Source organism: Taibaiella soli (assembly GCF_003236175.1).
Taxonomy (GTDB): Bacteria; Bacteroidota; Bacteroidia; order Chitinophagales; family Chitinophagaceae; genus QKTW01.
Genome location: NZ_QKTW01000002.1, coordinates 1 through 115343 on the forward strand (window position 1 = coordinate 1; position 115343 = coordinate 115343).

107 protein-coding genes, 1 tRNA gene and 1 pseudogene (1 of these 109 running past the window's edge) are annotated in these 115343 nt (G+C 42.7%); 54 read left to right on the forward strand and 55 right to left on the reverse strand.

Features of this window, described 5'->3' with window-relative positions:
• Nucleotides 1-185: 185 nt before the first annotated feature.
• From DN068_RS00325 to DN068_RS00355, 7 genes are all read right to left on the reverse strand, one after another.
• Nucleotides 186-494 (reverse strand): PG0870-related protein, encoded by a 309-nt coding sequence (locus DN068_RS00325; RefSeq protein ID WP_110996884.1) that lies wholly within the window; start codon nucleotides 492-494, stop codon nucleotides 186-188.
• Between the two features lie 118 nt (nucleotides 495-612).
• Entirely contained in the window at nucleotides 613-2076 is a 1464-nt protein-coding gene (locus DN068_RS00330) for a DNA primase family protein (RefSeq protein ID WP_110996885.1), read from the reverse strand.
• 7 nt (nucleotides 2077-2083) lie between these two features.
• Entirely contained in the window at nucleotides 2084-2386 is a 303-nt protein-coding gene (locus DN068_RS22455; RefSeq protein ID WP_110996886.1) for a helix-turn-helix domain-containing protein, read from the reverse strand.
• A gap of 75 nt (nucleotides 2387-2461) precedes the next feature.
• Nucleotides 2462-3253 (reverse strand): hypothetical protein, encoded by a 792-nt coding sequence (locus tag DN068_RS00340; RefSeq protein ID WP_110996887.1) that lies wholly within the window; start codon nucleotides 3251-3253, stop codon nucleotides 2462-2464.
• On the reverse strand, nucleotides 3253-4572 hold the full coding sequence (locus DN068_RS00345) for a site-specific integrase (RefSeq protein WP_110996888.1): 1320 nt from the start codon (nucleotides 4570-4572) through the stop codon (nucleotides 3253-3255). The genes DN068_RS00340 and DN068_RS00345 overlap by 1 nt, the downstream gene beginning before the upstream one ends.
• A gap of 387 nt (nucleotides 4573-4959) precedes the next feature.
• Nucleotides 4960-5352 (reverse strand): hypothetical protein, encoded by a 393-nt coding sequence (locus tag DN068_RS00350; RefSeq protein ID WP_110996889.1) that lies wholly within the window; start codon nucleotides 5350-5352, stop codon nucleotides 4960-4962.
• A gap of 108 nt (nucleotides 5353-5460) precedes the next feature.
• Nucleotides 5461-6327 carry a hypothetical protein gene (locus DN068_RS00355; protein WP_110996890.1) on the reverse strand — a complete coding sequence of 289 codons (867 nt, stop codon included), beginning with the start codon at nucleotides 6325-6327 and terminating at the stop codon, nucleotides 5461-5463.
• Between the two features lie 61 nt (nucleotides 6328-6388).
• Here DN068_RS00355 and DN068_RS00360 point away from each other — a divergent pair, with 61 nt between their 5' ends.
• The 5 genes from DN068_RS00360 to DN068_RS00380 all read left to right on the forward strand — a co-directional run bounded on the left by DN068_RS00360 (nucleotide 6389) and on the right by DN068_RS00380 (nucleotide 12056).
• Nucleotides 6389-6868, forward strand: a complete 480-nt coding sequence (locus tag DN068_RS00360; protein WP_110996891.1) for a hypothetical protein — start codon at nucleotides 6389-6391, stop codon at nucleotides 6866-6868.
• Nucleotides 6865-7350 (forward strand): hypothetical protein, encoded by a 486-nt coding sequence (locus DN068_RS00365; protein ID WP_110996892.1) that lies wholly within the window; start codon nucleotides 6865-6867, stop codon nucleotides 7348-7350. Before DN068_RS00360 ends, DN068_RS00365 begins: the two co-directional genes overlap by 4 nt.
• A gap of 466 nt (nucleotides 7351-7816) precedes the next feature.
• Nucleotides 7817-10345 (forward strand): T9SS type A sorting domain-containing protein, encoded by a 2529-nt coding sequence (locus DN068_RS00370; protein WP_207798822.1) that lies wholly within the window; start codon nucleotides 7817-7819, stop codon nucleotides 10343-10345.
• 146 nt (nucleotides 10346-10491) lie between these two features.
• Entirely contained in the window at nucleotides 10492-10992 is a 501-nt protein-coding gene (locus DN068_RS00375; protein ID WP_110996894.1) for a hypothetical protein, read from the forward strand.
• A gap of 464 nt (nucleotides 10993-11456) precedes the next feature.
• Nucleotides 11457-12056 (forward strand): T9SS type A sorting domain-containing protein, encoded by a 600-nt coding sequence (locus DN068_RS00380; RefSeq protein WP_110996895.1) that lies wholly within the window; start codon nucleotides 11457-11459, stop codon nucleotides 12054-12056.
• Between the two features lie 413 nt (nucleotides 12057-12469).
• Here the strand turns inward: DN068_RS00380 and DN068_RS00385 are convergent, their stop codons facing one another.
• The 7 genes from DN068_RS00385 to DN068_RS00415 all read right to left on the reverse strand — a co-directional run bounded on the left by DN068_RS00385 (nucleotide 12470) and on the right by DN068_RS00415 (nucleotide 22257).
• Entirely contained in the window at nucleotides 12470-15094 is a 2625-nt protein-coding gene (locus DN068_RS00385; RefSeq protein ID WP_123985168.1) for a hypothetical protein, read from the reverse strand.
• Nucleotides 15095-15560: 466 nt separating this feature from the next.
• Nucleotides 15561-16151 carry a hypothetical protein gene (locus DN068_RS00390; protein ID WP_110996897.1) on the reverse strand — a complete coding sequence of 197 codons (591 nt, stop codon included), beginning with the start codon at nucleotides 16149-16151 and terminating at the stop codon, nucleotides 15561-15563.
• Between the two features lie 214 nt (nucleotides 16152-16365).
• Nucleotides 16366-17064 (reverse strand): hypothetical protein, encoded by a 699-nt coding sequence (locus DN068_RS00395; protein ID WP_110996898.1) that lies wholly within the window; start codon nucleotides 17062-17064, stop codon nucleotides 16366-16368.
• Between the two features lie 7 nt (nucleotides 17065-17071).
• Nucleotides 17072-17782: a hypothetical protein gene (locus DN068_RS00400; protein ID WP_123985169.1), complete on the reverse strand. Its 711-nt coding sequence runs from the start codon at nucleotides 17780-17782 to the stop codon at nucleotides 17072-17074.
• Between the two features lie 81 nt (nucleotides 17783-17863).
• On the reverse strand, nucleotides 17864-21019 hold the full coding sequence (locus DN068_RS00405; RefSeq protein ID WP_110996900.1) for a glycosyltransferase family 117 protein: 3156 nt from the start codon (nucleotides 21017-21019) through the stop codon (nucleotides 17864-17866).
• A 198-nt stretch (nucleotides 21020-21217) separates the two neighbouring features.
• Entirely contained in the window at nucleotides 21218-21778 is a 561-nt protein-coding gene (gene fic / locus DN068_RS00410; protein WP_110996901.1) for a protein adenylyltransferase Fic, read from the reverse strand.
• 38 nt (nucleotides 21779-21816) lie between these two features.
• A complete protein-coding gene (locus DN068_RS00415; protein ID WP_110996902.1) occupies nucleotides 21817-22257 on the reverse strand; it encodes an IPExxxVDY family protein in 441 nt (146 codons plus the stop codon).
• 78 nt (nucleotides 22258-22335) lie between these two features.
• On the opposite strand from DN068_RS00415, the gene DN068_RS00420 reads away from it, so the two are divergent.
• From DN068_RS00420 to DN068_RS00440, 5 genes are all read left to right on the forward strand, one after another.
• Nucleotides 22336-23250 carry an SPFH domain-containing protein gene (locus tag DN068_RS00420; RefSeq protein ID WP_110996903.1) on the forward strand — a complete coding sequence of 305 codons (915 nt, stop codon included), beginning with the start codon at nucleotides 22336-22338 and terminating at the stop codon, nucleotides 23248-23250.
• Between the two features lie 25 nt (nucleotides 23251-23275).
• Complete coding sequence (locus DN068_RS00425) at nucleotides 23276-23863, forward strand: hypothetical protein (RefSeq protein ID WP_123985170.1); 588 nt, start codon at nucleotides 23276-23278, stop codon at nucleotides 23861-23863.
• 109 nt (nucleotides 23864-23972) lie between these two features.
• Nucleotides 23973-25238: an adenylosuccinate synthase gene (locus tag DN068_RS00430; RefSeq protein ID WP_110996905.1), complete on the forward strand. Its 1266-nt coding sequence runs from the start codon at nucleotides 23973-23975 to the stop codon at nucleotides 25236-25238.
• Nucleotides 25239-25326: 88 nt separating this feature from the next.
• Nucleotides 25327-25797 (forward strand): hypothetical protein, encoded by a 471-nt coding sequence (locus DN068_RS00435; RefSeq protein ID WP_123985171.1) that lies wholly within the window; start codon nucleotides 25327-25329, stop codon nucleotides 25795-25797.
• A gap of 17 nt (nucleotides 25798-25814) precedes the next feature.
• Complete coding sequence (locus DN068_RS00440) at nucleotides 25815-27119, forward strand: anthranilate synthase component I family protein (protein ID WP_243630013.1); 1305 nt, start codon at nucleotides 25815-25817, stop codon at nucleotides 27117-27119.
• Between the two features lie 68 nt (nucleotides 27120-27187).
• Here the strand turns inward: DN068_RS00440 and DN068_RS00445 are convergent, their stop codons facing one another.
• From DN068_RS00445 to DN068_RS00460, 4 genes are read right to left on the reverse strand one after another with little or no spacing between them, the layout of a single operon-like run.
• Nucleotides 27188-27391 (reverse strand): YwbE family protein, encoded by a 204-nt coding sequence (locus DN068_RS00445; protein ID WP_110996907.1) that lies wholly within the window; start codon nucleotides 27389-27391, stop codon nucleotides 27188-27190.
• A 25-nt stretch (nucleotides 27392-27416) separates the two neighbouring features.
• A complete protein-coding gene (locus DN068_RS00450; RefSeq protein ID WP_110996908.1) occupies nucleotides 27417-27695 on the reverse strand; it encodes an acylphosphatase in 279 nt (92 codons plus the stop codon).
• Between the two features lie 16 nt (nucleotides 27696-27711).
• Entirely contained in the window at nucleotides 27712-29286 is a 1575-nt protein-coding gene (locus DN068_RS00455; RefSeq protein WP_110996909.1) for an energy transducer TonB, read from the reverse strand.
• Between the two features lie 57 nt (nucleotides 29287-29343).
• Nucleotides 29344-29766 carry a hypothetical protein gene (locus tag DN068_RS00460; RefSeq protein ID WP_110996910.1) on the reverse strand — a complete coding sequence of 141 codons (423 nt, stop codon included), beginning with the start codon at nucleotides 29764-29766 and terminating at the stop codon, nucleotides 29344-29346.
• Nucleotides 29767-29956: 190 nt separating this feature from the next.
• Here DN068_RS00460 and dnaE point away from each other — a divergent pair, with 190 nt between their 5' ends.
• Complete coding sequence (gene dnaE, locus DN068_RS00465) at nucleotides 29957-33574, forward strand: DNA polymerase III subunit alpha (protein WP_110996911.1); 3618 nt, start codon at nucleotides 29957-29959, stop codon at nucleotides 33572-33574.
• Nucleotides 33575-33741: 167 nt separating this feature from the next.
• Nucleotides 33742-34059, forward strand: a complete 318-nt coding sequence (trxA, locus tag DN068_RS00470; RefSeq protein ID WP_110996912.1) for a thioredoxin — start codon at nucleotides 33742-33744, stop codon at nucleotides 34057-34059.
• A 165-nt stretch (nucleotides 34060-34224) separates the two neighbouring features.
• Here the strand turns inward: trxA and DN068_RS00475 are convergent, their stop codons facing one another.
• Entirely contained in the window at nucleotides 34225-35184 is a 960-nt protein-coding gene (locus DN068_RS00475; protein ID WP_110996913.1) for an SGNH/GDSL hydrolase family protein, read from the reverse strand.
• A gap of 2 nt (nucleotides 35185-35186) precedes the next feature.
• Complete coding sequence (locus DN068_RS00480; RefSeq protein ID WP_110996914.1) at nucleotides 35187-36626, reverse strand: MBOAT family O-acyltransferase; 1440 nt, start codon at nucleotides 36624-36626, stop codon at nucleotides 35187-35189.
• 157 nt (nucleotides 36627-36783) lie between these two features.
• Here DN068_RS00480 and DN068_RS00485 point away from each other — a divergent pair, with 157 nt between their 5' ends.
• The 17 genes from DN068_RS00485 (at nucleotide 36784) to DN068_RS00565 (ending at nucleotide 63206) form a co-directional block, all read left to right on the forward strand.
• Nucleotides 36784-37872, forward strand: a complete 1089-nt coding sequence (locus DN068_RS00485) for a fatty acid desaturase family protein (RefSeq protein ID WP_110996915.1) — start codon at nucleotides 36784-36786, stop codon at nucleotides 37870-37872.
• Nucleotides 37873-38166: 294 nt separating this feature from the next.
• A complete protein-coding gene (locus DN068_RS00490; RefSeq protein WP_165836236.1) occupies nucleotides 38167-40428 on the forward strand; it encodes a PAS domain-containing sensor histidine kinase in 2262 nt (753 codons plus the stop codon).
• Between the two features lie 28 nt (nucleotides 40429-40456).
• Nucleotides 40457-40879 (forward strand): response regulator, encoded by a 423-nt coding sequence (locus DN068_RS00495; protein ID WP_110996917.1) that lies wholly within the window; start codon nucleotides 40457-40459, stop codon nucleotides 40877-40879.
• 81 nt (nucleotides 40880-40960) lie between these two features.
• Nucleotides 40961-42298, forward strand: a complete 1338-nt coding sequence (gene ffh, locus DN068_RS00500; RefSeq protein WP_110996918.1) for a signal recognition particle protein — start codon at nucleotides 40961-40963, stop codon at nucleotides 42296-42298.
• A 153-nt stretch (nucleotides 42299-42451) separates the two neighbouring features.
• Nucleotides 42452-42955: a 30S ribosomal protein S16 gene (rpsP, locus tag DN068_RS22445; RefSeq protein WP_110996919.1), complete on the forward strand. Its 504-nt coding sequence runs from the start codon at nucleotides 42452-42454 to the stop codon at nucleotides 42953-42955.
• Between the two features lie 136 nt (nucleotides 42956-43091).
• Complete coding sequence (locus DN068_RS00510; RefSeq protein ID WP_110996920.1) at nucleotides 43092-44219, forward strand: T9SS type A sorting domain-containing protein; 1128 nt, start codon at nucleotides 43092-43094, stop codon at nucleotides 44217-44219.
• Nucleotides 44220-44360: 141 nt separating this feature from the next.
• On the forward strand, nucleotides 44361-45449 hold the full coding sequence (locus DN068_RS00515; RefSeq protein WP_165836237.1) for a T9SS type A sorting domain-containing protein: 1089 nt from the start codon (nucleotides 44361-44363) through the stop codon (nucleotides 45447-45449).
• A gap of 71 nt (nucleotides 45450-45520) precedes the next feature.
• Nucleotides 45521-46261 carry a class I SAM-dependent methyltransferase gene (locus DN068_RS00520; RefSeq protein WP_110996922.1) on the forward strand — a complete coding sequence of 247 codons (741 nt, stop codon included), beginning with the start codon at nucleotides 45521-45523 and terminating at the stop codon, nucleotides 46259-46261.
• 24 nt (nucleotides 46262-46285) lie between these two features.
• Nucleotides 46286-48232 (forward strand): tetratricopeptide repeat protein, encoded by a 1947-nt coding sequence (locus DN068_RS00525; RefSeq protein WP_110996923.1) that lies wholly within the window; start codon nucleotides 46286-46288, stop codon nucleotides 48230-48232.
• Between the two features lie 735 nt (nucleotides 48233-48967).
• A complete protein-coding gene (gene rpoB, locus DN068_RS00530; protein WP_110996924.1) occupies nucleotides 48968-52780 on the forward strand; it encodes a DNA-directed RNA polymerase subunit beta in 3813 nt (1270 codons plus the stop codon).
• Between the two features lie 227 nt (nucleotides 52781-53007).
• Nucleotides 53008-57330, forward strand: coding sequence for a DNA-directed RNA polymerase subunit beta' (gene rpoC, locus DN068_RS00535; protein ID WP_110996925.1), 4323 nt, complete (start codon nucleotides 53008-53010; stop codon nucleotides 57328-57330).
• Nucleotides 57331-57863: 533 nt separating this feature from the next.
• Nucleotides 57864-58898, forward strand: coding sequence for a sensor histidine kinase (locus tag DN068_RS00540; protein ID WP_110996926.1), 1035 nt, complete (start codon nucleotides 57864-57866; stop codon nucleotides 58896-58898).
• Nucleotides 58898-59629: a LytR/AlgR family response regulator transcription factor gene (locus tag DN068_RS00545; RefSeq protein ID WP_110996927.1), complete on the forward strand. Its 732-nt coding sequence runs from the start codon at nucleotides 58898-58900 to the stop codon at nucleotides 59627-59629. The genes DN068_RS00540 and DN068_RS00545 overlap by 1 nt, the downstream gene beginning before the upstream one ends.
• 254 nt (nucleotides 59630-59883) lie before the next feature.
• Complete coding sequence (locus tag DN068_RS00550; protein WP_110996928.1) at nucleotides 59884-60675, forward strand: hypothetical protein; 792 nt, start codon at nucleotides 59884-59886, stop codon at nucleotides 60673-60675.
• Nucleotides 60676-60761: 86 nt separating this feature from the next.
• Entirely contained in the window at nucleotides 60762-61364 is a 603-nt protein-coding gene (locus DN068_RS00555) for a class I SAM-dependent methyltransferase (protein WP_243630015.1), read from the forward strand.
• 147 nt (nucleotides 61365-61511) lie between these two features.
• Nucleotides 61512-61805 (forward strand): HU family DNA-binding protein, encoded by a 294-nt coding sequence (locus DN068_RS00560; RefSeq protein WP_110996930.1) that lies wholly within the window; start codon nucleotides 61512-61514, stop codon nucleotides 61803-61805.
• A gap of 420 nt (nucleotides 61806-62225) precedes the next feature.
• Nucleotides 62226-63206: a GlxA family transcriptional regulator gene (locus DN068_RS00565; protein WP_110996931.1), complete on the forward strand. Its 981-nt coding sequence runs from the start codon at nucleotides 62226-62228 to the stop codon at nucleotides 63204-63206.
• Between the two features lie 81 nt (nucleotides 63207-63287).
• Here DN068_RS00565 and DN068_RS00570 read toward each other — a convergent pair whose 3' ends face one another.
• A complete protein-coding gene (locus DN068_RS00570; RefSeq protein WP_123985172.1) occupies nucleotides 63288-63662 on the reverse strand; it encodes a hypothetical protein in 375 nt (124 codons plus the stop codon).
• 188 nt (nucleotides 63663-63850) lie between these two features.
• Nucleotides 63851-64321 carry a VOC family protein gene (locus DN068_RS00575; RefSeq protein ID WP_110996933.1) on the reverse strand — a complete coding sequence of 157 codons (471 nt, stop codon included), beginning with the start codon at nucleotides 64319-64321 and terminating at the stop codon, nucleotides 63851-63853.
• Between the two features lie 214 nt (nucleotides 64322-64535).
• Between DN068_RS00575 and DN068_RS00580 the strand changes: the two genes are divergently transcribed.
• Both DN068_RS00580 and DN068_RS00585 read left to right on the forward strand, forming a co-directional pair.
• On the forward strand, nucleotides 64536-65405 hold the full coding sequence (locus DN068_RS00580; RefSeq protein ID WP_110996934.1) for an oxidoreductase: 870 nt from the start codon (nucleotides 64536-64538) through the stop codon (nucleotides 65403-65405).
• A gap of 120 nt (nucleotides 65406-65525) precedes the next feature.
• A complete protein-coding gene (locus DN068_RS00585) occupies nucleotides 65526-66326 on the forward strand; it encodes a helix-turn-helix domain-containing protein (protein WP_110996935.1) in 801 nt (266 codons plus the stop codon).
• A gap of 393 nt (nucleotides 66327-66719) precedes the next feature.
• Here DN068_RS00585 and DN068_RS00590 read toward each other — a convergent pair whose 3' ends face one another.
• From DN068_RS00590 to DN068_RS00600, 3 genes are read right to left on the reverse strand one after another with little or no spacing between them, the layout of a single operon-like run.
• Nucleotides 66720-68309, reverse strand: a complete 1590-nt coding sequence (locus DN068_RS00590) for an MFS transporter (protein WP_110996936.1) — start codon at nucleotides 68307-68309, stop codon at nucleotides 66720-66722.
• On the reverse strand, nucleotides 68302-69366 hold the full coding sequence (locus tag DN068_RS00595; protein WP_110996937.1) for an HlyD family secretion protein: 1065 nt from the start codon (nucleotides 69364-69366) through the stop codon (nucleotides 68302-68304). Before DN068_RS00595 ends, DN068_RS00590 begins: the two co-directional genes overlap by 8 nt.
• Entirely contained in the window at nucleotides 69366-70685 is a 1320-nt protein-coding gene (locus tag DN068_RS00600; RefSeq protein ID WP_110996938.1) for a TolC family protein, read from the reverse strand. The genes DN068_RS00595 and DN068_RS00600 overlap by 1 nt, the downstream gene beginning before the upstream one ends.
• 199 nt (nucleotides 70686-70884) lie before the next feature.
• Here DN068_RS00600 and DN068_RS00605 point away from each other — a divergent pair, with 199 nt between their 5' ends.
• The 3 genes from DN068_RS00605 to DN068_RS00615 all read left to right on the forward strand — a co-directional run bounded on the left by DN068_RS00605 (nucleotide 70885) and on the right by DN068_RS00615 (nucleotide 72803).
• Nucleotides 70885-71670, forward strand: a complete 786-nt coding sequence (locus DN068_RS00605) for an AraC family transcriptional regulator (RefSeq protein WP_110996939.1) — start codon at nucleotides 70885-70887, stop codon at nucleotides 71668-71670.
• 80 nt (nucleotides 71671-71750) lie between these two features.
• Nucleotides 71751-72563, forward strand: a complete 813-nt coding sequence (locus DN068_RS00610) for a mechanosensitive ion channel family protein (protein WP_110996940.1) — start codon at nucleotides 71751-71753, stop codon at nucleotides 72561-72563.
• 60 nt (nucleotides 72564-72623) lie between these two features.
• Nucleotides 72624-72803 carry a hypothetical protein gene (locus DN068_RS00615; protein WP_110996941.1) on the forward strand — a complete coding sequence of 60 codons (180 nt, stop codon included), beginning with the start codon at nucleotides 72624-72626 and terminating at the stop codon, nucleotides 72801-72803.
• 540 nt (nucleotides 72804-73343) lie between these two features.
• On the opposite strand, the gene DN068_RS00620 is transcribed toward DN068_RS00615, so the two are convergent.
• From DN068_RS00620 to DN068_RS00630, 3 genes are all read right to left on the reverse strand, one after another.
• The gene (locus DN068_RS00620; RefSeq protein WP_110996942.1) at nucleotides 73344-74057 is read right to left on the reverse strand and encodes an SMUG2 DNA glycosylase family protein; all 714 of its coding nucleotides are present in this window, start codon (nucleotides 74055-74057) and stop codon (nucleotides 73344-73346) included.
• A gap of 2 nt (nucleotides 74058-74059) precedes the next feature.
• Nucleotides 74060-74956: a helix-turn-helix domain-containing protein gene (locus tag DN068_RS00625; RefSeq protein ID WP_110996943.1), complete on the reverse strand. Its 897-nt coding sequence runs from the start codon at nucleotides 74954-74956 to the stop codon at nucleotides 74060-74062.
• A gap of 519 nt (nucleotides 74957-75475) precedes the next feature.
• A complete protein-coding gene (locus tag DN068_RS00630) occupies nucleotides 75476-76294 on the reverse strand; it encodes an SDR family NAD(P)-dependent oxidoreductase (RefSeq protein WP_110996944.1) in 819 nt (272 codons plus the stop codon).
• A gap of 108 nt (nucleotides 76295-76402) precedes the next feature.
• Between DN068_RS00630 and DN068_RS00635 the strand changes: the two genes are divergently transcribed.
• Both DN068_RS00635 and DN068_RS00640 read left to right on the forward strand, forming a co-directional pair.
• Nucleotides 76403-76738, forward strand: coding sequence for a DUF2185 domain-containing protein (locus DN068_RS00635; RefSeq protein ID WP_207798823.1), 336 nt, complete (start codon nucleotides 76403-76405; stop codon nucleotides 76736-76738).
• Between the two features lie 205 nt (nucleotides 76739-76943).
• Nucleotides 76944-77015: transfer RNA gene (locus tag DN068_RS00640), tRNA-Arg, on the forward strand.
• Nucleotides 77016-77136: 121 nt separating this feature from the next.
• On the opposite strand, the gene DN068_RS00645 is transcribed toward DN068_RS00640, so the two are convergent.
• A complete protein-coding gene (locus tag DN068_RS00645) occupies nucleotides 77137-77508 on the reverse strand; it encodes a PH domain-containing protein (RefSeq protein ID WP_110996945.1) in 372 nt (123 codons plus the stop codon).
• Nucleotides 77509-77784: 276 nt separating this feature from the next.
• Here DN068_RS00645 and DN068_RS00650 point away from each other — a divergent pair, with 276 nt between their 5' ends.
• Both DN068_RS00650 and DN068_RS00655 read left to right on the forward strand, forming a co-directional pair.
• Nucleotides 77785-78240 carry a hypothetical protein gene (locus DN068_RS00650; RefSeq protein WP_110996946.1) on the forward strand — a complete coding sequence of 152 codons (456 nt, stop codon included), beginning with the start codon at nucleotides 77785-77787 and terminating at the stop codon, nucleotides 78238-78240.
• A 109-nt stretch (nucleotides 78241-78349) separates the two neighbouring features.
• Nucleotides 78350-78784 (forward strand): hypothetical protein, encoded by a 435-nt coding sequence (locus DN068_RS00655; protein ID WP_110996947.1) that lies wholly within the window; start codon nucleotides 78350-78352, stop codon nucleotides 78782-78784.
• A 316-nt stretch (nucleotides 78785-79100) separates the two neighbouring features.
• On the opposite strand, the gene DN068_RS00660 is transcribed toward DN068_RS00655, so the two are convergent.
• The 5 genes and pseudogenes from DN068_RS00660 to DN068_RS22015 all read right to left on the reverse strand — a co-directional run bounded on the left by DN068_RS00660 (nucleotide 79101) and on the right by DN068_RS22015 (nucleotide 83989).
• Nucleotides 79101-79985, reverse strand: coding sequence for a DUF4238 domain-containing protein (locus DN068_RS00660; protein WP_110996948.1), 885 nt, complete (start codon nucleotides 79983-79985; stop codon nucleotides 79101-79103).
• A gap of 98 nt (nucleotides 79986-80083) precedes the next feature.
• A complete protein-coding gene (locus DN068_RS00665; protein ID WP_110996949.1) occupies nucleotides 80084-81697 on the reverse strand; it encodes an ELWxxDGT repeat protein in 1614 nt (537 codons plus the stop codon).
• Between the two features lie 135 nt (nucleotides 81698-81832).
• A pseudogene (locus tag DN068_RS00670) lies at nucleotides 81833-82363 on the reverse strand (RloB family protein); the annotation flags it as partial.
• Between the two features lie 33 nt (nucleotides 82364-82396).
• The gene (locus DN068_RS00675) at nucleotides 82397-83683 is read right to left on the reverse strand and encodes an AAA family ATPase (protein ID WP_110996951.1); all 1287 of its coding nucleotides are present in this window, start codon (nucleotides 83681-83683) and stop codon (nucleotides 82397-82399) included.
• Nucleotides 83684-83821: 138 nt separating this feature from the next.
• Entirely contained in the window at nucleotides 83822-83989 is a 168-nt protein-coding gene (locus DN068_RS22015; protein ID WP_165836238.1) for a hypothetical protein, read from the reverse strand.
• Between the two features lie 147 nt (nucleotides 83990-84136).
• On the opposite strand from DN068_RS22015, the gene DN068_RS00680 reads away from it, so the two are divergent.
• Nucleotides 84137-84355 carry a hypothetical protein gene (locus DN068_RS00680; protein ID WP_110996952.1) on the forward strand — a complete coding sequence of 73 codons (219 nt, stop codon included), beginning with the start codon at nucleotides 84137-84139 and terminating at the stop codon, nucleotides 84353-84355.
• A 64-nt stretch (nucleotides 84356-84419) separates the two neighbouring features.
• Here DN068_RS00680 and DN068_RS00685 read toward each other — a convergent pair whose 3' ends face one another.
• Both DN068_RS00685 and DN068_RS21910 read right to left on the reverse strand, forming a co-directional pair.
• Entirely contained in the window at nucleotides 84420-85157 is a 738-nt protein-coding gene (locus DN068_RS00685; RefSeq protein ID WP_110996953.1) for a hypothetical protein, read from the reverse strand.
• 92 nt (nucleotides 85158-85249) lie between these two features.
• Entirely contained in the window at nucleotides 85250-85597 is a 348-nt protein-coding gene (locus DN068_RS21910) for a hypothetical protein (RefSeq protein ID WP_123985173.1), read from the reverse strand.
• Nucleotides 85598-85679: 82 nt separating this feature from the next.
• Between DN068_RS21910 and DN068_RS00690 the strand changes: the two genes are divergently transcribed.
• The 3 genes from DN068_RS00690 to DN068_RS00700 are packed head-to-tail and all read left to right on the forward strand — an operon-like array spanning nucleotide 85680 to nucleotide 88345.
• Nucleotides 85680-86204: a contractile injection system tape measure protein gene (locus DN068_RS00690; protein ID WP_110996954.1), complete on the forward strand. Its 525-nt coding sequence runs from the start codon at nucleotides 85680-85682 to the stop codon at nucleotides 86202-86204.
• Nucleotides 86205-86257: 53 nt separating this feature from the next.
• On the forward strand, nucleotides 86258-87835 hold the full coding sequence (locus DN068_RS00695; protein WP_110996955.1) for a phage tail sheath family protein: 1578 nt from the start codon (nucleotides 86258-86260) through the stop codon (nucleotides 87833-87835).
• A 42-nt stretch (nucleotides 87836-87877) separates the two neighbouring features.
• The gene (locus DN068_RS00700) at nucleotides 87878-88345 is read left to right on the forward strand and encodes a phage tail protein (RefSeq protein ID WP_110996956.1); all 468 of its coding nucleotides are present in this window, start codon (nucleotides 87878-87880) and stop codon (nucleotides 88343-88345) included.
• Between the two features lie 62 nt (nucleotides 88346-88407).
• Here the strand turns inward: DN068_RS00700 and DN068_RS00705 are convergent, their stop codons facing one another.
• Entirely contained in the window at nucleotides 88408-89391 is a 984-nt protein-coding gene (locus tag DN068_RS00705; protein ID WP_110996957.1) for an aldo/keto reductase, read from the reverse strand.
• A 317-nt stretch (nucleotides 89392-89708) separates the two neighbouring features.
• Between DN068_RS00705 and DN068_RS00710 the strand changes: the two genes are divergently transcribed.
• On the forward strand, nucleotides 89709-90116 hold the full coding sequence (locus DN068_RS00710; RefSeq protein WP_110996958.1) for a hypothetical protein: 408 nt from the start codon (nucleotides 89709-89711) through the stop codon (nucleotides 90114-90116).
• Between the two features lie 47 nt (nucleotides 90117-90163).
• Here the strand turns inward: DN068_RS00710 and DN068_RS00715 are convergent, their stop codons facing one another.
• Nucleotides 90164-91489, reverse strand: a complete 1326-nt coding sequence (locus DN068_RS00715) for an amidohydrolase (RefSeq protein ID WP_110996959.1) — start codon at nucleotides 91487-91489, stop codon at nucleotides 90164-90166.
• A 184-nt stretch (nucleotides 91490-91673) separates the two neighbouring features.
• Here DN068_RS00715 and DN068_RS00720 point away from each other — a divergent pair, with 184 nt between their 5' ends.
• From DN068_RS00720 to DN068_RS00750, 7 genes are all read left to right on the forward strand, one after another.
• Nucleotides 91674-92894 carry an amidohydrolase gene (locus tag DN068_RS00720; protein WP_165836239.1) on the forward strand — a complete coding sequence of 407 codons (1221 nt, stop codon included), beginning with the start codon at nucleotides 91674-91676 and terminating at the stop codon, nucleotides 92892-92894.
• Nucleotides 92895-93088: 194 nt separating this feature from the next.
• Nucleotides 93089-93568 (forward strand): DUF4822 domain-containing protein, encoded by a 480-nt coding sequence (locus DN068_RS00725; RefSeq protein ID WP_110996960.1) that lies wholly within the window; start codon nucleotides 93089-93091, stop codon nucleotides 93566-93568.
• A gap of 111 nt (nucleotides 93569-93679) precedes the next feature.
• A complete protein-coding gene (locus tag DN068_RS00730) occupies nucleotides 93680-94537 on the forward strand; it encodes an AraC family transcriptional regulator (RefSeq protein ID WP_207798824.1) in 858 nt (285 codons plus the stop codon).
• 160 nt (nucleotides 94538-94697) lie between these two features.
• Entirely contained in the window at nucleotides 94698-95093 is a 396-nt protein-coding gene (locus tag DN068_RS00735; protein WP_110996961.1) for a group III truncated hemoglobin, read from the forward strand.
• Between the two features lie 54 nt (nucleotides 95094-95147).
• Nucleotides 95148-95876, forward strand: coding sequence for an iron-sulfur cluster repair di-iron protein (gene ric / locus DN068_RS00740; RefSeq protein ID WP_110996962.1), 729 nt, complete (start codon nucleotides 95148-95150; stop codon nucleotides 95874-95876).
• Nucleotides 95877-95887: 11 nt separating this feature from the next.
• Complete coding sequence (locus DN068_RS00745) at nucleotides 95888-96349, forward strand: hemerythrin domain-containing protein (RefSeq protein WP_110996963.1); 462 nt, start codon at nucleotides 95888-95890, stop codon at nucleotides 96347-96349.
• Nucleotides 96350-96625: 276 nt separating this feature from the next.
• On the forward strand, nucleotides 96626-97867 hold the full coding sequence (locus DN068_RS00750) for a hypothetical protein (protein WP_110996964.1): 1242 nt from the start codon (nucleotides 96626-96628) through the stop codon (nucleotides 97865-97867).
• Here DN068_RS00750 and DN068_RS00755 read toward each other — a convergent pair.
• The 12 genes from DN068_RS00755 to DN068_RS00810 all read right to left on the reverse strand — a co-directional run bounded on the left by DN068_RS00755 (nucleotide 97864) and on the right by DN068_RS00810 (nucleotide 108324).
• A complete protein-coding gene (locus tag DN068_RS00755; protein WP_110996965.1) occupies nucleotides 97864-98631 on the reverse strand; it encodes an ABC transporter permease in 768 nt (255 codons plus the stop codon). The genes DN068_RS00750 and DN068_RS00755 overlap by 4 nt on opposite strands.
• Complete coding sequence (locus DN068_RS00760) at nucleotides 98615-99340, reverse strand: ABC transporter ATP-binding protein (RefSeq protein ID WP_110996966.1); 726 nt, start codon at nucleotides 99338-99340, stop codon at nucleotides 98615-98617. The genes DN068_RS00755 and DN068_RS00760 overlap by 17 nt, the downstream gene beginning before the upstream one ends.
• Nucleotides 99337-100587: a nitrous oxide reductase family maturation protein NosD gene (gene nosD, locus DN068_RS00765; protein WP_110996967.1), complete on the reverse strand. Its 1251-nt coding sequence runs from the start codon at nucleotides 100585-100587 to the stop codon at nucleotides 99337-99339. The genes DN068_RS00760 and nosD overlap by 4 nt, the downstream gene beginning before the upstream one ends.
• Entirely contained in the window at nucleotides 100584-101003 is a 420-nt protein-coding gene (locus DN068_RS00770) for a nitrous oxide reductase accessory protein NosL (protein WP_110996968.1), read from the reverse strand. Before DN068_RS00770 ends, nosD begins: the two co-directional genes overlap by 4 nt.
• Nucleotides 101000-101575 (reverse strand): hypothetical protein, encoded by a 576-nt coding sequence (locus tag DN068_RS00775; protein ID WP_110996969.1) that lies wholly within the window; start codon nucleotides 101573-101575, stop codon nucleotides 101000-101002. Before DN068_RS00775 ends, DN068_RS00770 begins: the two co-directional genes overlap by 4 nt.
• 55 nt (nucleotides 101576-101630) lie before the next feature.
• Nucleotides 101631-103601, reverse strand: coding sequence for a Sec-dependent nitrous-oxide reductase (gene nosZ / locus DN068_RS00780; protein WP_110996970.1), 1971 nt, complete (start codon nucleotides 103599-103601; stop codon nucleotides 101631-101633).
• A gap of 22 nt (nucleotides 103602-103623) precedes the next feature.
• A complete protein-coding gene (locus tag DN068_RS00785) occupies nucleotides 103624-104100 on the reverse strand; it encodes a c-type cytochrome (RefSeq protein ID WP_110996971.1) in 477 nt (158 codons plus the stop codon).
• Nucleotides 104087-104599, reverse strand: a complete 513-nt coding sequence (locus DN068_RS00790; RefSeq protein ID WP_243630017.1) for a c-type cytochrome — start codon at nucleotides 104597-104599, stop codon at nucleotides 104087-104089. The genes DN068_RS00785 and DN068_RS00790 overlap by 14 nt, the downstream gene beginning before the upstream one ends.
• 178 nt (nucleotides 104600-104777) lie before the next feature.
• Nucleotides 104778-105533, reverse strand: a complete 756-nt coding sequence (locus DN068_RS00795) for a YwqG family protein (RefSeq protein WP_110996972.1) — start codon at nucleotides 105531-105533, stop codon at nucleotides 104778-104780.
• 256 nt (nucleotides 105534-105789) lie between these two features.
• Nucleotides 105790-106581 (reverse strand): SDR family oxidoreductase, encoded by a 792-nt coding sequence (locus DN068_RS00800; protein WP_110996973.1) that lies wholly within the window; start codon nucleotides 106579-106581, stop codon nucleotides 105790-105792.
• Nucleotides 106582-106618: 37 nt separating this feature from the next.
• A complete protein-coding gene (locus DN068_RS00805) occupies nucleotides 106619-107377 on the reverse strand; it encodes an SDR family NAD(P)-dependent oxidoreductase (protein ID WP_110996974.1) in 759 nt (252 codons plus the stop codon).
• A 110-nt stretch (nucleotides 107378-107487) separates the two neighbouring features.
• Nucleotides 107488-108324: a helix-turn-helix domain-containing protein gene (locus DN068_RS00810; protein ID WP_207798825.1), complete on the reverse strand. Its 837-nt coding sequence runs from the start codon at nucleotides 108322-108324 to the stop codon at nucleotides 107488-107490.
• Between the two features lie 452 nt (nucleotides 108325-108776).
• Between DN068_RS00810 and DN068_RS00815 the strand changes: the two genes are divergently transcribed.
• Nucleotides 108777-109271: a hypothetical protein gene (locus tag DN068_RS00815; protein WP_123985174.1), complete on the forward strand. Its 495-nt coding sequence runs from the start codon at nucleotides 108777-108779 to the stop codon at nucleotides 109269-109271.
• A 139-nt stretch (nucleotides 109272-109410) separates the two neighbouring features.
• Here DN068_RS00815 and gldD read toward each other — a convergent pair whose 3' ends face one another.
• Nucleotides 109411-109986, reverse strand: a complete 576-nt coding sequence (gene gldD / locus DN068_RS00820) for a gliding motility lipoprotein GldD (protein ID WP_110996976.1) — start codon at nucleotides 109984-109986, stop codon at nucleotides 109411-109413.
• 100 nt (nucleotides 109987-110086) lie between these two features.
• On the opposite strand from gldD, the gene DN068_RS00825 reads away from it, so the two are divergent.
• The 3 genes from DN068_RS00825 (at nucleotide 110087) to DN068_RS00835 (ending at nucleotide 113418) form a co-directional block, all read left to right on the forward strand.
• Entirely contained in the window at nucleotides 110087-110398 is a 312-nt protein-coding gene (locus tag DN068_RS00825; RefSeq protein WP_110996977.1) for a DUF3467 domain-containing protein, read from the forward strand.
• Nucleotides 110399-110571: 173 nt separating this feature from the next.
• The gene (guaA, locus tag DN068_RS00830) at nucleotides 110572-112110 is read left to right on the forward strand and encodes a glutamine-hydrolyzing GMP synthase (RefSeq protein WP_110996978.1); all 1539 of its coding nucleotides are present in this window, start codon (nucleotides 110572-110574) and stop codon (nucleotides 112108-112110) included.
• A 21-nt stretch (nucleotides 112111-112131) separates the two neighbouring features.
• On the forward strand, nucleotides 112132-113418 hold the full coding sequence (locus tag DN068_RS00835; protein ID WP_110996979.1) for an ABC transporter substrate-binding protein: 1287 nt from the start codon (nucleotides 112132-112134) through the stop codon (nucleotides 113416-113418).
• A 626-nt stretch (nucleotides 113419-114044) separates the two neighbouring features.
• Here DN068_RS00835 and DN068_RS00840 read toward each other — a convergent pair.
• The 4 genes from DN068_RS00840 to bshB1 all read right to left on the reverse strand — a co-directional run.
• Nucleotides 114045-114218 (reverse strand): DUF4295 domain-containing protein, encoded by a 174-nt coding sequence (locus DN068_RS00840; protein WP_110996980.1) that lies wholly within the window; start codon nucleotides 114216-114218, stop codon nucleotides 114045-114047.
• Between the two features lie 91 nt (nucleotides 114219-114309).
• Entirely contained in the window at nucleotides 114310-114492 is a 183-nt protein-coding gene (gene rpmG, locus DN068_RS00845; RefSeq protein ID WP_110996981.1) for a 50S ribosomal protein L33, read from the reverse strand.
• Nucleotides 114493-114519: 27 nt separating this feature from the next.
• Nucleotides 114520-114756 carry a 50S ribosomal protein L28 gene (gene rpmB / locus DN068_RS00850; RefSeq protein WP_110996982.1) on the reverse strand — a complete coding sequence of 79 codons (237 nt, stop codon included), beginning with the start codon at nucleotides 114754-114756 and terminating at the stop codon, nucleotides 114520-114522.
• Nucleotides 114757-114954: 198 nt separating this feature from the next.
• Nucleotides 114955-115343, reverse strand: the 3' portion of a protein-coding gene (bshB1, locus tag DN068_RS00855) for a bacillithiol biosynthesis deacetylase BshB1 (protein WP_110996983.1). It continues 352 nt past the right edge of the window; only the last 389 of its 741 coding nucleotides appear in the window; its start codon lies off the right edge, out of view — the gene reads right to left on this strand; its stop codon occupies nucleotides 114955-114957.

The window sequence follows — 115343 nt, forward strand, 5'->3', positions numbered from 1 at the left end:
TTCATAGAACGTTTGGAAGTAAAAACAACACGCCTGCCGGCGGCACCTATGCAGGAAATGACGTCTTTTGCAACAGCGAACATCTTTACTGCGTCATCAGAAAAGACATCATCCCCCGCATAGGGAAGCAACCGCAAAACATGCCCGAACCTCTACTTTAGACATGTACGGTTTTGGGGAGGACGTCAGTCATGGTGACGAAGTGTGCCAAAAAAAAGATCATTGTTAATAAACGTGGGAGGAATCGGAGGTATTGGGCGTTTTAAAATATATTTGTCGTGCAGCGGCTTCATATTCTCTTTGGCATAACCGTCTTTGTAAGGATTATTGTGATATCCGCAGTTTATTTCTCTATCGCATTTCCCGTATTGTTCGGGCAAATAATTGTCGGTTGTTCTGTCGATATAACGCACAAATGATTTTTGTTCACCGCAATTTGGACATTTGAATTTTTTATGTGGCTTTCTGTTGTCTAGTGTGTATGTGTATGCCATAGAAAAGTTGTTTTGAAGTTTCACTTTTTCACTTTTTCATTACCCTCAGTGTGGTCTAAGTATTTTGTCCGAGTAAAGTGAAAAGGTGAAAAAGTGAAAAATATTTAGACCTATTGTTTTAAAAGGGCGGGGTTATTGTTTCTATAAGAAAGGCCGCCGCACCACCGCCAAGCCTTGTTTTTTCAAATCCCTTGCTTTCCAGCCTTTTCGAGAATTTATGTTTGCTGAGATGCTTACATCCATCGTCATCGCAGAATTGCATATAATCTTTGAAGAGGTCGATGAGTGCAACTTTATTTGTGGATGACGGTTTATAGTAACGCTCAGCAATAAACAATGCAACGTTGTCTGATTGTTGCATGAATTGTTCAAGTGCAGTTTTGGATTTTTCGCTTTCGGTAAATCGTTTTTGACCCAATATTCTTTTTAAACCAACCAGTAACCAGTTAAATACGCCCGCTAATTCGTTTTGAATGATATTATCAGCAAGGAAAATGTTTCGCCCGTCCTCAGGTATTTTTACGTTAAATGGAACTATCAAATATCTCCTGAAATATGCGTCCGTGTGTTCTGTTTCTTTAGGGAGTTCATTGGCATTGATTATAAATTTGACCTTATTGTGTAAAGTGAAGCTTTTGCCATACGGTTCACGAGCTTGCAATGGCTCTCCTGTAACTAATGCCTTAAAGGTGTCATAATTTAAATCCGTTCCTTTTTCGCTGCTATAATTCAAAAGTACATTTGTCAGTTTTGCACGATTATACTCATGGGAAAATGAGTTCATAGTAAAATTCAATACATTTTCCCGACCCAACAGAGCGCATAAAATATTAAAAAATACACTTTTTCCGTTTGCTCCACTGCCTATCAAAAGGAGCATTTTCTCTAAATTGAGTGTAGTGAAAATGTATCCCGAAAATTCCTGCAACACGTCTCGACTTTCTTTGTCCGGTAATACTTTTTTTAAATAGCTATCGAAGGTCGGACAGGTAGCATTTTCATCATACGCAAAAGGAAGTTGGTAGGTTAAAAAATCTTTTGAGTTAAATTCTCTTAATCTGCTTCTTTCGTTTGTAACTTCAAAAGTTCCGTTTCGTAAATTGATGAGGATCTTTCCTTGAGTTGTTGGTGGTGGCGGCAGGTGGGCATCTGTTAAAAACTGTTTTAGTAATTTGTCCTTAAACTCGAAATGTCTTGATTCGTATTCAGGACTGCCCATTTTTATAGCAACCTTCCCCAAAAAAGATTTGATTTCTTCTTTGTCAAATTGTTGCCAATATGCGCCGTTGTATACATAGGTGTAATCGTAAACCTTAGATAGATTCCATTGGAATTTTGACGCGATCTCCAAAAGCCTTTTTATGATAGCTACTATTATATGCTTCTGCTTTACATCTTCATCTTCTGGTAATTCTAAATATTCTCTAAAATTTATTGGTTCGATTTGTTCGAGTAATTGGTTTAGAACGTCACTATGATTAATTGGCTTGGTCGAACCTTTTTCAATACAGTTTTTTGCTTCTTTGTGAAAGTCATCCAAATTAAATTTGGGATTTAGCCCGTTTACATTCGCTTGTTCCATTATGCGCTTACCGTTTTGTGGTTATAATTTGCGATAACGCATTTTGGATATCAGCTTCCTTGTATAGGACTCTGTTGCCTATGCGATGAGCTATTATTTTCCCCGACTTTGTGTATTCGTTGAGGGTTGCAAGAGTAATGTTTAATCTTCGCGCTGTTTCCTTACGCGTGCAAAGCGCATCAGTCGTGGACTGTTGCTGCGTGGGTTGAGGAGGAGTGCTGATCTTGTGTTCTATATCAGCTATTTTTTTGAGCAATAGTGTAAGTCCGGCAGGAACTTGCTCCAACGATGTGATGTCTATATTTTCCATCTGAATGTGTCGGCTTTTGTCTTCGACACAACAAACGTAGGCGGGGCATTTTGGGGCATTTCGGGGCAATAGTCCCTATTTTGCCCTATTATAGTCTCGTTTCGCTTTCTCCAAATATTGGTCGGCCGTATAACGCTCCTTCGGCTCGTTCGTATTGGAGCTGAGTACTCTAATATTTCCGCTAACTTCTCTCTCTGTGGAGCCAAGCCAGTTGGCAATCGCTTTATACATTGCACTTTTTGTCGCGAACACCTCGCTATCTAAATAGGCAATAAATCCTAAGAGATGAAACATCGCAATTTTATAGGGTAGCTTACTGTTTACTAATATTGACGGTAAATCAGCGCTATTTCTCATTTCCTTTACCATTGGTAAGTCGAAAAAGCGATGAATATCCAGGATTTCTTTTAGCTTCTCCGTATTAGTTTGTACGTGATCCTTTTCGGGTTCCTTGACTTTTGCTTCATCAAATGTGCTGTATTCTTTATGTTCTTTAACGTATTCAACAGTGTCGTTGATTTTTTTGAGTTGCCACTGAAAATCGTAGTCGTCGAACGGCCTTAGAAACTCGGACAACTGTCTTAAGCTGTGTTTTGCGTTTGCCAGAATCAGTAATTTATTATTGTAAGCCGAAGTTTCGTCGACGCTTTTGAAGAAACCTTCTAATATTAAGTCTGCATAATAGTTAACGTGAAACTTTCTGCTCTCACCTGTGTCTTTTCTAGTGATCTCTATTAAATGTTCCTGAACACTATCACGAATGTCGGCAGGTATTTTTAGATATTCTTCCTCAGATAACGATGGGACAGGGTATTTTTCTGAAATACTACCTGCTATAAAATCTGAATCACTTAGGTTCATCTTCATTAGATAGCAATTGTTTTAGGCAGATTGTCTTCTTGATCTTTCCACATGGTTTGTAATATTTTAGCATGGTCGTCGGCGGCAACCTTTATATATTTCATAAAGGCACTTTCTGTTTGGTGTCCGGTGATAGCCATGATTGTTATCGCAGGTACTTTATTAAGGTACTGATTTGTAGCAAAGCTGCGGCGGGCTGTGTGTGTTGTTATCAGTTTATATTTCTCCAAAGATTGGGTCACTAGCTGACCACCCTTAGTACCTTTAATACAGACTTTCTTTTTTAATGCATCTACCTTAGCGCAAAGGTCTTTTAGTGCTTCGTTGGTTTTTTGATTACTTTTCGCTGGAGGTAATTGACCGCTGTATTTTTCCATGATTTGCTTGACTGTTTTGTGGAGCGGTATTACCACCGTTTGACCCGTTTTTTGTGCGGTAATAGTAATCATGCCTTCATTGATATGTTCAGGGGTAAGAGTCGAAAGATCGCTAAATCTTAGTCCTGTATAACAGCCGATTAAAAACAAATCCCGTGTTGTGTCAAGACGGAGATTATCAGCAAGGTCTAGGTCTGCTATCAGTTTTAGCTCATATTCTGCCAAATATACCGTGTCAGCATTTTCTTTGATAGTTATAAAATCGCTGCTCTTATATGCTGGGTTCACAGCGATCCCGAAGTTATTTTCGGCATCCCGTAAAACAGTCTTAATTGTCTTTACGTGTTTGCCGATATAGTTGGTTGATAGTTTGAGCGTTAAAGTCAAATACTTTTTGAAATCAACGTAAAAAGCCATGTCAATATTCTCAAAGTCGACTTTCTTTTTACTGTGTGTCTGGTAATTTTCCAGACAGGTCTTTGTAGTTTCATATGTTCTAACCGTACCCGCGGTAATAGGTTGTCCTTTCTCGCTTAACCTCACGCCATTACTACTTCGTTCGATGAAATCGACAAAGAATTTAAAGAAGGTCATACGTTCAACATTGTCGCCTTGTTTGAGTGCAGAATCAAGTAATTGTTTCAGCACTTCAGGTGGCGGGTATGTGCTATTGTTGTCGTTGTAATATTTCCTGACCACATCCTCGATTGCTGAAATGTCATTTTTCAGGCGGTTGTTGAACTCAGGAAATTGGGGGAATTTTGAAGTTTCTTTTGCTTTATGATCCTTGCTATTCCAGTATTTAGGATTTATGGATTCGTCAAGGTAGTATTTCAGACGGTATCCGGCATAGCTAATACGGGCAAATATTGCAGTGTCATTTGGGGATACTGTTCGTTTTCCGTTTGTAATAACGGTCGGGCGTGCTAAATACAACTTCACCTTCATAGCTCTCGTTTTTTTTGACGCTGTAAAAATAAAGCAATATTCAATTGTGGTACACTATGTGGTACACTTTTTTTATACCATTATATTTTTTTGTTCGCCTTTATACTTTTCATCTTTACGAAATACAATACTGTAAAGCGTTTCAGTGTAAAATGGGGTATAGTCGAGAAAATGCAAATATAGGTCGGTCGAATCCGTCCTCGACCTCAGCAAAAAAGCTTCAGATTTATTTCTGAAGCTTTTTTATTTGTACCATGGCTGCTTTTACCCTTATTCCCTAAAGGAAAGTTCTATCGCGGGTCCGCTAATTGAGCGATTAGAAAGACGACATCCGGCTGTATTATTTCTTTGTCAATTTTGTTGAAACTTCAGTGTTCATGAAACGTTTCATTTGTCGACTGTTCCCATCAACTGGTCGTCAGCTGAAGTATTGGTGTTTTTTTCTTCCTGGATAAAAAGAAACAGAAACATTTTTTTGCCGACGGTCAAAATCTCCGGATCGGAAAATTTTTTAGGTTCATCCAGCCTCAGATAATGATGCAGCTGTCCGATGAGTGCTTTTCCCTGCTCATAATCAGTAAGCGGAAAATAGTAAGTTTCGCCGTGACCATATAGTTGATAGTACCTTTCTTCTGCCGCCTCAATATTGGTTGTAATGATAAAGCGCAGTGAGAAAAATTGCTGTTGCAACAATTCGATGTTTGTCGTATTGCCGTAATCGGATTGTTTATCCCACGAACCAAAACTGATCTTATGCAATATGTCTAATAAGGCGACCATGGGTGTTCTGATTTTATGTGAAAAATTCCAAATAATCGCGCCACTAATAAATTGTTTTCGTTTTAAGGTTTGAGAAAAATTGTATTTACATAATGAAAGCGGTAGTAGTTATTTTATTTCAATTGTTGCCTCAGAAGCCTGCAAGGCAATATCATCCTCTTGTGCGTCTACCACACCGGTTGCCGTGTATTTGCCCTTCGGAAGGTCGTCTGGCAATGTAAAGTCCATATATCTTTTCTGGTTTGGAAAGAGCGGAAATTCTATGCTCGGGATGGTAATGCTACTTCCCGTAGTCAAAGAACGCAGCTCAATAAAACTTTTGCATTCCAGTTGTGTTTCTCCCGTATTCTGCGCGAGAATCCTGTATTTATTCTTTTCGCCCGTTACCGAAGTAAAGCTGAGCATTTTTACGTCTTTTTTATCTGCGAGCGCTGGCGGTGTCTGCAGAATATGAATGCCTACACGCATAATTGCACGCACATGTGCTCTGGATGAATCAGATGGTTTGTATGCTTTATTTTCTGCCACCGATTCTATAAATGCCAGACACCATTTCATCTCTTGTACGGCGCTGTCGTTGTCAGGCACCTTCATCCGTACCAGAAACTCACCGGTTTTACCCGGTTCTATTTCTATCAGATCTTTATTAAACGACATCCATTTGGCACAGGAGCGGGGGAATGTACCTGGCTCAGCATAGGTATGTCCGCCGGTACTGTCGCGCATCCAATCCATAAAGCGCGCCTTAAACTGCATCGTCGTGCTAAAATTGTTGGTTACATAGATCGGTTGATAAGCGGTTTCTCCTTTTACCAGATGAAAATCGATGCGTACTGGTTTCACTGCTACGCCAATTGATCCCTTTTTTTTCGTGGTGTCTGTCGCTGGTGCATTCGATGGTGTCGGGGCTTGAGCGGCACAAATAGCAGTATTACATAGTAATGCCACTATGGCCCAAAATTTTGCTTTTTTCATGGGGGAATTATTTAATATATATAACAAAAATACATAATTTTGGGATGTAAAACCCACCATCATGAAACGATTTATAGCACTCTTATTAGTATTTTATTATTCGGGTAGTATTCTGGCTCAAAACAATTTGGACGACAATGCTATCACTGTTATGCCCAATAATAATATCAACTTTTCCTACCAGTCAATCGACGACGTTTTAACCGATAAAGTAATTGACAACGCCGTTTCTGTTTCTGTGAGTTCAAAGAAATCGAAATGTCTGATATATGCGCAGGTAGTTTTTACCGGTGCAGATCAAAGTGAAGCTATGGCCCGTCGCATTTGCCTGAAACTAAGAAATAGCACCTCTACCAATTTCAGTCCGGTCAATTATGCCAGTCCGGTGGCTTTGTCGATTCAACCTGTATTGCTTTTTGAGCAAGACAAGGCAACTAATCTCAACTTATTCAATTACGATGTGGTCCTGAAAAAGCAAACAGGTTTTGATAAAACCGGCAGTCACAATTTTACGATCACTTTTTCCCTTGTTGAACCATGAAAGCCTGCATCTTTTTACTTTCCTGTTTATGCGCCGGATATTTTGCCGCCGGCCAAAAAACGCTTACCGCTTCAGTGGCGGGCAGTGTAGATACGCCTCCGCTGCAATCGCTCACCATTACTATGCTCAATGAGCATCTCGTCAATTTTGGAAACCTGGAAGATTATAAAACGGGCAAGGTTGTTCCGTCTTACTGCGAGCTGCGGGTGCGATGTAATTTTCCCTGGCAGGTGACTGCGGCGCTCAATGGAAATTCTGTGTACGATGTATATCAAAATGCATCGCCAACGGGTTTTATTAGCATAAAGCCAGCCAACAGCAGTAATTATATTCCGCTGACTAATTCGCCTGTAAAAATACTCCAGAGTGATAATGTCAATATTGAAAACACTTACCGGATGGATGTGAAAGTGTTGCCAGATCTGAATTTCAAGGATGGTGTTTACGATATCAATTTGTCGTTTGTGCTCAGTGCGCAGTAACTGGTCAGGAGTTTTTAAGTATATAACGTCCATCCATTTTGTCAATATGGAAATAAAAAATAGAGTCGCGTCAGCGGCTCTTTTTTTTGCGCTTCTCTCTCAAAGGCGCATAATAAGGTTGTACTGCTCACTATACTGAAGTGTGGAGGTCTTTCAATTGATTCGTATCGAATGTTTCATTGGCTTTTGATTGTAAAGGGAAAATAGCGTCCACGATGAATATGTCTAATTGGATGCTTTCTATGTCTTTTTGGACCCTTAAAAAAAAGTATTCAATGTGAATTTTGCCATACAAATCTCAGCAATGAATCAGGCTAGCTAATGACAAGGTTAAGCTGCATGATCATCGTCAGGTTTTAATGATGTATGGTTTAATTTTTAAATAACGTTTATGACAATTACCAATTTTTTTAAAGGCAAGTGCAAAAATGCTTTATCCTTTCGAACGATGACCAAATTCAGCGGTTTGGCAGCGTGTCTTTTACTCGCTGATTATGGTGCTAATGCACAAATTAATTTGTCCGACATTACACCAGGAAGCGTTACGGTGGATGTTTCAGGTACGGGAACAACAACCAGCAGCTCAACGCCTGTAGACAATAGCGCTACAACAAGTCAGGTACTCAATGCCAATGGTACTATCACGATTGATCTTGGTTCTGCCAAGGTAGTTCAGGGGTATAGTCTTACTAACGGTGGCTGGATAAATTATCCTTCTGATTGGACTATTCAGGGATCTAATAATGCTACCAGCGGTTTTGTGACATTAGATACGCATACAGGCAATACCTGGGAAATGGATGGCTCCCGCAAGTTTTTTGCTGCCAACAATAGCACCGCCTACAGATATTATCGTTTTGTAAATAATGCGAGTACGCAGGTGGGTATATACGAGATCGAGTTATTTCAGAATTTCTCAATCCGGGGTACAGTGTTTCAGGACTACAATCTGAATGATGTACAAGATGCAGGTGAGCCAGCTGTTGTCGGCACTACGGTATGGCTGAAGCAGCTTTCTAATGCGACGCCGATCAGTACCACTGTGACAGACGCCACTGGCGCTTTTCAGTTTCCTGGCAGCGCAATTGACGGACAGGAACGTTTTTCTGTAATCGTACAACCGCAGGGAAATCTCCTGCCAAGATCAGAGCGCTTAGCATACACCTGGCCTAAAAGCTGGGCAGACGGTGTTGTTATGTTTGCGAATATATATCCTTTGCAGGATGCAAACCCTTATTCTCAAAGTGGCGTAGTGAATTTTGGTCTTTTGCCTAATACGTCTTCCTATGTGAGCGAGGTAACGCATGCTAATCCTAACCTGATCACCAATGAGCATAATGGCACTTTTGGTACTTCGGATTCTACTGGTACAGGATTTATGGACTTGCACCCGAATGCTATTTCCTTCAATTATTACGATCCTAGACCAGATATGTTCCCTAATGTAACGGATTATGTGATGGGGAGTGATTATTCCTACGAGAATTCAATTGCCAGCGGCAGTATGTTACAGGCAGAGGCAACTTATACGGTTACTGATATGCGCGGAACTACAATACTGGAAACCCTGGACGGTGGTTCCGGTTCACAGAGTATGACTCAAATTTTGAACAGTACTTCCTGGGGATGGCGCTATTCGGTTGGTGCTACTAACGGTGCATGGAATGATCGTTTTATGGCATTGAACGGTAATGCTGCAGCGCCGATAAGCTCTGCCGAAAATATATTCTCTGATACAGTAACGCTGGTGCAAAATAAAAACTATTCATTTGGTCTTTATGGAAAGGGCGCAAACAAAACTTATCAGGGTGCACAGTTTGCAGTACCTACTAAATTGCGTTATTCCCTGATTAATTTAGCAACGGGCGATACTGCAGCGATAGGCTATATGGTAGTACAAACCACTACTTCAAACGCATCAGATAGTATCAACCTCGGTTGGAACAGGGTTGTTACCAACTTTACGGCAACTGCAGCGGGCAATTATGGTGTTTATTATCAAACTTATGCTAATGGTACTGCAGGAAATGACGCTTATCTGGATAATTTCTTTTTGCGTCAGGCTTCTTATCAGATTTCGGGTACTGTTTACAATGATGCTAATGGAATGAGTAATGGTGTTATTGATGGTACGCCTATGAATGCAATGGCCGGAACGCCAGTATACGCTTATCTGCTGGATCCGTCAACAAATCAGGTAGCAGGTATTTCCAATGTTGCCAGTGATGGTACTTATATGTTGTTTGCACCGGATGTTGACAAGTCTTACCAGGTTGTCATAAGTACACAGGTGCTGAATAGTGGCGATATTTATGGTACAATGAATACGCCGTCCGGCTGGAATTTTGTAGGAAGTAACACCGGTGTGAATAATACTTCGGGCAATAATGTGAGCAGCGCTGCTACCAGTGTAACTGTCTTTGCGGTTAATCCGTCCAGTGATGTTACCAATGTGAATTTTGGTTTTATACAAGGTGCTCCTTTGCCAATAATTCTTAAAGATTTTACTGCTTCAAAAAATGGCTGTGCCGCACGCCTGGATTGGAATACAGCTTCTGAAGTAAACGTGAAAAATATCCAGATTGAAAGAAGCAGCAACGGCGGTGATTTTGCTACTATTGCTACTGTACAGCCAAATGGCGGTGGACATTATACCTACGCAGATGATCTGGGAACAGGACGCTATGGTTACCGTCTGAAGGTTAATGATTATGACGGAACTTACTTTAATAGCTGGGTTGCTACAGTAACGCTCGCTTGTGATCAGCATGTTCAGGTATATCCTACCAGCACAAGTGGTATCGTTTACGTAACAGGTGCGAATGCAGGTGCGGTGATTAATGTTTATGACGCTGCAGGCCGCACTGTAATTACTACAAAAGCTAACAGTCAGAAAACGACGTTGTCGCTGAGCGGTCTCCCTTCCGGAACCTATTTTGTAGCGCTTATTGATGGCAATCAACTGGTGAAACAAACAACTATAATAAAGGAATAGTTATAGAAAAAAAGAACCGGATATTAGATATATAGATTGGATAGAGCGGTCCCGGCAATTTGCCGGGACCTTATTTTTATTTTAACGTTTTCTTGCAAAATCCGGCATTGTCCTTGTTTTACTCATTTGTATCAAAACACATCAATATGAGTAAATTCCTCAAAGAACCAATTCCGTCCGCAATCTTTAACAGTGCAATGACTGACATTAGCGCGCTGAAAGTGCAGGTTATGCAGTATTCCGTAGCCCTTGCATCTTCTGAAAAGCAGCGGATGCGCGTAATGGCGGAAGGACGCGAAGGTTATGTCCGTTTGTTATCGCGGATTGCGTTGTCACATGTCGACAGCCTTTCTCGAAATGATGATCCTGCCCAACTGATTGCCGCCCTCGATTATGACCAGCAGTTGGAGGATCTTCGTCAGTTGCTCATGAGTGTCTCGGAACAGATCAGCAATATACAGGCTGCAAACAGCAATGACATTATGATCCTCTCCGATCGCTATACCGCATCATTGCAGGCCGGACGCACCACCAACAGTGCACTTGATACGGCGATGCATGAAATTGATGACTGGAATAAACGCTATGGCTCTCGTAAAGCTGACGATAATCCGACTCCGGATACACCGGCAAGTACGCCACAGTAATCTGAATAAATACCTGGCCTGGGCCTCCGCAGTTTGCGGGGGCTTTTTTTTGCTCCGCCTAGTGAATCACGAAGTGGACCTTATGCTGTAAGTAGGTAGACCTCGTGAATCAGTAGGTCGACCTCGTAAAACACAAGGTCGACCTGGTATCTAAACAAAGTGGACCTCGTGAATCAGTAGGTCGACTTCGTAAAATACAAGGTCGACCTGGTATCTAAACAAAGTGGACCTCGTGATTCGGTAGGTCGACTTCGTAAAATACAAGGTCGACCTGGTATCGGGACAAGGTGTACTTAGTGATTTAGTATGTCGACCAGATAAATCACGAGATCGATTTCGTAAAAGGCTAGCTCGCCTTATAGATCAATAAGTTCGGCAATCGGAATCTTAAAATCCGCCCTTTTGGATTATTATTATGCCTGTTTAGACTGTTTAGTTGAATTGATTAGAATGAATTTTACATCATGAGAAAGCAAATGAATTTAGTCGGAAGTTTGGGCTTGCAGATTGTATTCTTCTTATTCGCCAGCTACATTGCCAATGGGCAAGGGAAGACAACGATTCTGAATTTTACAGCGGCGGCCAACGGCTGCGACACTCATTTGGACTGGAATACGGCGTCTGAAACGAATGTGAAAGATATTCAGATCGAAAGAAGCAGCAACGGCGGCAAGTTTGTAACGGTAGCCACCGTACAGGCATCCGGCGGCGGGCACTACGCGTATTCGGAAGATGGTCTTGGTACAGGACGTTATGAATACCGGTTGAAACTTAACGGGAAAGACGGGAAATTTTTAAATAGTCAGACTGCTGCAGTTTCGCTGACCTGTGACCGCAATGTTCAGATAGCTCCGCTGCGCACCACAGGTTTTATATCTATCTCTGGCGGAAATGTGGGTAATGTAATCCATGTTTATGATTCTGCCGGTCGTAGTGTGCTGAAAGCGGAAGTCACCGGTCCGAGAACGGAAATGTCGTTGAAGTCATTGGCTCCGGGTACCTATTTTATTGCCGTTATTGAAGGTGATCAGATATTGAAACAGGAGACGATCACTAAGGAGTAAGTCAAAACCTTTGTCATGGGCTTTGCTTGTGTTGCTACCGTGGTGAGTGGAGTCGAATCATTGTTTATTGCTCCTCCATCGAGTGTTAGAGGAGGTTTTTGAAAGTTGGGCTAAGACTAACCCAACTGTGTTTGCCTTAGGAATTAGCCAGGAATAGCTTCCAAAGTCAAACCCCCGATTCTTAAAATAGAAAGCTAGGTTGTAGTCAGCTATTGTTATGTTATTTATTGAATGTTAATGCCAGGATATGTTGGAGTGCTCATAGAGTCGAAGTGGTGATCTGATATCGCGTTTGACGTACTTGCTGTGGGAGGCTGTAGCAAGAAATTAATAAGGCCGGCTAAGATTAGTCAGCCCTGTTACGAAAGCTAAAATTCTATAACATTATATAAACCCACACCTCAAGTGATCAGTTATTTTTCGTTATTGATGTTCGATTTGATCTTGTTTACTTTCCTTGCCTTTTGCTTCACATGAAAAATGATATTAGCAGTCGGATTGTGCACCAGATCGGCAGAGTAGGACATTTGCACCGGTTTGAAATTATCGTCGAAAGCTTCCGGATTCATGCTCACTACATAAGTGTTTTCTGGTACGGTCAGAATATAATTGCCATCCTCGTCAGTAAGCGTCGTAAATTTTTCTCCTGCAGAATCTATAGCGGTAATGCGTAGCCTGTCTTTGGTAAAAGTGCTGCTGCTGAGGCTGTCAAATGTGATGTATACATAGCCTTTGATCACTTTCCCCTTGTTGAATGGAATTTCATATTGCGTGTTGCCCGCCACAGTTACCGTTTGCCGGAAACCGCGCGATGGAATAAGTCCGTTGGCGCTATTGGCCAGGTTATGGAAATCCAGTGTATAAGTGCCTTTCTCAACATTTCTGTATACGGCAATTCCTTTATTATTCGAAAGGAAAGACATCGCGTCGATATCTACACGCGCGTCCTGCACCACCGGGTCGCCTTCATCTTTTTTACCATTACCGTTTTTGTCTTCAAATATGATCATTGAAAGGTCGTAATACTTGCGCTGCGTGATAATCGGCACATTCAACATTTTGCGCACTGTGAGCGTACCGTAATTGGAGGTGATACTTTCGGTATTCAGAAAATAATTGCCGTAGAGCAGTATATCTAGTCCGTGCGATGGATTGGAATAAGAAAGGGATAATAAAAATGATTCGGTAAGGTTAAGGTTTTTTAGCTGCGTTGCTTTGTAATAGTTGAACTGCAGTCTTGCCTGCAGTTTCTGGTGCAGAAAAGAATGATAGACATAAGGTGAAAACGAAACAACATCGCGATAGCCCATTAGATACAGGCTGTCCTGGTTTTCGAAATTAGGCAGATAGGGCATTTTATTTAGCATGAGATTGAGGCCGCCCCAGCGTGTCTGGAAGCTTGCACGATTAGCGTAGTAGAGTACTTTTTCGTGATAAAGGCCAAAATTATCATTGTAGTTAAGGATCGAATTGATACTGATGGAGCCGACATTTTTCAAGCGGTAGTTCAGATCCAGCGTGCCTGATTTATAGAGTGGGAGATTGGCTGAAATAAGTCCTGTAGCCGTTGAATAGCCGCCGCCTACTGCTATTCCAAACGATTTATAAGAATATGCCAGTCTTCCGCCGAAATTGGTATTGTTATACAGAAAACGGTTGTCATAATACACACTGTCGATAAAATAAGTCTGCCGGGTAAAATTGGAATTATAGTAGCCCGAGATTGTAAGATTGCGACGCAGGTTGTAGCTCAGCACGTGCGACTGGCTTCGCCAGCCTTTATAAATGCCCGGATAACTGCTGCTGTTCATCAGCACATCTGATGTAAATGACCATTTGCGGCGTATATACGCAAAGTTGTATCCGGCGGAATAGCCAGGCTGATCGTTCGCTGCTTTTTCAAGAACATTGGTAAAATGATCGATGCCGATGCCGCCGGTTACCCGAAAATGTATACGTTCCGTATTGATCAGATTAGCAGTGTTGAGAAACAGGTAACTGTTCACTTTCGCTACCTGATCCTGGTTTACAGCGGCGAGTGTGCTGAGTAAAACTTTTTTCACCTTGTAGCGGATTTCACCCGTAAGCAGTTGGCCGCGTTGTGCACCCGGAATGGATTGCCAGTTGGTAATAGCCATTACAGATACACCTTCATAGTCGTTTTTGTGGTAAGTCACCTGCGCACCGAGCCCGTTGGTGTAAAAATTTCTAAAGTCAGAAAGCTGACCTACCATCATGTCCCATTTGTTGTGTTTGTAATACACAGAAAATACATCGCGCTGTATACCGGCTATGCCGTATTGCCGGCTGTGGTAGTTTACGTTCAGGGAATTGTTGTTGTCAAACTGGTAGGCTGCATTAAAGCCCCAGTAGTACGAATGCTGCATGCCGCTGGAAATATAGCCCGCCTCCAGCATCACAGGGAAAGTGGCGAATGCATTCTGGTGCATCATTTTATGATTGGTCACTTTGCTGATAGAAAATGAGTACGACTGGTAATTGGTATCGTTACCGATGCGGCTGATAATGCGCTCGGTGCTGATATCGTGGAGCAAAATCAGCGGAACAGTGTATTTAAAATAGACAATTGTGTCTTTGAGCGGAGGTAAAGACAGTTTTATTTTCTTGTCTAGCTGAAAGAAGCGGCTGGAATAAGCGATGTAAAAATTATTGGTGATGTTGCCTGTATTTTTGATGCGCAGGCCCATATTTACTTCACGGTCATCTTTGGAAACGACAAAATCACGTTGTACGGGCACAATAATCAATTGCTGTACCGGTAATATTTTCACCCAGAAATTATAGGAAAAGACGGCTGCCGGATTTTTGAGCCTGATATCCAGCTTTACTTCTTTCATGTCGGCCAAAGTAGTTTTGTCTACACCGAGTGTTATCGGAACGACCTGATTTTCGCCCGGGTTGAGTTCTACTACTACATCGTTCTGGGAAATGAGATTAATACCTTTGGGAACGTCAAGATGCAATACCAGGCTGAGGCGTCTGTTGTAAATATTGACGATAGTGATGTTGTTGCGCATGAAAGCGTTTTTCTCTGCGCTCACAACATACTCTTTGTAATCAAGATGCACATATGGGTTTTCCTGTGCAGCGAAACAAGGTATATTGAAACACAGAAGAACGGTGATAGCATAAACTATCAACCACTTTTGACATGGTGGGGGCGCTTTCATTGTTTCGTTTCAATAAGGGTAACGGCTGGCGTTGCTTTCGTTCGATTGCTTTCTGGCTGAATTGCCGATGTCTGATTTTTCGGGCTACTGTTATGCCTCCGGAGTTATAAAAAGCAGCGTGTTTTGATCCCAGGCTGCTTAAACGTCTTACAACTTTACGATTGCACAACTTTACAAATCCTAAAAATCAGACATCAGAAATCAGTTAATAAAAACTGTGATAGGAGGGAATGTTTCTTAATGAGGGAGAAGGGAATGTATCAAGAGAAATAAAGCGCTCCTGCTTTCAGGGAGCGCTTTATTTTTTAAATCCTTATTGTTGAATGGCTACATAAACTACGTCGATATTGTAATCACCGTTTGGAGTGCCTACAGGAATTGGACCAGTGCTCAGTTTTACTTTTGCCTGGTGTGTTAAGAGGCTTGCAGGGCAGTTTTGGATGATTTTTGTACCTGCAGTAGCTGTAGTGTTACCAGTTCTTTGACCTACGCTTAAACCTGGAGCTGCGCTAAATCCTGATACGATAGAGCTACCAACGCCCATGTTGTTCAGTGTTACTTGTTCTTTGAGCAAGCTTGCAGGAATAGAACCGCCGCCGCCAACTCTTGTCAGATTTGCGCCAATAGTACCGCTCCAAATGTCAAATGCTTTAGTTGATGCGATAGAAAAAGTAGATTCGCCAAGAGAAAGTCCACCTGCCCAGTCAGCAATAGTGTTTGCACACACTTGCATGTCATTGCAGTTATCGCAGTGCATTTCGAGCACATTTGCGAGACTAACGGTTACGTGAGTAGTACAGTAGTCATAAGTGTTTGCTGTACAGCCTGTACATTGTCCAGCTTGAGCGTTTGCGGCAGATACGCCTGCTACAGCGATAAGCGCTGTAAGGATAAGTTGTTTCATGTTTCAATAGTTTTGGTTAAACAATGAGATACAAACATACAAACTTTTTAATATGTGATATCAATTGTACCTCATTTAGTTACTAACAGGAAACATGTAGCTACAGGCTTTGTAATCATTTGTGTACGAGGCTACTACCCGGATCGTAAAATATAGATGGAATTTATCGAAATTTTACGATTAACGACTGGTTAACCAAATGAGAAGCTAAAAATTACCGTTTCGTATCAAAAAACTGTGTGAGCGTCGCACTATACTTCCATGCGGAGGCCTCGTAACTGATGTCGAAATATGGAGAAGAATAGTAGTAGGCGTTCTTCGGTTTCTTCATTTTATAACCTGGATTTTCCGTTGATCCATAAGCCTTAAAGGGGTAGCCAGAGCGAAGTACTTCAAATTCATGATTCATCACATAAAATGAAGGTGTTTGGGTTGCAACATCCTGATGCTGTTTGTATTGCTCCGTATTAGAGTAGATAGTTGTTGTATCCGGTGTATTGGTCATGATACCATAGCAACCTACGAAAAAGCCAGTGTCTCCTGCATGCAAAACAGAATTGGACACAGGCTTGAATGAACTGTCGAGTAAAACGCCTTCAAATTGAAGCGCTTCTATTTTTGACTGGTTGGTGTCTACGAAAAAATAAACGGGACAAAAATGGAAATTATCAGTAAAATCTACAACGATTTTGTGCTGCACTTTTGTCACCGCGTCCTGAAGCAAAGAAAGCCTTTTCTGGTCGTGTGCGGCAATCAGGGCTTTCTTACGATTTGTCTCGGAAGGAATGATTACCAGTAATGCTTTCGGAGGAACCTCATTCTTGGCATGTTTGCGGGTAAATATTTTGTCCTGCGCAAAAGTTGGTGCCGGAAAAAGAAGTAGGGTTACGATCAGAAAGCAATACCGGATCATAAGCGAGTTATTTTTTAGGTATGTAATAATCGAAAAACAGGTGATTCAATGATTTGGCTGAGCGAACATAATCGATCGAAAAGTCGCTGGAACTGTAATTATATCTTGCGTCGCGGAGCGAACCGATGAAAACATTCATATCCCGGTTACGACCAACAAAAAAACGCTGTATTTCACGCTCATCGCTGGTAGTTACCACAAAGCCGGTTGCGGTTGCCGTGCTTTTGGCATGGCCGTAAGAAGTACCGTATACTTTATCGTATTGCAATGAAGCAGGCGCATTTGGATCATCGGTCTTAACTGGCTGATATTTAGCCAGACCTGTAAACCCAAAATAGCCGATAAAATAATTACCGCTTACAGAAGCCAGTTTTTCACTATTTACCGGTTTGTGGTGGGCATCCATCAATACACTCAGGTCGCCGTCTTTCAAACGGTTCAGGTTACTGTCGGCGAAATAATAAACCGGGCAGAATTTAAAATTGTCAGTGAAATCATTCATCATGACCTGTGCTGCGTTGCCAGAGGCATTTTGCAGTCGGAAGAGGCCACTGGTATCGCCTTTCTTTTTCAGATAACCTTCGCGTACCATTTCTGTATTCAACTGAATAAACAGTGCAGCCGGGGCTACACGCGGACTTTTTGTTTTGGCAAAAATATTGTCAGAAAAAAGGAATAAAGTGCAGAACAGCGCCATTGCGCTTAGACGGAAATTCATAATGCAATATTATAAAAAAAACATCTCCGGCGGATACCGGAGATGTTGCAGAATTGTCAAAAATTGCTTGTGCAGCGGCTTTTATTGGCCTTGTTGCTGCTGTTGCTGCTGGAACGCCTGCATATTGATTTGCTTGCTTACTTTCTGAGCCAGCATATTTACTTTTTGTTCCAGTTCTGTAGCTGTGGCGTTATCGCCGGAACCTTTTGCCATATTACCCAGCATGCTCATGATGCTGATATCGCGTTGTACATCGCTGGCCATAGATTCTTTCGCATCATCTTTCAGCGTCAGGATCCAGTTAACGTCAGCTTCCAGGTTTTTCACCAGCTTCATTGTGATTTCGCGGCCTTTTTTCACATAACCGATCTGGTAACAACCACCTGCCATGAAGTAAGCAGAAGGATCGAAACCTTGCAGCAAATACGGGTTGTACGCGTAAGCAGCCTGCGTGATGTTTTTATCTACCACATCCATTACAGCTTCTGCATCTTTCTGACGGTTCTGTCTGGAAAGTTCAGCTGCAATGCGGGAAACGTTATTGCGGTAAGACGTAAACATGATTTTGTTTTTCTCATCGAAGTAAACGTCGTTACGTTCGCCGCCGCCCCAGCGGTAAGTTTTAGTAAAGAGATTAAAGCTCTTGTCTGCATCAACGAAGCCCATTTCGCCACGTTGCGCAGAAGCCGCAGCATTTGCAGGATCGACCACCTTGTACGGAACGAGACGGTAAACCATACCTTCCATTTTCAGATAATCCTGCATGCCCTGATAGTTATCACCCGGAAGACCACCACCGAAGTAAATCGGACGAGTCCAGCCTTGCTGTGCGATTGCCGCAACGATGTTCAGTACGGTCAGATCACTTTTATCAGCATAATCTTTACCCATTGTAAACTTCATTTCGTTTGTGATACGAGCTGTATCTTCTGCTTTCGCCATGCCGTTTTTCACGAGCTCAGCTTTGGAAAGCGTCGGTACATAGAAGTTTTTAGTCGGGATATAGTTGGATGTTTCGCCATCGGCAGATACCTGTACTTTACTGTTCGGATCATCGCTGATCATGAATTTACAGATATCGGTCAGGTTGATGTACTGATTTTGCGGGATCTGCGGATTTGGCATTACGCGGAGGAAGTTTCTGCGATCTCCTACATAATGTTGTTTTTGCCACATCATCGGCACCACATCTGCTTTATTAATTTTATAATTCAGTTGGTCAATGTACCAGTCAATACCGAGGAGACTCAGGTTTACGATACGGACATCGGAGCGTACGCCTTCAATTTCCTGAAGATACCACAACGGATAAGTATCGTTATCACCGAATGTAAACAGGATTGCATTTGGTTCGCAGGATTCCAGCACGTTGTAGGCGCTGTCGCGAGCCAGGTATTTTTTAGAACGGTCGTGATCATCCCATTCTTTTGCAGCCATCAGCACAGGAACGGTCAGTAAACACAGACCAGTTGCGAGATACGCAGAAGAAGCACCTTTTACTGCACGTTGCATCCATTCTGCCACCATCAGCACACCCAGACCAATCCAGATTGCATAAGCGTAAGTAGAACCGGCATAAGCGTAGTCACGTTCACGCGGCTGCAGCGGAGTATTGTTGAGGTAAAGCACCACGGCAATACCAGTAAAGAAGAACAGCAGGAATACAATGATACCATCTTTGCGGTTGCGGTTGAACTGGTAAACCAGACCGAGAATACCCAGGATGAATGGCAGGAAGTAGAGCTCGTTACGTGCTTTGTTGTTGCTCATGCCATCGCCCATTTTGTCGATATCGCCACGGCCGAAGAACTGATCGATTGGTTTGATACCGGAAATCCAGTTGCCGGCGCGCGCGTCACCCTGGCCTTCCACATCATTTTCACGACCTACGTAGTTCCACATAAAGTAGCGCCACCACATCCAGTTCAGCTGATAATTAAAGAAGAATTTAAAGTTATCGGCAGAAGAAGGATCATCATTTGGACCAAGACCGAGATAATTCCGGTAGAACTGTACGTGGCTTGGGTCGTTATTATCCCAGATACGCGGGAAGAAACGGCCACCGTCAAACTTAGGTTCGATTTTTTTACCTACAGCTTCGTAGTAGTCTTTACCGTTCTTTTTAGATTTATCGTAAGTGTTACCTTTTTTGTCATAGCCAGTAACCGGCGTATTAAAATCAGGGCCGAAAAGGAGCGGCTGCTGACCAAACTGATCGCGGGAAATGTATGAAGTAAGGCTCATTGCGTTGTCCGGATTCGTCATGTCGATAGGTACATCGGCGCGGGAACGGATGATGGCAGTGAGGTAAGAAGAGAAACCAATAATTACGAAAGTGATACAAAGCACTCCCGTATGCAACAGGTAGTGACCTTTTCTTTTTGCCCAGATGAGCAGCCATACCAGCAGCGCAACGATGAGGAGGATCAGGAATACAGCGCCGGTATCGAACGGCAGACCGAAGCCATTTACAAACATCAGATCGAACTTGGAAGCCAGTACAGGGATACCTTGCAGGATACCGAACTGAACGAGTGCCAGGAACACACAACCAATCAGGAATGCACCGATAGCGCCTGTTGTGGTTGGTTTGTAACGTTTGAAATAGTATACCATTGCCAATGCCGGGATCGTCAGGAGGTTGAGCAAGTGCACGCCTACGGAGAGACCCATCATATAGCAAATCAGTACCAGCCAGCGATCGGAGTATCTTTTATCAGCAATGTTTTCCCATTTCATGATCGCCCAGAATACAAAGGCAGTAAAGAAGGAAGACGTCGCGTAAACCTCTGCTTCAACGGCAGAAAACCAGAAAGTATCAGAGAAAGTATAGGCCAGTGCACCTACCATACCAGCGCCCATAATGAGCGCGATATTCTTGCCATCCGGTTCGTCACCTTCTTTTACCATCAGCTTTTTAGCGAGGTGAGTGATCGTCCAGAACAGAAAGAGGATCGTTAATCCACTTGTGAGTGCAGAGAATGAGTTAATGAGTACTACCGCTTTGGCAGAAGGTTGAGCTGTCATAGCACCTCCAGTAAACAAACTGAAGAAACGTTGCAGTAACATGAAGAAAGGTGCGCCCGGTGAGTGACCTACTTCTACCTTATAGGCACAGGAAGCGAATTCGCCACAATCCCAAAAGCTGGTTGTGGGTTCCATAGTAAGTAGGTAAACAATGTAAGCAATAGCGCCTGTAAGCCAACCCATAAGGTTGTTAATCTTGCGATAGTTCATTCAGCTTTTATTTGACGGCAACAAAAATAGAAAAATCACGCTATGCGCAAAACTTTTATTAGAGGCTTATTTCAGGGCAATAATGAGCGGATAATCAATATTGGGGATAATAGTGGTGAATGCTCAAAAAAGGCTAATATATTGTATTGGGTATTCTTGAAATTTAAACCCCGTGATTTGCTCCGGCTGTTTTGAAATCTACAAATCGTCATCTTCCTTTGTATATCCTTCGTAGTAGTAAGATTGTTCAATGCCTTTGAAAATGATTTCGCGGTTGTCCACTTCATCTGTCAAATGCGCAAAAAGCAGGGTCCTTAATTCCAGATCATTGACGGGGCTGCGTTCCACTGCCTGTAAATAAAGTGTCTTGTCTACAAATTGCCAGTTGACTAGCTTTTTCAGACTTGCTTTTAATATCATGTCGAGCCAGATGCGCATCGTCCGTCCGTTACCTTCCATAAACGGATGCGCAATGTTCATTTCCACGTATTTCGCAATTATCTCTTCAAAGGTGTTTTCCGGCATCAATTCAATTTTTGCCAGGATTTCATTTAGATATAAAACCGTTGCAAACCTGAATCCGCCCTTTGAAATATTTTGTGCACGTATTTTTCCCGCAAAATCATAGAGCCCGTCAAACAGATATTTGTGTAACTGCTGTAAGCCCTTCGTTGTTCCCGTTTTTATATGATTGATGTCGCCGCTTTCAAATAAACGATACGCATTTTCCAGGCTTTTTTTGTCTATGTTATTTTGCATGTAAATTCAAAATTGAGATTTCGGTAGCATATTTTCCCTTACACCAAAAGGTGGTTCAAATTCTTTAGCCGATCCAAAGTAATGATTTGCGCCAGCTGTACTTCTGGGAAATTGCGGAGATGCTGGGTGTAAATGCCTGCATCTTCATCGGCTGAGTTGCTTTGGATGAGCCAGAGATAATCCAGTTGTTTTACCTCAGGCAGCAGAACTTCTTTATTGTGTTTCAGCTTATATAAGAGATGGCGGGTACCGTTGAGCGGCACGCAATATTGGTAGATATTAAAATAGTGGAGCAGTCCGTCGGCACGTTGCAGACATATATCGAGATCTATTTCGCGGCTGAATTGTAAAGTAAACCGTTGGTTGAGCGTCCAGCACAGGCGATAGGCAGGGAGCGCACTCACGATTCCGATCAATACGGAATCGCTAAAGAAATCCTCCTGCATTGCAGCCATATCCAACGTCCATTTCGGCGACATCCTATTTGCGTTTTTTAAAAAACTCCCCGCCCCAAAATTCGGTGTTCTTTGTATATTTCCAAACAAAATGAAAGAACTATGGTTCAAATATCAGTTTTATTTGTTGTTGTCCTTATCCTGATCTTGCTTGCCGTAACCACCGTTCGTCAGGGAACCGTAGCCGTTATCACCGTTTTCGGAAAATTTCAACGTATTCTTCGTCCCGGGTTAAACTTCAAAATACCGTTCATTGAGCGTATTTATATGCGGGTTTCTTACCAAAACCGTTCCATGGAGTTGAAATTTCAGGCCATTACGCAAGATCAGGCCAATGTCAATTTTTCCGCCATGATGCTTTATGCCGTGCTTAACCAGGAAAGCGAAACCATTCAAAACGTAGCGTTCAAGTTTGTGGACGACCGAAGCTTTATGCAGGCACTGATTCGCTCGGTAGAAGGTTCAGTACGGGCATTCGTAGCTACCAAAAAGCAATCAGAAATACTGCAGTTGCGCATGGAAATTATCCATCATGTAAAGGAACAGCTTGATAAACAGCTGGAAGACTGGGGTTATCACTTGCTTGACCTTCAGATGAACGATATTTCTTTTGACGAAGTGATCCTGCAATCAATGGCAAAAGTGGTTGCTTCGAATAATCTGAAAGCTGCTGCCGAAAACGAAGGTCAGGCGTTATTGATCACCAAAACCAAAGCTGCCGAAGCGGAGGGTAATGCGATCAAGATCTCTGCTGAGGCCGAAAAACTGGCTTCGCAACTGAGAGGACAGGGTGTGGCACTTTTCCGTGAAGAAGTAGCTCGTGGTATGGCAATTGCCGCAAGAGAAATGGAAAATGCCAATCTGGATGCGTCTTTTATCCTGTTTTCGATGTGGACCGACGCAATTAAGCATTTTGCAGAAAACGGCAAAGGGAATACGATCTTTCTGGATGGATCTGCCGAAAATATGCAGCGTACATTACAACAATTACAGTCAACTTTGCAGAAGAAGAACTAACCACTAACTTCACACCAACGAGCCTATGTTACGGCGAATTCTGGCATATAGCATTTTTGCGTTAGGGATACTCACCATTCTGTTTTTCCGGTCTTATGAAGGGGAAATGATCCCTTATCCTGTCGTTTTTATCGTTTTGGGCGTTTTTATGCTTATTGTGGCCTACATCATTTTACGCAGGCTGCCTTTGATAAAAGCCCAGCTGGAACATCTGAAACGGCTGCACGATGTATCAGATCTGAAAGCAAACGGAATTATGATTGATGTAAATCTTGCGGATTGCGAGATCAGGGATAATTCTTATCAGGCAATTCCTGAAGCCGATGCAGGTACAGGTTTTCCGGAGGGAATCGGCGATCTGGAAAAATATTTCGAAGTGATAGATGCTTTAAAAAATCCGGTGAGGGACCGTAAACTAGCGGAGATTCACCAGAGTATCCTGATTTTTAAAACAAAGTATAATAACCGGAACATGCGCTTTATAAGCCGCGTACTGACGAAAGACAAGGCAACTATTTCTTTTTTACTCGATAATCAGAAACATACCGCATTGTACGTTGACAAAACAGACCCGACACGGTATTTTTTCGACCTGGATTTTCTGAATAAATAATCATTATTTCTCAAACGAAGCCAGTCCGCTTATTATCCGACTTTTCTTTTTTAAAGTCAAGTCGGATTTTTTATTGGAATCAATTAATTTTACGCGCCAATTTTAATTTATGATAGATGTATTGCTTGGGTTACAGTGGGGAGACGAAGGGAAAGGAAAAATTGTGGATTTCCTCGCCGCTCAGTACGATATTATTGCCCGTTTTCAGGGCGGACCTAATGCAGGTCACACGCTGTATGTAAACGGGAACAAGGTGGTATTGCATACCATTCCTTCCGGAGTATTCCAGACACATTGCCTGAACCTTATCGGTAATGGTGTGGTAATTGATCCGGTAACATTGCAAAAAGAAATAACAACCATCAAAGCTTTGCAGCCGGATCTGCTGGAAAGATTGTTCGTTTCTCACCGCGCTCACCTCATCCTGCCTACGCACCGTGCGCTGGATGCGGCATCTGAAGCTGCGAAAGGAAAAGAAAAAATCGGTTCTACGCTGAAAGGTATCGGCCCTGCATACATGGACAAAACAGGTCGTAACGGTCTGCGTGTTGGTGATGTGCTGAGCAAAGATTTTGAAAAAAGATACAATGCACTGAAAGAAAAGCATCTTCAGATGCTCGGTCAGTACGAAAATGTTGTGAACTGGCAGGAATGGGAACCTGCGTTTTTCGAGGCTATTGAACATCTGCGTTCACTGACCATCGTAAATGCGGAATACTGGCTGGAAAATCATCTGAAAGGCGGTAAAAAAGTACTGGCAGAAGGCGCTCAGGGCAGCATGCTGGATATCGACTTCGGTACTTATCCGTTCGTAACCTCATCTAATACCATTGCAGGTGGTGTTTGTAGCGGTCTGGGTGTGGCTCCGTCATGGATTGGCGAAGTATACGGCATTACAAAAGCTTACTGTACCCGCGTAGGTGGTGGTCCTTTTCCTACCGAACTGCTTGATGAAACAGGTGAAGAACTGCGTAAAGCAGGCCATGAATTTGGCGCTACTACAGGCCGTCCGCGTCGTTGTGGCTGGATTGACCTCGTTGCACTGCGTTACACAGTAATGCTGAGTGGTGTTACTAAGTTAATCATGACAAAAGCAGACGTGCTGGATCAGTTTAATCCGATCAGAGCTGCAGTTGCCTACAAGATCGATGGCGTAGAAACAAAAGAGCTTCCTTACGATCTTTGCAGTGTGGAGGTAGAGCCTGTTTACGACACATTTGCGGGCTGGGAAACACCAGTAAGCACTTGCACTACATACGATGAACTTCCGCAGACTTTTAAAGACTATTGTCACTTTGTAGAGCAGTACATCGGAACGAAAATCAGTCACGTTTCCAACGGTACCGGAAGAGAACAATTATTAATAATTTCTTAGTAGAAAAAATAATATTTTTTAAAACAAAAAAAAATTTGGCAATTTCCGCAAACAATTAAAATTTTACGGCAATAACGGTATGAGCGCTATGAAATCAAATACTGGAAAAAACGAAGCAGCAAGCAAGAAGAGCGCAACGCCAAGCGCTAAATCAACAACGAAGAAAGAGTCTACTAAACCTGCGAAAAGCACGGAGGATGATGACGATGATGATTTAGAAGATGAGGCGGAAACTCCTAAGAAAAAAACAGCTGCCAAAAAGACGACCACGACGGCCAGCAAAGCTAAGAGCCGCGATGAAGACGACGAAGATGATGATGCGGATGATGAAGATGATGACTTCGGCGACGATGAAGATGATGACTTTGGAAAAGGTGAGGATGATGACTATGACATGGACAAAGACTTTGAAGAATTTGACATGCCAAAATCAAAGAAATCTACAGGAGGCAAAAAGTCTTCTAAATCTGATGATTTTGACGTAGACGACGAATTTAAAGATCTTGGTTTCTTTAACGAAGGTGGTGGTTTTGATGATGACGATGACGACGATTTCTAAAACCAGGTAGCGCGCGCTTGCTGAGAAAGAAAGCTACATACCTGCTTCTGGAAAATGACGCAGAATCTATAAAATTAAGGATGCTGAATTGGATACAACAGTTCAGCATCCTTCTTTTTCTGGATAACAACGGCTATAATGCGCCTGTTGGCAATTACGAATGCCTGGCCGGCATCGGTGGTCAGGAAGTGGTGCGTCCTTCCGACGGAGATGCACTGATCCATTTGCAGGAATGGCATGATACGCGCCAGGATTGGCTTTTCGGGCATATTTGTTATGACTACAAAAACAAGCTGGAATCAAAGCTCTCCAGTAATCACACGGCGAATACGCATTTTCCGGATATCAGTTTCTTTCAGCCGGAAATAGTCGTGTATATCAACAGAGACCGTACCAAACTCTGCATTGAATCGCTGAAACTAACTCCAGATGAGGTCTATGATCAGATTTTGCAATCGTCGGAGATTAAAGAAACAGCACTTCCGCAAATTAATTTTCAACAAAGAATTTTACAGCAGGAATACCTTGGTATCATCGATACTTTGCGCAAGCATATCGAAGATGGCGATTGTTATGAAATCAATTTCTGCAATGAAGGTTTCTGCGAAAATGTAACGATCGATCCTGTAACTGTTTTCCATAAGCTAAATACAATCTCACCTGCGCCATTTGCGGCCTACTACAGATTAGAAGATAAACATCTGATGTCTGCAAGTCCGGAGCGTTATTTGATGAAGCAGGGAAGTAAGGTGCTTTCGCAGCCAATCAAAGGCACAGCTAAAAGAGGAACGAGCGCCGCAGAAGATGAACAGCGCAAAACCGAACTGCAAACCAGCATTAAAGAGCGCGCCGAAAACGTGATGATTGTGGATCTGGTGCGCAATGATCTGGCGCGTTGTTGTGAAGTCGGTAGCATTGCGGTCGATGAGTTGTTTAAGATCTATACTTTTCCGCAAGTGCATCAGATGATTTCAACAGTAAGCGGCCAATTGCAGACCGGCAAGCCTTTTACTGATGCCATCCGTTATTCTTTTCCGATGGGAAGTATGACCGGTGCACCGAAGATTATGGTGATGCAGTTGATCGAGAAATACGAAAAGGCACGACGAGAGCTATTTTCAGGAACGGTAGGTTATATCACGCCCGATGGTGATTTTGATTTTAATGTGGTTATCCGCAGTTTATTTTATAACGCCGGCACACAATACCTTTCTTACCAGACCGGTGGCGCCATTACCTACGACAGCGATCCGCAACAGGAATACGATGAAATGCGGTTGAAAGCATGGGCGCTTGAGCGAAGCTTTATGCTTAAAGCTTAAAGCTGCTCATTTTTTGACTTAAGTATTAGTATGGGGAAGTTTTATGCTTTAAGCTTTGTGCTTTTGGCTTACTCAGGATCTCCCAAAATCTCGGTCACTCTCCCAATCTGTCCATCTTCTAATCTTACTTTAATGCCTCTGGAATGATACAGTGAACTCGTCAGCAAATCTTTTACGATACCGATTGTTTTCTTGCCGGTGCGTTGATCTTTCTTAAGGATAATAGCCACTTCCAGGCCAGGATAAATATCTTCACGTCGTTGTCCACTCATGCTGCAAAAATAATTTGAAAACTGATTAAGACACAATTTCAAAAGAAGCAGCTGTAAGTAATGCCGTGTTGTCTTTGGTTGCAACCTGCACACTGCTTACCTGAGCACCATCCGGACCTTTTTTACACCAGGCGATAAAACGGTTGATGATGTCCTGATCACCCTGTAGCAGTGCTTCTACATTGCCATCTGGCGTATTGCGTATCCAGCCTTTCACACCAAGCTGATCCGCCATTTTTTTTGCAGATATACGATAAAAAACGCCTTGTACTTTTCCGGAGATGAGCAGATGGGTTGTTGTCATCTGGTAAAGTTAGGATTTAAGGATTATTAGAATAAGTTACCTTGATATGCGCAGGATCTTTTTTATAGACGAACGTCATGTAGCAAACTGATTCAGTAGGTAAGCCATTATAATAAGCTGGATTCCATTTCGGCATTTCATTTACGAAACGAAGGGCATTTTCATCCCAAAGTAAACCGATACCATCCACTAATTTTGTATCGCTAATACCACCGTCTTCCGCTATCGTGAATTTAATTTTTACTTTTCCTTCGTTCATGATGAGTGTAGAGGGCGGATAAACGAGATAAGTTTCTTTATACTCGTCGAATTCACCTGGAAAAGATGCATTAATCGCGGAAGGTTTATACTCTGTTTCTTTGCCATCGTTGGTATAGCTTTTTCCGTTTGTCATCTGGGTATAGATATTGTAATGTTCGCTTGTTTTTATTTTTCCATTAGGATAATAATACTCCTGAGGACCCACCAGATGTCCAGATAGATAACTCTTTTTGGCCAGTAGGGTTAGTGTTTTAGGATCCCAGTATTGCCATACACCTGTCTTTTCACCACTAGCATAATAGCCTTTCGATAATATATTTTCAAGAGAATCGTAGGATGTGTAACCCTTATCTAGCTTGCCATTTACGTAATAAGAAATGCTTTTTACTGCGCCGTTAGGATAATATCTGTACCATGTACTGTCGTTTTGCGTATGTATGCAGTTACCCTCACTGGATTTGTAAGTTCTTCCATTAAGTGTATCGTAAAATACAGTCCAAAAACGTATTGTATCTGAGCCGTGTCTTTGTGTTGATCTTAGGATGTTTGTTCCTTTGCGATAATATGTCCAGATGCTATCGGGAATATTGTTTGTGAAATGTCCGGTTGAACGGAGCTTGCCGCTTAAAGAGTCAAAACTATAGGTGTTGCCGGTATAGAAATGGCCAAAGCGATGTATCTGGGAAACTTTTTTTGTGCCCCGAAAATAAACTGTACGATATGATGTGTCTGCTTTTGGATCGTAGTCATATATATTTATTGGAAAGCCGCTTGCTGAATCATATATTCTTTGGCTAAGTATTGTGTCTTTACGTAGGATGTTTTTATAGTGCAGTGTTTTTCCATCAGCGAAATAAGCTAGCGATTCACCATTCTTTTTTCCATTTTTATATTCAATCCGATTATACATTTTTCCGGTCGCTGCATGGTAATAGTGGAATACGCCTTCGGCGGAGTCTTTCCTGAAAAGGCCAGTATATTTAAGTTTGTCGGAGTTAGAATAATAGAATTTCCAAAAACCATTGCGCTTATTGTTTCGATAGTCACCTTCATCCTCTTTATGTCCAAGCGAATCATAATAAGTAAAATATCCTTCCTTCACTTCACTGTCAATTTGGGAAAACGTGCCTACCATTTGCGGAATGCCACTTATGTAATAATCCGTTACATGATACAGCCCATTCTCTGCTTTTGGCTTTAAACGGAAATAAGCAGCACTGTCACGGCTTGTGGTCGGTTTCCATGATTTATTAAAAAAAATGGTATCGTTTTGTGCAAAAGAGTAGAGGCTGCAAAGAAGAAGGCAGACGAGGATAGCGGTATACTTCATAGCATGATACGAATGCCGCAAAAGTAACCGAATGAAAACAAATCAAATAATGAATATTTACTTTTTCTCTTTTACCGCTTCTAGGCTGTCTTTTTTGATGGCGTGGAAATCTTTGTTGAGGGTACGGTCATCCTGAGAGATGGCTTTTTCATTTTTGTGCAAATCTGATTTTGTAGTATGCACATCCGTACGAATTGCCTTTAGATCAGATTTGTCCTGGTGAACATAAGATGAGTCTTTGTGCGTGGATTTATCTTCGTAATACAATTCATTGGCATAATGCCGGGATTTTTTCTCTTTATCGAGATTGTTTTCATTTTGTTTTTTATGGGTGATGTCGTCAGTTCTTTTCTTTTCATCCGACATCTCTTTCTGACTGAGCGAATCCTTTTTTGTTGGTACCTGAACGGAAAGTGTTTGGGCACGCAATGATCCAAAGGAAACCACCCCACAAAATGCTATAAAAATGAACCGTTTCATAACGAATATTTTTAGTTCATGTTATAAAATTAGGTTATTTGTGCGTGTGATTATGTTAAAGCTTAGCTTTTATAATCAGCTTCTTAAACTGCAGATACTGTGGATAAGTAAAGACAATATTCAGCCCCGTTTTTTGTTAATTTTGTAGGCTCGCTACAGGTTCAAAATACCCACAAATAAGCCGGACAAGATGAAGTTTTCCCATTTACACAATCATACCCAGTTTTCGCTTCTGGACGGTGCTTCGAGCATCGGCCGTCTCTATGAAAAAGCTATGAAAGACGAAATGCCAGCCGTGGCTATTACAGATCACGGTAATATGTTTGGCGCGTTTCAGTTTGTATCGGAAGCATGGAAGAATAAAAAGGTAGTGGGGCAGACGCCGGAAGGGAAAGATATCATGGAGCCGGTGGTAAAACCGATTGTGGGTTGTGAATTTTACCTCGTAGAGAATCGTCATAAACGTCAGTTCTCTAAAGACGATAAAGACGTTCGTTGTCATCAGCTTTTCCTGGCCAAAGATGAAGTAGGGTATAAAAATCTGGTGAAACTCTGTTCGCTGGGTTACATGGAAGGGATGTACGGTAAATATCCGCGTATCGACAAGGAACTGGTGTTGAAATATCACGAAGGCCTGATCGCTACGACTTGTTGTCTTGGCGCGTCCGTGCCGCGTGCGATTCTGAAAAAAGGCGAGGAAGCGGGCGAGATAGAATTTAAATGGTGGCTGGATCTGTTTGGTGATGATTATTACGTAGAGTTTCAGCGACACGATATCCCAGAGCAGATTACAGTCAACAATGTTCTTGTAAAATTTGCACGTAAATACAACGTGCCCATCATTGCATCCAACGACTCTCACTATGTAGAGCGCGATGATTATAATGCCCACGATATCCTGCTTTGTATCAACACAGGTGAAAAGCAGGCTACGCCTACAATGAAGGATTTCAGCGATGACGATGTGTCGATGAAAGACCGCCGGTTTGCGTTTTACAACGATCAGTTCTATTTCAAAACAACGCAGGAAATGTCCACGTTGTTTGCCGATTTGCCGGAGGCGATCGACAATACCAACCGTATTGTAGAGAAGGTAAAGCCGCTGAAACTGGAACGTGAAATCCTGCTGCCGCACTTTAAAGTGCCAACAGAATTTAACGATGATCAGGATGCATTTCTCGAACATCTTACCTGGACGGGCGCCAAAGAACGTTATAAAGAAATCACACCGGAAATTGAAGAGCGTATCAAATTTGAGCTCTTCACTATTCGTACGATGGGTTTCGCGGGTTACTTCTTAATCGTATCAGACTTTATTGCAGCTGGTCGTAATCTAGGCGTGTTCATTGGCCCGGGACGTGGTTCTGCGGCGGGTTCTGCAGTTGCTTACTGTACAGGTATTACCAATATTGACCCGATTAAATATAATCTTCTGTTTGAACGTTTCTTAAATCCGGAACGTAAAAGTATGCCCGATATCGATACAGATTTTGACGATACTGGTCGTCAGAAAGTAATCGATTATGTGGTCGATAAATACGGTAAAACCCAGGTGGCGCACATTGTTACTTATGGTACAATGGCTGCCAAAATGAGTATCAAAGACGTTGCCCGTGTATTGGATCTTCCTTTGCCGGAGGCGAACGGATTAGCAAAACTGGTGCCGGAAAAACCGGGTATTTCTCTGAAACGTGTATTGCACGCACCCTTGAAAGGGGAGAAAAGTCTGGAGGAAAAAGAAGGTCTCGGTGGTGAAGATATTGAGAACGTAAATAAGATCCGTGAAATCTATCAGATGACGGATACGCTGCCGGGGCGTGTTCTGCACGAAGCGGAAAAGCTGGAAGGCTCTGTGCGCGGCACGGGTATTCACGCAGCGGGTATCATCATTGCGCCAAAAGACCTGACTGAATTACTTCCTGTTTGCGCGAATAAGGATGTAAACCTTCTCATTACGCAGTTTGAAGGCAAAATCATTGAAGACGCAGGTGTAATCAAAATGGATTTTCTGGGTCTGAAAACCCTTTCCATCATTAAGGATGCGCTTGATCTGATTAAAAGAAACCACGGTATCACCATCGATATCGACTACATTCCGCTTGATGATTTGGCTACTTATGAGCTATATCAGCGCGGTGATACGAATGGTACGTTTCAGTTTGAAAGTCCCGGGATGCAGAAATATCTGCGCGAACTGAAGCCCGATAAATTTGCCGATCTCATTGCGATGAACGCCTTGTATCGTCCGGGTCCGCTCGAGTATATCCCAAACTTTATCAAGCGTAAACACGGGGAAGAGGCAATCGTATATGACGTTCCGGAAATGGAAGAGTACCTGGCCGACACGTACGGTATTACGGTATATCAGGAACAGGTAATGTTGCTCTCGCAAAAGCTTGCAGGTTTCTCTAAAGGAGATGCCGACGTATTGCGTAAAGCGATGGGTAAAAAGCAGATTGCCATTCTGAATAAAATGAAAAGCCAGTTTGTGGAAGGAGCTACTAAAAAGGGGCATCCTGAAGACAAACTGAATAAAATATGGGCCGACTGGGAAGCATTTGCCCAGTATGCGTTCAATAAATCGCACTCTACCTGTTATGCATTCGTAGCGTATCAGACCGCTTATCTGAAAGCGCATTATCCTTCAGAATACATGGCTGCGGTAATGAACAACGCCAACAGTATTGAGAAGATTACCTTTTTCATGGAAGAATGTCAGCGCATCAATCTGGCAGTATTAGGACCGGATGTGAATGAGTCGCTGAAAGGTTTCTCCGTAAATAAAAAAGGGGTTATCCGCTTTGGTATGAACTCCATCAAAGGGGTAGGTGAAGCTGCAGTAGAAGATATTATCTCTGAAAGAGAAAACGGCGGACCATACACTACAGTATTTGATTTTATCTGCCGTGTCAATCAGCGTACGGTCAATAAAAAATCGCTGGAAAGCCTGGTGCTGGCAGGTGCTATGGACAACTTCAAAGAAATGCACCGTGCGCAGTACTTCTTTGCGCCGCCGACAGATCCGGTAACGGGTATGGAGCGTCTCGTACGTTTCGGTAATCAGTTTCAGGCAAGTACTTCCGTTGCTACCAACAGTCTTTTTGGTGCAACAACAATGCCTGATGTAAAACCGCCGGTAATGCCGGAATGCGATACCTGGGCGCTACCGGAATTGCTCAACAAAGAGAAAGATGTAATTGGTATCTATCTCAGCGCGCACCCGTTAGATGGTTTCCGTTTTGAGATGGACAACTATGGCATGATGCCGATCAGCGAGCTGGAAAATAATAAAGGCAGAACGGTGCGCATTGCAGGTTTTATCACTGATGCTGCACATATGGTGACCAAGAAGGGTAGTAAGTTTGGTAAGATGGTAATCAACGATTACAGCGGTAATCAGGAGCTTCTTTTCTGGGAAAACAACTACGTGCAGTACAATAATTTTATCGACAACGGTCAGACGATTATGGTGCAGGGTTCTTACAAAGAGCACCGTTTCCGCCCCGGTGTCATGGAATTTGAGATTCAGAATATCATGCTGCTCGATCAGGTGCGTAAAACCATGACGAAAAAGCTGCACCTGCTGTTGCCCTTACATAAGCTGGATGAACCAATGGTGGCTTTCTTTATGGACAATGTAAAGCGTTATCCTGGTTCGACGGATGTTATTTTCAGGGTAGTAGATCACGCTGCGCAAATGGATATTCGCCTTAAAACCCTCAATATGAGGCTGGAATTGAACGATGAACTGATTCAGTTTTTGCAGGGTAGCGAAGATGTTAAATATTCGCTGGAGATTACGAATTAAAAAGATTGATAATCAGCTTTCGAAGTTGATAATTTCCGGAATGGGGAAAACTTGTCAATAATGTCCCTGTCAACTATTTGCGAATAATCGTCTTCTATTGTGTTGAATCAATATTGGTGGTACATTTGCTATTCATAATTGAGAAATTAATAAAAAAATAAACAATCATGGCAGCAGTATACACCGATGCTAACTTCGATCAGGAAGTGATCAGTGCAGATAAATTGACAGTAGTAGATTTCTGGGCTCCATGGTGCGGCCCGTGTCTCGCGCTCGGCCCAACCATCGACGCTCTTGCTAAAGAATACGAAGGAAAAATCAATGTAGGTAAAGTAAACGTTGACGAAAATCCTACGCTTTCTGTAAACTACGGTATCACAAGCATCCCTTGTGTACTTTTCATCAAAGATGGCAAAGTAGTAGACAAACAAGTTGGTGCAGCTCCACGTGGTGCTTTCGAAAAGAAAATCCAACAACACATCTAAAATCCTCTTGATTTTAAATACAAAGGGCCGGCGTTTGTCGGTCCTTTTCGTTTTTCGGGGTTTCCCGCAAAGATGCTAAGATGTAAAGTCGCAAACTAGTTATCCCGAGCGAACGAACGGGGAGACACTAATCGTTAATGCTTTAACCCTTTAATCCACGATACCTTAATAAAGCAGTCCGGCCGTTTTTAATGCTTTCAACTGCATCGCGAGTCGTTCGCTAAACAGACGGGCGCCTTCGCGATTCAGGTGCGTATAATTGTAGAAATACTCTTTGTGGTTGCAGAGCGGGTCTTTAGAAAAATCCAGAAAGATTGCATTGTATTTGGCCGCCAATTCCCGGAGCATATCCAGATAGCCTTCCCGCAGCAGCACTGTTTTTTGAAATGGCGTATACTCGGGCGGTAATACCATAACCATCCGTATAGAATCGTTTTTACAGGATTGCAGATAAGTTTCAAACTGGTGGAATACAAACGGATCGAAATCTGGAATATAACGCGGGTATTTTTGGCGGAACGATGCCACTACGTCTGTTTGCCAGGCGTAATCGTTGGGGCCGAATCCCTTATTTACTTTGAAGTCATCCGCTTCAGGTTTGCCTAAACTACTGCGAATGCCTGCTACTACTGCGTTTGGTTCACCCTGCCATTTCAGAAACGGAAAATATTTTGTGTAAAATGGAATATCAATTCTCGTTGCCATCTGAAATAAATCCGGATTGCTGAGAAAGGGCAGATATTGTTCCCGGTTATATTGCGCGCTCGATATTCCGAAGAAAACGTAATCCACTACCTGAATAATCATTTTAGGTTTGCGGTTGTATCGCGCGTAAAAAAGATAACGAGCGTACTGCACATCAAAACAAATTCCGTCGGAGCCAATATTGAAACTATTACTGCCGATCGCCGAATCAATGACGAATGGGTCGATCTGCACACGCGCATGCGAATTGCCCTGTATCAGCACATCGGTATTGATTGTTCCGTTTTCCATCCCGTTCAGGACGCTGTATCGAGGATAATTTCCATTCTTGAAACCACGCTCTGTCACAAATGAAACCGCAATCAGCACAATGATGCAGATTGCCAGAAAGCCTATGAAGTCAAGCAAGAATTTTTTCATCGTTAAAATTGAAAATAGATAAAGGTTTGTTGAGCGGCGCCGTAAACAAATATGATCAGGAATACAGCGAGATAAATACTCCAGCGCAGTGGTTTCGACGCGAAATGATCCATTTGTAATCCGTGCTGCTTGGTACGTTGTGCCCATTCTACCAATAACATCAGAGCGATGAATACCGGCGTCATCAGGCTAAAATCCAGCGTGCGGTTGAACGGAAGAAACGGCGTTTTAAACATCCCGGCAATGTATCCGAAGGCACTATGAATGTCCTTTGACCGGAAAAAGATTAATGCGAAACTGACCAGGGCAAATGTGCTCAGCATTTGTATCAATTCTTTCAGGCTGGGGAAGGTCCGGCCGGCTGCAACTATTTCAAGATTGTTGCGGTTTCTTTTCATGAGTACCAGCGGCAAAAGATAGACCGCATGTAAAAATCCCCAGGCAACATAAGTCCAGTTGGCGCCATGCCAGAGCCCGCTGAGCACAAAAATCACAAACGTGTTGCGCAATACTTTATAGGTAGAAACTCGGCTGCCACCAAGTGGAATATACACGTAATCGCGAAACCAGTTGGAAAGCGAAATATGCCATCGTCGCCAGAATTCAGCAATATCACGCGAGAAATAAGGATAAGCGAAGTTGCGGATCAGATCGAATCCGAATAAACGGGCAGAGCCGATGGCGATATCTGAGTAACCGGAAAAATCACCGTAGATCTGGAACGTAAATAAGATAGAACCGGCTATCAATGCCGAGGATGTCTGGTGCTGATAATCGCCGAAAATCTGACCGACCCATTTGGCACAGTTATCGGCCACAACCATTTTTTTGAAAAATCCCCAAAGCATTTGACGCAGTCCATCTCTGGCTTTTTGTGAATCAAAATGCCGTTGGTGTTGAAATTGCGGCAGCAGATGTGTGGCCCGTTCAATTGGGCCTGCAACCAGTTGCGGGAAGAAACTCACAAATGCGAAAAACACCACTGGGTCTTTTTCGGCAGAAAGTTTTCGCCGGTACACATCAATGGTATAACTCAGCGTTTGGAACGTGTAAAAACTAATGCCCACCGGTAATATAATGTAGAGCGTTGTTGGATCAAGATGAACACCGAGGCGCGCAAATGATGCTGTAAGGCTTTCAGCGAAGAAATTATAGTATTTAAAAAATCCGAGAAATCCGAGATTGGTCAGGTAACTTAAACTGAAAAATACTTTTCGCCACCGCGGGTCTTCAATAGCGTCGAGCCGGAGACCTACCCAGAAGTCAAGCGAAGAGCTGAACAACACCAGAAAAAGAAAGCGCCAGTCCCACCAGCCGTAAAAAAGATAGCTGACGAGAATGATGAATAAATTTTGCAAACGCAGGCTTTTCTGAAAGGCAAACCAATAGAGTATAAAAACTAATGGCAGAAATATGGCAAATTCATAGGAATTAAATAACATGTAGTGTGTTTGATAATGAAACCTTACCTTTCAGATTGGGCAAATATATTATCCCTGTACTAAAAACGGTGAAATAAACGTTTTAAACGTTGCATTTGTCGAATCACTCAACGATATTACAGTCGATTGAAAACTATAGTAGCATTAAATTCTTTCTATGAAATCATTTACTCAGATTACAGATCCAGTGTACACGCCTCGGGAGTTGAGTGCTACAGACCGCTTTTTCATGAAATTCATCCGCGATGAGCGCGATCTTCCATTTGTCTACCTCACGGTAAAAATTACATTTACCATGCTGCCGGTTGCAGTTCTTTTATACATGCCGTTTATTAATGGCTGGACATTTGCACTGCTGGCTGTTTTATATCAGTTCATGAACAATTTCAGCTATAAAGGTCCTTTCGGATTGATGCTGCATTGTACCAGTCACAGATCGCTCTTTAAAAAGGAGTATGAATTTCTGAATCATTATTTGCCTTGGGTGATTGCGCCATTCTTCGGTCATTCTCCGGAAACTTACTACACGCACCATATAGGCATGCACCATGCCGAAAATAATCTTGAAAACGATGAAAGTACCACCATGCCATATCAGCGCGATTCATTCCGCGGTTTTGGCCATTATTTTGGTGTATTTTTCTTCGCCGGTATTTACCATTTGTGCGCTTATTTCGTCCGCAAAAAACGCAAAAAATTATTGTATCGTTCCGTGCGTGGCGAACTGTCGTTTATACTTTTCTGTGTAGGGATGAGTTTCGTAAATTTTCCTGCTACGCTCATCGTTTTTATTATTCCATTTGTATTGTATCGTCTGATAGCAATGATGGGCAACTGGGCGCAGCACGCGTTTGTAGCGGCAGAAGATCCGGGAAATGACTACAAGAACAGTATTACCTGTATCAATACCAAATACAACCATAAATGCTGGAATGATGGCTATCACATCAGCCATCACGAAAAACAAACCATGCATTGGACAGAACATCCGGTTTATTTCCAAAAGACAATTGATAAATACATTGATAACGATGCCATCGTTTTTGATGGTATTCACTTCCTGCACGTTTTTGTGTACCTGATGCGCAAGCGTTACGATCTGCTCGCCAAAAATTTTGTCAACATCGGCGATCGCTTTGCTTCAGACGAAGAAATTATCGTATTTCTGAAAAAACGGACATTGAAAATTGATCTGGCTACTATTGCCGCTACCGCTCGGCCAGTGCCTGTTGCAGTGGAGCCGTAAAGTTTTAAGTTGAATGTTTTAAGTGCTACGTTTTAGGTCGTTTTGTCGTTCATCGCGTTACTTATAACTTAAAACGTACAACTTATAACTTATAACTCATACCGTTAGCTCATAACTCAAATAGCTGTTTATACATCTATATTTTTTATTGTTACCGCTATTTTTAATAAATAGTAGGTTAAGCTTTTGTCTTATCGTAATATGTAAATTAATTCATTAATTTTCGTACTATTAAAGATCAAATCGCTGATGTTAGCGTCTGCGATACAAGCCTGCTATTTTTATCCACGAGCGATGTTATCAACAGAATTTAGAGACCTGCCGGATTACGAACTACTGCAGGAAGTAGTTAATATGATCAATGAAGGGTTGATCATCAAAGATCTGAATGGACAGATTATCACATTCAATCAGCAGGCGCTGAATTTGCTCGATTTGCCGGCGGAACAATGTCGTGGTAAAAACTGCGCCGATCTTTTTATTTCCTTTTGTCATTCTGATTTGCGGCTTTACGAATTTGAAGAAGTACCTTCTGTAGTTACGATGCGCACAGGAAAAGCGGTGCAGGATGCGGTGATCGGAATTAAAACAGAGAAAGCGCTCAACTGGGTTTCACTCAGCTCAAAAGTTATTTCTATTGGTGGAACGCCTTATGTGTTGATTTCATTTTTTGATATTTCCAATATCATCGAAGCGAACCGGAAGCTGGCCGAGAAAGAACGTCATCTGCAGCTCATCGTTTCTTCCATTGACGATATGGTTTTTGAAATAACCGCAGGCGGTAATATTCTTAATTACTGGACGAATGATACACAACAGTTATTTTATAATCCTGATTTCTTTTTAGATAGAAATATAGGCGAATTATTTCCGCCTGAGCTTTCAAAGCCTTTTCTGGAGCTAATTACGAAGTCGCTGCAGGAAAATATGCCTTGTGGCATGGAGTATCAGTCGCCATTTGATTCGCACAAAGATAGCTGGTACTACATGCATGTGCGGCCCATTCATACGCTGGAAGGAAAAGTTGCGGTGGTCATTTCTGATATTACAGAGGAACGCAAAACGCAACAGAAACTGGCCGAAATGGACCGTCGCTGGAAGTTCGTGTTAGAATCGTCGGGACAGGCGCTCTGGGATTTTGATTTTCCTACCCGATCTGTCTACTATACCGATGTCTGGAAAACCATGTTAGGGTACAATCCGGATGAGATCGGCATGGGGCGTAATGAGTGGGAGTCGAGAGTACACCCGGAAGATGTAAAGCTCATGAATGATGCCGTGCAATTGCATGTGGAAGGTAAAATACCTTATTGCGAAGTGGAGCATCGGCTGATGCATAAAGACGGAGCATATCGGTGGATATTGTCGAAATCGGTTATTACAGAACGCGATGTCGCGGGCAATCCATTGCGTATGCTGGGTATCAATATGGATATAACGGAACGCATTCATAATATGGAGCAAATCCGTATCAGCGAACAAAAATTCAATCAGGCATTTCAATATTCCGCTATTGGTATGGCTTTGGTGGAAATGGACGGTCACTGTATGGAGGTAAATGAGACGTTTTGCAAAATGCTCGGTTATACCGCGGAAGAACTTCGTTCCATGACGTTTCATCAGTTCACGCATCCGGATGATTTATCGGAAGATGTGGCCAATATGGACAAACTGGTCAAAGGAGAATTCCGGAGTTATACGTTGGAAAAACGATACATACATAAACAAGGCCATTTTATCTGGAGTCTTTTGACGGTTTCACTGGTGCGCGATAGCAATGGTGAGCCTATTTTTTGCATTGGTCAGGTGCAGGATATCTCTGCCAGTAAAGTGCTTATCGACGCATTGGCGCGGCAAAATGCGCAGCTGGAGCTGACAACACTTGATCTGGAGCAAAAAATTAATCAGCTGGAAGAATTCAATCAGATCGTGGCGCATAATTTACGTAGCCCGGCCGGCAACATTCAGATGCTGATTCATGAAATTGAAAACGCTACCAGCGAAGCGGACCGGGATGAATATCTTGATCTGCTAAAATTGAGCAGCACGGCACTTATCGAAACGTTACAAGAATTGATTGACATTCTGGAAATCCGCGTAAATAATTGCCTGCCGTTTGAAAGCTGCCATTTTACTGATATCACAGATAAAGTAATCAAGCAGTTGTTGGCCGGTATTCAGCATAAAAACGCATCCGTTGTAACCAATTTTGGTGTACAGGATATTTTTTATCCGAAAGTATATCTTGAAAGCATTATTCAGAATCTTGTAAGCAATGCATTAAAATATTCGTCGCCCGAACGACCACCACAAATCAATATAGAAACCTATTTACATAAAGGAACCGTGTGCCTGAGCGTTCGTGACAACGGCCTCGGTATAGATCTTAATAAATATGGTTCGCAGATATTTAAATTCCGGAAAATATTTCACCGCGGGTTTGACAGTCGTGGAGTAGGGCTTTTCATGACGCGTAACCAAATAGAGACCCTTGGTGGAAAAATTACGGTAGAAAGCGAGCCGGACATTGGAACGACATTCACAATTAAATTTTAGGGAGAACACAACACATTAAATCACGCACATGACCACAAGACCTTTACGCGTATCCTTAATTGACGACGATCCCATTTTCCGTTTAACGACCGGTAAAATGTTGCGCTCTTTTGAAGAAAGCCCTGTTGAAATAATGAATTTCGAAAACGGATTGGAAGCCATCGAATATTTCCGGATCCATCAAAACGATCCTGAAAAACTGCCGGATGTCATGTTTATTGATATAAACATGCCGTTTATGAGCGGCTGGGAATTGCTGAATGTACTTACCGAAGAAAATATTGGTTTTGTACATGATATTCCGGTTTATATGCTCAGCTCGTCTACAAGCAAGATAGACCAGAAGCAGGCAGACAATTATAGTTTTTTGAAAGAATACCTGGTAAAACCGGTAAAAAAGGAGCAGTTTTTTGAAATGCTGCGCCTGCAAATAAATGAATTACAAAAGTAATTGGGTGTCTTTAAATTCTCCTGCATAAATACAGCCAGGGTTTTTATATTTTTGCATTCCAATTGAAAGGATTACGATTTTATGTTTGATAATCTTAGTGAGCGGCTTGAGTCCGCGTTTAAGCAGTTGAAAGGCGAAGGCCGTATCTCTGAAATCAATGTTGCCAGTACGATCAAAGAAATTCGTCGGGCGTTGGTAGATGCGGACGTGAACTTTAAAATAGCTAAAGAATTTACCGATAAAGTAAAAGAAAAAGCAACCGGCGAAAAGGTAATTACAGCTGTATCTCCGGGGCAGTTGATGGTAAAGATCGTGAAAGACGAACTGGCCGAACTGATGGGCGGTACAGAGTCGGAGATCAACCTTAATAATAAGCCTACTATTATCCTGATCGCAGGTTTGCAAGGTTCTGGTAAAACAACTTTCTCCGGTAAACTGGCAAATTTCCTGAAATCTAAAAAAGGCCGCAATCCATTGCTCGTGGCTGCCGACATCTATCGTCCGGCGGCGATCGATCAGTTGAAAGTACTCGGAGAACAGATCAAAGTACCGGTGTACAGCGAGCCTGAAAATAAAGATGCGGTAGCCATTGCGCAGAATGCCATCGCGGAAGCGAAGAAAAATGGCAATGGTGTTGTGATCATCGATACTGCCGGTCGTTTGGCGATCGATGAGGTAATGATGACCGAAGTAGCGAACGTAAAAGCTGCCGTTCAGCCACATGAAATCCTCTTTGTAGTGGATTCCATGACCGGTCAGGATGCGGTGAATACAGCTAAAGCCTTCAATGATCGTCTCAATTTTACCGGTGTTGTACTTACCAAACTTGACGGTGATACACGCGGTGGTGCGGCACTCTCCATCCGTTATACTGTTGACAAGCCGATTAAGTTTGTGAGCATGGGTGAAAAACTCGATACACTCGATGTTTTCTATCCGGAACGTATGGCGCAGCGTATTCTCGGCATGGGTGACATTACGACGCTCGTAGAACGCGCACAGGCGCAGTTTGACGAAGCGCAGGCTAAAAAGCTCGAGAAGAAAATCCGCAATAACAAATTTGATTTCGAAGACTTTAAGGAACAACTTGGCCAGATCAAGAAGATGGGTAACATCAAAGATTTGCTGGCAATGATTCCGGGCGTCGGAAAAGCAATTAAGGATATCGATATCAGCGACGATGCATTTAAAGGTATCGAAGCGATCATCAACTCTATGACCCCGTACGAGCGTCAGAATCCGGATGTTATTGATCCGAACCGCCGCCGCCGTATTGCAAAAGGGTGTGGCAAAGATATTTCTGACGTAAACGCGTTTATGAAGCAATTTGAACAGATGCGCCAGATGATGGGGCAGATGGGCAAAATGCGCGGCATGATGCCTGGTATGGGCATGGGTATGCCATTCGGAAAACGTTAAAAAAGAACATTTTTTATACTGAAAATCAACGTTTTTTGATTTGTTGAAAAAACTCTTTAAAAAAAATGCAGTTTCAGTTTTTGTAATTTACATTTTTAACTATCTTCGCATTCCTAAAAAAATTATTTTAAACACGAATAATTTCTATTATTTATGTCAGTAAAGATCCGCCTGCAACGTCATGGCTCTAAGAAACGCCCTTTTTACTTTATCGTAGTAGCGAACAGCACTGCTCCACGTGACGGTAAATTCATTGAAAAACTGGGTACTTACAACCCACTTTCAGTTCCAGCTACAGTTCGTATCAACCGTGAACGCGCACTGCATTGGCTGCAACGTGGCGCTGAGCCAACTAACACATGTCGCCGCATTTTGTCTTTCAAAGGCGTGCTGTACATGAAACACCTTATGCGTGGTGTTACTCTGGGTCTTTTTGACGAAAAGACAGCTTGGGAAAAATTCGAAAAGTGGAACGGAGAGCATGAACAACTCGTTGCAAAACGTGAAGAAGCTCACCGCGCACACAAACAAGAAAAACGCCATAGCACAATGCGTGATTCAGTTCGTCGTGTTGAAGAGAAAATGGCTGCTAAAGCTGCTGCTCAACAACCAACTGAAGGAGCTGAAGAAGCTGCTGGTGAACAACAGGAAGGTTAATACTGGCATTTTACCAAGAGATATAAATGGTCTCCACAATTTTGTGGAGACCATTTTGTTTAAATGATAATCTGCATTAAAAAACGGGTTATTGTTTTTTTGAATGCACTACTATACTTTTGCCTAAAATTTTTTAATGAAACCGATATCCTATTTGGCGATAGCAGCCATTGCATTGTTTAACAGCATTAATGCTAAAGCTCAGTTTTCAACGTCCTGTCTCACCGATAGCATTAATATCAGTACCGGGATTGATTATGCGACTGGTAATCCTTATGCAGCTTCGCCCTCAAGCGCTAGTCCGGTATTGGATAAATACTGGCAGATTACCGGAATGCCAACCAACACTACAGGTCTTACAGCGCCTGCCTGTGCACAAATGTTGCTTAGTTCTTTGCTCAGCACAAATATTACTCCCAACGATAGCAATAGCCGTTGGATTGCAGTTGTGGCAAATGCTTATGAGACAAACACCGCACAACTGTCGCCGCTGGGAAGCTTTTTCTGGAATTGCTCTCCCAACATGCCATACAATCCAACCAGCACACCTACGACTTTTACCAGAAGTTTTTATGTTCAGTCGACTAATGCAAGCGAATCCATCACTATTGACCTGACGAAAGTTTGGGGTGATGATTATGTAACCTTATATTTAGATCATAATACAGTAATCTATAAAGACCAGACAACTTCCCAAACCGGCGGTGTTGCAGGTCCAAGCGCCTCATTTAACGTAACTCCCGGTTTGCACACGATTGAAGCGCGCCTCTGGGACATTTCAGGAAACACAAGTTGTATGCGTCTTCGTGCAAGCATTAAATCAGCGAACAATGTTCTGGTAAGCAATAGCTGTTTCGGTTTAACAGACAGCGCCTGTCATCTTATTCCGGTACCGGTTGATACTACTAGTACGGGTACAACGGATACAACCGGCACAACTGGTACGGACACAACCGGAACTGGTGGTACAGGTACAACGGGACAAGAAGGTGTTGTTTCTGTAAACCAGGTTCAGGCAAGCATTTACACTTATCCGAATCCGGTAAAAGATCAATTGTTTATTCAGGTTTCGAAAGCAATTCCAACTGCAGTTACTGTTTATATCTACAACACTAACGGACAACTGGTATCGCAACGTCAGCTTAAATCAATGTCTGCAAACCAGAGCACTGCTATCGACGTACAGTCATTGCCAGCAGGTATGTATTTTATGAAGCTTTACAGTGACAAGCAGGAGTTAATTTCCCGCTTCGCGAAATATTAAAACAGAGCATTTGCTCGAAAAATAGAAATGGCCTCCCCAGTATTGGGGAGGCCATTTCTATTTTTGAACGTTCTCTCGAATAGTTTTTTATGTGTGTTGATTTTGTGAATGTGTTACTATAGTTTTGTTCAAAATTTATTTATGAAAAAACCTATATCTTATCTGGCGGTGTCCGCTATTGCTTTGTTTAGCGGTATTTCTGCCCACGCGCAGTATGCTGCATCCTGCCTCTCCGATAGTATTAATATCAGTACGGGAATTGATTACACTACTGGTAATGCTTATCCGGCTTCCACCTCAAGCGCCAGTCCGGTTTTGGATAAATACTGGCGGATTACCGGTATTCCTTCAAATACGACGGGCCTTACAGCGCCGACCTGTTCTCAAATGCTACTTGGTTCTTTGTTGAGCACCGGTATCGAGAATAATGACCTTGAAAGTCGCTGGATCGCCGTTGTGGCAAATGCCTACGAAACAAATACAACGCAGCTGGACCCGACAGGAAACTTTTTCTGGAATTGTCCACCGAGCACGCCGTATGCGCCTACCACTACACCTACGACTTTTACCAGGAGTTTTTATGTACAGTCTACAGCGCCGGCTGAGCCTATCACGATCAATCTGACTAAGGTTTGGGGCGATGATTATGTAACGCTGTATCTGGATCACACGACACCGATTTATGCGCCGGGTTTTTCTGAGACTTACGGTGTTACAGGGCCAAATGTTTCTTTTAATGTGCCACCGGGTCTGCATACCATTGAGGCTCGTTTGTGGGATGTTTCCGGAAAAACAACCTGTGTTCGTTTTCATGCAAATATTACCGCTGCAAATAATGTACTTGTAAGTAATACCTGCTTCGGTATTACTGACGAATCATGTAATCTTATTGTTCCGATAGGTACCGATACAACTACAGGTAACCAGTCCAGCGGTATTCATCATGCGCCTACGAGTGTAAATACGGTTAATCAGGTTCCTTTAACTGTGTACACTTATCCTAATCCAGCGAAAGATCAGTTATTTGTTCAGGTTTCTGATGATATATCAACAGCGGTGTCTGTTTTGATATATAACGCCAATGGGCAAATGGTGTCTCAGCAAGAGTTTAAAACCATGTCTGCAGGGCAAAGCACACCGGTTGACGTAACGTCGCTGGCGCCTGGTATGTATTTCATGAAACTTTATAGTGGTAAGCAAGAATTAATCTCTCGCTTCGCTAAGTATTAATTCTGAACTTTATTATTTTTAGGGCCCTCTGGATACAGAGGGCCTGTTTTTTATTAGTACACATAACAATTATGGATAAGAATTACGAGTCAATATATCATGATGAAGAAGAGCGGAACTGGTGGTTTAAGGGGCGCAGGGATGCGGTAAAAGACATGATACGTCGCTACAACATTCCTAAAGATGCCCGCATTATTGATATTGGTTGTGCAGGTGGCGCTTTGCTGGTGGAATTGAAAGAATTAGGCTATGAGAATCTCTATGCGCTCGATTACAGTGCGGAGGCGATTGAATTATGTAAAAAACGCGGTATCGAACATGCCTATCAGATGGACGGACATGATCCGCAATTTCCAGAAGGTACTTTCGATCTGATTATTGCTTCGGATTCATTAGAGCATCTGGAGGATGATAATAAGGCGCTGAAAAACTGGTATAAAATTCTGAAGGCAGGCGGAAAAGTTTTCATTTATGTGCCTGCTTACGAATTTCTCTGGAGTGAGCATGACGAAGTGAACTTTCACTATCGTCGTTATACCCGTACCAATCTTTCTGCCAAGGTGAAGGCAAACGGTTTTAAAATTATCAAAGCAGGTTATTGGAATAATCTGATTTTGCTGCCGACGATGACAGTGCGTTTGCTGAGCAAGCTGAAACCAAAGCGCAAAAAAGAAGAAATGAAAAGTGATTTGCTACAGCTGTCCGATCCGGTAAATAATATGCTGACGAGTTGGCTGAAGCTGGAAAACAGTATGAACAAAGTTTTGCATTTGCCGTTTGGTGTGTCTACTTATGTAATCGTTTCAAAATAAAAATTCTTCCAAAGAAAATAATTTATGTCTCAATCTGTTTCGTTGCAACCGGCAGAAAATAAAAACTGGAGAAACATATTTATCCTGTTCAGTATCCTTATTCTGATCATCATGCCTGCGCTGAGTCACAGCTATGGGCAAACGGGTGATGAATGGATACAGATCGATTACGGGCAGTTTATCTGGGACTATTTCTTCAAAGGAGATAAACAAGCCCTTGATTTTACGAACAAGCAGTTTCAGTATTCGCATCAGGAATATTACGGCGGCGTATTTGATTTTCCGATGACGGTGCTGCACCATTGGTTTCCTTCAATTGGTCTGCTGGCACTCCGGCATTTTTTCAATTCGATACTCGGGGCCTTGCTCATGGTCTTTACCGGCCTTTTAGGTTTCCGGTTGACGAAAAGATGGTCTGTTGGTGTGATTGCGTTGTTGTTTATCATCTTCTCCCCACGCATTTTTGGCGAAGGCATGAACAATCCGAAGGACATTCCTTTTGCAACGGGCTTTACCATCGCCATGTTTTTCCTTATTAGTCTGCTGGAGCAAATGCCGCGTAAGTTCTGGAGAAATGTGATTGGGCTTGGACTTGGCTGGGGACTTGCATTTGGTTTGCGTGCTGCCGGGGGCGTGTTGTTTGTAGCTTATCTCGTGTTGTTTACGGCATTGTATTATATCCTCAATAAGGATTGGAAAGAGACTTTGCAGAAAGACAATAAAAAACTGCTTAAGAAACTGGTGCTGGGTCTTTTTGTGGGTGTGGCAATAGGCTATATCATTGGCTTGAGTACATGGCCCTGGGGAATGCAGTCGCCAATCAGTAATCCGCTGGAGTCGCTGAAAGGAATGGCGAATCGCGAAGTGTCGATCCGCGTGCTTTTTGAAGGGCAATATTTTCGCAGTGATCGTATGCCGTGGTATTACGAATTGAAATGGATCTTTATTTCTAATCCGGTAATCGTATTGCTTGGTGCTGTTCTGTTTGTTGTTTTATCGTTGCAGATCAGAAAGCGCTACGGAACTTTTGTTGTGATTGTGTTGCTGTTTAGTGCACTGTTTCCGTTGCTGTACATGATCTATAAACACTCTACTGTATACGATTCGTGGCGTCACGTATTTTTCGTGTATCCTTACTGGGTGGTGATGGGGGCTATCGGCATCGACATGATCGGAACGTTTATTAAAAATCCGAAGCTGAATTGGGTACCGCCGGCGATTGCGATTGTTGGTTTATTGCCAGCTATTGTCTGGACGATCAGAAGCCATCCGAATCAGGTTGTTTATTTTAATGAACTCCAGGGTGGGGTAAAGGGTGCCTACGGCAAATATGATCTTGACTACTATCAGAATTCCGGTTATCAGGCGGCGCAGTGGATTGAGCAAAATGCGAAGCCGGTCCCTGGACGAAAAATAGTGGTGCTCACGAACCTCTCCGGTGTCAACAGGTACTTTGAAAAAGACAGTAGCTGGATAGCTGCGGATTATCAACGCTGGAACAATCGCCATGTTCGTGCTTATGATTATTACATAGCTTATCCCCGTTTCATCTCTGTTGAACAATTAGAAAGTGGAACCTGGCCTCCTGCGGGTGCTACCGTGCACAAGGTAGAAGTAGATGGTGTGCCGTTATGCGTGGTTGTGGAACAGAAAAATAAGGACGGTATTTTAGCCGCCGAGGCGTTTGAGAAAAAGGATTATGCTACTGCTGCGCAGAAATACGCAAGTTTTGTTCAGACAGATAATTCAGATGAAAATGCTTATATGAATTATGCGATTTCTCTCGCTTCCATTGGGCAGATTGATGCGGGGATTCAGGCAATTCAGCGCGCTGCGCAGATTGATCCGTCCAGACCAGAGTTTTTCCAGATTATGGCACAGCTATATCAGGCAAAGGGTGACACGAATGCCGCTCAGAATGCGATGAACCAGGCGCAGTCAATTATGATGAAAGAGCCGGAAGAAGAATAAATTTTAGCCTAATACGCAATGCCTGACGCCTAAAGCTGTTTATGACATTGACAGTTTTGGGCGTTAAGCTTTAGGCCATAAAAAGAAGAACCCCGACGATCGTCGGGGTTCTTCTTTTTATATCGTTTAAGATTTATCTGGTTGAATATGCCTTATGGTGGTTTTGCTGTTGATACTCGTTTCCAGAAAGCCAGATTTGGCATGAACATTAAGGAATAACAATATGGCGATGATTGCAATATAGAAACTTACTAGAATTGCAGTCGTCCATTTAGCCTTACTTTCCGATTTCCGTAAACCGTAGATCATCTAAAGAGGTAGTTTTGTCTGAATATGCTATAGTTATTGGGTGACAATAATACATGTTTAAAACGTTGGAATAAGTTTTTTATTGTGAGATTTTTGTCAAATAATTTTTGATAAATAATTATGAAAATAATAAGAGTTTATTTATCTGTTTAATTGATTAATAGGTAAATAGTTATTTGAGTTTGTTGCCACAGAGACAGGAATTGGAAAAATATTATTTTCTTTAATTTGGAACTTTTGGAATAAATTTTGATAATTATTTTTTCTCTCCGTATATTTGCAGTCCCTTTTTGCAGGGGGGCTAGCACGTGCAAAATTATTTATTGACCAACAAAGCTTATTAATACAGCATCTGACCTGTACTGAAAGATAATCTCTTTTAGGGCAGGATTTTCTTGTTTGCGTAAACTGGAGTTTTAATATATTATGGCTATAACACAAAAAAGAACCGCTTCTGGTCGCATCAACTTTGGTAAAATCCATGATGTTGCCGATACGCCTGATCTGCTTGGTATTCAGCTACAGTCCTTCCAGGACTTCTTCCAGCTGGAAACTACGCCTGATAAGCGTAATAACGAAGGGTTGTTCCGGGTATTTAAGGAAAATTTTCCGATCACCGACACCCGTAACATCTTCGTTCTTGAGTTTCTTGATTATTTCGTTGATCCGCCACGCTATACAATCGATGAGTGTATGGAGCGCGGACTCACGTATTCCGTTCCTCTTAAAGCCAAATTGCGACTGAGCTGTAACGATGAAGAACACGTAGATTTCGAAACGATTGTGCAGGATGTATTCCTCGGAAATATCCCGTACATGACTCCGCGTGGTACTTTCGTTATTAACGGCGCTGAGCGTGTGGTTGTATCTCAGCTTCACCGCTCTCCGGGTGTATTCTTCGGACAAAGTGTGCATCCAAACGGTACCAAAATCTATTCTGCCCGTGTGATTCCTTTCAAAGGTGCATGGATGGAATTTGCTACCGATATCAACAACGTGATGTATGCGTACATCGACCGTAAGAAGAAATTCCCGGTAACAACGTTGCTCCGTGCTATTGGCTACGAAACAGATAAGGATATCCTCCAGCTGTTTGGTATGGCTGATGAAGTGAAATGTGACCGTAAGAGCCTGGAAGCTAACATCGGCCGTCGCCTGGCTGCCCGTGTACTGCGTAGCTGGACTGAAGATTTCGTGGATGAGGATACCGGTGAAGTAGTTTCTATCGAACGTAATGAAATCGTTCTGGACCGTGACAATGTGCTTGATGAAGAAAATGCTGCGATGATCCAGGAAATGGGTATCAAAACTGTATTCCTTCAGAAAGAAGAAGTAAGCGGCGATTATTCCATCATCTACAATACTTTAAATAAAGATACTTCTAACTCAGAACTGGAAGCCGTTCAGCATATCTACCGCCAACTCCGTGGTAGCGATGCTCCGGATGACGAAACAGCGCGTGGTATCATTGAGAAATTGTTCTTCAGTGATAAACGTTATGATCTGGGTGAAGTAGGTCGTTATAAAATCAACCGTAAACTGGGTCTGGATGTTTCTCTGGATTCTAAAGTACTCAGCAAGGAAGATATCATTTCGATCATTAAATATCTGGTAAGACTGACGAACGGTAAAGCGGAAATCGATGATATCGATCACCTGAGCAACCGTCGTGTACGTACTGTAGGTGAACAATTGTTCGCTCAGTTCGGTGTAGGTCTGGCTCGTATGGCCCGTACCATCCGCGAACGTATGAATGTACGTGACAACGAGGTGTTCACGCCAATCGATCTGATCAATGCCCGTACGTTGTCTTCTGTTATCAACTCATTCTTTGGTACTTCTCAGCTTTCTCAGTTCCTTGATCAGACCAATCCGCTGTCTGAAATCACGCACAAGCGTCGTATTTCTGCCCTCGGTCCCGGCGGTCTGAGTCGTGAACGTGCAGGCTTCGAGGTTCGTGACGTACACTATAGCCACTACGGTCGTCTTTGTACCATCGAAACTCCGGAAGGTCCGAACATTGGTCTGATCTCTACACTTTGCGTACACGCGAAGATCAACGAGATGGGCTTTATCGAAACTCCTTACCGTAAGGTAAAAGAAGGTAAAGTAGACCTGAAACACGAAATTTACCTGAGTGCAGAAGAAGAAGATCTGGCTAAGATCGCGCAGGCCAACGTGCCGCTCGATGAAAAAGGCCATTTCGCTGAAGAAAAAGTAAAATCACGTCAGACAGGCGACTTCCCGATCCTGGATCGCGAAGAAGTGGAATACATGGACGTTGCACCAAACCAGATTGTAGGTTTGTCTGCATCCCTGATTCCGTTCCTGGAGCACGATGATGCCAACCGTGCATTGATGGGATCAAACATGCAACGTCAGGCAGTACCATTGTTACGTCCGCAAACGCCGATCGTAGGTACAGGCCTGGAAGCAAAAGCTGCCCGTGATGCGCGTATCCAGATTCATGCTGAAGGTAAAGGTGTGATCGAATACGTTGATGCTAAAGAAATCCATGTTCGTTACGACCGTAATGACAAAGATCGTCTGGTATCATTCGAAGATGATCTGAAAGTTTACACACTTACTAAGTATAAAAAGACCAACCAAAGTACCAATATCACATTGCACCCTTGCGTACGCAAAGGCCAGAAAGTAGTAGAAGGCGACTTCCTGACTGAAGGTTATGCAACACAAGGCGGTGAGCTGGCACTGGGCCGTAACCTGAAAGTGGCGTTCATGCCTTGGAAAGGTTACAACTTTGAGGATGCGATCGTAATCAACGAAAAAGTAGTGCGCGAAGACTGGTTCACATCTGTTCACATTGATGAATACGAACTGGAAGTACGTGACACTAAACTCGGTGAAGAAGAACTGACTCCAGATATCCCGAACGTTTCTGAAGAAGCAACCAAAGACCTCGATGAAAACGGTATTATCCGCATCGGTGCACACGTTGGTGAAGGTGATATCCTGATCGGCAAGATCACTCCGAAAGGTGAAACAGATCCGACTCCGGAAGAAAAACTGCTCCGCGCGATCTTCGGTGATAAAGCCGGCGACGCGAAAGATGCTTCTCTGAAAGCTCCGAGTGGTACTGAAGGTATCGTGATCAACAAACAATTGTTCCAACGCGCTAAAAAAGATAAAAACTCTAAGGTTCGTGAAAAAGCTCAGCTTGAAAAAATTGAAGCGACACACGAGAAAAACCTGGAAGCGCTGAAAACATTGTTGCTGGATAAACTGATGACTTTGCTGAAAGACAAATCATCTACTGGTATTACCAACAACTTCGGTGAACTGGTAATCAGTAAAGGTGGCAAGTTCAATAGCAAAACACTGGGTTCTATCGACTACGCAAACGTTAATCCACTGGGTTGGACCGGCGATGCTGAAATCGATGGTTCTATCAACCAACTGTTGCACAACTACAATATCAAGTATAACGAAGAACTCGGCCGTTACAAACGTGAGAAATTCAACCTCAGCATCGGTGATGAATTGCCAGCTGGCGTACTGAAACTTGCTAAAGTGTATCTCGCGAGCAAACGTAAACTGAAAGTAGGTGATAAGATGGCCGGTCGTCACGGTAACAAAGGTATCGTTGCCCGTATTACACGTGCGGAAGACATGCCGTTCCTCGAAGACGGTACTCCGGTAGATATCGTACTGAACCCACTTGGTGTACCTTCCCGTATGAACCTTGGTCAGATCTATGAAACGATCCTGGGCTGGGCTGGTGAAAAACTGGGTGTGAAATTCGCTACGCCAATCTTTGACGGTGCTGCAGTTTCTGAAATTGAAGAACTGATCGGTGATGCGAAATTGCCTGAGTTCGGTCACACTTACCTGTTTGATGGTGAAACCGGTGAACGTTTCCACCAGAAAGCAACCGTAGGTATTATCTATATGATCAAACTGCACCACATGGTTGATGATAAAATGCACGCGCGTTCTATCGGACCATACTCGCTCATCACACAACAGCCGTTGGGTGGTAAAGCACAGTTCGGTGGTCAGCGTTTTGGTGAAATGGAGGTTTGGGCGCTGGAAGCATATGGTGCTGCCAACATCCTGCAAGAGCTCCTCACACTGAAATCAGATGATATCATGGGTCGTGCGAAGACTTACGAAGCCATCGTAAAAGGTGATAACGTGCCAAAAGCCGGTATCCCTGAATCATTCAACGTATTGGTGAATGAATTACGTGGTCTGGGTCTGGAACTCAAATTCGAATAGTATTCTTATAGTAGAAGCATCAGGTAGCAGTTTGTTACCTGGTTCTTCTTACGAAATGGAAACAAATTATTGTAAGTAGTTAGCTCGGGTATCTTGATGAGAATAGATTTAGAATTGTCAGGATTGATTACCGAAGACAGAGAATGATAAACGGATTAAGCAAAAAGCTAGCTTGATACTTGATACTTGCTACTTAATACTAAAACAAAAAACACGTCTTTTTCAATATGGCTATTAAAAAGGATAACCGTCCGAAATCTGGCTTTAATAAAATCACCATCAGTCTGGCATCTCCTGATGCTATCCTGGACCGTTCTTACGGTGAGGTGCTGAAGCCTGAGACAATTAACTATCGTACGTACAAACCGGAACGTGATGGTTTGTTCTGCGAAAAAATATTCGGCCCTGTAAAGGACTATGAATGTTACTGTGGTAAGTACAAACGTATCCGTTATAAGGGTATCGTGTGTGACCGTTGTGGTGTAGAAGTAACTGAAAAGAAAGTGCGTCGCGAGCGCATGGGTCACATCAAACTGGTTGTACCTATCGTACATATCTGGTATTTCAAGAGCTTACCAAACAAAATTGGTTACCTCCTGGGTACTGGTTCTAAAAGACTCGAAAGCATTGTTTACTACGAACGTTATGTAGTAATTCAAGGTGGTGAGGCTGAAGATCTGATCCGTCAGAAACTGAACCTGCGCGATTCTGAAAAAACAGAACTGCAGCAGCTCACAGAAGATGAATATCTGGAAATCCTGGATAGCATCTCTAAAGAAAATCAGCATTTACCAGAAGAAGATCCAAACAAATTCATCGCTAAGATGGGTGCCGAGGCAGTTCACACAATGCTGTCCCGCATCGATCTGGATCAATTGTCTTACGATCTTCGTAATGCTGCGGCAAACGAAACTTCTCAGCAACGTAAACAAGAGGCGCTGAAACGCCTGAGCGTTGTAGAAGCTTTCCGTGATGCCAACACACGTGTAGAAAACCGCCTGGAATGGATGGTAATGCAGTATCTGCCGGTTATTCCACCGGAACTGCGTCCACTCGTACCTCTGGATGGTGGCCGTTTTGCGTCTTCTGATCTGAATGACCTCTACCGTCGTGTAATTATCCGTAACAACCGTCTGAAACGTCTCATTGAGATCAAGGCTCCGGAAGTAATCTTACGTAACGAAAAGCGTATGTTGCAGGAAGCAGTTGACTCTCTGTTTGACAACTCACGTAAATCAAACGCTGTAAAAGCTGAAGGTGGTCGTGCGCTGAAATCACTTTCAGATGTATTGAAAGGTAAACAAGGTCGTTTCCGTCAAAACTTGCTTGGTAAACGTGTTGACTACTCCGGTCGTTCTGTAATCGTAGTAGGTCCTGAAATGAAACTGCACGAATGTGGTCTTCCAAAAGACATGGCTGCAGAGCTTTTCAAACCGTTTATCATCCGTAAGCTGATTGAACGCGGTATTGTAAAAACCGTTAAGAGTGCGAAGAAACTGGTAGAACGTAAAGAAAGTGTGGTTTGGGATATCCTGGAAAATGTGCTGAAAGGCCATCCGGTTCTCCTCAACCGTGCCCCGACGCTCCACCGTCTTTCAATCCAGGCATTCCAGCCCCGCCTCATCGAAGGTAAAGCGATCCAACTGCACCCGCTCGTGTGTTCTGCGTTCAACGCCGATTTCGATGGTGACCAGATGGCCGTTCACGTTCCGTTGAGTCACGCAGCAATCCTGGAAGCACAATTGCTGATGCTTGCTTCTCACAATATCCTTAACCCGCAAAACGGTACGCCGATCACGCTTCCTTCTCAGGACATGGTGCTTGGTCTGTATTACATCTCCAAAGGCAAGAAAACTATGGGTGATGTTGTGGTGAAAGGTGAGGGCAAAGCATTCTATAGCGCAGAAGAAGTTATCATTGCACATAACGAAGGCCGCGTTGATCTGCATGCGTGGATCAAAGTAAAAGCTGACGTTCGTACCAAAGATGGTTCTCTGGAAAGACAACTGATCGAAACTACAGTAGGTCGTGTGTTGTTTAACCAGTTCGTACCGAAAACAAATGGTTACGTAAACGCATTGCTGACTAAGAAATCACTGCGTGAAATCATCGGTAACATCCTGAAAAATACCAACATCCCACAAACTGTACAGTTCCTTGATGATATCAAAACATTAGGTTTCCGTACGGCGTTCCGTGGTGGTCTGTCGTTTAACCCTGCGGATCTTACCATCCCAGAAGTTAAAGAAGAACTGATCGCAGCAGCGCAAGGTGAAGTGGAAGAAGTATGGGATAACTATAACATGGGTCTGATCACGAATAACGAACGTTATAACCAGATCATCGATATCTGGTCACGTGTGGATACTCGTGTAACAGAAACGCTGATCCGTGAAATGGCAAATGATAAACAAGGTTTCAACTCTGTTTACATGATGCTGGATTCCGGTGCCCGTGGTTCTAAACAACAGGTAAAACAGCTCGCAGGTCTTCGTGGTCTGATGGCGAAACCTCGTCGTTCTGGTTCTACTGGTTCAGAGATCATCGAAAACCCGATCCTTTCCAACTTTAAAACAGGTCTGTCAGTACTTGAGTACTTCATCTCTACGCACGGTGCGCGTAAAGGTCTTGCCGATACCGCCCTTAAAACAGCGGATGCCGGTTACCTGACTCGTCGTCTCGTAGACGTTGCACAAGATGTGGTAATCAATGATGAAGACTGTGGTACACTTCGTGGTATTGCAACTTCTGCACTGAAAGACAACGAAGAAATCGTAGAACCGCTGTACGATCGTATCCTCGGCCGTACTTCCCTCCACGATGTATTCGATCCGCATACAGATGAATTGCTGGTAGCAGCTGGTTCTGAAATCACTGAAGATATCGCGAAAGCTATTGAAGACAGTGCAATCGATACAGTTGAAATCCGTTCCGTACTGACGTGTGAAGCCCGTCGTGGTGTATGTTCTAAGTGTTATGGTAAAAACCTGGCAACCGGTTACATGGCACAGAGAGGTGATGCAGTTGGTATCATCGCGGCACAGTCGATCGGTGAACCAGGTACACAGCTGACACTCCGTACCTTCCACGTGGGTGGTGTGGCGAGCTCTTCAGCTACCGATTCTAACCTCGCTGCTCGTTTCGACGGTACTATCCAGTTCGATGGTCTGCGTACTACTAAGTACACTGATGTTGAAGGCGAAGAACAAGTAATGGTTATCGGTCGTACCGGTGAGGTGCGTATCGTAGACGTTACCAACGATCGTCTGATGATCACAAACAACATTCCTTACGGTTCTATCCTGAAAGTAAAAGACGGACAGAAAGTAGCGAAAGGCGATGTGCTTTGTACATGGGATCCGTTTAACGCGATTATCCTTTCTGAAATCAGCGGTAACGTTCGTTTCGAAAACGTAATCGAAGGTGTTACTTACCGTGAAGAAGCGGATGAACAAACAGGTCACCGTGAGAAAGTGGTAATTGAAACCAAAGACAAAACTAAAATCCCTGCGATCCTCGTTGAAGGCAAGGAAATCAAGTCATATAACCTTCCGGTAGGTTCACACATCGTTGTAGAAGACGGTGAAGGTGTACACAACGGTCAGGTACTCGTTAAGATCCCACGTGTGATGGGTCGTAGCCGAGATATCACGGGTGGTCTGCCTCGCGTAACAGAATTGTTTGAGGCACGTAACCCAAGTAACCCAGCTGTAGTAGCAGAAATCGACGGTGTAGTTTCTTTCGGTAACATTAAACGTGGTAACCGTGAAATCATCGTAGAAAGCCGCGAAGGCCTGGTGAAAAAATATCTCGTTCCGCTGACACGCCACATCATGGTTCAGGACGGTGACTTCGTAAAAGCTGGTACTTCATTGTCTGATGGTGCTACAACTCCGAGCGATATCCTTTCTATTAAAGGTCCGTTCGCTGTACAAGAGTACCTGGTAAATGAGATCCAGGAAGTTTACCGCTTACAGGGTGTAAAAATCAACGATAAGCACATTGAGGTGATTGTTCGCCAGATGATGCGTAAGGTAACAATCATCGATCCGGGAGACACTAAATTCCTCGAAGACGATACAGTTGATAAATTCGATTTCATGATCGAAAACGACTGGATCTTCGACAAGAAAGTGATTACCGATGCTGGTGATTCTGAAAGACTGCATCCGGGCCAGATCGCAATGCTGCGTGAAATCCGCGAAGAAAACAGTATCCTCCGTCGTTCTGATAAGAATCCGATCCAATACCGCGACGCACAATCAGCTACATCAGCTCCGTTGCTGCAAGGTATCACGAAGGCTTCACTCGGTACGCACAGCTGGATCTCTGCTGCTTCGTTCCAGGAAACAACGAAAGTATTGTCTCAGGCGTCGATCAACGGTAAATCAGATGATCTGATGGGCTTGAAAGAAAACGTTATCACAGGTAACCTGATCCCAGCTGGTACTGGTATGCGTGAACTGAACGACGTTGTCGTAGGCTCTAAAGAAGAATTTGAACTGTTGCTCGCAAGCAAAGACGTACTGCAGTTTGACGAAGAAGAATAGTAATAATAATTGGACTTACATAGTGAAAGGCTGCCTTAGGGTAGCCTTTCGTCGTTAATAGGTTAATAAGTTGATACGTCGCGATGGTCAGAAATAACCATAACAGTCGTTGTCTGGAATCGTTGTGTACAACGTTTCATAGCGAGATACGAAGCAATCTGCACGTATTTGAGTGCAGCTCGTGTTATGGTGCAGGCTGCTTCCTCCGTCGCAGTGACGCCCGTGTTATGAATAAAAACAGGGGCGTGTTAAATAGTAGCAGTGACGATGAAATGTGCGACGCAACTCAGGTCTGATCGGAGTAGAAATGTTGGTGGCAAAGAAAAGTTATTAAATCTCATGAGCATTGACGTTTGACTTTTCACGTTTCACGAAACGTGACCATTCATCATTGACCATTGACTATTCACCGTAAAAGTCGCAGGAATCCGCCCCTTCGCCGTTATTATCGTTCTGTACATATTGTCATCGCGGATATTTGCTTGAAAATATTGTAGCTTAAAGGAAAGCTATTCTGCTAAACTGAAAACAAAATGAAAAGCAAGCCTTGGTTGATAGTGGTACTGCATGTACTGTGCTGGTTGCTTTACCTGTCACTGCCGTTTATGTTCCGTCCGTCGCATAATTTTCATCATGGACCGGGTGCAATGCCGCCAATGCCGCACCGGGATGAAGGTTTCAATTATTTGTCGATTGCGACGAATGGGTTGTTGATACCGTTGTTTTATTTAAACCTCAATTGGCTGCTGCCGAAATTTTTGACGACGAGAAAATACGGAGCATTTTGGGTTTCGCAGCTGGCGCTGCTTGGCGTTTATTTCGGATCAGTGGAATTAATACTTTGGATTGCAAATCCGATTCGGCACGCACCGTTTTTTATGCAGCTCATTAATTATTTTACCGTGACGATGGTAGCGATCTGTTATCGTTTGCTGGTAGATAATGCAGAGCGGGAGCGTGTTCAGAAAGACAAAGAAACGGAGCATCTGAAATCGGAATTATTGTTTCTGCGCTGGCAGATCAGTCCCCATTTTTTGTTTAACGTGCTGAACAATCTGGTGGCTCTTGCGCGTATGAAATCAGAGAAGATGGAGCCGATGCTGCTGCAGCTTTCTACGCTGATGCGATACATGCTTTATGAAACCGATGATCGCAAAGTGCAGCTTTATCGCGAAGCCGAATACCTGCAAAGTTATATTGCGCTGCAGAGTCTGCGTTTTGGAAACGATGTAAAAGCACATGTGCATATTGACGTACCGGAGCAAACTGTTTATCATATAGAACCGATGCTGCTGATTCCATTCGTCGAAAATGCGTTCAAACATGGTACTGGACTCGTTGATAATCCCGAAATTTATGTAGAGATGATCCTTAAAGACAGTCTTTTGTTTTTTGAGGTGAAAAATAAATACATGCCGCGTCCGCAGGACAGCAAGGACGAAACGCATGGTGTGGGCCTGATGAATGTGCAGAGAAGGCTTAACTTGTTGTATGAAGACAAGTACGACCTCAATGTACGTATTGCAGACGGCTGGTTTGTGTCACTTTTAAAAATTGATCTTGCCTGATGTTAAGTTGTATAATAGTTGATGACGAGCCGCTGGCACTTGATTTGCTCGAAGACAATATTGGTAAAATTCCGTTTCTGGAATTGAAGGGTCGTTGTAAATCGGCAACCGAAGCGTTGACAGTTTTACAGAACGATAGCATCGATCTGGTGTTTTGCGATATTCAGATGCCAGGCTTAAATGGTTTGCAGCTGATCCGTTCATTGGTGACACCACCGATGTTTATTATGATCACAGCATATGAAAATTATGCGGTAGAAGGTTTCAATCTTGATGTGGTAGATTATCTGCTCAAGCCTGTTTCCTTTGATCGTTTTCTGCGTGCCTGCAATAAGGCGCTGGAGAAAAGTAATAGTCGCAATGCGGTGAAAGCTGCACCAGTAAGCAAATCTGAAGAAATACCGACGCCTGGTTATATTTTTCTGCCGGTTGATTATAGCATGGTGAAAATTATGCTGAGTGAAGTCCGTATGATAGAAGCACTGAAAGACTACATCAAAATACATTTTACAAATCATGCCAAACGCCCGCTGCTGGTGCGCATGAGTATGAAAGCAATGGAAGAGATGCTGCCGGGTGCAGCCTTTATCCGTATTCATAAATCGTACATTGTAAGTATTGGTGAAATATCCGCCATCCGGAAAAATGCGCTTTATATCAATGAACTGGAATTACCGATTGGTGAACAGTACAAAGATGCGGTGCTGAAACTTACTTCGCGTCCTATATAATTATAATTGTGAGTGCGCATATGACTTCATTATGGTAATACTGGCGATGAAGTGTGCGACGCAAGGATGCTAAACCGGAGTGGTAGTGCTGGTGGCAAAAGTTTGTTAGTTTCTATAAATTGGAATATAGTGTCGTCGTGACGCCGTGAGAAAATCCGCTACAATAAACATCGCGGAAATCGGGTATTTTGTCGCAATACGCGAAAATCGCGCTGCGCTTGCATTTAGTTTTGGACGCATCACATCATTCCGAAATGAAACCGTTCATCACTTTGCTTTGCGCAGCCGTTTGTTTTTCATCCATATCATTTGCAAAGTCTAAAAAAAATACCGCAGGAATCTGGCAGTCGACATCAATACGCATTGATGGAAATAATGACGACTGGCCGCTTTCTTATCCATGGTATAGTTCACAGGGAGCGCTTGCGTATAGCGTGAGCAACGACGATTCATCTCTTTATGTTACCGTGAAAAGCGGTAGCTGGAGCCAGATAAGAATGCTTAATGCCGGTTTTTCTTTAAAAATAGATACTTCAGGAAAGCGAAATCCTGCAACTGCAATTCATTTTCCGGTAACACCAAAAGCACAGCCAGACACCGTTTGGCGGATTGTTCCGCCTTCAGAAGATCAGCTCGTTTTGCGTGAAGATGTGATGCTTGAAGGTTTTAAAGACTGTAATGGCATGACTTTTATTAAAGAGAAGAATAGCTGTGGAATTGAGATTGCGCTTGGGTTTGACGCCTATCACGAATTAGTTTGGGAAGCCAGGATACCGTTCAGTGCATTTTACAAAAATCATTTGGCGCCCGCTGATGCAGGTAAAAAAATAATGCTGTGCCTGGAATTGAATTCCATGAAAATGGCGCTGCATCCTGACGGAGAAATACCGCCACTTCCGCCAGGTGGTGGGGAAATGGGCGAAATGCCTCCTGGTGGCGGTCCTGATGGCGGCGGTGGTATGGGGTTTCCACCACCCGATATGAATCTGCGTGCTCAGTTTCCGATTAAAATCTGGCAACCAATTACACTGGCTTTTAAAGAATGATCCTTTCGTTCATTTGGTTAATAAGCAGGCGGAGCAATATTTTGCTCCGTTTTTTTATAGTGTATCTTTAGTAGATGGATGAAGCAATGAAACAACACTGGGAAAAAGTGTATGCAACCAAGACGCCTGAAGAAGTAAGCTGGACGCAGGCTAAGCCGGAAACTTCACTTCGTTTTATACACAGCTTTAATGTGCAGAAGGATGCTGCGATTATAGATATTGGCGGTGGTGACAGTAAGCTGGTAGATTTTTTGCTAGAAGAGGGATATAGTAATATTACTGTACTGGATATTTCGGAACAAGCTGTAATCCGTGCCCAGAAAAGGTTAGGGGAGCATGCTGGTAAGGTGAAATGGATCGTGAGTGATATCGTTGATTTCGTTCCCGACACTACTTATGATATATGGCATGATAGGGCTGCATTTCATTTTATGAATACGGATGAGATGGTGGCGCGTTATATACAGAATATGAAACAAGCAGTGAAAAATGGTTATGCTGTTATTGGTACATTTTCCGAACAAGGACCTAAGAAGTGCAGTGGGATAGAGATACGGCAATACAATCAGCAGCGTTTGTCTACAATTTTACAACCAGAATTTAGCAATATAGCGTGCGTTATTGAAGACCATACAACACCATTTCAAACACAACAAAATTTCCTTTTTTGCAGTTTTAAAAGGGGGTGATACCCCTGAAAACCCCGTTTTTAGGCACTTTTTATCCACAGAATGTATTTTTATTGTGAATTATTGCACGAAAAACTTGACAGTTTGAAAAAATGAATTAATTTTTGTCTCGAAATCATTTTTAATTAAAACAAAACATTAAAAATTATGAATAAGGCAGAACTGGTAGAACAGATTTCCAAAGATGCTGGTATTACTAAAGCACAAGCTAACGACGCTCTGGATGCTTTCACTGACGCGGTAATGGGTACCTTGAAAAAAGGTGACAAAGTTACGCTGGTAGGTTTCGGTACTTTCTCTGTAACTCAAAGAGCAGCTCGTAACGGTCGTAACCCACAGACTGGCGAAGTGATCAAAATCAAGGCTTCAAAAAGCCCTAAATTCAAAGCAGGTAAAGACTTCGCTGAGAAAATCGCTGGTGCGAAAAAAGCTAAAAAATAGTAGCACACTATAAGAGATGGAAAAAGCAAGGCTGATGGCCTTGCTTTTTTTATGTACGATAATTAAAAGTCAAAATTCAAAATTCAAAAATCAAAACCAGTATAACCGCGAGCAGTGACTTTTTTGTCGTGTGTAGAAATGAAACGTCTGATGTTTCATTTCTTTGAGTTGAGGGATTTGTTTTCCAGGTCGTTTCATTCTTCTTCGCTACGACGCAATTAACGCCTCTGCTACTCGCGTTTGTCTCGCTGAGTTCTGATGGCATAGGACCTAAAACAATACTTTCCGTTGAGCGGTATTAAAAACAGGTGGCGGGGATTATTGACGTTTGACTTTTCACGTTTGACCATTCACCACGTTCAAAATCAGCCATCAGGAAATCAGCCCTCCGCGATTTTGTCAAATCAGTATCTTTAATTTATGAAACACGTATCTATACTGGTTCCGCACGGACATACGAGTTTATCCAACATTGAAGGAACACACCAGATTCTTTCCGAGGTAAATAAACAAATGGCAGCGATGGATCGTTCGCCGCTATTCCAGATACAGCTCGTGGGGCTTGAAAAGGCTACAACGCAGACCAATGGCTTGTTTACCGTTAATCCAGACGTGCTTGTCGGAGCTGTTGCGAAAACAGATCTCATCATCATTCCCGCGATTCACGGCAATCCGCAGGTGGCAGTTGAAAACAACAAAGCATTTCTTCCGTGGATTGTAAGCCAATACCGTGGCGGAGCAGAAGTGGCCAGCTTTTGTATCGGTGCATTTTTTCTTGCAGCTACCGGATTGTTGCACGGTAAACAATGCGCCACGCATTGGGTTGCAGCGAATGAATTTCGTCAGATGTTTCCGGAAGTGAATCTCGTGGATCATAAAATCATGACCGAAGAAGACGGGATTTATACCAGCGGTGGTGCGTATTCTTACCTTAATTTACTCATCTATCTTATAGAGAAATTTGCAGGCCGTGATGTGGCCATTCTTATTTCCAAGGCTTTTATGATTGATATCGACCGGCTGAGTCAGTCGCCGTTTATCATTTTCCAGGGGCAGAAAGAACATGAAGATGAACAAATCAAAAAAGCGCAGGATTTTATCGAACATAATTTTCAGGAGCGCATTACGGTAGATCAGCTGGCAGATATGCTGGCATTGGGTCGCAGAAGTCTGGAGCGCCGTTTCAAAAAAGCAACCAGTAATACGGTGAGTGAATATATTCAACGTGTAAAAGTAGAAGCCGCGAAAAAAAATCTGGAAAGCGGCCGCAAGAATATTAATGAAGTGATGTACGAAGTTGGCTATTCTGATGTAAAAGCATTTCGTACCGTCTTCCGCAAAACAACAGGCCTTTCACCATTAGAGTACCGGAATAAATACAATAAGATGTCTGCTGTCTGATCGCCGATTTTCTGATTTTACGAAGTGTTTTGGTTTGTTTTCTATTTCCATCAGGAAATCAGAAATCGAAAAAGACAGCGATTATCTGCATTGTGCTGCTTCTGCAATTGGATTGGCACCATTAGAATCAAGATACGTGTACCCTGCCAGAACCGTGTCTGCAACGCCAGAAACAGATATACTTATCGTGCCGCCTTTCTGCACGGGAATTAATAATTGCCAGGGAGAAGTAGGATTGTTGACCGTCACAGATCCACTTGCGCCGTAATAAGTAACGGAGTTTATTTTGCTATTGTTTCCCAACGCCTTTGCTGTGTAAATAATATTGCCACCTGCCGGGGCGGTTTGCGTATTGGCAGTGGCCGTGCAACCATTGTTGTCATCATTCTTATGGCAGGCCACAATCAATCCGCATAAACAAAACATCGCGATAACCCTTAGTGAGGAAGATTTCATGAAAGGTGTTTTTGGATTCTTTAAGATACGTAAAATCGCTGATGTCCGATTTTAGGATCGCTGATTTATGATGAGTTATCAGTTGTGTTCCTGATCGCTCCTTCGTCGGGATGGCAAATACAGCAAACACATTTCAAATTCATGGACTTTACACATTTTCCTGCCGACTGATTTAACCATTTAACTCTTTAATCGAATGCCTGAGTAAGCATAGTGATGTCCAGCTTCTTCATTTTAAACATAGCTTCCATAACACGTTTGGTCTTCTCCGTGTCTTTGTCTCTCAGCATTTCACCTAACACATTTGGAACGATTTGCCAGGATACGCCGTATTTATCAGTAATCCAGCCGCAGTTTTGTTCTTGTCCATTGTTTGATAAAAATCGGTCCCAATAAAAATCGATCTCTTCTTGTGTATCACAATGCACAAACATAGAGATCGCAGGATTGAAAGAAAATTGTGGACCACCGTTGAGTGCAATAAATTCTTGTCCTTCCAGTTCAAATGTGACAGATAACACGGAGCCGGGCTCTCCAGGACCCATTTCGTTGTAATACATGATATTGGTCATTTTCGAATTGCTGAAAATCGACGTGTAGAAATTCATCGCTTCTTCGGCCTGGCCATTAAACCAGAAGCATGGTGTTATTTTTTGCATTGGATAGAAATTTTAAAATTAAAACGCTGAAAGCTCGTTCGTGTTAAAGCTATTGAGCAAACACATTTTTCCTATTCTCCCACATTTAATCAGATTGTCCACATTTCATGGTCGCATTAAAAAATGAGCTTTTTAGCAAAGCAACATTGAGCTATTCAACAAACCTGTCATACCTAAAAGCTACGGAATTTTGGGGTACTAAAACGAAAACACAATGACAAAAGTTTGGTTTATCACCGGAAGTTCACGCGGGCTCGGTCGTAGTCTGACAGAAGCTGTACTGGCTCATGGCGACAAAGTTGCAGCTACTGCCCGTAACCCACAGCAACTCAATGACCTGACAGAAAAATATCCTGAACAAATATTACCACTGCCGCTTGATGTGACCCAGAATGATCAAATTAAGAACGCGGTTGAAAAAGCAATCGATCATTTCGGTCGAATAGATGTGCTGGTTAATAATGCAGGATTTGGCATTACAGGCGCAACAGAAGCGTTTACAGAAGAACAGGTACGTAGTCAGCTTGAAACAAATTTGTATGGCCCAATCGCTGTTACAAGAGCCGTATTGCCACATATGCGCAAACAAGGGTCGGGACGCATCCTGCAAATAAGTTCCGTTGGCGGTCGTATCGCAAATGCAGGTATCTCCATCTATCACGCTGCGAAATTCGGTTTGAGTGGTTTTGCTGAATCTCTGGCGAAAGAAATGGCGCCATTGGGCATTCTGGTAACGGCTGTAGAGCCAGGAGGCTTCCGTACGGATTGGGCCGGAGCTTCTATGACCTATGCCGAAAAAGTTCCGGGTTATGAACAAATAGATGCCATCGCGGAATATCTGCGCAGTGGTTTTGTTCCAATGGGAGATCCGGTTAAAGCTGCAAAAGTGCTGATTGAACTTACAGACAATCCTGAACCGCCAATACATCTGATATTGGGTAGTGAGGCGGTTGCCCTGCTGAAACAAAATATGGAAGCGCGTAAAGCTGAACTGGAAAAATGGGAAGCGCTGAGTGAGACTACCAATCATGATGATGCTGGTGATTTTATGAAAACAGCGTTTGCTCAAATGATTGCTGAATAGCAGTTAAATTGCTGAAATGGTAAATGGTTAAATGGGTCGGCGATATAACGAAGCGACTGATTTAACCTTTTACCTAATTAACATTTTAACCAAACCATTTAACGAGTTAACTTTAGAGAAATGGAGAACAGGCAAGACCAACAGATCACGTATTCCTGCTATTATGCGAAGAGCAGAGAAGGGGAGCAGTTTGCACCGGAGCATGTGTTTAACTATCAAATTTCGGGCACGCTGACTGTGAATGATGGCGAACGTGATTATGTGACGAATGCTGGTGACTTCCGTTTTATCAAAAGAAATTCGCTGCTTAAGTTTAATAAGGTGCCGCCGGAAAATGGTGAGTTTAAATCAATCTCTATTTTTTTGACGCAGGAAATGTTGCGTGATTTCAGCATGGAACATCATATTGTTTCAGATGGAGATGCTGATCACACGGCTGTACATCAATTGCCCGCTCATCCGTTGTACCAGAGCTTCATTCAATCGCTGGCTCCTTATGAATTTTTAACCAGACAAGGCAATGAAGAACTATTCCGACTGAAATTGAAAGAGGTAGTCATGCTGTTGCTAAAGGTGAATCCTGAATTGAAAAATGTGTTGTTTGATTTTGCGGAGCCGGGTAAAATTGATCTGGAAGAATTCATGAATAAGAACTACCATTTCAATGTAGAGATGAAGCGCTTTGCGCATTTGACAGGCCGCAGTCTCGCTACATTCAAACGTGATTTCGAAAAAATATTTCATTTATCGCCGAGTAGATGGCTGCAGCAGAAACGTTTGCAGGAAGCTTATTTTCTGATCAAAGAAAAAGGCCGCGCACCTTCGGATGTTTATCTTGATTTAGGGTTTGAAGATTTATCGCATTTCTCATTTGCATTTAAGAAGAAGTATGGTGTGGCGCCTTCGTTTGTGAAGGCCTAAAGCTGAAAGCTTAATGCTTAATACTGCTTTTGTTGTCGGATACTCGCGATGTTGAGCGCTCGCGTTTGTCACATCGACGATAGGAGATGTCCCGCGTAATAAGTGTTCTGAAAGATCGTTCGTGTCTACAAAATTCCACCCGATTCCTCAACCGGTAATTTAGTTTGAATGAAAACGTCCCGCTAGAAAGCAGGACGTTTGTCTTTGCGTTAGCCGCATTTATTACTCAGAGGTATTTTTTGTGGTGTGTGCTTCGCTCCGCATGATAAGTGCGAGCAGGCCTTCTCTAGCTCCTCCAAAGGAGGTGAACTCCCAACGCGAGCATTGACCACTCGCCATTCACATTTCACCTTTGACTTTTGACGTTTCACGAGATTTGCCATTCACCATTGACTACGCCGGCGACAGCCTTCTCGCTCTCAAATAAACTGAAGTACGATTGAGATATGGAAACAGGATAATCAATATCATCGTAGCCAGCATTAGAAAGGTCATTGCCTCGTAATAATCCATTGCATAACGGATGCGTGTTTGACTATTAACCGCGCCTACTAACAGTTTTTGGGCCATTTTTACTGAAGGTGTTTTAGAAATACCCAGTGCATGCATTTTATGCGCATTAACCGCAATCGCTTTTTTCGCGGACAGATCTACATTAGTGAGCTTCTCGCGGAATACATTAAAGTGATAACCCCGTTCATAGAGTTCAAAATAGTTCATCACTGCAATGCTTACAATAAAACCAAAATAACGGATTGCCAAACCCGCTGCTGCGGCGGAAGGCGCCATATGTACCGGCACTGATGAAATAATGTAAATAATCGTCGGTACCATGATCATTCCTACACCCATGCCTTGCATGAACAGCGGAATAAAAAACGTGTCGGGATTGGCTTCTGTGTCAAACAGAAAAAACATAATCGCATGAAACAGCATCAGGAATAGAAATCCCGGCAGCCAGCTGTAGCGTATTGGTTTTTGCTGCAGCGTCAGACAACAGGAGATAATCACGCCAGTGACTAATCCCGCGATGTTGAGCAGATTCATGTAGGAAACATGCTGTGGGTCGAATTTCAATACCTCAGCGAAGAATGAATTGGTAATGCCCGATGCAAAACGGCAGAGGTACATAATAAACAACAACAGAATGCCCGCTTTAAAATTCCGGAATTGAAAGATCTTCAAATCGAGATAGGCACGTTTCATGCTGCGCTGACGCAATGCAAAAAACAATGCCAGTAAGACGATTGTAACTACGCTGTTACGAATGCGCGCATCTTCCAACCAGTAATACTCTTGCCCGAAAATCAAGATATAACCCAGCAAACAAAGTCCGACGCTATACATTACAAAGCTTTGCCAGTCTAGTTTGTAGAGCGGAAATCGAATATTCAGCCGGATGTTGTTCATCGAAATAAGAATCAATACAAGGCCTGGGATATAAGAAAACACTGCGCACTTGTATACAATATTAAAATTAAAGGCGTCGATGAGGTCGGCAGTTACAAAGTTGTTGAATGGCATCGTACAAAGCAGCATGCCAAAGAATACCGAGTAAGCGATCTCACGTGAACGTTCTTTTTTTAACCTTGCAAACATCAACGACAGCGAAAGATTTACGGTGCTGGCAAACAGCATGCCTTGCAGAAAGCGTACAGGGAACAGGATATACAGACTTTGCGTTTCATAACAGATAAAAGCGGTGAGCATCTGCAAAAAAGTAAACACAATAAAATATTCCTTCGCAGCGAGGTATGAAAAGAATCTTCTTTCTAAACAATAGAAACCGACATAACCAGCGTAAAACAAGGCTACTGCAAATTGTATATCAGCCGGTTCGCTGCCATAATAGCCTGCTGCAGCGTTTATATTGGATAATGGCAAAAAGAAAAGTACTAAGCTGGGCAAGAACACCGAGAACAAAATGATCTTCGCAAGCCAGCGTGGCACCCAGTCTTTGAATACCGGAAATGAACTACCCATGTTGCTGTTGTTTCGGAACGTACACGTTTACATTCATACCTGCTTTCAGCAGATCAATCTCCTGGCGTCCGCCATCCACGCGGATTCGAACGGGTACACGCTGTACAATTTTTACATAGTTACCAGTTGCGTTGTCTGGAGGCAGTAATGAAAAGCTGGAGCCAGTTGCAGGAGAAAGAGAAATAATCGTACCGTTGAAAGTTTTATGAGGATAGGCATCTGCCGTGAAATTCACCTTATCGCCGATGCGCATGTTTTCAATCTGTGTCTCCTTATAATTTGCAACTACCCATTTGTCTGTTTCGTTATTCACGATAAAAGCCAACGTCTGTCCTGCGTCTATCATTTGTCCTACTTCAATGGTACGTCTGCCCATGCGGCCGTCGTAAGATGCTGTTATTACCGTATAACTTACATCTAGTTTATGCCGTTCCAGTAAGGCTTTCAGTCGTACGATCTCCGCTTTTATCACCTCTTTTTCTGCGTTTACATCGCTTATTTTAGAAAGTGCGGCATCATAATTTGCATTAGCAGAAGCATAGTCACTGTTGTTGACATCAAGCGTTGCCTGCATGTTTTCCAACTGTTGCTTCGTGGCAGATTCTTCGTTGTACAACTGGTTATAGCGGTCATAATCCAGCTTTTGTTTCCAGACCTTTGCTTTGTTTGCGGCGATTTGTGCATCGGCACTGCGCGCAGTCTGATGAAGTGTGTGCGTGTTGCTTTCCAACACTTCCAGCTGCGCGATATTCTTTGCAATCGCTGCTTCAGTTTGTTGCTGTTGAATCACATATTCGCGGTTGTCGATGAGCAACAACGTGTCACCTTTTTTTACCTGCTGGTTTTCCTCAAATTTTACGGCAACGATAAAACCGCCTGCACGCGAAATCACAGGGTTGATATATTCCTCCACCTGCGCATCGTTGGTTTGTTCATAACGGTAATAACCCCAGAGAGAATCAATGCCCCAAACGGCAAGCGCAACTACCAGAATTACGGCAATCCAGCCGGTGATTCTTGTAATGATCCGGTCGGTAACGGTATATTTCTTTTTCATTAGAGTGTGCCTGTTATGTTTTGTAATAAGTAATATTTTGTTTGCGCAGAAATCTTTGCAGCCGCTAATTCAAACCGTGTTTGCAGCAGCTGTACATCTGCATCCAGCAGATCGGTGATGAGTGATGTTTGCGAGAAATAAGTGTTCTTGATGATGCGCGCATTTTCCTCCGCATGATTGATGTTTACTTTCGCCACATCAATCTGCACAAGCGCTTCCTGATAACGGAGATAAGCTTCTTTCACCTGTTGGCGTACTTTATCTTCCGTGTCCTTATGTTTTGTTTCTTCTGTTGCAAGCTCTATCTGCGCGGCTTTCAGCTTGTGTACGTTATGATAGAGTGAAGAAATCGGGAACGATGCTTTTACACCTGCAACGCCCAATGAATACCAATACGGATTGTAAGGATAGAGGAAAATCTGTGGATTGGCATAATAGAAATCGCCGTACATACCCACTTTCGGACGCACATTGGCGCGTATTTGCCGTACATGAATCGCGCTCAGTTCTGTTTGCTGTTTCGAGATCTGATAGTTGAAAGCATGCTGCATTGCTTGTGTGAGACAGTTTTCATAAGGTTGCAATGTTTCTGATTCAATCAGGCTGTCTACAGGAAGAATGATGCGTTCGTCTGGTTCTCCGATAATGATATTCAGCTTTTGCTGCGCAATGAGAATATCATTTTCGATGGTCACCAGCGTCATTTTCCGGCGCGATAAATCCAGTTCTACACGAAGGACATCGCTTTTGAGTACGACACCGTTTTTGTGAAACGATTTGATTTCTATCAGTTGTTTTTCCTGATCTGCAATGTCTTTGAGCATCAGATCCCGGAATACGAGCGACTTTTGCAAAGTCAGATACAAAGCAGCTGATTGATAACGGATGTCGGATGTTGTTTGTTCCTGACGGATACGCGCGATATCAGCGAGCGTTTTGTCCGCTTCAATTTTTAGGTTGAGTTTGTTGCCGTTGTAAATGTTCAGATACATGTCAGTGCCCATGCGGTAAAGCGTGTGAATCACTTCGTGCTGTGTTGGCGCTGAAAACAGCCCATTCTCATAAATAGGAATGTTGGAAGCTTTTTCCGCACTGCCGTAAACACCCAGTTCCGGAAGCCGTTCATTGTGGTCATCTTTTACTTCTTCATCGCGCATATTTACAGTTTGTTTGCGGATGTCTATTTCGCGGCTGTGTGTTTCTGCTTTTTCCCAAATGCCTGATAACGAAATTCGAAGCGTGTCTTTTTGAGGGGAAACCTGCGCCTGGACGGCGATACTTACTGCTAAAAATAAGCCTGTTAGAAAAGGCTTTTTCATAAATATTAATTTGACGCCGCAAAGTTATTTCGACTTTGAGTGATCTATTATTTGTAAATCGTCAATTATTTATTAATTCCAGCCATGTCGCTTAAAGCTCAAAGCAGAAAGTTTAAAGCCTGGGTTTATTAAAATTCGCTTGGCGTCTTGGCTTCTTATGTAGCTTTGCGGGAAATAAAAAGTCAAAAATCCACCATCCATGGGACTTATAGCTTTACTGCCAGACATCGACAAGCAACCGCAATCTGTATTTGTAATGCATGAGAAATCTGAAAAATTGATTCCGCTGCATCATCATACCAAAGGGCAGTTGAGTTACGTAGAAGGCGGAATAGCGTATATCACCATCGATTATAAAACCTACGTCGTGCCTGCGCGTCATTTTTTTTGGATCCCTAAAGGAATACCGCATATTCTGCGGGTGGGATACAATGCTACTGTTTTACGCTCACTTTATTTTTACACCGAGGGCGACGATAAGCATCCGTTTTATAATCAGCTGGGAATTTATCCTGCCAGTGAATTGCTGATACAGATGATCAATTTTACCGAACGATGGGACGAACGGCATGTCACAAGTAAAGATGAAAACTTTGAATTCCTGGTTGCGCTGAAACAATTGCTGCCACAGCTTAATACCGATGCGCTGCCGATCATGCTGCCGATTACCGATGATGAGCGTATGCAAAAGATTATCCGTTTTTTGGAGAAACATTTTGGTGATCCGATTACACTGCAGTCACTCGGCCGGCAGTTTAATATCAGTGAGCGGTCGCTCTCGCGTTTGTTTCAATCCACGCTGCACATATCGTTTTTGCAATACCTGAAAACACTTCGCATGATCAAAGCGATTGAACTTATTGTGAAGACCAATCTTCCGATAAGCGATGTAGCCTTTAGGGTTGGTTATGATACTATTGGCTCGTTTAGTAATACTTTTTACACATTTACTGGTTCCCGCCCTACAAGTCTTAGGCAGCCCTAGCCCCTCAACGGGATTTTGCGTCAGTGATTTTATTAATCACTTCGGGTGGGTGTTGGCCCGATCTTTTTGTGGTCGCTATTATGAAACCGGCACAAAACATCAACATCAACCAGTGGTACGATCATGCGGTTACGCTGGTGTTGACATATGGACCTCGTATTCTTCTGGGCATTATCATATTCATTATTGGGGAATGGCTCATCCGCTTTTTAAAGAAAAGAGTTGGGCGCCGAATGGACAGTAGAAATTTCCATTCGTCATTGCGACCGTTTTTTCAAAGCCTGATTTTTACCTCATTGCAGGTTTTGCTATTACTGGTGATCATGCAGATCATCGGCATTCAGCTTACCGTTTTTACGGCGTTGATTGCAGCGTTTGGTGCCGCAGCAGGTTTTGCGCTTTCGGGCACGCTGCAGAATTTTGCCAGCGGCGTACTTATTCTTTTATTAAAGCCATTTGAGATTGATGATAATATTATAGCACAGGGGCAGGAGGGGACAGTTACAGATATCCGGCTATTCTACAGCGTAATCAAAACTTATGACAATAGATTGGTTGTGGTGCCCAACAGTAAACTTTCTAACGAAATCATTGTAAACATTACACGCGAAGGAAAACGCCGGCTTGATGTGCCACTTGATTTCGATCTGAATTTTGATTTTACCTCCGTGAAAAAAATGATTGAACAAACCGTTGCAGAGAGTAAAGATTTGTTTAAAGAAGCACCGGATATGCGTATTGGTGTTTCCGCGGTAGCGAAAGATAAATTTACGGTGACCACAAATGTGTGGATCAATGCCCACGGTTTTGAGGACACAAGATTGGCCTTTCAGGAGCGACTGTTAAAAGCATTGCAATGCTATCTTTCTGATACTGCAGCTAAAAAAGATTAGGACTGTTAAAGAACTCGCGCTGGTATGGTTTTTCACCTATTGTAGTAAAATCATTTAACTATGAGAAGGACTAACCAAAACCGGGAAATAAAGAATGTGCGGCATAATGCGCACGCGTCGCAATCGGGTGGAAGAAGGCCCGAAAATAAAGACAACCTGGACAGTCGTGCTAATGAAGAGCAAGACGATAAAGGCGGCGATACTACCCATAATGTTAAGGAAACAAGAAAGACAAAATAGCAATAGACCAATTATTGTACCAGGTTGATTAATTGAAGAGCCGCTCTAGAGCGGCTCTTTGTTACTTATTCGTCAAGAAGAAAAATCGTGGGTAAAAAATAAAGCGGCAAACATTGCTCTTCAATTAGGGATGTTGAGTTCGATTACCGCTTTCGTTTCAAGGATAAAATTTTATCCTAGTTTGCTTTCGTTCAAAATTCAGGGTATGTGCTTTAAATAAATAGTATGTTTCGTTTCAAAAGGTCCTGAATAAAAAAATCTATATACGTGGGGTTGGGTTTGTGGTTGCAAAGATCTATCATCTAATAGATTATGCAAAAGTATTTTAACGGTAATTTAATACGTGAAAAGTACGGGTTGACTTTTTAATGCTTATGACAGTAGCCTCCTCTAACTCCGCCAAAGGAGCAGAACGCCCAACGTAAATTACTATTCCATCATCTGTCACCCAGAGCGGAGTCGAAGGGCGGCACCTCAGGTCGTCGATCAAAGCAACGTTCCATAGTTCGACTTCACTCACCATGACAACGCGCAAGTAAATCAGCCATCACCCATCAGCGATTTTACACTTTTCAGCGCGCTCACGTATTTATCAAGATAGAATTGCTTCGATGCGCTTTTGTATTGCATGACGAAGCGCGGATGCTCCAGTGGAATTAACTTCTTAAAGAAGCCATGTTCTTTATTCAGCTTGCTGAGAATTTTTTCATTCTTGCCCGTGCCCAGACAAAAAGCGACATCTGTTTTAATGCCCAGTTCAATTTGTTTTTGAATATTTTCAATCATAAAACCGGCTACAGCCTGCTGCAGCTCGGCGTTGTCGTAATAATTGTAATTCTTTTCCCTGCCATTGGCCTCTACAGAGGTAAAGCCGAGCGGACAGGGAGAGTTGATATAATAATCGCTATAAAACGCTTCCAATCCACCGTAGGCATGAATCATTTCGTAGATGAAAACGGACGAAGGTTCATGCGTTAGTTTGCCTTCATAGGGAATATGACATTCACTCTGCAGTCTTTTGGGATCTGTAAATGGAATACCCGTAAGTCCGCTGCCAAAGCGACCCGGATTAATGCCGAGAATGATATGCCTTTTCTTTTTATCGTTATAGTATTTGTGATAAAACTCCCGCACGATTCGCATCGCCTGTTCTGATTCCCGGAATGGATTCATGATACGGATGCCTTTCGGCAAAGGAGCACCGTTATAAACAAGTTGTTCGTTGTAGGCAATTACTTTATCTCCAAACGTCATGGTCAGTTGGCGAGTTGTTTTTTAAATTGATTCGGACTAACACCTACTTCTTTTTTAAACAGCCGGGAAAAATAAGGCAGGTTCTCAAATCCAAGTGTGTAAGCGACTTCAGATACGTTGTTACGATCTTGTTTCAGCAAGTTTTTTGCTTCATTGATCAGGTAAACATGAATCAACTCGATAGCAGTTTTTCCTGTTTCCTGTTTTAGCATATCACTAAGGTAGCGCGATGAAAAATGCAGTTCGGATGCAATCGCATTTACGGTGGGCAATCCTTTTGTCTGCAAATAATCTTTTTTAAAATAATCGGCCAACACTTTCTGGAACTTAGAAACGGTTTTGCCGGAAAGGTCCGTACGATTTAAAAACTGACGTTTATAAAAACGTTGTGCGTATTTCAGAATGGAATCGATATGCGTAAGCATAATATCGCGGCTGTATTCATCCTGATTGTTGTTGTATTCAGTTTCTATTTTACGAAAAAGATCCCAGACGATTTGTTCTTCTTTCGGTGAAAGATGCAGCGCTTCGTTGGCTTCGTAATCGAAGAATCCGTATTTCTTTATTTCCTCGTGCAGCGGATGTCCGTCGAGTAAATCTTCATGTATATAAATGCTGAAACCGTCTTCTTCCAGTTCCAGGTTTCTGAATTCGATGATTTGACGTGGCCTGGCAAAAATCATAGAGCCATTTTCATGATCATATTTGGTACGGCCGTAAAGGATGTTGCCCGCTTTTAATTTCTTAAAAGCGATGATGTAAAAATCTGCGGTGAACTCGTAGTTTCCGAGCGGACAATTTTCACGGTATTGGCACATCACCAGACTTAGTAATGGATTTTCCAGAGGCGGATAACCATTGGCTGCATGAAACTCGCTGATAGATTTGAAATGTTTCATCGTGTGAAATTATGATAAAATCTGCGCCAGCAGGCCGGCGCAGATTTATAAGACTATGGATAAAATTTATTAGCCTCCCCCGAAGGGGGAATTCCAGCGCGCGTAAAACCAGATTACACGGGACCCCCAGCATGCCAATGACACATTTAAAATTGAGTTCCATTTCAAGGTTCTTAATTTGACTGCACAGTAGCAATGAAGCTCAATCGAGCGACCGTCTAAGCCACGGAGTGATTTGGCTTAGCCTGCCCTTTTTTGCCTACTTTTTTACTCGCGTTCATATCATCTCGGGTCGCTCATGAGGGCTTCGCCGTTTGGCATAAAAAAAGTAGGAGCATGATGGTTCGAAGCCAGATTTGGAGGACTATTGCTAAATCAAGGTGTCATTGTCTTTTGATTGTAGGCACCGAATAATTAGTCAAGGGGACCGATGCGAGTATTACTGCTACTCACAACTAACCACCACTCAGAGCGGAGGCGAAGAGCACCAATCATAAATTTGGGCTTTTGACTTTTTAATTAGTGCCCGTGTGCAGCAGCAGAAACCGTTTCCCATTCGTTCCATTCATCATGACGGCTGGCGTAAACCTGTTTTACGAAAGGATACGCCACTTTGCCGAGCAATAAACGCAATGGTGGGTTGTTGCTGTCTATCAGTTTCAGGATAGCGTCAGTTGTAGCTTCCGGTTTACCGAACGAATCCGGTGTAAGTCCGGCATGGAAATCAGCTTTGATCTGGTCATATTCCGGCATGCTTTCTGTATGGAAAGCAGAGCTTCCCGCCCAGTCTGTCGTGAACCCATTTGGTTCTACGAGCGTTACATTAATGCCGAATGGTTTTACTTCCGTAGCCAATGTTTCACTCAACCCCTCCACAGCAAATTTAGAAGCGTTGTAAAGGCCCAGTACCGGCAAAGTTACCAGTCCTAATACACTCGATAACTGAATGATATGACCATGACCTTGCGCGCGCATCACGGGAACGATCGCCTGCGTCAGCCAAAGGAGACCAAAGAAATTTGTTTCCATCTGATCACGTGCCTGTTGTTCGGAGGTTTCCTCAATACTGCCAAACAAGCCAAAACCGGCGTTGTTGATCAATACATCAATCGTTCCGAAATGTTCTTTTGCTTTTTGTACTGCTTCAAAATCAGCGGTACGGTCGTTGACATCAAGCTGCAATGGAAGAACAGCGCGGCCGTATGTAGCTACCAGATCGCTGAGTGAATTAATATCGCGGGCTGTTGCCACTACGTTATCACCTCTTTTCAAAAAGGCTTCTGCCCATATTTTCCCGAAACCGCGGGATGCTCCTGTAATAAAAATTGTTTTTGCCATTGTTTGTTTTCAATTGTAGGACAAAGCTACCGGCAACAAATGAGGGCCATTTATACAGAAGTACGAAAGAATGATACATTTTGACGGAAGGCCGATATTTGTATTCATATGAAACAGAGAAAATCATATAAACTTTCAGCCGCCGAAATCGTGCAACTTATTGCTCCGATGGGCGGTTGCGTAGCTACCGACCGGATTACCGTAGACGGAAATAGAGTAGGTTATATGTGCCGGACGGAGCCGATCAATGATCTGGATAGCGGATGGCAATTTCTTGCTGGTGACGAAAGTCAGGAATACGTCGATGTCGCAGATAATTCAGGTGTCTACGATGTCAATACAATTGCTAACTACGATCCGGAAATTATCCCGTTTCTACATTTTCCGATTGGCTCGGAATTTGAACGAGATGAGGTGTCCGGGAATCTTACTCAGATAAGATAATCGGCTTGCCAATATTTTTGTCCGTCAACAGCCAAGAGCGGTGAAAGCAGAGATGATTGGGAAAACATTGATTTGCGGCAGATTAATAAGTATTCAAATATAATCGATCCAGCGGCGGATTTTGTGGAAATCAACGAATTTATATACCGGCGGATATTGGAAAACTGAATTTGGAACGAGATATTTGCAGGAACATTGACTGAAGGGTCCCGTAGTTCAATGGATAGAATAGAAGTTTCCTAAACTTTTGATACAGGTTCGATTCCTGTCGGGACTACAAAGCTGATTTGCTGATCGCTGTTGTCTGATTTTGATTGAAGCGATATAGAAAATTGAAAAGCCTGCTCAGAGAGCAGGCTTTTTGCTATTTGAATAATTCGTCATGATTGCCTGGGAAACTATCCGGCATATTCCTGAAACTTCTTTCTGAATTCCAGGGGATTCAAAATTCTTGGAAATGCTTCTTTTGTTCCGCCACTGCCAATAATAGTGATGGTACCATAACCCAGCAGACGTGCGAATATGCTTTGATCCACGCGCACACTTTCAATCTTGCTCAAGTTCATCTCTAGTGTTTTTCTTGATAACAGGCCTGCCTTAACGACCACGCGTTTGTTTGTTATGGCAAATTCGGCTGTCTTTTTTTTGATCAGCGGGTAAATTCCCAATGTGAAAAAACTGATCAGATTAAAGAAAATGATCCAATGGTAGGATGTCTCAAATTCTACTTGTTCACCGTTGATGAGGTGATTGTTTACGTAATTGCCCATTGTTATAGAAGTTTTAGTTTTTGCTGTATCTGAAGGAGCGCATAAGGCTTATTCTTACTTAGCTTTTATGCATTTAAAGCAATGTGTTCCTTCATTTGAATCTCTTATACAAAGGTCAATTGAATACAGATTCTAAAAAGCTCCAATCAGACTGAACATTGGTCCAAAAAGACATTTTTTTGTAAAACGGTGGCTAGATTTACCCTACAGAAAAGAAGATAGAAATACCACAGTACATTTATTATCTTACTACTGACTTACTTAATAATTCTTTCGATGAAATTATCTATTTCCTTATCGTTCGTGCTGCTGTTTGCTTTGGCGGCAGGTTGCAAGAAAGATGATACAAACAGTTCTGCTCCTGCTTCTTTTACTGATGTAAAATGGCATTTATTTTCTGAGCGGGTGGTTGATACCGCTGATGGTTCTAATTCATCTTATTGGGCAAATGATTCAAATAACGTCGATGCGAATGAATACTATTTGTGGAAGCCCAACGATTCTTTTTATGTAGGACGTGTTCTTCAAGGGGTGAAAATTTTAGACTCCGGAATATGGGTAAGACGATCTGATAATTCATCTTTAATCTATATGTACGAGAACACCTATATGAATCAGGTGTTCTTTTCGCTATTTAGTGTTAGCAGCGTTACGTCAGATAAACTGGAAATCGCTGCATTCGGCTTTTTGCCCCATACTATCGAATATTACCGGTTCGTGAAGGTTAGATAACTGTATCCCGGAAAAATTTAAGTTTTCGATATCGGCGAATTTTACCCCGAATTTGGGATTTTTCAAAACCTTATGACCTTCTATATTCGCACGGATTAATATAACCTATATGAAGAAATTTTTTCTTGCAGCGAGCCTTATCAGCGTTGCATTTGCATCTTGTAAGCCGGGCGACGGCGATGGTATCGGTACTATACCTGGTAAATGGTATTTCGAGACAGATATACACTCAACGGTAGTTAATGGAAAACTACAATCGATGGATACTGTTTCTATCAACGATGGCTCTTACATGGAGTTTACGAACGATGGGAAAATTTATTCTTACAACTATAATGCCGGTGGAAATTCCAGCTATTTCGATACCGGATCTTACAGACAAGATGGCAACATACTTTACATGACCGATTTTACCAGCAATGAATCCGACACCTTAATGATTTTAAAAATCACTACGAATCATCTGCAAACTTATACCTCTTACCAGGACGTCATAAATGGTGACACTGTTCTTAAAGGGGATATGTTGTTTTCTCATAAATAGTTTCGGATAAAAAGGAAAGCCTGCTCTTGAGCAGGCTTTCCTTTTGTTAGGACTATTCAACGCTTTTGGGAAATAATCCTCATTTTTTGAAAACAAATCGGACCAAATTTTAATCCTGCTGAATCTGTAAGCCATACCTGAAAGCCCGTCTGTTCATGAGACAGATTTTTGCTATAGTTTTTCTTGACTAAAACGATCTGGAATTGTTTATTGTATTTTAGGCCAGCGTTTGAAATATTTATACCGGATAGCAGGCATAGATTTACAGAAAGAAGTATGATTGTTATTTTTTTTCATGTAAATGATGAAATTCTCATTAAGTAATTTCCTCAAAAGCCCAGTTGTTGAGCGTATGGATCGCTCCTTTTTTCACAACAGTGCGATATAACTCAACTGCATTCTTCAATACTTCTAAATTGCCACATGCAATATACTTAGAGGACTGTTCAATAATTTGAATATTAAACATCCTTAAATTCGCTGCTGAAAATTTTTTTAGGGGTTTAAAGGTTGAAGAAAAAATGCGATTTGAACTGACAGCCATTAGGATATCTGTGTCATTAAATTCTGAAAACTTATTTGAAAAGTTTTTAAAAAGAATAGGATTGTCTCCAATGACGCAAACATCTTCTGCGACTTCATGGATATTGTATACTCTTTGCCCCTTGATACCATTTAAAATCATTTGATCGATGTGATGTTTAAATAGGCCTGCCCTATTAATTTTATTCATTGCTGCATCGCTATGCATATGATTGAGCTCGATACCATCTACTAAAATTTTAGAGTTTGCGAAGATGTTGTCTGCTGCAAAGTCAGTAGCGGGAATTCTCCAAAATAGTGTAATAAGAAAAAAAATCATTTTGGAAACTTTTTCATCAGTTAAATCAATTTTTTGCAGCGGTGCGCTTTGTAATTCATAAATTATTTTGCTGATCTGATTATCAATTGTAGAATATAAGGAATCTTCTAAAATGGAACTAGTGTTCTTTTCATCAATTTGCAGAGTATTCCTATCGTTTTCAAAAAAGATAGATTTAGGTGGCCTTGGTTTGCTTAAGATCTCATCTTTGTTTTTATCAAAAATGTATAGGAGGCCGTTCTCGTTTTTAAATCCATTTATTAAAAATTGGGGGATGTAGTGGTGCCGTGACGACTTTTTATTCAAATATTTTCCAAATTCTGTGTCCTCGATATTCACTGTTTGATTTTTGTTTTAATGGGTATTAAAATATGCTTGAGATGTTAGATCGTCTTGTGTTAAATTAAGGCGTAGACTTGCAGATGTTTGATCTTATTTTACAATTTTGCAACCCGTTTCATCATATGTCCACTATCATTTGTAATATCCAGCAGGTAAATGCCCGGTGGGAAGCCTGTCAGATCTATATCCTTCGTCAAGCCATTTACTGTTTCATTCTTTAATAAAACCCCGCTCATGTTCAGCAGTTTTATAGTTGCTTTTGCAGACTGACTGAAACGTACGGTAAATATATCTTTTGTCGGATTTGGGAAAACCGTGACGGTTTCGTTGGCTAATTGTACCGGCGAAATAGCTGTTGGTCCGCCGATACGGTATAACTCGGCGCCAATGGCGTTTTCATAATCAGCGTCGAAGAAAAGCATATTGTTGCAAATCTCGAAATCTCCGGATACCCATCCATTACTGTCTGCAAAGGAAGGCCAAAGCTTTTGCGTGCCATTGGTCGTACCGTCGGTAGTCCAGATCTGGATGCGTGTGGTGTCGTTTGCTTCAAAATAAAGCAGGCCGTTAAATACTTTCATTCTATAAGGCGCACTGCTCATCGGCGAAGGATAAGAAGGCGGCGTCGGAAAAATATCTTTGATCATATAAGTGCCTGTATCGGTAGCATCTGTCACCCATAGTTCTCCGCCCAGTGAATCTGCACCATCAAAATAAAGTTTATCGTTGTAGGCCGTGAAGGAGAATGGCTCCAACGCACCCGGCCAGAGTGCTACGGTGCTAAACATATGAGTGCCTGTGTCCGTACCGTCGGTGCTGTAAAGCCCGCCATAACCGGCAAAACAAAGCAGGTTGTGATATACGGTCATGCCGTGGGCAAAACAATTGGAACTACCGTAGGCAATGTCTTTCAGCATATGTGTGCCGGTATCGGTACCATCGCTCGACCAGACTTCTGTGCCATGTGTGTAATCGCTGGCGGCAAACCATAGTCTGTTTTTGTAAACAGCGAAATGCGGATAATAAGTTTGTATCGTCAGATTGCCGGCAACATTATCTAATATCCTTGTGCCGGTATCCGTGCCGTCGGTCGACCAGATTTTTACATCAGACTGCGGCGCATATGCCTGAAAATAGAGGCGTCCGTTGTATTCAATAAGATTTGCGGGGTTTGCGTCGGCTTGCTGATTCAATTCTTTGACGATGTGCGTGCCGGCAGTAGTACCATCTGTCACCCATAGATTGGTGGTAGGGTAGGTGCTGTCTCGGCCCGCGAAATACATTTTCCCGTTGAATAAAGTCATGCGTATTGGCAATGGCGATACATCGTGTACTTGTACCGTTCCGGCGGCGGTGCCATCTGTAGACCATAGATGATAATGCATGCCATCGTCCCAGGCACCGAATAACATTTTCCCATTCATTACGCCGAGCGGGAATGCGTCTGAGCTTGCATCGCCCGGATTGATGTCTTTGACAAGATGTGTTGCTGCGTTAGTGCCGTCTGTCACCCATAGTTCTCTGCCATGTACACTGTCGTTGGCGTTAAAGTATAATTCGTTTCCGTTAGTGCATTTGGCAACGGCCGAATTGCCGATATCGCTAAAGCCTCCCGGACCGGTATTGATGTCTTTTACAAGTACGGGCATTTGTGCAAAGGAGGTACTTACAAAGCATAGGAGGATCAATGAGGTAAATGTTTTCAACATAAAGCAGTGTTTAGTGGTGTGGATTGTTTGGGATGCTAAGTTGAATAAAATGTTTAATATAAAAAAGTGCAGATCCCAGGTGGTTCCCGGGTTCTTAGAAAAACAAAAGCCTGCTCACGGAGCAGGCTTTTGCAATTATATTTTCGGCAGTAGTTCGTCAAATAATTTGTGCATCTGGCTAAAACCCTGAAATGGACTATCCGGATTAAATTCCTTGTCTTTGGATCGCTCGCGGGCTTTATCTAATTCACCTTTCAGTCGTTTATAGATATCGTTATCTGGTCTCTTGTAAAATTTTTCTGACTTCTCGTAACCGGTCAGATAATGCTCTAACCGCTTTCCTGCTTCGCCGCACTTACGAAAAGGTGCGTTACAATATTCAAAATGACAGAGCAGCCAGTATTCAAGACAGGGGTGGTTCATAATAACAACGACGTTTGCCGGACAGTTCGCTTTATACTCGAGAAATGTATTCAGCTGTTTTTTCTGATCTACAATTACATCCATGTCTATAATCCAGAAAACTTTGTCGTAACCTTCTGCAACAAGTGTCTGCACTTTTTTGTACTGATCCTCTAAGCCTTGTCTTTGTTGAATTTTTGGTTCGATATTGACGTTAATCCTATCTTTCTCGTGCTGTTTTAGTAATTGAAAATACCAGGCTTCGGTTTGTCCTTGAGTTGTCTTGAATTCTTCGGTCTATTCGCCATCGCTAAAGTCAATATAGTAGTCCCCTAAATTTGGAATGCCGCCCAGCTTACCAATCTTGTAAGCATTGTAGACATTGCTTGTGTCTCTTATTACAGATGTATCAAAGTCTGCGAGTGAATACAAATTGGTAGCGCTTTCTTCGTCTTTCTCTGTAAACCAGATCGCGTCATCTCGGAAGATGTCGCGGTTGTTTAAAATCTCCCGGTTGTGTGTAGTTGCGATGAGTTGCGATGATTTTGCATTGACTAAAAAGGATAATAGAAAATGATTGAAGAGGTCTGGATGGAGTGACAACTCTAATTCATCTATTTGAACAATGGAGGTGCTCTTTATGAGTATGGTAAGCAAACCTGCAAGTCCATAATAGCGTTGTGTACCTAACGATTCAATGCTAAACGGCAAAAAGTACTTTGTTCCGTTTATTGAATGCTCAAATTCGATACTCATTAATTTATCTGATTTGATTTTCTCTTTTATGTCATCGGCAACTCCTGCTTCATTTAAGGCATTCATTAGGTTAATACTAAAATCGGATTGGTCGTCATTAAGAATGATATCAGATATGTTAAGGTCTGCTTTTTTTAGAATCTTAATGATGTTCGACTTGTGTATCCTACCGATATCGATTAAAGAAGTGATAAACCTATCGAGCATAACCTCGGGGTCTATGAGCAAAGACAAACAATTAATAAACCAATCCACAACTTCACCGAGAACCTTAATGTCAATGTTAGTTTTTAAAAAGCCTCCTAGTACAGTATTATTCCAAAGGGTGTTGGATTCAAGTGCTCTTTTGGAGAACTTATCTACGATAAATTTTCCTCCAAATGTTATGTGAGAGAATTGGGTTTCGCTGTCAGTAGTGCGGCGATATACATTGGCTTTGCCGCAGTCGAGTCTTTCATTAGCAATAGCCTGATTATAGACTTCGACTTCATAAAAATACTGTGTATCGTTATGGATAAATTCGATAGATAGTTTGGCGGGCTCATGACTTGAAAATTTGTCGAATAGAAACGGCTGGAATTTTAAACGTTCTGTTTTTTTATCAGCTGGAAAGAGAACCAATTCTCTCAAAAAATCCAAAGCCCTCAACACCGTCGTTTTCCCGGAAGCATTGGCACCATATATCAACGCCATTTTGAGCAGTCGTAAACCGCTTTTGGTATGAATGATGTACTGATCTTCTAAGTGCTTTGACTTGTCGGCAACGAAAGAAAGGGTCTGTTTATTTTTTATGGAGCCAAAATTCTGAATGCTGAAATTGACTATCATGGGCTGTTTTTTGTAAATGAATTACAAAAATAGGGGATTGAAGTGGTTTTTTTCGGGTGGTCAGGGGCGAAATCAGATTGTGACGTTCTTATGCCTGGTCCTCACAAAGACTGTATGATGTGTTCCCCAACCTAATGTTTAAGCCTGTAAGGCTGATGGCAACCTGATTTCGGGTTTGATAATAGCAAGTGTTTGATACGGGAAATGCTCAATAGTAGCGCTGGTGACGAACGGAGCGTCGCAACTATGTTTTACCGGAGGTACGATGCTGGTAACCATAGGACAATATCCGCCTATCTTTCCCAAATTCCATTATCTTCGCAGCCTCTAATAAACAACAATGTTACAAACTAATTATCGTCCGCAGTCCGGCCAATGGTGGGTGTACCCGAAAGGGCACCAACGTGTTTACGTAGAGCACCTAAAGGCCGGGCTGCTGTCATTTTTAGAACTATGGTAAGGATTACCGACAACAAACTGATCATTGAACTGGAAAGCAATTTCCCTGCGCTCTTGCTTCGAGATCTGCAAGAAAGCCTGATTACGGTACTGAAACGGTACAATGAAGACCGGAACGAAGACCGGCTCTATGATGTTAATTGCCTCACGTTGCTGCAGGCTATGCTTCCGGAACCGGAAGATCTGGAACGGGCTTATGACATAAAAGCTTAACGAAAAATCCCTCCGACACTACTATCGGAGGGATTTTTTTTCGGGGGAAACCAATCTCTGCTATCTATTTCAGTTTCCGGATGGCAAAAGCATTGGCGGCTTTCATCTCTTTACTATTGGCCATGTACAGTGATTTGAGATATTTCTTCACCGATTCGGCTACTGATACAAGGCCTGTCACGGGGGCGTAAAGTACTTGCTGGCGCTGCGCTGTAAGCAATTTCATTTGATTGCTGGCTGCTGTCCATTCACCATTGAGTTGTACAAGATTTTGCACTTTTTCCTGTAATGCGGTTATTGTAACTTCTGTTTCGTTGGGATGATACAGCGGCTCGGCTGTCAATATATTTACGAGTTGCACAAAATTGGCCAATTGTGCATCATAACTGCGCTGGCTTACGGATCTTGTTTTGGGCAGGTCTTCTGGCTTTGCATCTGCGGCCGGTGCTTCCGGCGTGGTCATTCGTTTGCCGCGTGCTTTTGCTACATAATGATGTGCGGTTTTTAATACATCCGACGACGGATTTATGGCTTCCAGTCCGTTTGCCAGACGTGTAATAAGTTTAGGAAGCGCCCCGTAAGCCAGTATGCGTGCATTTGTTGCTTTTGATAATGCAATCTCTGCGGTATTTATCTGATCCATGACGTCTATCGCTGTGCTGCAGGTAGTATTGAGTTGTACTACCGTAAGTTCGGGCCTGCTGGGACGATAGCTGGAGCCCAGTGATTCACAGAACTGGATCAGTCCTTTAAAATTGGCGACATTCTTATAATGTCCGGTTTCGTTATTTGCGTTTGCCATTATACTAAGTTTTTTGATACTAGAATCAACTGGCGTGCCAAATAAATTATCGTAATGTTTAATTGCATGCTTTCTTCGCTTAAAGGATTGTTTTACAAAAGGAAGAATTTTTTTAGGCCTGGGATATAACTGCTTGCATAAAGCAGTGCACTACTTGTATAATGGAGTGCACTACTTGCGTAAGCGAGTGTACTACTTGCGTAGTGGAGTGTACTACTTGCGTAGTGGAGTGTACTACTTGCGTAAGCGAGTGTACTACTTGCATAAGCGAGTGTACTACTTGCGTAATGGAGTGCACTACTTGCGTAGTGGAGTGCACTACTTGCGTAGTGGAGTGTACTACTTGCATAAGCGAGTGCACTGCTTGCATAATGGAGTGTACTACTTGCGTAATGGAATGCACTACTTGTATAAGCGAGTGTACTGCTTGCGCAGGTCAATGTACTCCGTAGGGATATAATCTCATTTCTTCCGAAAACTTATTTTAGATGCTGTATTTTTCAGGAGAAATCCCATAAAGCTATGTCTGTCACCACATCGAAAGAAGGAATTCCGGTAAAAAATGCCGGATTGGTCATTGTCAATAATTATGTGCCGATGCTTTTTGAACGGCTGGGTCTGATGCAAAATCGGGCTTTTGTCAATGCATCGGCGCAAGAACAGGCTGTTCAGTTCCTGCAATACGTAGCCACCGGTTTGACGAATACTGAAGCGCGTTTCCTGCAGCTTAATAAAGTGCTTTGTGGTTTGCCGTTGGCGCATCCGGTACCTGAAGAAATTGAAATTTCGGACGAGCAGGAAAAACTAATTAATGGCTTAATCACATCAATGCTCAGCTACTGGCCCGATGCCGGTACAAAGTATCTGGATGGCTTTCGGGGAAACTGGTTGGTGCGCGATGGCCTGTTGATTGAGTCTGCTGATAGCTGGGAGCTTAAAGTAGAAAGGCGAGCGTATGATGTTTTGCTGAACAAATCACCGTTCTCTTTTTCCAATATTAAATACCCATGGATGGACAAGCCATTGCATGTGGTCTGGAAGTTTTAAATCTATAAAGTCGGCTTATCGTTTTTTTTGAAATCAAGAAAGTAAAAATCATCATGTTAAAATCCAACATCAAAACGCCCGGAGTATATATCAATGAGGTCAATGACTTTTCAAATGATGTAATACCGGTAGCAACAGCTGTTCCCGCTTTTATTGGCTATACGCCACAAGCAGTTTATGAAGGAAAGTCGTATACTAATGTAGCGCAGAGAGTGACTTCATTCGCAGAGTTTAAGGCCATTTATTGTTTTCCGGATCCGCCGGCACCAGCACAGCCCGCTAAACAGTATCAGCCACAATATTACCTTGTGCCGCAAAAAGCGCAGCCCGCTGCTGGCGATTATTTGTTGCTTGATGGCACTTACTACGTGCTTTTACCAGACCCTGATACGGTTTACTATTTATACAACAGCATCAGGCTGTTCTTTGAGAATGGCGGGGCAGAAACTTATATCGTTTCTGTGGGTAGTTATGGTCCGTCTTCGGGTAAAGCAGCGAATTTCGGTGAACAAGTCATTAATGCTAATGTGCAGCTAAACGATTTGCTGCATGGCCTGCAACTGCTTTCAAACGAATCAGCACCTACGCTTTATATCTGCCCGGATGCAACTCTGCTGTCGGTTGCCGATAACGGAAGCCTGATGCAGGCTATGTTGAAACAGAGTTCCGGCATGATGACGTCTGTATCTGTTTTTGATATCATTGGCGGTAAAAATCCAGATCCGATTCAATACATGAATGACATCACTGCGTTCAGAAATAATACCGGAGTAGAAGGACTGAGTTACGGAGCTGCATATTATCCTTTTATTGGCACTACTATTATGCAAAGCAGCGAGATCGATTATACGAATCTTTTCGGTAGTGATGTAAAACAGTTGGCTGGCATATTGAATCCGCCTGCAAATCCAAACATGGCAGTCGCCGAAATTATTTCGAATATGGAAACGGCACCAAACGCTCTTTCCGTTGCCCAATATAATCAGACCTTACTCAATGCCAGCAAGACATACGGCCAGATTATCAGTCATGTACTGGCAGATGCAAATCTGCTTCCTCCCAGCGGTGCAATGGCTGGTGTGATGACTACGATGGATAATCAAAATAGTGTCTGGACTTCGCCTGCCAATGTTTCGATCGTTGGTGGTGTGTCACTACCGATCAAATTGTCTGACGGACAGCAGGGTAATCTTAATGTTGATGTTGTGTCGGGCAAGTCGGTTAATGTGATTCGTTTTTTCAATGGCATTGGTATCCTGGTATGGGGTGCGCGTACACTTGACGGTAACAGTATGGACTGGCGGTATATTTCGGTGCGTCGTACCATGAACTTTCTGGAACAGTCGTGTAAGCAAGCAGCGCAGGCTTATGTTTTCGCGCCTAATGTCAAAAATACCTGGGAGACTGTAAAATCAATGATCAGCAGTTTTCTGACCAATATATGGAAGCAGGGTGGCTTGCAGGGAGCCAGCGCTGCCGATGCTTTTTCTGTTGATTGCGGCCTGGGTACAACGATGACCAGTGACGATATTTTGAACGGTTTTATGAATGTAACGGTAAAGGTTGCCGTTGTAAGACCGGCTGAATTTATTGAGTTTACATTCCAGCAGCAAATGGCTGTTTCGAGTTAATGATTATTGCAACAATTTCGGTGAACGCATAAAAACAAAATAATGGCAACAGATAGCAACAACGCGGCAGGTGCAACATGGCCTATGCCAAAGTTTAGATTTGAAGTAGATTTTGGAACAGAATTAAAGGGGATCATCTTTCAGGAAATATCCGGAATGGATGTGGAGGCTCAGATAATTGAGTACCGCAAAACGGATAACCCAGTTTTTTCGACGGAGAAAATGCCCGGCATTACGAAACATGGCAACATTACTATGAAGAAAGGCATGTTTGCCAATGATAATAATTTCTGGGATTGGTATCAGCAAATAACGATGAACAGCATTCAACGTCGTACTGTAGTGATCCGGTTGCTGGATGAGCAGGGAAACGCTACGATGCAATGGCAGCTGGATAATGCCTGGCCTACAAAGACAAGCAGCACAGATTTAGGATCGGAGGGCAATGAAGTGGCGGTAGAATCGCTTGAAGTTGCTTATGAAACTTTAGTCATAACCGCCGGCAAGTAATGATAAAAACAGCCACCATTTCAAAGTGCAAATGGTGGCTGTTTCAATTCTGATCTCTGTTTTTATTTGCCGATCCTTGCTTGCTGATCTTGCGGATAGCGTGCGCCGGAGATTTCAATTTTAGCGGAAGCTTCGTTGATCATTTGCAGATCTTCCTGGGTCAGTTCTACTTTTGCTGCGCCGGCATTTTCTTCCAGACGATGAATCTTTGTTGTTCCCGGAATTGGCGCAATCCATGGTTTCTGCGCCAGTATCCACGCCAACGCAATCTGTGCAGGAGTGGTGTTTTTTGCTGTCGCAATGCTTTTTACCAGGTCTACCATGCTTTGGTTGGCTTTTCTGTTTTCTTCAGAGAAACGCGGTAATCCGTTGCGGAAATCTGTAGGGTCGAATTTTGTGTTTTCATCGATGGCGCCGGTTAAAAATCCTCTGCCAAGCGGGCTGAATGGTACAAAGCCGATGCCTAATTCTTCCAGTACCGGAAATATTTCTTTTTCCGTTTCGCGCCACCATAAAGAATACTCACTTTGCAATGCGGTAATTGGCTGTACTGCATGCGCTTTACGAATGCTTTCAACACCGGCTTCACTCATTCCGAAATGTTTTACTTTCCCTTCCTGAATCAGATCTTTTACCGTTCCGGCAACATCTTCTACCGGTACATTCGGATCAACGCGGTGCTGATAGAACAGATCGATCGCATCGGTCTGCAGATGTTTTAACGATGCTTCTGCAACGGCTCTGATCCGTTCAGGACGGCTGTCCAGTCCTTGTTTCGGATCGCCGTTGAGAAAGCCAAACTTTGTGGCGAGCACTACTTTGTCCCGAAATGATTTTACCGCTTTACCTAACAGGGCTTCGTTGCCGCCCTGGCTATAAGCTTCGGCTGTATCGAAAAACGTGATGCCCAGCTCGTAGGCTCTGTGGATTACGGCTATTGCATCTGCTTCATTGGCTGCAGGTCCGTAGCCGAAAGTCAGGCCCATACAACCTAGTCCCAGTTCGGAGACTTCGAGTCCGCCTTTTCCTAATATTCTTGTTTTCATTTTTTTGTATTTAAAGATTGAGATCGATTAACTGATGCTTGCTTCATCAGTTTTGTAAGGCAAATTTCAGCAAACGTCAAACGTCAAACGTCAAAATTCAAAAAAAATCAAAAGTCTCGCTGAAACACTTCAACGCAAATCTGAGACTTGCACCGTGGTTCGACACAAGGGCGCTGTGCTAACGCTCACCAGATGAGTAAATCAGACGTCAGGAAATCAGCCATCGGTGGTTACTGGCTGGAATGGGATAAATTTTGGCGTTTTTAGAAAATGCGAACAGGTTTCGTTGCGATAATTTTGCGGCGGAAAATGTGATTATGAAGATCCAAATTGTATTAATTGCGTTGCTGGCGGTTGTAATTGGCGGATGTACAAAAGAGAATAAGACATTTACGCTGAAGACAATCAAGCTGAACAACTATCTGCGTGCTAATTTACCTGCACAGAAAGTTTACCTGAAAGTTTTTGATGATGCTAATGCTGCGGCACTTGCCGAAACAGAGCTGTATGCGAGCGATCTTTCGCTGCCGGCAACATTAAATGTTCACCCTTCGGCAGACATGACTTTATATAAGAAAGGGTATCATGTTGAGCTTTGGGGAGATTCAACCGGTTATATCGCCAGTTGTAATATTCACATGGATGACTATAAAATTGTTTTCCCAATAGACATGGATGTAAAGAACGATAGTCTCAATGTAGATATTATGGGTGGCTGGCGATAATGCAGACACTCTGAATTTTCAGGTGTACAAGAAGTTGCCGGCTCGGTTTAAAATACGATCTGCCCCTGATGAATTAATGATTTTACCGGAGAGATTCTTGATACCGCTTCCGCAGAACAACTCGCATCAATCAGTACCATGTTGGCAGCATCGCCTTTTTTAGGCCATTGTTGCACGCCTTTATCATCTAGTGGCAGTACATTTCCTGTGGCGAGTTTTAAGCTTCTGGATAGTTGGAATTCTGTAGCGTAGTTATATAATTGCGCCATTGTATTTGCCTTCTCCAGTACACTGCCGGATCCCAGATTACTCCAATGATCGATAATGCTGTCGTTTCCTGTCATCACATTTACATTGTGTTTGTAAAGTGTCGGGATTGGCATTACGGGGCCCGCAAAAGGAATGGTAGAGATAATGCCAATTCCGGCTGCGCCTAACTGCACTGCGATTTCTTCTTGTTTTATCTTATCGATCATGCCGAGCACAAAGCAGTGACTGATGAATGTTTTGCCTTTCAACGAAGGATTCTCGTTTACCTTTTTGATCAGATATTCGACGGTTTGCAATCCTGATTGTCCTCGTTCGTGCAGGTGAATATCGATTCCTTTATTATTATCCAGTGCGAGTTGAACGGTGAAGTCTACTGTTTTTTCAATAGCGCCGTCAACAGTGTACGGGTCGAGACCGCCAATGAAATCGATATCCATTTTCGCAACCTCTTTCATCAATGGTGCAGTGTCTGTATAGAATACACCATGCTGCGGAAACGCCACGAGTTCTGCACCGAAACTTTTCTTCTTGTTTTCCAGTGCTTTTTGGAGATTGTTTAATGACTGCAGTTGGGACGTAGGTTCAATATTGACATGACTGCGGGCGAAGCCAGTACCTTTTGATTGCAGCAGTGTAATAAGCTTTTCCGCATGCTCGGTTGAGTGCTTCAACATTTCAGGGAGCATTTGCTGCTCCAGCGCAATCATACCTTTAATACCACCACTTACGTTTTTCGTGGCCTGCCATGGTCCGCCGTAGAATGTCTTATCGAGATGGATATGCATATCCCTGAAAGCGGGAAGCATGAGCCAGCCTTTAGCATCGATTGCGTTTGATGCATTCGGATTATTGGCAGTAATACTTTTAATTTTTCCGTTTTCAATCGCAACACAAAACAGTTCTGTTTTTGTTTGAACGACCTCATCTTCGTCATAGATGAATCCTGTTTCAAGTCGTACATTCTTTAGCAGCAATGTTTTTTCGCTTGCGCCGGCGAAGGCTTCTACAGAAGATGCCAGCAATCCGGAGGCAAATGCCAGTCCGGCCATTCCAAATCCTGACATTCTTATAAAATCTTTGCGGGAAATTTCCTTTTGCTGCATAATACGGTCGTTTTTACAAAATTACCGAGCGGGTGGTGGAGGAGCGTGTAGGATTTATGCCATGGCTTGAAAGATTTATTAATCAGCGGTAATGATAAATTTTTCAAGCATCCGTATAGATAACGCAAAGTTTTAGCCTGATTTACTAGTTACTTTGTTGTTGCAAACTGAGAAAATATAAGCGATGGATAAAATAGTAAATAGCAGTAACTATACGTTTAAGAACGTGTTGCTGGAAACGGGTTTTGAATATGATGGTGATGAAGTAGTGCATACTAAAACGGAGCTTTTCTGTGTGGAAGTAGCTGGAGATAAGATCAAATCGGTCATGCCTAACGACCTCAATAAAAATGCGATCGATGCGAAGGGTTGGCTGATGCTTCCCGCGTTTAAAGATATGCATGCGCATCTGGATAAGAACCTTTATGGACTGCCTTGGCAAGCCGTTTCAGATACGCGCAAAACGGTAAAAGATCAAATTGCCTACGAACAGAAAATGATTCCTGAATGGTTGAAAACTTCTGTGGAACGTACCGGCAAACTGATTGATTTTCTGCAGTCGAACGGCACACATTTTATACGTTCGCATTTCAACATCGATCCGACTTCCGGTTTTGATTCTTTGAAACATCTGGAGATAGTCTTGGAAAATAAAAAGAAGACAATTGGTGCAGAGTTGGTTGCATTTCCGCAGCACGGCGTGTTTTATACGGACACCGCTCCGCTGTTGAAAGAAGTGGCCAAAATGAACATTGATTTTATCGGTGGTGTAGATCCATATTCTATTGACGGAAGTATCGAAAAAACGATGGATCTCATTACGCAGTTGGCATTAGATAATAATAAGGGAATTGATATTCACCTGCATGAAGTAGGAGTGACAGGTAACAAGACGATTGAGTTTCTCATTAATAAAGCAAAAGAAAATCCGGCGCTTCGTGGCAAAACCTTTGTGAGTCATGCTTTCACGTTGGGACACCTTTCTGATCTGGAGACGGAGCGCATGGCTGCCAATCTTGCGGAGGCAGGTGTAGGTATTGTTTCTTCGGTGCCATTTGGAAATACGGTAATGCCAATACCATTGTTGCGCAAACATGGTGTAGAAGTGCTGATCGGCAACGATAACATCCAGGATCACTGGAACACATTTGGTCCGGGACATATGCTGCAGAAAGCGAGACTCATTGCGTCGCTTTATGGGTATACTTCGGAATGGGCATTGTCAAGAACGCTTGGTTTTGCAACCAGATACCAGCTTCCATTAGACGATAAAGGAAATCAACAATGGCCGAAAGCAGGCAATGATGCCAGTTTAGTGTTCCTTGAAGCTTCGTGCTCTGCTGAAGCCGTGGCAAGAGTTTCGCCTGTGAAATCGTTGGTGCATCAAGGGAACGTCGTTTTTTAAATTACGAAGTCAAAATTCAAAAGTTAAAATCTCCAACGTTTTTAGGACGTTGTAACTGTAACGGGATTTTAGTTTAAACGCCAAGTATTTTTTGACTTTTGAATTTAAAAGATAAATCTTTCAAGCTTTGAGATGGAAACTGCAAAGCTTCGTTATGACGACCAGATACCTTTGTTGAGACTAAAAAAATAATCATGAACAATCTGAAAAAATTAAGTTCCGTTCTTTTTCTCGCAGTATGCAGCATCGTTTTTTTTAGCTGTAAAAAGGATAGTGATACTGCACCGAAACAGCTTACGCCGAGTGAAACACTCGCCAGCATTTCCTGGTTAACTACAAATGCAAAAAATAGTGCGGGTGCAGATGTCGCGTTAAACGATCCGAATGTTTCGAATTTTGTTGGTTATGCTTATTTCAAAGCAGATGGCACGTTTACGATGTTCAATCTGGATGATTCTCCAAAAATGCATGGCGACTGGTCTGTTCCGGCTGATGGAAAAACGCGTACAGTCGTTGCGAAAGATGCGAATGGTGCTGTGTTGTTTACCCGTGTAGTAGACATCGTTGTGCTGACACAGCAAGAGTTTACTTACCGTGTGTTTCCTGATGCTACTGATAAGACAATATACTTTGATATTATCCATACGCCGACAACTCACACTGAGCCAAAATAGTGGTGCGCTGATTTGATAGAAAGGATCGATCTTGTTTTCAGGATCGATCTATTTTTTTGCCGTGAAAATTCCATATTTTAGAAGCTAAGCTTCCAATTTAATTATTCCGGTATGAAGATGTATGATGACACTAGTTACATTCCTGTTTTAGGTATTCATGAATTCAGAAAAGGTCAGCTGGCCGGGAGGGAAGAGTTTCTCTTTAATGAGCTGCACGGTGAACGGCATATAGATAAACCGCACAAGCACGATTTCTTTATCATTAATCTTTTTGAATCAGCCAAAGGTGTTCATACGATCGATTTTCACGATTATCCGATCGGAAATAAACAGATACATGTATTGTTTCCTGGCCAAGTTCATACATGGAAGATCAAGCCCAACACAACCGGTTACCAGCTGATGATACAGCAAAACTTCTTTGAGCGTTTTGCACCATTTTTCCGTTTCTCGTTTTCTAATTATATCAATCATCCGGTCATTCCGCTGAGCAACGAAAATTTTAATCTGCTGAAATATGAATTTGACGCGATAAAAGATGAATTAAACGCAGCAAACTCCGTATCCGAAATTATTAGTGCAAGAGCTGCCGTCGTTGCTGCAATTGTAAGTAAAGAGGCGGAGCATGTTTTCACCGATCTGAAAGTTTTTCAATCAAATCCGAGGCTTGCAAATTTTAAGGCGTTGATCGATAAATTTTACAAGGAGGAAAAATTGGTTGGTTTCTACGCGGAAAAGCTGCACATCACCGCTAATTATTTGAATATTCTCTGTAAAACTCATCTTGATGTATCGGCTACAAAATTGATACAACAGCGTGTATTGCTGGAAGCGAAACGACTCCTTCAAACATCAGACCTTTCCATAAAAGAGATTGCATTCGAATTGGGTTTTGTAGATCACGCGTATTTTTCCAATTTTTTTAAAACCCAGGCTGGAATTACGCCTACGCAATTTAGAGAAGGGTAATTGGATTAGTCGATAGTGGCTGTAAAAACTTTTACAAAAATAAAGGACAAAAATGTCTTTTATTTAAAAAGTCGTTACCTTTGAATGGAAATACAGCACCGGATTTTATGTCCCTTTTTGATAAGATAAAGAGAGTAAGGTGTTTAGATTCGATAGAATAATGGCTGACAAAAAAGATATAGCGACGATCGAAGATGTCCGGATACTCGTTGATGATTTTTATACTGATGTCCGTGCAGATCCGTTGTTCGGCGATATTTTCAACAACATTCTTGAACACAGATGGCCGCAACATCTGGAAAAAATGTATCGTTTTTGGCAAACGGTATTGCTAGAGGAACACACCTATCAGGGCAGTCCATTTTTGCCGCATGCGAAGATGCCTTTGGATACAACGCATTTTTCAGCCTGGGTATCTCTCTGGCATAGAATAGTAGACAAACATTTTGCGGGTGAGCGGGCTGAGGAGGCAAAATGGAGAGGGAATAAAATGGCGGTTATGTTTCTTTCAAAAATTGAGTATTACAGGGAACATCCGGCAACACCACTGTTGTAGTACACCGCTGGATTGACTTTCATTTCTAAGTGATAAATTTTAAAACGATTAGTCATGAACATTTCAAACGAAAATATTATTGGCGCAGTTGTTGCGCAGGATTATCGTACCGCTGCTGTGTTTGAGCGAGCAGGCATTGATTTTTGCTGTAACGGCGGCCGAACTATCGGTGCCGCTTGTGAAGCGCAGAAGATCGGATCTGCCGACTTGATTCAGGAGTTGGAAGAAATTGTGAAAACTTCGCGGTCTGGGCAAAGTACTACCGCCGATTATTCCTCATTTCCATTAGATCTGTTAGCTGATTGGATAGAAAAAAAACATCACCGTTATGTGAGCATGCAAATACCGGTGATACAGTCTTTTTTGGAGAAAATTGTACATGTGCATGGCGCGAAACATCCTGAACTGGCCGAAATAAAAGCGCATTTCGATGCTTGCGCAATGGAACTCACCGCGCATATGAAAAAAGAAGAGCTAATACTTTTTCCGTTTATCCGGAAGATGGTTCTGGCGAAATTAGAAGGTCGTAATGAAATAGCGGTGCCTTTTGGAACGGTACAGAATCCGATACGGATGATGATGCACGAGCACGATGTTGAGGGAGAAAGGTTTCGCAGCATAAAATCGCTCAGTAATCAGTACGTTGCTCCGGCCGACAGTTGCAATACATACAAAGCGGCTTTTGCAGCATTGCAGGAATTTGAAGAAGATCTGCATCTGCATATTCACCTCGAAAATAATATTCTGTTTCCGAAGGCGATTGTGCTTGAAGAATCATTTTAAAGAGCAAGGCGATGAAAAGACATAAAGGTATTCAACCGTTATCCAGATATCATCATGCCGGCTTGTTGTTTTGCTGGAAGATAAGACAGGGCATTGAGAAGAATGTTTCAGCACAACGTTTGCGGCTTTATGTAAAGCATTTTTGGGAGGGACATTTGCAAGTGCATTTTAAAGAAGAAGAGTCGATGTTGTTTCCATTATTGAAAGATGATATTACTGAGCAGGCAATAAGAGAGCACGGATACGTTGAACGGCTTATTGGCATGATAGTCCCGGCAACGGAAAATGAAATGGGTCAGTTTAAGGAGCTTGCAGATGCATTGGATAACCATATTCGTTTTGAAGAACGGGTAGTATTTCCACACATAGAACGGGAGGTGCCAGAAGAAACGTTAGCGGCACTCGGAGACCGTCTGTCGCAATTGCATGGGATTTTAGAACAGGATAATTCCCCGGATACTTTTTGGGTATAAAATGAAAAAAAGTTATCGGTAAATAATGAAACCCCTTGCGTTAAGCGATGGCAATCGAATAGGAAGCGACTGTTTCTGTTTTAAGAAGCGGTCGCTTTTTTGCAATACCTTTTTACAGATACTATGTGCCGGAAACGCTTAAACACACTTAAATTTGCAACAGGATTCCTGCGTTTTCGATAGAAAGAATGGCCTTAGTAGTGACTGTTGAAGAAATCGTTTTCATAATGTAATGCATTGCTTCGCTTGTCTTAACCATAAACATATCGCACCGCAATGATTAATCAACGAAATAAATGGTTGGCTGTAGCAATTTTTAATTTGCTGGTCGTAGCCTTACTCGGTCTTACTTTGAGAAGCAAAATTCTTTTCAGTATTCCGGGAATTGATTTTGGAAATCTGCTGCAGGCGCATTCACATTTCGCTTTCGGTGGTTGGATAACACTCTGTCTTTTTATTCTAATGGTGTACGAAATTTTGCCTGCAGAAAAAGCCAGGCGGAAAATCTATCAGTGGCTTTTATTTGGGACGGCGTTTTCAGCAACAGGCATGCTTTTTAGCTTTCCATTTCAGGGCTACGGAGCCGTGTCTATCTGTTGCTCTACATTGTTCATTTTCGTTAGCTATATTTTTAGTTGGTGTTTCGCCAGAGATGTTCTCAAAACAGAACGCGGCGACGGCGTTATTCTCTTAAGTATTACAGCTGTCATTTGTTTCGCCATTTCTTCAGTCGGACCATTTACACTGGCTTATATTTTAGCGACACATAAAGCGGGAATGTCCTTGTATAAAGACTCTGTGTACACTTATCTGCATTTTCAATACAACGGTTTTTTTACATTAGCGGTTGTAGCATTGTTTATTAATTATTTTCGTTTACAGTTTAGTGAACATACAAAAAAACAGTTCCGCAGATTTGTAATCGTGCTCACGTTGTCTGTTGCGCCAACCCTTTTTCTTTCATTCTTATGGCATCCGGCTAATACAATTATACGACTGATAGCTTATCTGGGCTGTGTCTTGCTGGCTGCAACGCTCGTGTTTTTTTTCAAAGCCTTCAATACAATAAAGAAGAACGGACTGTCGATAACAAATCCAGTTGCAAAGGTTGTAGGTATTATTTCCTGGATCGCATTTGCATTGAAAACTGCTGTGCAAATTGGCATCGCAGTTCCGGCAATTGGCCATGCTGTTTTTGGTGACAGACCCATTATTATAGGTTATCTGCATTTAGTGATGCTCGGTTTTCTTACGCTGTTCCTTTTGTTTTATCTTATGAATCTCGGTTTTTTTTCGGGTAGTAAAACCTTCAAAGCCGGCATTATTATTTTTTCTGCAGCTGTGATTGCGAATGAAGTTTTTCTGATGGCACAAGGACTTACAGCCATGATCATGATTGGCAGTACTATTTATCCGCTGTTGTTGTGGTTCGCAGCAATCGGGCTGACAACAGGTGCGGCTTTGATTGCATTACCCGCTTTGAAAAATTTTAAATCGAAACTGCAGGCGAGAAACTAAAGGTTTTTTCTCCGGAATATTCTTACAGAAGCAATCAATGGCAGCGCAACCCAGATCAGCAGGCAGGTGCAGGCATATGCGATGCCTATAAATGAACCCAGGAATTTTTTAAATAATGCGCCCGAATAACCCATCATTACAGCAACATCCAGTTTTAATAACACGAGAATACGGCCGAGGTCAATTGGATTGAGTGAGATGAAACCGATTACTGGTTTGTCTATCGGGTAGTCTGAAAAAGAATAGATAAAAGCGAGTAATAGCCCGTCGAAAATCAATGTGAAAAATAAAGCGGTTACGATTGCTGCACCGATTCCTTTTGTTTTATCACTGAATATCACAAATATCAGCAAGCCGATTGCAGAGAAAACAAGTGTTAGAAAAACACCGCTAAGCAGTAACATAAGAGATGCCGGATTAAATGCCAGCATCATCACCGGAACACCAATTCCTATAACATAAGCCGCGGTGAGCGCGGTTGCGACGCCGGTGTAGTTGGCTAATAGCATCGTTTTCCTTTTTACAGGTTGTGCCAGTAACAGTTCAATAAATTCCGAAGAATTGAAGAAATAGATCGTAGAGAAAAGCAGATTGATTAACGGTACAAAAAGCAAGGTGACGTTCAGCAGGCTTAAAATACCCTTGCTGATATTGCCGCTCATTCCCAGTACTGAAAAGGAAAGAATAAACAATACAATTGTGTATACCGCAACCGTTTTGTTTTTGATAAGATCCAGAAGGACGTATTTAACGATGGTTTTCATATGCATATCCGTTTTGCATGATTGCCGCAATTACTTTGTTTAGCCGCTCTTCACCAGTTGATGCTCTTAGTTCTTCCGCCGTTTTATAGAAAACAAGCGCTCCATCCTGGAGATACATCACATGGCTGGTGATTTCGTCAAGATCGCTGATGACGTGCGATGTAATAAGTATCAGTTTGCCATTGTCGCGCTCCAGCGCAATTTTGTTTTTCAGTATTTCACTTGCCACAGGATCCAGGCCGGCGGTGGGTTCATCCATAATGAGCAGATTTGGCCGAAACAGAAATGCAAGACAGGCACTTACTTTTTGACGTGTTCCTCCGGAAAGGCTTTTCATAGTTTTATGTTCAATGGCACGCAGCGAAAACCGTTCAATCAATTCTTCGTCGTAGCTGTTTACGTCTTTTCGCATTTCCTTGAGCATGCGGATGACCTGACGGATAGTCATATTCTCCGGGTAACGGCCGATTTGCGGCATGTAGCCGATGTCTGCCTTGTAGGCCCAGTCTTTTTTTACATCGTGTCCGTTGACTTTAATAACGCCTGATTCCGCAATCACGAGACCCAGAATAGATTTGATAAGCGTTGTTTTGCCAGATCCGTTAGGGCCAAGCAATGAAACTGTTTGCCCTTTGTAAAATGCAGCACTGATATCGTTCAGTGCGTAGAATTTTCCGTATCGTTTGGTCAGATTTTCAATTTTAATCATAGCGCTATTTTCCTCATTGCGGGATGGTCATCTTTAAGTTTGTCGGGTGTCAGTGTGGGTAATACCTTTTCTACTTCGTCAAGTACATTGGTAAAAACGCTGTGGTAAAGGATCATAGCGGGCGGAATTTTTTCCGTCACTACCGAATACATACTTACGGGATAGTAGGGTACATCTCCTATGTTGTCTTTATTCAGATCATAACCATCATATTTATCCCAGAAATTTCTGTCAAAATAGTTGAGCATCAATGTGCCATTGGTCGCAACGTCAAACGAGTTACCTAGAAAATTGTTTTCATTAAAATTGCTGCCGCTGCAACTGGCCTGTACACGCAACGCCCATCCGTTATCTTCTATTAAGTTACGCTTTACATCAACACGAGTTGTTCCTTCCATGTAAATGGCGACTGTATTTTTTATAAAGCGATTATGGAGGATTTTGCTGTCAGTAATGTCTTTCAGGAGCAAACCATACGCAGCTTCACCCCAGTTGTGCGTGAAGATATTGTCGGTCATCAGCACATGATTGGAATACATGACCGCAACGCCAGCGCCGTTATCCTGAAATACATTTTTACTGTAAGCGTCATTATTGGAAAACATAAAGTGCAATCCGTATCGCAGATTATGTTCTGACCGGTTGGATAAAATTTTTGAATCGGTCACAAATTCAAAATAGATGCCGTCTCTGTGTCCGGAAACAACATTGTTATTAATAAGCAGATTGCCCGATTTCCAGGCATGAATGCCATTGCCGCCGTTTATCTCGTTGGCAATAGTTGATTGAACAAGGTTATTGCTTACCGTGCACGCCGTCGAATTCTGGAGATAGATACCAAAGCTGTTATTGATCAGTTTGCAGTTGAATATACGCACGCCTTTAGCATTGATCACTTTAATGCCCGCCATATCCGTAACCGCAGTACGACCGGTATTGGAAACCTGAATGCCCTGGATGAAAACGGAATCGTGCTGTATGAGAAACCCCTGATACTTGCTAACCGCGTCAATAATGGCGTTAGGCTCACCAAGAATGGTTATTCTTTTATTTACCACAATATCATGTTGTAGATATTTGCCGGCGGTAATGAATAGCGTATCGCCGTCGTGCGCTACATTTATCGCTGATTGAATAGATATGCTGCCGGAAGATACTTTGAAAAGTTTTCCGAATCCCGTTGCCGGAAAAAGGAACAAAATGGTGAGCAGAAGAATTTGGGTTGAACGTAAGCGCTGAACTTTCATTTGAGATCATTCCAGGTGAGGATATTGCTTTGCAATTGTGCGGCTACGTCCTGAGCAGCAGCGTTCGACTCAAAGGCCGCGTAGTTACCGTTCATCGGTGTATGGAGTGTCTCGCTGTGTATGTATTTTGCCTGGTAAGCATCGAGAAACTTGTCATCGGGTGCTGCGTAGTTAGCGATAAATAGCCGTGCATTCTTGCCGGCATTACTATTTTGTTTTAGCCACTGAAGCAGACACCCCAAATCATCAAACTTATAAGGCTTACCTTTTTCAGTAAGTAATTCACAGGCAAACCGTTTGTCGACGATCGTCATCTTGCAATGTTCACAAGGATCTTTTCCATAGGTGATCGGCTCGAATTCGGATTTGCAGCCCATGAGGTAAATGGCTGCGATCAGCAACGCTATGTATCTCATTTCTTTGCTTTTTTTAATTCCAAAAATGTAATGATCACCAGCATCACACCAGCTGCGATATAAAACCAGCCTCCGACATGCGGTTGCGAAAGCGCTTCAAAATTCAACATCTTTTTATAGCCTAGTAATGGCGGTTGATAAGACATTCCGGGAACTTTGATAGGCGCTTCGGGATTAAGATTGTGTCCGTAATTATATTCCCATTTATAGAAATCGTAAAATGAAAATACTGCGATAAATAAGAAAATGACAGTCCATAAATAATAGCCGATTTTCCGGTTCACGATAAAAACGATCACGCCAATTCCCATAAATGCCAGCATCGTCGCAGGCAAAAAAACAAACTCGGCGAAATCTTTTTTGTGAATGGAACTCATGCCGATATAATGGTTCAGACCATTGATAATATCGACGTCACCTGTAATATTGTTGATCCAGATTTGCATAGACAACCCGCCAGGATATTGGGGGGCACGCAGATCTATTTGCCACATTGGGAAAAACCAGAGTGTAGCGAGGAATAAGATAACAACGATGACGCTAATTCTGCCTGAGATGGTGAGTTTTTTCATTCGGTAGAAATAATACAGGCAGCGAATCGCTCGCTGCCTGTGATAAACGGATCATTTATTTTGCCGAAGCAGTAGTGTCGATAACTCCGGTTCCGAATTTCAGCGGAACATTACTTCCTTTAGCAGATACTCTTAAGTAGCCAGACATTTCCTGGTGTAAAGCCGAGCAAAAGTCGGTACAATAGTATGGATAAATACCTTGTTTCTGAGGAGAGAACCGAAGCGTTGCCGTTTCTCCTGGCATGACGAGCAACTCGGCATCCGGATTATTTTTAATCGCAAATCCATGTGGCAGATCCCAATCCTGTTCCAGATTTGTTACGTGAAAGTATACGTCATCGCCAACGTAAACGCCTTCAATATTATCAGGCACCAGATGCGAACGAATAGCAGTCATATAAACATCTACACGATTGCCGTTACGAACAACATTGGCTTTTTTCTCGCCCATTGTCACGTATTGGTTGCCATTTTTATTGATGTCATAGAATTTGACTTGTTTGTCTTTGATGAGTGCAGCAGGGCAAGCCTGTCCGTAGTGCGGTTCGCCGATCGTTGGGAAGTCAAGAATCAGCTGCATTTTATCACCTGAAATATCGTACAGCTGTGCAGACTGGCAAAGCTCCGGACCCGTTGGCAGGTACCTGTCTTTGGTGATTTTATTGTAAGCCACGAGATATTTGCCGTATGGTTTTCTGGTATCCCCACCAGGTACCATCAGGTGACCAACTGAATAGTAAGTCGGTGCACGATCCAATACCTGCAGGTCTTTGAGTCGCCATTTTACCACTTCTGAAGAAAGGAACATGGAAGTATAGGCATTGCCTTTATCATCAAATTCAGTATGCAACGGACCAAGCCCTGGTTTTTGCACTTCGCCATGCAAAGCCGCTTCGTATTTGATTACCGGAATGCCATAGAAATCTCCGTCAAATGCTTTATCCTGAATTGCCTTTTGAAATTTTGCAAAAGAGAATACCGGAATCAGCGCTGCGAGTTTACCACTGCCCACAAAATATTCACCGGTAGGATCTACGTCACAACCATGCGGCGATTTTGGACATGGAATCATATAAACCATATCCGGACAGTCTTTCGGATCCAGCACCAAAACATCATGCTCAATTACAGACGTAGCAGTTTGTTTAGCTTCATCGTAAGTATTATGCGCATAATCTGCGGCCATTTTTTTGCCTTTGCCGGCTTTTGCATATTCTTCCGCTTTTTTCCAGTTTACAGCAACAATAAAGTCTTTGTCTTTCTGCGAAGCGTTTACTTCGAGTAATGTATAAGCTTGTTCAGTATTGTAGCAGGAGAAGAAAAACCAATCGTGCGAAGGGCCTTTACCAGCATGGCTCAGATCAAGGTTCATGCCCGGTAATACGATCTGGAAAGCCAGATTCATGTGTCCGGTATTTTTATCAACGCTGATAAAAGAGGCTGTACTCCTGAAATTCTTTTTAAACGAACTGATCGGTACATCTTCGTCACCCATCGGAACGGAAAAGCGGGTACCGGCCACCACATACTCTGTATTCTCTGTAATAAAAGGAGATGAGTGGTTACCCGCACTATTCGGTATTTGCAGTATTTCTGCGGTTTTAAATGTCGTTAGGTCAATACGGGCGACACGAGGTGTATTGTTAGCATTGGCAAATAGCCATTTTCCATCGTGCTCGCCGTTTGTTTGGGATAGATCTAAGTGGTGCTGATCATCCCACGGAATCTCGCCGAAAGTTGTGTTCAGCATAGCCTTCGTTTCTTCGTTATAACCCCAGCCATTTTCAGGGTTTTTGGAGAATACCGGTATTACTTTTAAAAGCCGTCCTGATGGCAGCCCATACACGCTTACCTGTCCACTGAATCCTCCGGAGACAAAATTGTAGAATTCATCGTATTTGCCCGGTGCAACGTAAACCTTACTGGCGGCATCTCCGACAACTGCAGCTTCTGCAGATTTCATTTTACAGGAGGGGGTGGTGGTGTAAAGTGAAATTGTACAGAGTGTGATTATGATTTTTTTCATTGAAAAATATTGAAGGGATCAATTAATTTTTATTGTCGTTGCTTCTCATAAATTCCAACACATTTCTGGCGTCATTGTCGCTCAAATTCTGATTGGGCATCCTAACCATACAAACTTCCAGCATGGCTTGTGCCTGTGCATCTTTGTTGATCATCTCGTCGGTGTTGGTAACAAAATTCATAATCCATTCGGGGCGTCTCCGGTCCGTAACACCTTTCCATCCCGGACCTACAAGCTTTTCGCTGGTAAGTTTATGGCAGGAGCCACACTTTATATCGTAGATGCTTTTTCCGGCGGTAATCATTTGTTGGTCGAGTGGATGAGTGAGGGTAACGTTTGTAAATTTCCCCTGACCGATTGCGCTTGACGAAGTATCTCTGACTACTTTTTCCTGACTGCTTTCCTGCTTCGGACTGAAGTGACAGCTTGCCAGAATGAGTGCGCAGATACTTGCAGCGAAAAGGTTTCGTTTGCTAAAAAAAGCGTTAGTTCTTGCCATCGTTCTTCCTCATGAATTCAAGAATTTCCATTGCCTGCTGATCATTGAGATTTTGGTTGGGCATTTTAACCATACAGATTTCCATCATCTTTTGTGCGGTCGCATCTTTATCAATCATCTCGTCTGTGTTGGTTACAAAATTCAAGATCCATTCCGGTGTACGTCTGTCGGTAACACCTTTCCATCCCGGACCTACCAGTTTTTCCTCGGTGAGCTTGTGGCAGGAGCCGCATTTCACATCATAGGTTGCTTTACCAGCGTCAACGAGTTTTTGATCGAGCGGATGGTTGAGCTTTACATCTTTGAACTTTCCTATTCCTTTTGATGTAGTGTTATCACTTGGAACTTCACCTGGTTTGTTGGCTAAGGAATCACCGGGCTCTTGGACGTATTGGCCTGGAGGAGGGTTGCTGGGAGCCTTTTCGGTATTTGATCCGCAGCTGTAGATCATGCTAGCGCTTATTGCGAATGCAAGTAATAAATAATATTTCCGTGCCATTGCAAATAATTTAGTATGTCAAATATACATATAATTTTATGCAATGTTTTATGATATCTATCATGTATTCCTTGATAAGTATCATGTTTGTTGCTGTTTTTTTTGTTATAGTGTATTGAAAAAGAACAGCCCACACAGTTTGTGCGGGCTGTTCTTTTTGGTATGGTCAGGTAACGGCTTAACAGCAGTCCCAATTGAAATAAGCTTTATCGAAACGCTTATTTTTCAGGTCTTCTATATTAATGAACACATTGGCTACACCACTGTCACCAAACATAATTTTCCGGTCAGAATCAACCTGTAAAAGCAATACATCGTCTTTAGATTTATCGTCGTTGCTTCTTGGGTCTTCTTGTGTAAAAGAAGCGTATCCGCCAATTTTATGGCCTGTGATGTAAAACAGATTTTCCAGTTCCTCCATTTCCGCCTGCGGCAAAGTCTCCTGATAATCATCATAGCTTTTTCCACCGAAGGTGACGTCAAATCTAAAATCGCAAACACTACCGTATTCAGTTTCTTTTCTGAATTCAAGTTTATGCTCACATTCGATCGGGCTCTCGTCAAAAAGATTTGGCTTTAGAAAACCGAAATTTGTTTGGAAATTATCTGTAACTGCTTCATGAAAAAGCACTTTATAATCCTTCATTTCATCCCATTTGGTTGGATGCACAAACAATTGTAAAATGCCTTCAGCAGGGTAGTTCTCAAGTGCCGGTGCTTCTGCAAAATTGATTTGTGCGAGCATGATCAAAGGTTTGCCGTCGGTGCCTTTAGGATAATCCATTCCTACAGGCAAATAAGGTTGTCCTAAAAATTTACTTTGCGTGATCGCTAGTTTTTCACCATTGGCAAGCGGCGTAGCTTTTATTTTAATGGTATCAAGCTTACGTTTTTCTATTTCTGACTGAAATGGCGCTAAAAATGCAGGAATCATCTCGTATTTTTTTGCAATGATACGGCCTAAAGCTCAAAGCCTAAAGCGCAGTGTCTGGAGTACAAGACGTGAAACATTTTTGTAAAAAAACAAAGTCTTAGACCTTAAGCTTTGAGTTTTATGCTTTTAAAATGAAAAGCAGCCGGGAAAGACTTCCCGGCTGCTGCATTTCTACTGGAGGAATTAAGCTGAAAGCCTAAAGCTCAAAACCAAAGGCTATTATGGGATAACACAGCTTTAGGCATTCAGCTTTGAGCTAAACATTGCCATAAGAATTAGACTGTCCGCCATCGATCGCAATCGTCTGACCATTGACGTAGCTACAATCTTCACTCAGCAGAAATACCACCAATTTCCCTACTTCTTCAGGTAAGCCCAGACGTTTAGTTGGATTCGCCTGTGCATACTCTGCTTCCGCTTTTTTAGGATCTGCAGGATTTACTTGTTTAAATGCTTCGGCTACCATTGGCGTAAGAATCGCGCCCGGCGCAATTGCATTCGTCAGGATACCATCGCGGCCATATTCAAGCGCAGCATTTTTAGTCATACCAGAAACTGCGTGTTTGCTGGCCACATAAGGCGTTTGATTGAGTACACCTCTGATCCCGCCCACAGAAGCTACATTCACGATGCGGCCATAATTCTGTTTTTGCATCACCGGAATGATGTAACGCATACCATAATAAACGCCCAACAGATTAATGTCGATCACTTTTTTGAAGATGTCCACATCATAATCTGCCATTGGCGCCTGGCGACCTTCAATACCGGCATTGTTGTAAAAGCCGTCGATGCGGCCGTATTTTTTCACTGTTTCGTCCACATATTTTTTCACTGCTGTTTCGTCAGATACATCTGCAACTGTGGTCAGTATTTTTGCATCAGGATACTGTTCGAGGATTGTTTTCTCTGCTTTTGCCAACAGATCGGCATTGTAGTCGATTAAAGAAAGCAACGCGCCATTTCTAGCGGCTTCCAGTGCTGTGGCATATCCGAGGCCCATTGCAGCACCCGTAATTATGATTACTTTATCTTTTAACTTTCCCATTGTTTGTGTGTTTTAATTTTTGAAAATTGAATAAGGCTTATGCCTGAGAAGCACCGTCTACAAGGTTAATTGTACCTGAAACGAATTTGCTGTCATCGGAAGCCAGGAACACCACCATATCGGCGATCTCTTCCGGTTGCGCGTAACGGCCAAATGGAATTGTGCTTTCAATTGCTTTTTTAGCTGCAGCACCTTCACCATGACCAAAGCCATCTTCCAGCGAACGCATCATGCGGTTATCTACAGCACTTGGATTCACCGTATTGACACGTATTTTTCTTGGAGCTGCTTCCAGCGCCATTGTACGCATCGTGCCAATTACAGCGTGTTTGCTCGTATTGTATGCGCTTGTACCCGCGCTGCCAATCACACCTGCAACGGATGATGTAATGATAATACTACCACCATCGTTCATCTGCGGCAATACATATTTACAGCCAAGCCATACACCTTTTACGTTTACGGCAATTACTTTATCAAACACTTCTTCAGGATATTCTTCAATAGGTTTTACCACACCTTCAATGCCGGCATTGTTGAAGAAAATATCAATCTTGCCCAGGCGTTTTACGGTTTCATCCGCATATTTCTGTACCTCTGCGCTTTTGGTAACATCGGCTACTATATAACTTACATCCGGACTATTCAGATCTTTTACTGTTTTCTGAAGATTTTCTTCCTGCAGGTCAACCAAAACAACTTTGGCACCCTGGGCAAGAAATTTCTTTGCAGTAGCAGCACCGATAGATCCTGCACCACCTGTGATAATGGCCACTTTATTTGCTAATCTGTTCATCTTTATGAAATTTATTTGGATTAAAATTTGATGACATAAAGTTCCCAAGTGTGCAGCGAAAGAAGCCGCACAAAATGGCTGATGATTAGCACTATTTGAACATCTGACCTTTAGGCTGGAATATGCAGACCTTCTTTCTGTCTGAATTGTTCGGGTGTGAGACCCGTATGTTTTTTGAAGAAGCGGGCAAAATAGGATTGGTCGGTAAAGCCCAGATTATAAGCGATTTCTTTGATAGAAAACTCACCGTGAAATAGCTCACGTTTGGCTTCAATCAAGAGCAATTGATAGAGTAGCTGGCTCATGGTCATGCCCGCTTTTTCGCGCAGTATTTCGTTGATGCGCTTGGTGGTGAGTCCTATCTGACGTGCATAAAATTCAGCTGATCTGTTTTCCTTGTAGTGTGTTTCCATTAATTGGAAAAGCTTGACCATGCGTGTATCTTCTCCGGCTGCAATAGAAAAACGATGTTGTCCGAATCGATAAAGATGTAAAAGAAAGGCAGTCGTGTATTTGAGCAGCATGTTCAAATCTGCAGGTCCTTTACATTCCAGTAAAATCAGCTCAAAAAGATGGTTCATCGGCCGTAGCATCTCCGCTGGAATCTGTACACCTTCATTTTCAAACGGCAGAAATAATTGCCTTAAAAACGGTTCTTCAATGCGATGAAAAAACGAATCAGGAAAAACAATGGTTTTAGCTTTGGGCAAAGCTTCAGATGGAATGGAATGAATCTGGTTTTTACCGACGAAGTAGACCATATCTTTTTTGATCGGGTAGCGCTCAAAGTCGATATAATGCACGCCTTTATTTTCCGTAAACCAGATAATCGCGAAGAAATCGATACGGTGGCTCGGTATATGTTCTCCAAACGCAGTACGCTTGTCCGAAGCCATAAATTGCTGCTCCGGAAGAATATGCATCGGTATACCGTCGACTTTTTTCATTAGTATTAAGTTAGAAGTCAAAATTCAAAAGTCAAAATTCAAAAGTCAAAATTCAAAATATTCGCGCGGGTTTCCACGTAAAGGCGCAGACTTTGCTCACGGCGGCACGGCGGGCAAAGCTGGTTTTAATATACTCATGTCATGGCGAAGTATGAAGCCATCTGCACGAAATGAAGAGTCTTGCGTTTGTCATGCTGAGCCGAGACGAAGCATAGACCTGCATAGCGCCGACTGTCAAATGCAAGTCAATTGTCCATTATCTACTGTCAATTGTCAATTTTGCAAAGTATTATTGAGGTGTGAACCTTCGCGTAAAAATATTCCTTGCCCTTCTTCTTTCCCTGCAAAGCTTTTTCAGCTACGGACAAGTAAAGAAACAAAGGTGTGGAAATGTGGCGTGCGATAGCTTTTGTGTTTTTGAGGAAGACAAAAAGCTAAAACTACCGTCGCTGTTGAAATCGAAGGATAGCCTTTATTTTAGGTATTATACCAACTGCAACGTGGTAGATGTCTGGTCAAAAGATGGTGTTTCTTTTTACGGAATGGCGACTACCTACACTTACGAACCTTACAATAAGAAAAGAAAGATAAGGAAATCGCGGAAGTATCATTTTGTAAAAATGGCCCTGGACTCAGCTACAGCTGCGCTGGTATATAATCTGAGTTGCGGCATTGCATCCATTCCCACAGGCGATAGTATTAAAGACGATAAGATTGGTAGCGTAGATGGCTCTTATCGCATATTTGTGAGCTCGACTCCTTTTTGTATTTGTCAAAAAAGATATTGGAGCGGAAGCGAACAACAAAATTTATTGGTAACGCCAACTACTGACGCAATTGATTCAGTTTTGAATCTAACCCAAAGACGTGACAGGTTTATTGCCCATTTGAAACCCTGGCATTTCTATTACCGGGACGAAATGACGGTTATATCGTTTCATTTGTAAAATAAACATACCAAATTTCTTGCAGGTAGCTTCACTCTTCCCAAAGACATGAGCATATAAACGTTGCACGAAGGTCCCCAGATAATTCGGACCACTCGTGCTGAGCGTTCTCCTCCTTCGGAGGAGTTAGAGGAGGCCTTTATTTAAACTTCAGCGTCTGCAGCATATGATCAATGTCTTTTCTCAGGAACTCATTGATCGGGCGCAGCGAATCTGCATTCGGTGTCACATTAAAATAAAGCGCGCCGCGCAGGAAGTTTTTAGAAGAGTCCGTTGCGAAGAATTGGTACGCAGAAGCGGCATTACCGCCCACGTCATACAGCACACCAGATACATTATTTTTATTGTGAAAAGCTGGTGTATTAATATAATCCGCTTTTTTATCGTGGTAATAAGAAAGCTCATAACTGTCCTCCAGCAGCTTACTCAGCGGCGTGGCAGGCGTAATTTGCTTATAGCTCAGATAAATGCGGCCGCCCAGCGTCGGGAAATCCACGTTGATCCAAAACGGATTTTTATCAGCCGAATCCTGCGTAATCTTTCCATAAACCGGATATTCAAAACTATACGGAAATCCCGCCGAGTCGAAATTTTTATACGCATGCTCCGGAAAATCCACCCGGTAATAACCACGCGGTTTTGGAATATAAGTATCAGGACGACAAGCTGTAAAGAATAAAACAGAAATAATAACTGCGGCTAAAATCCGGGACATGGCTCCAAAACTATGAATTTTAGCGAAAAACGAAAGCCCTTTATTGACTCTTGCCGCTTTTTGTTAGTTTTGCACCCTGAATTAGTTAAATCCTTATTTTATGCAAGAAGATCAACAACAAGGTCAGCAACTGAACATAGAACTCACTGAGGAAATGGCAGATGGCCAGTACGCAAATCTCGCGATCGTAAACTCTTCATTCGCCGAATTCGTAATCGATTTCATCAACGTGATGCCTAACGTGCCGAAAGCAAAAGTTAAATCACGTATGGTAATGTCTCCGCTGCACGCAAAACGCCTTATGCTTGCCCTCATCGACAACGTAAAACGTTTTGAAGCTGCAAACGGTGTTATTAAAGACCAGGAATCTGTTGGAATGCCATTTACAGTAGGCCAGACAGGTCAGGCGTAAACCGTTCAGAAATTATTTCGGAAGGGGCCTGTATAATTCTAAACGATTGTCCGGGCCCCTTACCGCTATTATAACTTCAGTGGCGTTGGCACCATTCATCCGCAACAACCCTGTTCAGCCTTTCCCTGGGAAATAACAATTCAGCAAATACAAAAACATTTTTCAGACTTCAGATGAACGATAAAATCCTCATACTCGACTTCGGTTCACAATACACGCAGCTTATCGCGCGCAGTATCCGCGAACTCAACATCTATTGCGAAATCCAGCCTTGTACCAAACCAGTACAGTACGAAGCCAACCTCAAAGGCATTATCCTTTCCGGTAGCCCGTTTTCTGTAAATGATGCTACAGCGCCAAAGCCAGACATCAAAGCTATGGCCGATCATCTGCCGGTTTTGGGTGTTTGCTATGGTGCGCAACTGATCGCACAGCAGTCGGGCGGGGAAGTAGGTAAGTCTACACACCGCGAATACGGCCGTGCACACCTCCAATCCATCATTTCAGATCCTTTGCTCGCTACGATCAATGAAGGTTCTCAGGTTTGGATGAGCCATAGCGACTCCGTAAAACATCTGCCAGAAGGCTTTACCGTAATCGCTAAAACAGAAAGCATTCCGGTAGCGGCTTACAAAGCAAAAGCAGACTACGCGAAAAATGCAGTTTACGGTATCCAGTTCCACCCGGAAGTAACACACAGCACAGACGGTAAACAACTGTTGAAAAACTTCGTAGTAGATGTTTGCGGCGCAAAACAAGACTGGACGCCTGCTACATTCATTCAGGAAACGGTACAGCGCATCAAAGATCAGGTTGGTAACGGTAAAGTGGTAATGGCGCTCAGCGGCGGTGTAGATTCTACAGTAGCTGCAACGCTGATCAGCCGCGCAGTTGGCGAAAATCTCTACTGTATTTTCGTAGACAACGGTCTCCTCCGCAAAAACGAATTTGAGCAAGTTCTTGACGGTTACAAACACCTCGGTTTAAATACAAAAGGCATCGATGCCCGCGAACGCTTCTACACGGAGCTCGCTGGTGTTACCGATCCTGAGAAAAAACGTAAGATCATCGGTCGTTTGTTCATCGATGTATTCCACGATGAAGCAATTAAAATCCAGGATGTACATTTCCTCGGTCAGGGTACTATCTACCCGGATGTGATCGAATCAGTTTCCGTTCACGGTCCTTCTGTTACCATCAAATCGCATCACAACGTAGGTGGTCTGCCAGAGATCATGCATATGGATCTCGTAGAGCCGCTGCGTTTCCTGTTTAAAGACGAAGTACGCCGTGTAGGCCGCGAACTGGGTATTGATCAGATGTTCCTTGGTCGCCATCCATTCCCTGGTCCTGGTCTCGGTATCCGTATCCTCGGCGCCGTATCCGAAGACAAAGTACAAATGCTGCAGGAAGCAGATGCTATCTATACACAGGCACTCCGCGATCACGATCTGTACGACAAAGTTTGGCAGGCTGGCGCAATCCTGTTGCCGGTACAGAGCGTAGGTGTTATGGGCGACGAACGTACTTATGAATTTACTGTTGCACTTCGCGCTGTAACTTCTGTAGACGGTATGACCGCTGACTGGGCACATTTGCCGCACAGCTTCCTCGCTAAAGTATCCAACGATATCATCAACCAGGTAAAAGGAATCAATCGCGTGGTTTATGATATCAGCTCAAAGCCACCGGCTACTATTGAGTGGGAATAGTTTTTGCTATACAAAGTCATTATGAACAAAAAGAAGTATTTTCTTTTCACAATACTCATCCTTATACTGGCCTGCGCACCAAAAGCGCAGGCCCAGTTCTGGAAAAACTGGTTTAAGAAGGAACAACCTAAAAAGAAACCAGTAAAGAAAGCTCCTCCCAAAGCCGCTCCTACGGCTGCAAAGCCAGTTAAAAAGAATCAGGCAGATTATCCGCCTTCCAAAATCAAAGCACGTTATCGCATCGATGTGTTGGCTCCTTTGTATCTTGATGAACTGGTTAAAAACAACAAACCAACTTTTAAAGGCAAGCTCCCTGATAAAGCCGCTGTTGGCGTCAATTTCTATGAAGGTCTTCAGCTGGCTGCGGATACGCTGGACAAAAATTTCTACAAAATCGATGTTTTTGTACACGATATCACCGCAATTGGTGAAACACCACAACAGTTAATCAGCAGTAAAAAACTGGATTCAACCGATTTAATTATTGGTTGTGTTCCTACGAATGATGTAAGTGTGCTGGCTGCATTTGCTTTAAAACATCAGATCAATTTTATATCAGCGCTTTCCCCTTCAGACGCCGGAGTGAAAGAAAATCCTTACTTCACTTTGCTACAGCCATCGCTGCAAACGAACTGCGAATGGATTCGTAAGGCTGCATTTAAAAAACATTCAGGCAAGAAATTCTTTGTGTACAATCGCAGCAGCGTATCTGTAGACGAAACAGCCTACAAGTACATTGTGGACGATGAAGAGAAGAAATTCCAGAAAATAAACGTGAGCACACTGCCAACCAAAGCTGCATTGGCGGCTCAGTTTGACAGCACAGAACTGAATGTGATCGTGATGCCGATTCTGGATAATGCTTACGCGGAAACTTTACTGACGCAGTTGTATCAGTATTTCCCGCGTTACAATTTTGAGGTTTTCGGTATGCCTACCTGGCGTTCGCTGAATTCACTCAAGAAGGCCGACGCTTATCCAAATGTTGCTGTTTATTATACCACGCCATATTATTTTGATTATTCCACGCAATCCGGTCAGGCAGTTGCCAATCGTTACCAGCATGATTTTGGAGGCCGTCCGAATGAATATGTGTATCGCGGTTACGAGATCTTCAACTGGTATGCATATTTGCTCATGAAATATGGTACCATCTTCAACACGCACATGGGCGACAATAACGCAGCGCCGTTTACCCGTTATGATATCAAGTTGCAATGGGATAGCGAAAAGAATCTGCTGTACAATGAAAACCAGCACCTCTACATGTATCGCTATCAGAGCGGTTCTTACATGATTGAGCAATAACGCTGTTGCGAGGAGGGACGACGTCGCAATCTGATTTCGCGTTTGTTACTTGCGCATGGTTACTCCCTTTCCTTGCGAGGGACGAAGCAAACTGCGCGTTGTTTGAGTTTCCCGGAATACGGTACTCGGGTTTGTCATCACAGCGGGTGCCTTCTAATCCAAAACGGTTGGATGAAGTCTCTGACTTTGTCGAACGGAGTGTCGTTGCTTGAGCCTCAATTGCATTTGAAATAAAATGTGGGTCATCCTGATGACGAGGCACGAGGAAGTGAGGATCTGATTTCGCGTTTATATATAGTTACAAGCCTGCGCAATTATAGCACTGTTGATTAACGGAGCGCTGACGCCAAGTATTTTCCCTGAACGAAATCAGATCACCATGTTGGTCTTTGGTGGCCTCCTCGTGATGACCTTCGTTTTTACAAAACCACGAATAACGCGATGTCATACCGAGCGTAGTCGAAGTATTAGCCGTTACCAACTGTCGTTGTGCCTCCGTGAGAAAATACCGCCACTTCCGGACACAAAAAATCTGACAACCGGAAAACCAGATGTCAGCGGAGAAAACAGATAAATAAAGCTGGCATTATTTATGCCAGCTTTAATATAATAAGATAAGAATGAGCTTATTTTTGATCGAGGAAATCCTTCACTTTATCTTTGTGCATGATATTTTCCTTGAAAGTATATGCACCTGTTTTAGGACTGCGAACAGCCTTAATAACTTTGGTCCAGTTTTTAGCTTCTGCTGAAGCTTTAAGGTCTTTTACTTTCGAGTTTTTCGAAGCCGCTTTTGCCATGACGTAATTATTTTAAATTTTGATTTTTAATTTAAGGATACAAAACCAAATAGATTGCAGGCCTTAAATAAGAAATCTAGAAAGAGATTAATTATTTAATTTCTTTGTGAACAGTCACCTTTTTCATGATCGCGTTGTATTTTTTCAACTCGATACGTTCAGGAGTATTTTTCTTGTTCTTAGTGGTAATATAACGGCTTGTGCCGGCCAGGCCGCTGTTTTTATGCTCTGTGCATTCCAATATTACCTGTACACGGTTTCCTTTCTTAGCCATTTTATAAGTAATTTATACTTTAACGAATTAGATGTTTACGCCTTTTGCACGCAGTTCTTTTACAACTGAGAACAAACCGTTTTTGTTGATCGTGCGAATAGCATCAGCTGATACTTTCAATGTTACCCAACGATCTTCTTCTACAAGGAAAAAGCGTTTAGTCTGCAGGTTAGGCAGAAAACGACGTTTAGCTTTCTTGTTAGAGAAGGATACTTTATGACCAGTTATAGGCTTTTTACCTGTTACCTGACAAACGCGTGCCATTTCTTACTTTTTTTAGGACTGCAAAGGTCTTGTTTTTTCGCGGAATCGCAAAATATTTTGAACCTTTTTTTGACAATAAATTTGTTTCCAGTTTTTGTCGCTTTTTAGGCGACTGATTTTCAGGATATTGCAAACCATTTTTAACTATATTAAATGTTTTACAGCATCGCTGTCAATCGGTAGACCAGTTCTCGTGCTTTAACTGATTTCCGGCAAAAGTAATGCATCTAAGTCAGAAATCCCTGGAAGATTTACACTTACGAAGCCTTCAGCGTATTTTGCGCCAATTCTTTTTCCCATCATTGCATCCCGATGCTCCAGCTGGTGCATGAAATCGGGCGTAGAAATATAGGTGGTAGGATCGCCGGAAGTATCTGAATCACTGAAAAACTGTGTTTTAAAACAGCGGATTGCATCCATCTTTTTAGGGAAACTGCTGGTGGTATCTACCGCAAAAGTTGGTTCCATCTGGCGGTCCTGAATCATATGATATACACGTTTTGGTCGCCAGGCTTCCTGAGAAGACAAGTCCCAATCCGTTTTTATCTGGCGGAGACCGGCCAGAAAACATGCGTCAGAAACAAGTT

Coding starts and splice junctions, on each gene's coding strand:
- DN068_RS00755 (WP_110996965.1), bottom strand. CDS start 98,631: ATGAAAACCATCGTTAAATACGTCCTTCTGGATCTTATCAAAAACAAA.
- DN068_RS00835 (WP_110996979.1), top strand. CDS start 112,132: ATGAACAAAAAGAAGTATTTTCTTTTCACAATACTCATCCTTATACTG.
- DN068_RS00625 (WP_110996943.1), bottom strand. CDS start 74,956: ATGAAACATTTCAAATCTATCAGCGAGTTTCATGCAGCCAATGGTTAT.
- DN068_RS00550 (WP_110996928.1), top strand. CDS start 59,884: ATGAAACCGTTCATCACTTTGCTTTGCGCAGCCGTTTGTTTTTCATCC.
- DN068_RS00790 (WP_243630017.1), bottom strand. CDS start 104,599: ATGGCACGGAAATATTATTTATTACTTGCATTCGCAATAAGCGCTAGC.
- DN068_RS00495 (WP_110996917.1), top strand. CDS start 40,457: ATGACCACAAGACCTTTACGCGTATCCTTAATTGACGACGATCCCATT.
- DN068_RS00560 (WP_110996930.1), top strand. CDS start 61,512: ATGAATAAGGCAGAACTGGTAGAACAGATTTCCAAAGATGCTGGTATT.
- ffh (WP_110996918.1), top strand. CDS start 40,961: ATGTTTGATAATCTTAGTGAGCGGCTTGAGTCCGCGTTTAAGCAGTTG.
- DN068_RS00630 (WP_110996944.1), bottom strand. CDS start 76,294: ATGGCAAAAACAATTTTTATTACAGGAGCATCCCGCGGTTTCGGGAAA.
- DN068_RS00365 (WP_110996892.1), top strand. CDS start 6,865: ATGAAAGCCTGCATCTTTTTACTTTCCTGTTTATGCGCCGGATATTTT.
- DN068_RS00730 (WP_207798824.1), top strand. CDS start 93,680: ATGAAGATGTATGATGACACTAGTTACATTCCTGTTTTAGGTATTCAT.
- DN068_RS00405 (WP_110996900.1), bottom strand. CDS start 21,019: ATGAACTATCGCAAGATTAACAACCTTATGGGTTGGCTTACAGGCGCT.
- DN068_RS00425 (WP_123985170.1), top strand. CDS start 23,276: ATGTTACGGCGAATTCTGGCATATAGCATTTTTGCGTTAGGGATACTC.
- DN068_RS00680 (WP_110996952.1), top strand. CDS start 84,137: ATGGTAAGGATTACCGACAACAAACTGATCATTGAACTGGAAAGCAAT.
- DN068_RS00460 (WP_110996910.1), bottom strand. CDS start 29,766: ATGAAACGGTTCATTTTTATAGCATTTTGTGGGGTGGTTTCCTTTGGA.
- DN068_RS00805 (WP_110996974.1), bottom strand. CDS start 107,377: ATGAACAGATTAGCAAATAAAGTGGCCATTATCACAGGTGGTGCAGGA.
- DN068_RS00785 (WP_110996971.1), bottom strand. CDS start 104,100: ATGGCAAGAACTAACGCTTTTTTTAGCAAACGAAACCTTTTCGCTGCA.
- rpoC (WP_110996925.1), top strand. CDS start 53,008: ATGGCTATTAAAAAGGATAACCGTCCGAAATCTGGCTTTAATAAAATC.
- DN068_RS00390 (WP_110996897.1), bottom strand. CDS start 16,151: ATGAAACAACTTATCCTTACAGCGCTTATCGCTGTAGCAGGCGTATCT.
- DN068_RS00420 (WP_110996903.1), top strand. CDS start 22,336: ATGGTTCAAATATCAGTTTTATTTGTTGTTGTCCTTATCCTGATCTTG.
- DN068_RS00675 (WP_110996951.1), bottom strand. CDS start 83,683: ATGATAGTCAATTTCAGCATTCAGAATTTTGGCTCCATAAAAAATAAA.
- DN068_RS00570 (WP_123985172.1), bottom strand. CDS start 63,662: ATGAAATCTTCCTCACTAAGGGTTATCGCGATGTTTTGTTTATGCGGA.
- DN068_RS00340 (WP_110996887.1), bottom strand. CDS start 3,253: ATGAAGATGAACCTAAGTGATTCAGATTTTATAGCAGGTAGTATTTCA.
- DN068_RS00700 (WP_110996956.1), top strand. CDS start 87,878: ATGGCAACAGATAGCAACAACGCGGCAGGTGCAACATGGCCTATGCCA.
- DN068_RS00745 (WP_110996963.1), top strand. CDS start 95,888: ATGAAAAGACATAAAGGTATTCAACCGTTATCCAGATATCATCATGCC.
- DN068_RS00450 (WP_110996908.1), bottom strand. CDS start 27,695: ATGACAACAACCCATCTGCTCATCTCCGGAAAAGTACAAGGCGTTTTT.
- DN068_RS22455 (WP_110996886.1), bottom strand. CDS start 2,386: ATGGAAAATATAGACATCACATCGTTGGAGCAAGTTCCTGCCGGACTT.
- DN068_RS00345 (WP_110996888.1), bottom strand. CDS start 4,572: ATGAAGGTGAAGTTGTATTTAGCACGCCCGACCGTTATTACAAACGGA.
- DN068_RS00385 (WP_123985168.1), bottom strand. CDS start 15,094: ATGCGCAACAACATCACTATCGTCAATATTTACAACAGACGCCTCAGC.
- DN068_RS00580 (WP_110996934.1), top strand. CDS start 64,536: ATGACAAAAGTTTGGTTTATCACCGGAAGTTCACGCGGGCTCGGTCGT.
- DN068_RS00650 (WP_110996946.1), top strand. CDS start 77,785: ATGAAATTATCTATTTCCTTATCGTTCGTGCTGCTGTTTGCTTTGGCG.
- DN068_RS00825 (WP_110996977.1), top strand. CDS start 110,087: ATGCAAGAAGATCAACAACAAGGTCAGCAACTGAACATAGAACTCACT.
- DN068_RS00685 (WP_110996953.1), bottom strand. CDS start 85,157: ATGGCAAACGCAAATAACGAAACCGGACATTATAAGAATGTCGCCAAT.
- DN068_RS00480 (WP_110996914.1), bottom strand. CDS start 36,626: ATGTTATTTAATTCCTATGAATTTGCCATATTTCTGCCATTAGTTTTT.
- DN068_RS00430 (WP_110996905.1), top strand. CDS start 23,973: ATGATAGATGTATTGCTTGGGTTACAGTGGGGAGACGAAGGGAAAGGA.
- guaA (WP_110996978.1), top strand. CDS start 110,572: ATGAACGATAAAATCCTCATACTCGACTTCGGTTCACAATACACGCAG.
- dnaE (WP_110996911.1), top strand. CDS start 29,957: ATGAAGTTTTCCCATTTACACAATCATACCCAGTTTTCGCTTCTGGAC.
- DN068_RS00600 (WP_110996938.1), bottom strand. CDS start 70,685: ATGAAAAAGCCTTTTCTAACAGGCTTATTTTTAGCAGTAAGTATCGCC.
- DN068_RS00770 (WP_110996968.1), bottom strand. CDS start 101,003: ATGAGATACATAGCGTTGCTGATCGCAGCCATTTACCTCATGGGCTGC.
- DN068_RS00520 (WP_110996922.1), top strand. CDS start 45,521: ATGGATAAGAATTACGAGTCAATATATCATGATGAAGAAGAGCGGAAC.
- fic (WP_110996901.1), bottom strand. CDS start 21,778: ATGCAAAATAACATAGACAAAAAAAGCCTGGAAAATGCGTATCGTTTA.
- DN068_RS00620 (WP_110996942.1), bottom strand. CDS start 74,057: ATGACGTTTGGAGATAAAGTAATTGCCTACAACGAACAACTTGTTTAT.
- DN068_RS00605 (WP_110996939.1), top strand. CDS start 70,885: ATGGGACTTATAGCTTTACTGCCAGACATCGACAAGCAACCGCAATCT.
- DN068_RS00445 (WP_110996907.1), bottom strand. CDS start 27,391: ATGAGTGGACAACGACGTGAAGATATTTATCCTGGCCTGGAAGTGGCT.
- DN068_RS00585 (WP_110996935.1), top strand. CDS start 65,526: ATGGAGAACAGGCAAGACCAACAGATCACGTATTCCTGCTATTATGCG.
- DN068_RS00540 (WP_110996926.1), top strand. CDS start 57,864: ATGAAAAGCAAGCCTTGGTTGATAGTGGTACTGCATGTACTGTGCTGG.
- DN068_RS00800 (WP_110996973.1), bottom strand. CDS start 106,581: ATGGGAAAGTTAAAAGATAAAGTAATCATAATTACGGGTGCTGCAATG.
- DN068_RS00735 (WP_110996961.1), top strand. CDS start 94,698: ATGGCTGACAAAAAAGATATAGCGACGATCGAAGATGTCCGGATACTC.
- rpoB (WP_110996924.1), top strand. CDS start 48,968: ATGGCTATAACACAAAAAAGAACCGCTTCTGGTCGCATCAACTTTGGT.
- DN068_RS00455 (WP_110996909.1), bottom strand. CDS start 29,286: ATGAAGTATACCGCTATCCTCGTCTGCCTTCTTCTTTGCAGCCTCTAC.
- ric (WP_110996962.1), top strand. CDS start 95,148: ATGAACATTTCAAACGAAAATATTATTGGCGCAGTTGTTGCGCAGGAT.
- DN068_RS00775 (WP_110996969.1), bottom strand. CDS start 101,575: ATGAAAAAACTCACCATCTCAGGCAGAATTAGCGTCATCGTTGTTATC.
- DN068_RS00705 (WP_110996957.1), bottom strand. CDS start 89,391: ATGAAAACAAGAATATTAGGAAAAGGCGGACTCGAAGTCTCCGAACTG.
- DN068_RS00395 (WP_110996898.1), bottom strand. CDS start 17,064: ATGATCCGGTATTGCTTTCTGATCGTAACCCTACTTCTTTTTCCGGCA.
- DN068_RS00400 (WP_123985169.1), bottom strand. CDS start 17,782: ATGAATTTCCGTCTAAGCGCAATGGCGCTGTTCTGCACTTTATTCCTT.
- DN068_RS00355 (WP_110996890.1), bottom strand. CDS start 6,327: ATGAAAAAAGCAAAATTTTGGGCCATAGTGGCATTACTATGTAATACT.
- DN068_RS00330 (WP_110996885.1), bottom strand. CDS start 2,076: ATGGAACAAGCGAATGTAAACGGGCTAAATCCCAAATTTAATTTGGAT.
- DN068_RS00690 (WP_110996954.1), top strand. CDS start 85,680: ATGTCTGTCACCACATCGAAAGAAGGAATTCCGGTAAAAAATGCCGGA.
- DN068_RS00380 (WP_110996895.1), top strand. CDS start 11,457: ATGAGAAAGCAAATGAATTTAGTCGGAAGTTTGGGCTTGCAGATTGTA.
- DN068_RS00665 (WP_110996949.1), bottom strand. CDS start 81,697: ATGTTGAAAACATTTACCTCATTGATCCTCCTATGCTTTGTAAGTACC.
- rpmG (WP_110996981.1), bottom strand. CDS start 114,492: ATGGCTAAGAAAGGAAACCGTGTACAGGTAATATTGGAATGCACAGAG.
- DN068_RS00720 (WP_165836239.1), top strand. CDS start 91,674: ATGGATAAAATAGTAAATAGCAGTAACTATACGTTTAAGAACGTGTTG.
- DN068_RS00810 (WP_207798825.1), bottom strand. CDS start 108,324: ATGAAAAAAGTCGACGGTATACCGATGCATATTCTTCCGGAGCAGCAA.
- trxA (WP_110996912.1), top strand. CDS start 33,742: ATGGCAGCAGTATACACCGATGCTAACTTCGATCAGGAAGTGATCAGT.
- nosZ (WP_110996970.1), bottom strand. CDS start 103,601: ATGAAAAAAATCATAATCACACTCTGTACAATTTCACTTTACACCACC.
- DN068_RS00725 (WP_110996960.1), top strand. CDS start 93,089: ATGAACAATCTGAAAAAATTAAGTTCCGTTCTTTTTCTCGCAGTATGC.
- rpsP (WP_110996919.1), top strand. CDS start 42,452: ATGTCAGTAAAGATCCGCCTGCAACGTCATGGCTCTAAGAAACGCCCT.
- DN068_RS00485 (WP_110996915.1), top strand. CDS start 36,784: ATGAAATCATTTACTCAGATTACAGATCCAGTGTACACGCCTCGGGAG.
- DN068_RS00360 (WP_110996891.1), top strand. CDS start 6,389: ATGAAACGATTTATAGCACTCTTATTAGTATTTTATTATTCGGGTAGT.
- DN068_RS00760 (WP_110996966.1), bottom strand. CDS start 99,340: ATGATTAAAATTGAAAATCTGACCAAACGATACGGAAAATTCTACGCA.
- DN068_RS00645 (WP_110996945.1), bottom strand. CDS start 77,508: ATGGGCAATTACGTAAACAATCACCTCATCAACGGTGAACAAGTAGAA.
- DN068_RS00615 (WP_110996941.1), top strand. CDS start 72,624: ATGAGAAGGACTAACCAAAACCGGGAAATAAAGAATGTGCGGCATAAT.
- DN068_RS00435 (WP_123985171.1), top strand. CDS start 25,327: ATGAAATCAAATACTGGAAAAAACGAAGCAGCAAGCAAGAAGAGCGCA.
- DN068_RS00350 (WP_110996889.1), bottom strand. CDS start 5,352: ATGGTCGCCTTATTAGACATATTGCATAAGATCAGTTTTGGTTCGTGG.
- DN068_RS00795 (WP_110996972.1), bottom strand. CDS start 105,533: ATGATTCCTGCATTTTTAGCGCCATTTCAGTCAGAAATAGAAAAACGT.
- gldD (WP_110996976.1), bottom strand. CDS start 109,986: ATGTCCCGGATTTTAGCCGCAGTTATTATTTCTGTTTTATTCTTTACA.
- DN068_RS00715 (WP_110996959.1), bottom strand. CDS start 91,489: ATGCAGCAAAAGGAAATTTCCCGCAAAGATTTTATAAGAATGTCAGGA.
- nosD (WP_110996967.1), bottom strand. CDS start 100,587: ATGAAAGTTCAGCGCTTACGTTCAACCCAAATTCTTCTGCTCACCATT.
- DN068_RS00490 (WP_165836236.1), top strand. CDS start 38,167: ATGTTATCAACAGAATTTAGAGACCTGCCGGATTACGAACTACTGCAG.
- DN068_RS00515 (WP_165836237.1), top strand. CDS start 44,361: ATGAAAAAACCTATATCTTATCTGGCGGTGTCCGCTATTGCTTTGTTT.
- DN068_RS00655 (WP_110996947.1), top strand. CDS start 78,350: ATGAAGAAATTTTTTCTTGCAGCGAGCCTTATCAGCGTTGCATTTGCA.
- DN068_RS00595 (WP_110996937.1), bottom strand. CDS start 69,366: ATGAAAAAGAAATATACCGTTACCGACCGGATCATTACAAGAATCACC.
- DN068_RS00525 (WP_110996923.1), top strand. CDS start 46,286: ATGTCTCAATCTGTTTCGTTGCAACCGGCAGAAAATAAAAACTGGAGA.
- DN068_RS00575 (WP_110996933.1), bottom strand. CDS start 64,321: ATGCAAAAAATAACACCATGCTTCTGGTTTAATGGCCAGGCCGAAGAA.
- DN068_RS00325 (WP_110996884.1), bottom strand. CDS start 494: ATGGCATACACATACACACTAGACAACAGAAAGCCACATAAAAAATTC.
- DN068_RS00840 (WP_110996980.1), bottom strand. CDS start 114,218: ATGGCAAAAGCGGCTTCGAAAAACTCGAAAGTAAAAGACCTTAAAGCT.
- DN068_RS00590 (WP_110996936.1), bottom strand. CDS start 68,309: ATGGGTAGTTCATTTCCGGTATTCAAAGACTGGGTGCCACGCTGGCTT.
- DN068_RS00545 (WP_110996927.1), top strand. CDS start 58,898: ATGTTAAGTTGTATAATAGTTGATGACGAGCCGCTGGCACTTGATTTG.
- DN068_RS00710 (WP_110996958.1), top strand. CDS start 89,709: ATGAAGATCCAAATTGTATTAATTGCGTTGCTGGCGGTTGTAATTGGC.
- DN068_RS00555 (WP_243630015.1), top strand. CDS start 60,762: ATGAAACAACACTGGGAAAAAGTGTATGCAACCAAGACGCCTGAAGAA.
- DN068_RS00510 (WP_110996920.1), top strand. CDS start 43,092: ATGAAACCGATATCCTATTTGGCGATAGCAGCCATTGCATTGTTTAAC.
- DN068_RS00610 (WP_110996940.1), top strand. CDS start 71,751: ATGAAACCGGCACAAAACATCAACATCAACCAGTGGTACGATCATGCG.
- DN068_RS00750 (WP_110996964.1), top strand. CDS start 96,626: ATGATTAATCAACGAAATAAATGGTTGGCTGTAGCAATTTTTAATTTG.
- DN068_RS00635 (WP_207798823.1), top strand. CDS start 76,403: ATGAAACAGAGAAAATCATATAAACTTTCAGCCGCCGAAATCGTGCAA.
- DN068_RS00375 (WP_110996894.1), top strand. CDS start 10,492: ATGAGTAAATTCCTCAAAGAACCAATTCCGTCCGCAATCTTTAACAGT.
- DN068_RS00475 (WP_110996913.1), bottom strand. CDS start 35,184: ATGAAAAAATTCTTGCTTGACTTCATAGGCTTTCTGGCAATCTGCATC.
- DN068_RS00695 (WP_110996955.1), top strand. CDS start 86,258: ATGTTAAAATCCAACATCAAAACGCCCGGAGTATATATCAATGAGGTC.
- DN068_RS00565 (WP_110996931.1), top strand. CDS start 62,226: ATGAAACACGTATCTATACTGGTTCCGCACGGACATACGAGTTTATCC.
- rpmB (WP_110996982.1), bottom strand. CDS start 114,756: ATGGCACGCGTTTGTCAGGTAACAGGTAAAAAGCCTATAACTGGTCAT.
- DN068_RS00415 (WP_110996902.1), bottom strand. CDS start 22,257: ATGTCGCCGAAATGGACGTTGGATATGGCTGCAATGCAGGAGGATTTC.